We start from the raw sequence: 114,120 nt of genomic DNA, 5'->3' as shown, positions 1-114,120 counted from the left end.
GACACCCCCGCCGACGGTCACCGCCGTCGGCCGGTCACCCTCGGCCTACCGGAGGTACGGCGATGAACCAGACCATCACGCTGAGCTGGACAGCTGTCTGCACCCTCGACCGCCTCGAACCGGACCGGGGGGTCGCCGCCCTGGTCGACGGCACACAGATCGCACTGTTCCGGACCGCGGACGGGCTGTTCGCGATCGACAACCGCGATCCGGTCTCCGGGGCGTACGTGCTGTCCCGGGGCATCGTCGGCAGCCGCGGCGGAGTGCCGACGGTCGCCTCGCCGCTGCACAAGCAGGTGTACGACCTGCGCAGCGGGCACTGCCTCGACCTGCCCGGGGTGGCCGTGGCCCGGCACGACGCACGGTGCCGCGACGGTCTGGTCGAGGTACGGCTGCGACAGGAGGGTTGATGCGGGAGGAACTGGCGGGCTTCACCATCGGGGTGACCGCCGACCGGCGGCGCGACGAGTTGGCCGCGTTGCTCGAACGGCGGGGCGCGCGGGTGGTGCTCGCCCCGGCGCTGCGGATCGTGCCGCTCTCCGACGACACCGAGCTGCGCGAGGCGACCCGTGCCTGCCTCGACCAACCGCCGGACATCCTGATGGCCAACACGGGCATCGGCATGCGGGGGTGGCTGGAGGCGGCCGAGGGCTGGGGGTTGGGCGAGCCACTGCGCTCGGTGCTGGCCAGCTCGTACGTGGTCGCCCGCGGCCCGAAGGCGCGCGGCGCGATCCGTGCGGCCGGGCTGCACGACCAGTGGTCGCCGGCCTCCGAGAGCTGCGACGAGGTGGTGGACCACCTGCGTCGGCGGGGCGTGGCCGGGCAGGTGATCGCCATGCAGTTGCACGGTGAGCGGCAACCCGACTGCACGATGGCACTGGAGGCGGCCGGCGCGACGGTGATCGAGGTGCCGGTCTACCGCTGGGCTCCGCCGACCGATCCGGCACCGCTGCACCGGTTGATCGACCTGATCGCCGGCCGGCTGGTGGACGCTGTCACCTTCACCTCGGCACCGGCGGCCGAGGCGCTGCTGCGCGCAGCCGGGGACCGTACCGACGCGCTGCTCTCCGCGTTCCGCAGTGACGTGCTCGCCAGCTGTGTCGGCGCCGTGACCGCCGAGCCGCTGCTCCGACGTGGGGTGCCGGTGAGCGCGCCGGGTCGGGCCCGGCTGGGGGCCCTGGTGCGGACCATCGTCGACGAGCTGCCCCGCCGGACCGTGACGTTCAAGGCGGGCGGGCACCTGTTGACGCTGCGCGGGCACGCCGCCGTGATCGACGGCGAACTGCGGCCGCTCGCCCCCGCGCCGATGGCGGTGCTACGGGCCCTGGCCCAGTCCCCCGGCCGGGTGCTGTCCCGCACGGCGTTGCTGCGCACGCTGCCCCGAGGGGCGGACGAGCACGCGGTGGAGATGGCTGTCGCCCGCCTGCGGGCCGGCCTGCACGCGCCCCGGGTGGTGCAGACCGTCGTGAAGCGCGGCTACCGCCTCCGGGTGGACTGACGCGTCACGGCCAGCCGGTGAAGACCGGCCGGCCGGGACACGACAGGTCAGCCGACCGGCGCGGCGAAGCCCCGCCCGTGCTCCGCCTCGAGGCGGAGCATGGCGTGCTCGACCACCGTCACCAGCACCTGCTTGACCGACTCCCGGTGCCGGGCGTCCGTCATCACCAGCGGCACCTGCGGCGAGATGGCCAGCGCCTCGCGGACCTCCTCCAGCTCGTACTGGGGGGCGCCATCGAACCGGTTCAGAGCCACCACGTACGGCAGGTTGCGGTTCTCGAAGTAGTCCAGCGGGGCGAACGCGTCGGTGATCCGGCGGGTGTCCACCAGCACGGCGGCACCCACCGCGCCTCGGATGATCTCGTCCCACATGAACCAGAAGCGGGTCTGACCGGGTGTACCGAAGAGGTACAGGATCAGGTCCTGGGCCATGGTGATACGGCCGAAGTCCATGGCGACCGTGGTGGTCTCCTTGCCCGGCACCTTGGACGGGTCGTCGATACCGACGCCCGCCGCGGTCATCAACGCCTCGGTGGTCAGCGGTGTGATCTCGGAGATCGCCCCGACCAGTGTCGTCTTACCGACGCCGAAGCCGCCCGCGACGACGATCTTCGCGGAGACGATTCCCCGGCCCGGCCGCCCCCCAGCGGGGTCATAGCCTGCGAAGTCCACTTAGCACCCTTCCAAGCAGTTCCATCCGCTCCTCGAACCCCTCGGCGGGAGCAGCAGTGTGTAACGTCAGCAGGCTCTCGGCCACCATGTCGGCGACCAACACCCGGGCGACGCCCAGCGGCATCCGGGTGTACGCGGCGATCTCCGCCAGCGACTGTGCTCGGCCCTCACAGACCGTGGCGATGCGGTGCTTGTCGTGCCCTGCGAAGCGGGACTCGGCGACCTGGGTGAGAGACGCGGTGAGGACGGCCTCGAGGGCGATGTCCTGCCGGGGCTCGGTACGACCGCGGGTGACCGCGTACGGGCGCACCAGCGCACCCCGCGGGTCAACGCGCCGTTGGTCCATCCCCGATCACCTCCTCGTCCCCCGTGGAGTCGGCGGATGCCGGCTCCGGTCTCTGGCTCGGCGCACCGATCGCGCGCCGACTGCCGCTGCTAGGAACGCACCGCGTCCCGCGGCAGCGGCACCAGCGCGGCGCCCACCCGCTCGACCAGCAGCGCCATCTCGTAGCCCACCTGGCCCACGTCGCAGCTCCGCGCGGCCAGGACGGCCATCGACGAGCCGTCGCTGATCGACATCAGGAAGAGGTACCCGCTGTCCATCTCGATGACTGTCTGCAACACCCCGCCCGCGCTGAACATCCGGGCCGCGCCCTCGGTCAGGCTCACCACGCCAGAGGTGATCGCGGCGAGCTGGTCGGCCCGGTCCCCCGGAAGATCCCGGGAGGACGCGAGCAGCAGCCCGTCGGCGGACACCGCCACCACGTGGGCGATACCCGCCACGCTGTCGGCGAAGTTGGTGAGCAGCCAACCCATGTCCTGCATGGCAGCTGGCCTGTTCATCGGCTCTCCTTGGTCGAGGTGCTGTTCAGGTCCGTTCCGGCCGTCCGACCGCGCTGTACGCCGCGGTGGTAGGCCGACAGCAGACCACGTACTTCATCCGGGGTCCGCCGGCTGCGGTCCCGGCCGCTCTTCGGTTCGATGCCGCCCGGCACGAGCTGTGCCTGTGGCACCCGCTTGGGCAACCCGGACCGGGTGGTCCCGGCCGGGGCCGGCTCGGCGGCCCGACTGGCCCGCGACCAGCCCTCGTCCGCAGCCGTCCGCCAGGCTTGCGGGTCCGCAGACGGCGCGCTGGGCGCTGCGGCCGGCTGGGCGGCCGGAGGCGGAGCGTACGACGGAGGTGCCGAGGGGGGCGTGCCATGCCCGCCCGTGCTCGCGCCGCCGAGACCCCCGCCGCCCGAGGCGGCGGCACCGTCGGTGTTGGACGTGCCCGGGGTACGGGTCGGCAGTTTCGGCCGGGCCGGCGCGGCGGCCGGCACGGGAGCGGCAGTCGGCCGGGCGTCGCCGCGCGTACGCGGGCCGGCGTCGGCCGAAGCCGCCGTGGTCGCCGGCGGCTCGTCGAAGTTCGGCCGGGTGAAGATCGCGGTGGCGTCGTCGCCGTGCGACCGGAACCAGACCGCCTCCATCTCCCGGAAGATCGGCGCTTCGGCGGGGAAGTCCGGACGGGTGCTGACCGGTGCGGCGGGCACCGACGGGGCGGCGGGCGGTGCCACCGCGCCGAGTCCGGCGACCGGCCCGACCGGCAGGCCCGGGTTGACGGCGCGCCCGTCCTCGGCGTCCGAGGTCGAGCCGCGCCGGGGCAACGGGTCGATCGTCGGGTAGGCCACCGTGGGACTGCCCGTCGAGGCGCCCAGCCCGTTGCCGTACGAGGGCCGTGCCGGCGGGAGCGGCGCCACGGGCGCCGGGGCTGCGGGTGCCGGCGGCACCGTCGAGCGCGTGCCGGCGTACCCACCGGCCTGCACCGCCGGAGTGGTGTCCCGCGAGTCCAGTGGGGACTGCCACTGCGGGGTTGCCGGCGTGCTCGTCCGCCACTGGTCCGGCAGCGTCGCCGCCGAGGTCGCGGCACCGGCGAACTGCTCGGCGTGACCGGCCGGCGTGAGCGGTGCCTGCTCAACGGCCATCGGCTGACGCGGGCGGGTGAGCGCCTGGTCGCGGCCCCGGCTGCTGGGCAGTACGACAGTGGCAGCGGGCAACGTCACCTGGGCGACGGTGCCGCCTTCCACGTTGCGACGCAGCTCCACCCGGATGCCGTAGCGGGAGGCGAGCCGGCTGACCACGGCCAGACCCATCAGCCGGAACGCGGCGACGTCGACGCTCGGCGGGGCGGCCAGCCGGCGGTTGAGCGAGTCGAGTTGCTCGTCGGTGAGGCCGAGCCCGCGGTCCTCGATCTGGATGAGGACGTAGTCGCGGATCCGGCGACCGTCGGCGACCACTGTGGTGTTCGGCGGCGAGAACCGGGTGGCGTTGTCGAGAAGCTCGGCGACGAGGCGTACCACGTCGTTGACCGCGTGCGCGGCCACCGAGATGTCGGTGTCCACAGTTCCGAACTCGATGCGGTTGTACAGCTCCACCTCGGACTGGGCGGCCCGCAGGACGTCGACCACCAGGGCGTCGTCGCGACGCGGTACGGCGGAGTCGGCACCGGCCAGAACCAGCAGGTTCTCGTCGTTGCGGCGCATTCGAGTGGCCAGGTGGTCCAGCTCGAAGAGCTGCGCGAGCCGCTTCGGGTCCTCCTCGCCACGCTCGATCGCGTCCAGCTCACCGATCATCCGGTCGACCAGGGTCTGACTACGGCGGGCCAGGTTGAGGAACATCGCCGAGACGCTGGTACGCAGCGCGGCCTGCTCGGCCGCGACCCGTACCGCCTCGCGGTGGACGACGTTGAAGGCCACCGCCACCTGACCGACCTCGTCGCGGCTGTTGAGCTGGATGGGGTCCCGGACCTGGCGGACGATCTCGTCCACCCCGCCGTCGCCCACGCTGCCCATGGTCTGCAACCGCTGCACGGCGTCCGGCAGGTCGTGGTTCGCCACCGAGAGGGCGCCCTCTCGCAGCCGGCGCAGCGAGTGGTTGAGCGAGCGGGCCAGCACCACGGCCAGCGTCACGGCGATGATCAGCGTCAGCAGCACCAGGACCGACTCGACGATGGCCTGCCGGATGACGTCCGAGCGCGCCTCGTCGGCCTGCTGGAGCAGTCGGTCCTGAAGTTGGATCTCGGCCCAGCGCATCAGGTCGTTCACGGCGCCGATGGCGGCGGTGGCGTCCTGCGCGCTGACCAGCGGGCGCTGCCCGACCGAGCGGGTGATGTCGGTGGCCACCCGGTCGGCCAGACCGACCGCGTCACCCGAGACGGTGCTGTCGACGAGTGCCCGCTGCACCGGGTCGGCGGCCAGGGAGAAGGCGACCAGGGACTCCTGCTGACTGGTCAGCGTCGCCACGAACGAGGAGAACTGCTCCGAGTCGAGCTGACCGGCCGTCAGCGCGGTGAAGGCGACCGCCTGCTCCTCGGCCACGGAAGCCTTGGCGCGGGCGAAGGCGGCGACCGCGCGGCGGCTGTCCGCCAGGCTTTCGGAGCCGGGCAACTGGGCCAGGCCGTCGCCGTACGCGACCAGGTCGGTGAGGATGACGCCGTAGCGGAGCACCGCCTCGGCGACCGCCATCTGCCGGCGGTCCAGGACCTCCTGGCGGGTGCCGTCCAGAGTGGCCAGGTGCTCGTCGATGACGGCGAGTCGCTCGCGCAGGGCCGCCGGCACCTCGCCGACCCGGCCCCGCTCGGCGCGGTACTCGTCCACCTGCTGCTGCGTCTGACGGACCCGCAGGTTGTACGCGTCCGCCGGCTGCTGCGGCGTGGCCAGGTAGGCCGCCGCGGCCATCCGCTCGCTCTGAAGATCCTGCGTGAGGGCGCTGACGTCGACGGCGAGGGCCGTCAACGAACGGGCTCGGGTGGCGTCGAGGGCACCCTCGCCGACGGTGATCAACCGGACCGTGGCCAGCGCGATCACCGCCGCCACCGGGACGACCAGGATCAGCGCCAGCTTGGACCGGATTCGTGCGTCCCGCAGTCTGGGCAACCGTCGGCTCGGACGCCGAGTGTTGTCGCCGAGTGTGGGCAGGGCCGTCGGTCCGGTGCTCACGACATCGCCTCCGTCGTTTCTTCCCCGCCTGACCCGCCGAGCCATGCCGTAAGCGGAGGGGACCACGCGCGGCACGGCCGCGATTTCATCAGAAGAGATCGGATTTGGGAAGCCGCAGTGAGGTAGGAAACGGTCGGACGGAGCGCATCCCGTGTTCCGGGCAACTGATACCTTCATTTCCGCAAGCCCCTGAACAGGGCATGTGACTCCAGAGTGGTCACGCGTGTGTGCAAAGTGAGCTTTTGCAAACATTGCGTTACCCCAGCATGTGGGATGACCGTCCCGAAAGCGATGCCGGGGTCCGCGCTTGACCACAGCGCCGGCCATTGGCAAGGTTTTGCAGGCTTCGCGCACACCGTACGGCAGAGAAGATCCCGCCCTCCACTGAGGACGGTTTAGCGGCGGTGACCGGGCAGCGCCCGCGCCCGCACCTGGAGGACTGAGTTGAGCCCCATCCGCTCCGCGACCATCGCGGCGCTCGCATCGGCCGTAGTGGCCACCACGCTCACCGGCTGCCAGTTCGGTGAAGCGGACACGGACACGAGTCCGATCGTGATCGCCGTCGACCTCGAACTGTCCGGCGCCGCGGCCCCCGTCGGCCGGACATACCAGCGAGCCCTCGAACTCAAGCGCGATCAGTTGAACTCCTCCGGAGCACTCAACGGCCGGAAGATTGAACTCAAGTTCAAGGACAACCGTTCCGACGCCGCCGAGTCGCTTCGCAACATCGCGGACTTCAGCAGCGATTCTCAGGTCAGCGCCATCATCATGGGCGGCTGCAACGAATGCGCGCTCGGTGCCGTGGGGACCATCAACGAGAAGCGGATTCCCACCATTGCGCTCGCCGCTTCCGGCGCGGTCGCCAGCCCGGTCGCCGAACGGCGCTACGTGTTCAAGCTGGGCCCCAACGCCGCCGACAGTGCCGCCGCACTCACCACCGAACTGCGACGTAACAACGTCCGCAAGGTGGGGGCGCTCGTCAGCGACGACGACTACGGCCGGGAGGGCATGGCCGCGCTCAAGAGCGAGTTGCAGAAGGCCAACATCGCGCTCCGCGAGCAGAAGGCCAAGATCACCGACACCGACGTGAACCAGCAGGTCCGGCTGCTCGCGTCGAACAAGCCGGACGCGCTCGTCTTCTGGACCCCGCCGGAGCAGGCGATGCTGGCCGCGACCAGCGCCCAGCAGACCACCTTCCGTGGGTCGCTGTTCTTGGACGCCGGGGCGGCCGGCGACCTCTTCCTCGGCGGCGCGGCCAAGGCCACCGAGCGTGCGACGCTGATCTTCACCCAGACGATGGCGATCGACGACGTGATCGCGACCACGCCGGCCAAGGCCGCGCGGCGGCAGTGGTTCCAGGACTACACGGCACGCTTCGGCGGCTACAACGGGGCGTCGTCCTTCGCCGCGGACGCCGTCCAGCTCATCGCCGACGCGGAACTGCGGGCCGGTGGTGAGATCGGCAAGGTGGACCGCGACGGCCTCCGGGACGTGCTCGAAACGTCGCAGATGGATGGCCTGTCCGGGCCGATCCGGATGACGCCCGACAACCACAGCGGCCTGATGCCGCAGGCACTCACCACTCTGGTCGCCCGCAACGGCCGCTGGCGGTTGGCGGGGTAACGCTCTCGGGCCTCTCGTGGCTGTCTGGTTCGTCGTACGCCAGGCCGGGGGTGTGGCCGACCGTCCCCGGCTCCGGGCGGTCAGGCTTGATCCCTCCGCCGGGTACGGTCGGCCACACCTGACTCGCCTGCGGCTTTGACGAAAGGGCCGGCCTCCCAGTGGGGGGCCGGCCCTTCGCGTTTCTTTGGGTTGATCTTGAGTTGGTCTCGGTCCGCGTCACGGTGCCGGTATTTGATCTCGCTCTTTGGTGTCAGCGGCTGCTGGTGGTTTCGCGGACCCAGGGCAGGGCCATCCGCTCGGTCAGCAGGAGCGCCGAGTAGAGCAGGATGCTCACCAGCGCCACCAGCATGATCGCCGCCCACGCGGTGGCGGTGTCGCCGACGCCGGCGTACTGCGTGATGACGAAGCCGAGGCCACTCTCGCCGGCCTGGAACTCACCGATCACGGCGCCGATCGCGGCCAACGGCATGGCCACCTTGAGCCCGACGAAGATCTGCGGCAGCGCGGCCGGGAAACGCACCTTGCGGAACGCCTGCCACCGGGACGCGTTCCAGGACCGCACCAGCTCGGCTAGGTCGGCCGGCGTGGTGGTCAGGCCGGTGGCGGTCGAGAGCACGATCGGGAAGAAGCAGAGCAGGAACACCATGGTGAGGATCGGCGTCTGACCCCAGCCGAACGCCACCACCAGCAGCGGGCCCAGCGTGATCTTCGGCACCGCGTTCACCGCGACCAGGAGCGGGGTGAACATCCGCTCGACAGTGCGGGAGCTGGCCAGGGAGAGTCCGAGCAGGACACCGGCGGCGACCGAGAGGGCGAACCCGTACAGGATCTCCAGCATCGTGTCCCAGGTGTGCTCCAGCATCTGGGCGGGCTTGTCGACGAACGCGGTGAGCACGTCGCCGGGCGGCGGCAGCGCCGCGGGGTGGATCAGCTCCAGCCGGGCGGTCAGCCACCACACCGCCAGAGCAATCAGGAGGCCGACCGCGGGCAGCGCCGCCCCGGCTCCGGCCCGGAGACCGGCACCTCGACCCGCACGCCCCGACTCGGGGCCGGCACCCGGGGTCGGGGTCGCCGCCACCGCCGGGTCCGCTGACCGGACGTCGGTCATCTTGTCCTCCTCGAAATCTCACGGCCCCGGTGGGGCCGACGAGCGACGGGGGTACGCCCCACCGGGATCGGCGGAACGTACCCCCTGGTGACGACCGGACGATCAGGCCTTCGGCGCGAGGCTGAAGTCGATGATCTGCTCGGGGGTGATGTTCTGCTTCAGCGCGCCCGCGCCCTGCAGGATGGCGATGCTCTTGGCCACCCGACCGCTGTCCAGGGTGCCGATCGCGGTGCCGGTGTTGCCGGAACGGACGTACGCGGCCATCAGCTCGAGCTCGGCGGCGGCGGCGACCGGGTTGGTGGCGTCGATGTTCTTCTTCAGGATGTCGCCGGCCTCCTTGGAGTTCGCCAGGCTGTACTCCAGGCCCTTGAGCAGCGCCGCGGTGAACCGCTTCACCATCTCGGGCTTCTCCTTGGCGATCTTCGAGGAGGTGATCAGCACGTTGCCGTAGAGGTCCTGCATCACGTTGCTGTACGGCAGCATGACGGCCTTCTTCTTGGCGACCGCCTCGATGGTCGGCTGGCCGACGACGAACTGGCCGATGCCGTCCACCGAGCCGGAGCCCAGCATGCCGATCAGGCCCTGCGCCTCACCGTTGACCCAGGTCACCTTGTTGACGTCCACACCGGCGAGCCGGGCGTACGTCGGGAACAGGTTGCGGACCACGGAACCGGGGGTGTCGGCGAGCTTCTTGCCCTCCAGGTCCTTCGGGGAGGCGATGTTCTTGCCCTCGACCGAGGCGATGCCGGCCATGGTGCGCTGCTGGATCGCGGCCACCACGGTGAAGTCCTTCGCCTGGCCGTTGCCGACCTGCAGCAGACTGCCGGTGAGGTCGACCGGGCCGAAGTCGGCCTGGCCACCCACGATGGTCTGGATCACGCCGCCGGTGCCCTGACCGGGCTTGATCTCGACGTCGAAGCCGGCCTCCTTGAAGAAGCCCTTCTCCTTCGCCACCCAGGCGTAGGAGTCACGGCCGAAGTTGCCGAAGGAGGTGAGGTAGGTCACCTTCTCCAGGCTCTTGCTGTCGCCACCCTTGGCGTCGTCGGCCGAGTCCGACCCGCTGCTGCAGGCGGAGACAAAGGCGAGGGCGGTGGCCAGCGCGGCCGTAGCGACCGTACGGGTCAGCCTTCTCATCAAAGCACCATGTCCTTTCCGACCGGGCCTGACAGGCACCGGAGGGGTTGTCATGACGGGCCGGCATGAGGGGCGGAAGCCGGCGCCGCCGTCGTGGGGGGACTCTTCGCGGGCACAGCGTACGAGAAACCCACACTTGCGACGCCAGGTGCATCGGGTTGCGGAACGGAAACAACCTGACGACCACCCCGGACGGTGCGATACACGAACCGGCGGGCTAGCCTTTGTCGGATTCCTGACCGTCCACTCAGCGGAGGCCGCCGGAGATGATCCGACTGTCCGGAGTGTCCCGTACCTTCGAAGGCCGGTCCGGCCGAGTGGAGGCGCTGCGCGGCATCGACCTCGACGTCGCCGAGGGTGAGTTCGTCGCGGTCGTCGGCCGCTCCGGCTGCGGAAAGTCCACGCTGCTGCGGCTGATCGCCGGGCTGCTCCCGCTGACCGCCGGCGAGATCACCGTTGCCGGTACGCCGATCGCCCGCCCGCGCCAGGACATCGCCATGCTGTTCCAGAAGCCGGCGCTGCTGCCCTGGCGCACGGTGCTGGACAACGTGCTGCTGCCGGTGGAGATCTTCGGCTGGAGCCGCGCCAAGCACCGCGAGCGGGCCCGGCAACTGCTCGACGTGGCCGGTCTCGCCGGGTTCGAGAAGCGCCTGCCGCACGAACTCTCCGGCGGCATGCAGCAGCGGGTGTCGCTGTGCCGGTCGTTGATCGGCGAACCCCGGGTGATGTTGATGGACGAGCCGTTCTCCGCGCTCGACGCGCTCACCCGCGAGGAACTCTCCGGCGAACTCCAGCGGGTGCACATGGAGAACAAGCCGACCATCGTCTTCGTCACCCACTCGATCGACGAGGCGGTGCTGCTCGCCGACCGGGTGGTCGTGCTGAGCCCTCGCCCCGGCCGGATCCGCAAGGTGCTCGACGTCGACATCCCCCGGCCCCGCACCCTGGGCCGCAACGCCCATCTGGCCGACGTCGCGCGCGTCAGCGCCGACCTCCACGAACTGCTGATGGAACGCGACGAGCCGGCCGCGGCCGGCGCGGAAGGACGATGAACATGCGGGTGTCGGTCTTCACCGAACCCCACCGGGGCGCCACCTACGACACCCAACTCCGGTTCGCCCGGCTGGTCGAGGCCTGCGGCTACGAGGGTTTCCTCCGCGCCGACCACTACCAGGCAATGGGCACCGACCCGGGCCTGCCCGGCCCGACGGACGCCTGGCTGACCCTCGCAGCGCTGGCCCGGGAGACCGAACGGATCCGGCTCGGCACCCTGGTGACGTCTGCCACCTTCCGGCTGCCCGGCCCGCTCGCGGTGATGGTCGCGCAGGTCGACCAGATGAGCGGCGGTCGCGTCGAGCTGGGCATCGGCGCCGGCTGGTACGAGCGCGAACACACGTCGTACGGCATTCCGTTCCCGGCGGTCGGCGAACGCTTCGACCGGCTGGCCGAGCAGCTTGAGGTGATCACCGGGCTGTGGGGAACCCCGTCCGGCGAGACCTACAGCTTCACCGGCGACCACTACCGGTTGGTGGACGCGCCCGCCCTGCCCAAGCCGGTGCAGGTGCCTGGGCCGCCGATCATCGTCGGCGGTCGCGGCCCCAAACGCACCCCGGAGCTGGCCGCCCGGTACGCCGACGAGTTCAACATGCCGTTCAAGTCCGTCGCGGAGACCGCCGAGGCCTACGACCGGGTACGGGAGGCGTGCGAGCGCACCGGGCGGACGGAGTCCGGGCGGGCACCGCTGGTGCTTTCCGCCGGGATCGTCGTGGCCGTCGGCCGGACCGACGAGGAGGCCCGCCGGCGGGCCGCACCCCTGCACGAGAAGAGCGCGCTGCCCCCGGAGGACCCGGTGGTCGGCTCACCCGCGCAGCTCGCACAGCGGATCGGCGAGTTCGCCGCGATCGGCGCCACCCGCGTACACCTCCGCCTGATCGACTTCGACGACCTCGACCACCTCGAACTGATCGCCGCCGAGGTGCTTCCCCAACTGGACGGAGAACGATGACCGACGTGATCGACGGGACCGAACTCGGCCCGGTGGGCCAGGAGATCGTGTTCGAGAACGACCGGGTCCGGGTCTGGCACATCCGCCTCGAACCCGGCGAGCGGCAGCCGCTGCACCGGCATGACCACCCTTACCTGGTGGTGGCGATCGAGGGCGCGAAGAACGTCGTACAGACCATCGACGGCACCCGGATCGACGCCGACGAGCCCACCGGCGGCGTGGTCTACCGCGACCCGGGCGCAGTACATATGCTCACCAATGTCGGAGACACGACTTACCTGGCCCGGCTGGTCGAACTCAAGTAGACCCGCCGAGCGCGAGCCGGCGCGCCGCGCGGCGCGCCGGTGGCGGTCGGGTGTACCAGGTGCGTAACGTGCCCGACATGGCCTTTCGGACCTGGGGCAGACTGCTGCTCACGGCGCTCGGCGTGAGCGTGCTGGCCGGGGCCGGCCAGCTCGGCGTCGCGTACGGTTTCGGCATCGTCCGGCTGACCGGCGCCTTCACCGGTACGACCGTCAACCAGTGGCCGACCCAGCTCGTCTGGGTCGGCTGGTTCGCTGCGAACGCCGCCGTCGTCGGCGCCGTCCTGACCGGACGCCTCGCTCGCCGCGACTCGCCGCCGCCCGGCACGGGCCGCCAGTTGGCGATCGGCGGTGCTGCGGCGCTCGGTGCCACAGTCATCGCTCCGCTCTGCATGCAGCCCGCCCGCGCCGCCGAGTTGATCTCGGTGGATCCGGTGTGGGCGGTGGGCATCTGTGCCGTCCTCGGCGCGGTGATCGGAGCGGGCGCGGCGATCGCTGTCCTGCTCCGGCCCGAGCTGGGCTGGAACATGGTGGCCGTCGCCGGCGCGGTCTGGCTGCTCGCACTGATCTCGGTGCTGCCGTCGCTCGGCACGACCGGCCCACTTCCGACGGTCCGGCTCGGCGTCCTCGAACCGAGCTGGCTGGACGACGCCGCCGCGCAACGGCTGGCGCTGCTCCTGCTGCCCATCGTGGCGCTGCTGGCCGGCGGGGCGACCGCCGGGCTGGCCCGTTGGCGCGGCCAGGCGCCACTGGTCAGCGGAGCCACCGGAGTCGCCGGGCCGGTGCTGGTGGCATTCGCGTACCTGACCGCAGGCCCGGGTGACGCGGTGGACCGCTATCAGGCCACCCCCTACTACGCCTCCTTGATCGCGATCCTCGCCGGCGCGCTCGGCGCGGCGGCGGCCGCGCTGCTGCGGTGGCCAGCCGGCGCTCGTACCACGGGCCCGGAGGCGATCGAGCCCTCCGACATCCTGCGACCGCTGCCCCCGGGCCCGGAGCTACCGGGCGCGGCATCGACGGATGCGCCGAACGAGCCGGCCGCCGCCGAGCGCACCGCCGTGGAGCCGCCCACCGACACGAAGCCGGCCACCGTCGTCCCAGGTCCGTGGGCCGCCGAAGGCTCCGATGGTGTACGCACCGTCCCGGCCCACTGGGACTGGCCGACGACCACCGCGAGCGGCCAACACGGTCCGGCCCCCGCCACTGCGGCAACCCCTGACGCGTTGACCAAGCCGGCATCCTGGCTGACCGATCCGACCGGCGAGTTCACCGCCGACACGCGGACCCGCGGGCCGATCCCGGAGGGGGTCACCTCCTCGGCCGACACCGAGCGTCCGACCACCACCGAGGCAAGCAGCCCGACCGACGCCGCCGCCGGTGCCGCAGCGACCAGCACCGCCTCAACCAGCACCGCCCCGACCGGCGCAGCAGCGACCGGTGCAGCAGCGACCAGCGCAGCGACGACCGGCGCAACGGCAACCAGCGCCAAGGGCGGGCTCCCGGGTGCCGCTGCTCCGGCGGCCGGCCCTGCCGACAGCGAGCCGAGCGACAGCTCGACACCACGCACGGAAGGCCGCCCGACCGACGACCGGGGCGTCGGCACGACCAGCGTCGGTACGGCCAGCGCAGGCACAACCGGCGGGGCCGGCGCGGTCGACAAGGGCACGACCGGCGGGGCCGGCGCGGTCGACAAGGGCACGACCGGTGCGGCCGGCGCAGTCGACAAGGGCACGACCGGCGCGCTGAGCACAGGCATGGCCAGCACGGGCGCAGCCAGCACGGGCGCCGGTGATGCGGCGGCACCGCTCAAGCCGCGCCGGACGCGTAAGCCGAAGGTCAGTCCGGAGGCCACACCTGACTCTCCTGGCGCCCTGTCGCGAACCGAGTCGAGGGACACCGACGAGACGACCACCGGGCACACCAGGAAGGTCACCCGGCCGGGCAAGTCCGCCGACCGCACCGGTTCCGGCACCCCGGCCGACACTCCGGTGCGCAGCGACGCGAGCGGAGGCACAGCTTCCGACCCGGAGGCCAAGGCCTCCCCGACCCGCGCGACGGCAGCGAACCCGACCGTCGCACCCGGCATCACCGAGGCACCGGCCGCACCTGGCGCGGAGGCCGAGACGGCCAACCCGCCGCGCACCACGGCCGCCAGCACGAAGGGCGCGGCCGACATCAGGACGGCAGCAGCCGACCGGAAGGCAGCAACAACGAAGCCCCAACCCGCCGCCAGCCCGACGTCGAAGGTGGCCGACCCGAAGGCGGGCCCGTCGCGTACCCCGGTCGGCGCAACCACGGACCCCACCGCGCCGCCGCCCGCCGCAACCACCGCCACACCGGCCACCGCAGCCGCCAGTTCCTCGGCGTCACCGGCGGACCCGGCCAGTGCGTCCGCTGCCGAACTGACCGGCGACGCCGCCGACGCGCGGATGGCCACCGAGGACCGTTCCACCGCTGGGCTGTTCGGGATCCCCGCCGCCGGTAACTCGGACACCGACCGGTGGACGCCCGCGCGATCGCCCTGGCCGGTCACCTCGGCCTGGACGGTGCCGCCGCAGGCGCCCGGGCAGGAGTCGACGGCTTCGGACGCGCCGACCGGTCCGGAGGCGGCGACCGATCAGATGCCGAGACCTCGACACCGGGCGCCGCTGCCGGACCTGAGCCGGGCCAGCACCTGGAACGCCTTCGACACGACCCGGCGTACCAGATCGGCCGAGTCGCCGGACCGTTCGAGCCCGGCCGACAGCAGCGGACCGTCGTCGCCGTCCGAGAACCCGCGCGCCGTGGAGTTCCCGGTCGCGCCGGCCAGGGCCGGTTCCGCCGCCGACACCGACGACCCGGCCGGCGGCGATGCCACGCCGACGACCGGCAAGGTGGCGGAACAACCTTCCCGGCGGGGACGGCTCGGTGGCCTCTTCCGCCGCAACCGGTCCCGGAGCGAGGAGCACCAGGATCCGGAAGGCGCGACGGAGCCGCTGCCGGCTCAGGACGAGGAGTTCGTCGACTGGGTCGCCGGCCTGAGCAAGCCGGTGTCGGACAACGAGCCGGAGCAGGGGAACGCCCGCCGTTCGCTGCGCTCCACCGGCCGGCACCACCGCGAGTGAGACCTGCGTGATCCACTCGGGTTCACTGAAGTCGGGCCATCCCGAGCGGCTGGACACCGCGACACCAGTGAACCCGAGTCGATCACCGGCCCGACCCGGCCGCGCCCGGTCGGCCGGGCCGGGCGGAACCGGGCCGGGCCGGCTGTCGCTCGGTCAGGCCAGCGGGAGGTAGACCCGGCCACCGCCGGAGACGAACTCCTCCGACTTGTCCTTCATGCCGCGTGCCGCGTACTCCTTGAGCTCCTGGGTGATCTTCATGGAGCAGAATTTCGGGCCGCACATCGAGCAGAAGTGTGCCGTCTTCGCCGGTTCGGCGGGCAGCGTCGCATCGTGGTACGACCGTGCGGTCTCCGGGTCCAGTGAGAGGTTGAACTGGTCCTCCCAGCGGAACTCGAACCGCGCCTTGGACAGCGCGTCGTCCCACGCCTGCGCCCCCGGGTGCCCCTTGGCCAGGTCCGCGGCGTGCGCGGCGATCTTGTACGCGATCACACCCGCCTTCACGTCGTCGCGGTCCGGCAGGCCGAGGTGCTCCTTCGGGGTGACGTAGCAGAGCATCGCGGTGCCGAACATGCCGATCATCGCGGCGCCGATCGCCGACGTGATGTGGTCGTACGCCGGCGCGATGTCGGTGGTCAGCGGCCCCAGCGTGTAGAACGGTGCCTCGTGGCACCACTCCTGCTGGAGGTCCACGTTCTCCTTGATCTTGTGCATCGGCACGTGACCCGGGCCCTCGATCATCACCTGGACGTCGTACTCCCAGGCGACCTTCGTGAGCTCGCCGAGGGTACGCAGCTCGGCGAACTGCGCCTCGTCGTTGGCGTCCGCGATCGAACCGGGGCGCAACCCGTCACCGAGGGAGAACGTCACGTCGTACTTCGCGAGGATCGCGCACAGCTCCGCGAAGTTGGTGTAGAGGAAGTTCTCCTCGTGGTGCGCCAGGCACCAGGCCGCCATGATCGAGCCGCCACGCGACACGATCCCGGTGACCCGGTCCACTGCCAGCGGGACGTACGGCAGCAGCACCCCGGCGTGCACAGTCATGTAGTCCACGCCCTGCTCGGCCTGCTCGATCACGGTGTCCCGGAACACCTCCCAGCTCAGCTTCACCGGGTCGCCGCCGACCTTTTCCAGGGCCTGGTAGATCGGCACGGTCCCGATCGGCACCGGCGAGTTCCGCACGATCGCCTCCCGGGTCTCGTGGATCCGCTTACCGGTGGACAGGTCCATCACCGTGTCCGCGCCCCACCGGGTGGCCCAGGTGAGCTTCTCCACCTCCTCGGCCACCGACGAGCTGACCGCCGAGGTACCGATGTTGGCGTTCACCTTGACCAGGAACGCCTTACCGATGATCGCCGGTTCACACTCCGGATGGTTGACGTTGAGGGGCAGCACCGCCCGGCCGGCGGCGATCTCGGCGCGCACGAGTTCCGGGTCGACGTTCTCCCGGATCGCCACGAACTCCATCTCCGGCGTCACCACACCGGCCCGCGCGTACGCGAGCTGGGTGGGTCGTCGACCGTCCACACCGGCGAGTGGAGTGCCCGCACCCCGTACCGGTGCCACGTCACCCCGCTCGGCGATCCACGGGCCTCGCAACGCGGGCAACCCCACCGACGGGTCCGACCCCGGACCGGACGTGTCGTAGAGCCGCACCGGCGGATGGTCCCCGGTCAGCTCCACCTCCGCGAACGGCACCCGCACGTCCGGCCGGGACCCCTCGACGTACACCTTGCCTCGTGCCTGCATGACAGCCTCCCTGGTGATCAAGCGGACCAGCCGAAGTGGTTCAGCGGTCCGCGCCCCGCGCCCAGCTCCCAACTCCGCGCGCCATCCAGCGCGCGGAGCACGTACTCCTTGGCGGCCCCCACCGCCGCCGGCACCGGATCGCCCAGCGCGAGCCGCACCGCGATCGCCGCCGAGAACGAACACCCGGTGCCGTGGGTGTGCCGCGTGTCCACCCGTGGGGCGCGCAGCAGAGTGGTGACGCCGTCGCCGTGCAGCACGTCGACCGCCTCGCCGCCGTCCAGGTCGCCGCCGGTGACCACCACGTAGTCAGGTCCGCCGGCCGCGAGCGCCTCGGCGGCGACGACCATCCCGGCCACGTCGTCGACCGGGCGTCCGGTGATGGCCGCGGCCTCCGCGCAGTTCGGCGTCGCCACGGTGGCGTACGGCAGCAGCCGTTCCACCGCGCCCACCACGCCGAGCCGGTGACCACTGGTGGCGACCAGCACCGGGTCGACGACGAGGTGGGGCAGCCGGCCGGCCCGTGCCGCCTCGGCTACCGCGTCGGCGACGGCGGGGGTGCCGAGCATTCCCGTCTTCACGGCGGCGACGGTGAAGTCGGCGAGCACGCTGTCCAACTGCTCGGTGACAGTGCGCGGAGGCATCGGCAGGACGGCGTCGACACCCCGGGTGTTCTGCGCGGTGACCGCCGTGAGGACGCTGGTGCCGTACGCGCCCAGCGCCGCGAAGACCTTGAGGTCGGCCTGGATTCCCGCGCCGCCGCCGGAGTCGGAGCCGGCTATGGTCAGCAGTGTTCGTGGGGTCATTTGCCCTCATTGGTTGCGGTTTGGGGCTGCGGCCGACCGTGCCCACTCCGGGCGGTCAGGCTTGATCCCTGCGTGGGCACGGTCGGCCGCAGCCCTGACTCGGAGACCTGGGTGACCCCGCGCCGGGTTTGGGTCAGCACAGGGGTGACCGCCTCTGCGTAAGCGCTGGTCAGGGTGGCGGCTGTTTCGGCGGGGTTTTTGGCTCGCATGAGTGCGCCCAGGACGGCTACGCCTGCTGCTCCTGCCTGGACGCAGGCGGTTACCTGGTCTGGGGTTTCCACTCCGCCGAGGGCTAGCAGGGGCACCGGGCTGACCTCGACCAGCTTTCGCAGGCCGTCGGGGCCCAGGGGTGGGCCGTAGCCCGGTTTCGTCTTCGTGAGGTGGACCGGGGAGACCGTGGCGTAGTGCTCGGTGGTCAGGCGGTCCAGCTCGGCCCGGTTGTGGCAGGAGCGGCCGACCACCGTGTGGGTCGGTGGTGGGTACGGACCGGCGGCCGGCAGGTGGACAGCGTCGCCTCCGAGCGGGTCGGGGCCGGCCACGACGAGGGTCCCGCCGACGTCGGCGAGGATCGCGCGTAGGTCGGCGGCCAGGGCGGCACGTTCGGCGCGGGGCAGGTCCTTCTCCCGCAGCACCACCCAGCGCACTCCCCCGGCGACGGCTCCCGCCACGACCCGGTCGAGCCGGTCGCGCGCAATGAGCCGGTCGGTCAACACGACGACACCGTCGGGCCCGGTCACAGGTCGGGTCTTCCCTCGTCGGGCGTGGAGGCGAGCGCGTGGAAACGTCGGGCGATCCGGCCGGCCCCGGCGGCCAGGTGTCCCGCCTCGACCGCGTACCGCATCGCGGTCGCCATCGCCACCGGGTCGGCGGCCCGGGTGACAGCGCTGGCCAGCAGCACCCCGTCGCAGCCCAACTCCATGGCCAGGGCGGCGTCGGAGGCGGTGCCGATGCCCGCGTCGAGGATCACCGGCACGTCCACGCCCTGCCGGATGAGCCGGATGTGGTGCGGGTTGCCGATGCCGAGCCCCGAGCCGATCGGTGAGCCGGCCGGCATCACGGCCGCACAGCCAACGTCGGCGAGGCGGCGGGCCAGCACCGGGTCGTCACTGGTGTACGGCAGCACTGTGAAACCGTCGGCGACCAACTCCTCGGCGGCGCGGAGCAGCTCCACCCCGTCGGGCAGCAGCGTCCGCTCGTCGCCGATCACCTCCAGTTTGACCCAGTCGGTGTCGAACGCGTCCCGGGCCAGCCGGGCCACCTTCACCGCCTCGGTCGCTGTGTGGCAGCCGGCGGTGTTCGGCAACAGTCGTACCCCGCACCGGTCCAGCAGGTCCAACAGCCCGCCGGTGGAGCCGGGCGCGGTGCCCACCCGACGCAACGCCAGCGTGACCAGCTCGGTGCCGGACGCCCGGATCGCCTGCTCCAGGACGTGCAGGTTCGCGGCGCCGCCGGTGCCGAGGATCAGCCGCGAGGTGAACGTCTCCCCGCCCAGTTCGAACGACATGCCGCTCACCCGCCCTGCGCCGCGGTGAGCACCTCGACCCGGTCGCCGTCGCGCAGCGCCGTGGCCGGCCAACCCGCGCGGGGTACGACCTCCCCGTTGACGGCGACCGCCACCCCACGCTGTTCGGGCACGATGTCGCGCACCAGGTCGGCCACCGACGTGCCGCTGGGCACGTTGCGTCCGGCCCCGTTCACCGTCAACTCCATTGGTCCCCCTCCGTGGTGCGATCAGGGCTGCCGCCGGGCGTCAGGCCGAGAAACCGGTCGGCCCGGAACGGCGCGAGCAGCGGGTCGGATACGCCGCCGAGCACCAGGTCCGCGATCAGGTCGGCGGTGATCGGGGCGAGCACGATGCCGTGCCGGTGATGCCCGGTGGCGGCCAGGACGTCCGGCCGGCCGGGCAGCGGCCCGAGGATCGGCGCGTTGTCCGGCGTACCCGGGCGCAGCCCGGCAACCGTCTCGACCAGGTCGTACTCGGCCAGTTCCGGCAGCAGGTCGACTCCGGCACGGAGCAGTCGCTGCACAGCGCCGGCGGTGACTGTGGTGTCCGACCTTTCCTCGACTGTCGCGCCGAGCACGACCTCACCGTCGACACGCGGGACCAGGTAGACGGGTTCGCCGTCGGCGTACCCCCGGATGACGTGCCGGAAGCCCGGCGCGACGCCGTCGGGCGCGCGGAGGCGGAGGATCTGGCCCTTGACGGGCCGCACCGGCAGACCGGTGAGTGCCGCGGCCCCGCAGCCGGCGGCGACCACCGTCACCCGAGCGTCCACGTCGGACAACTGCCGAACCGGTTGCGGCACCAGCGCCGCGCCGGCCTGCTGCGCCGCCGCGCGCAGCGCCGGCACCAGCAGCCGTGGGTCCACCTGGTGGTCGGTGGGCGCGAGCGCGCCGCCGCGCACCCTCGGGGCGAGCGCCGGCTCGCGGTCGCGCAGCTCAGTGGGGCGCAGCGGGGTCACCGGAAGACCCAACCCCTGTTGGTACGCCCACAGCCGGCGCGCCTCGGCCAGGTCGTCGCCGGTCAGGCCGACCATCAGGGTGCCCTCGGTCCGGTAGCCGATGTCGACGCCGGTCACCTCGGTCACCTCGGCGGCGAACCTCGGCCAGCGCTCGGCGGACGCCAACAGCAGGTCGGTCAACTGCCGTTCACCGAAGTACGCCTCGGCGACCGGGGAGAGCATGCCGGCGGCCACCGCCGAGGCACCCGAACCGGGCGCCGGATCGTGTACGACCACCCGCAGCCCTCGGGCGGCGCACCGCCAGGCGATGGACAGCCCGATCGGTCCCGCCCCCACCACCGCCACATCCGGCCGGACCCGGTCGCGCGACGGCGGTGACGGGAACCGGCCGGTCAGCACGTCAGCGCCTCGATCAGCTGGGCCGTCGCCCGCGCGGGATCGGCGGCGGCGGAGAGGGCGCCGACGACCGCCACCCCGTACGCGCCGGCTGCCCGCAGCGCCGGCACCCGCGCGGCGGTCACTCCGCCGATCGCGATGACCGGCACGTCGACGGCGTCGACGACGGCGCGTACCCCGGTGGGCCCGATGGGATCGGGTAGGCCGGACTTGGTGCTGGTGGTGTGGCACGGCCCGACGCCCAGGTAGCTGGCTCCGGCCGCGACCGCCTCGGTGGCCGTGCCCGGCGCGCGGGCGGTGGCGCCGAGCACTCCGGCGGGGCCGAGCACCCGGCGGGCGGCGGCGACCGGCAGGTCGTCGGCACCGACGTGTCCGCCGGCGGCACCGACCGCGAGCGCCACGTGCAACCGGTCGTTGACCAGGCAGGTCGCCTCGTACGGATCGCAGAGCGCCAGCACCCGCCGGGCCAGGTCGTACGCCTCGCGGTCGGTGGCGGAATCCTCGACCCGGACCTGCACCACCAGGTCGGCACGGGCGGCCGTGAGGGCGGCCCGGACCACTGTGAGCGGGTCACGCCCGGGTCGGGTGTCGGTGATCAGATGCAGTCGCCCCAGGGACGGCACGGCAACACTCCTCCCTGCGCCGGCATTACCCGGATCAGGTTCGACGGTCGGGGGCTGTCAGCCCCCCTCTCAGCCCGGTACACCGGGCTCCCGTGGGTTACTTGCGTGTCACCGTACGACAGTTCCGCCGGTCTGCCAAGGCGGGTTCGGTGGCGTCCGGGCCGGCCGCGACGAGCAAGATCGATGGGGCACTTCATACGGTCCTGTTCGGAATGTCGCCCGCCGTTGCAGAACCGTTACCCGTCTGCATCTTGCCCGACATCGAGCCAGCCGAATTAATTTGTTCAGCGATTCGACAAAATGTCGGTGGGGGCACCCTGGCACGGCGTCACCACCGGCTCCATGAGGGAGGGCGTTCGGCGAGCCGACTCCCGCGAGCTCTGTCACTACGACACAGGAGGCGGCGTGTCCCGTTCTCGTCGTGCCCGCGTACCCATCACCGCAACCCTGATCTCCCTGGCCATGGCCTCGACCACCCTGTTCGGCACGCCTGCCCAGGCAGCCGCCCAGGTCCCCCCACGGGAGGCGCCAGCCGCCGCCCCGGTCAGCCAGGTGGTGCCCAAGGCACCAAAGGCAGCGGCCGATCCCTTCTCCGTCCTGATCTTCTCCAAGACCGCCGGCTTCCGGCACGACTCCATCCCCACCGGCATCGCCGCCATCCAGCAACTCGGCGCCGCCAACGGATTCACCGTGGACAACTCCGAGGACGGCGCCGCATTCAACGACGCCAACCTGGCGAAGTACAAGGCGGTGATCTGGCTCTCCACCACCGGTGACGTGCTCAACGCCGAGCAGCAGGCGGCGTTCGAGCGCTACGTGAAGGCCGGCGGCGGCTACGTCGGCATCCACGCCGCATCGGACACCGAGTACAGCTGGGCCTGGTACGGCGACCTGGTCGGCGCGTACTTCGCCAACCACCCGCAGAACCAGACGGCCACGGTCAAGGTGGAGGATCACGCCCACCCGTCCACGGCCGGTCTGCCGGACCGCTGGTCCCGGTTCGACGAGTGGTACAACTACCAGTCCAACCCCCGGCCGGACGTCCACGTGCTGGCCAGCCTGGACGAGAAGAGCTACACCCCCGGCGCCGGCGCGATGGGTGCGGACCACCCGGTCGCCTGGTGTCAGGACTACGACGGTGGCCGGTCCTGGTACACGGGCCTGGGGCACACCCGGGAGTCGTACGCCGAGCCCCAGTTCCTCTCCCACCTGCTCGGTGGCATCCGGACCGCGGCCGGCGTCGAGAACGCCGACTGCGGCGCCTCGAAGACCTCCAACTTCGAGAAGGTCACGCTGGACAGCAACACCAGCAACCCGATGGAGCTGGACATCGCCCCCGACGGGCGGGTCTTCTACATCGAGCGCGACGGTCGCGTGCAGATCGTGAAGCCGGACACCGGCAACACGGTCACCGCCGTCGACCTGGACGTCTTCACCGGCAACGAGGACGGCCTGATCGGCATCCGGCTCGACCCGGACTTCGCCACCAACAACTGGGTGTACCTCTACTACGCCCCGAACGACGGGGTCACCCGCAACCTGTTGTCCCGCTTCACGGTCACCGGCGACACCATCAGCCTGGCCAGTGAGAAGCAGGTGCTACGGGTCGACACCCAGCGCAACACCTGCTGCCACGCCGGCGGCAGCATGACCTTCGACAGCGACGGCAACCTGTACCTGGCCACCGGTGACAACACCAACCCGTTCGAGTCGAACTCGTACACGCCGATCGACGAGCGGGCGGGCCGCCAGGACTACGACGCGCAGCGCACCTCCGCCAACACCAACGACCTGCGCGGCAAGGTGATCCGGATCCACCCGGAGGACGACGGGACGTACACGGTCCCGTCGGGCAACCTCTTCCCGGCCGGCACCGAGAAGACCCGTCCCGAGATCTACGCGATGGGCTTCCGCAACCCGTTCCGGATCGGCACCGACCCGAAGACCAACACGCTGTACGTCGGCGACTACGGGCCGGACGCCAACTCGGACAACCCGAACCGGGGCCCCCGCGGTCTGGTCGAGTGGAACATCGTCACCCCGGGCAACTACGGCTGGCCGTACTGCACGGGCACGAACGAGGCTTACAACGACTACACGTTCCCGTCCGGTCCGAGCGGCCCGAAGTTCGACTGCGCCGCACCGGTCAACAACTCGCCCAACAACACCGGCCTGACCAACCTCCCGCCGGTCGTCCCCGCGACCGTCGACTACGGGTACGCCGGTGACGCGCGCTACCCGGAGATCGGCGGCGGTGGCGCCCCGATGGGTGGCCCGGTCTACCGCTACGACGCCGACCTCAACTCCAACCGGAAGTGGCCGGCGTACTACGACGGTAAGGCTCTGCTCGGCGAGTGGAACCAGAACAAGATGTACACGATGCAGGTGACCGCCGACGGCAAGTCGCTTGTGGACATCAACCAGCTGCTCACCGGCATGAGCATGATCCGGCCGATGGACTTCGAGTTCGGTCCGGACGGCGCGCTGTACCTGATCGAGTGGGGCAGCGGCTTCGGCGGCAACAACGACAACTCCGGCGTCTACCGGATCGACTACACCGCCGGTGACCGTGCCCCGATCGCGGCGGCGTCCGCCAACCCGACCTCGGGTCCGGCGCCGTTGACCGTGACGTTCTCCAGCGCCGGCTCCCGGGACCCGGACGGTGGGGCGCTCACCTACGCCTGGACGTTCGGCGACGGGCAGACCTCGACCGAGGCCAACCCGACGCACACCTACGCCACGGCGGGCAACTACACCGCCCAGCTCACCGTCACCAACCCCAAGGGTCGGACCGCGGTGGCCAACGTACCGGTGACCGTGGGCAACACCGCTCCGACGGTCTCCATCGAGTTCCCACCGGACGGCGGCTTCTTCAACTGGGGCGACCAGGTCCGCTACTCGATCAAGGTGACCGACCCCGAGGACGGGGAGATCGACTGCGACAAGGTCGGGCTCCAGGTGCTGCTCGGTCACGACGAGCACGCCCACCCGTTGGAGCAGCACACCGGCTGCACCGGCACCGTCCAGACGTCGCTCGCCTCCGGGCACGGCGCCGAGGCGAACGTCTTCGCGGTCTTCGAGGCCACCTACACCGACGAGGGTGGTGCCGGCGGGTCCGGTGCCCTGACCGGCCGGCAGATCGAGGTCCTGCAGCCGAAGCAGAAGCAGGCCGAGTACTTCACCGCCACCGGGCGCGCTCCGGTGAGCACCGGCGGCGGCGACGCCGGCGTGCAGCGGGAAGCCGCCACCGACACCGCCGGCGGCGGGCAGAGCATCGCGTTCATCGAGGACGGTGACTGGTGGTCGGTCGCCCCGGCGAACCTGACCAACATCACCGAGATCCGGTTCCGGGCCGCCTCGGCCGCCGCAGGTGGTCGCATCGAGGTCCGGGCGGGCGCTGTCGACGGACCGGTGGTCGCCACGGCCACCGTGCCGGCGACCGGCGGGTGGCAGACGTACACGGACGTGAGCGCGCCGGTCACCGGTGCCGCGAGCGGCTCGCTGTACTTCCTGGCCCGTGACCCGAACGGCGGCTCCGGTTCGCTGTTCAACGTCAACTGGATGGACTTCGTCGGTCGCGGTGTCACCGAGAACGCGCCGCCGGTGGTCAGTGCCACGGCCACCCCGGCCACCGGCACCGCACCGGTCACCGTCGCGTTCGACGGCACGGCCACCGACGCCGAGGGCGACGCCCCGTTGACGTACGCCTGGGACTTCGGTGACGGGGGCACGGCGACCACTGTGGACGCCAGCCACACGTACACCACCCCGGGCACCTTCACGGCCACCCTCACGGTGACCGACAGCAAGGGCGCCAAGGCGTACGCCACGGTGCCGGTGCGGGTGGACGCTCCGGACACGTCCTGCTTCGGGGCGCGTTCGGACGACTTCAACGGCAACAGCCTCGACAAGGAGCGCTGGACCAGCGTCATCCGGGAGAACCAGCTCTACTCGCTCAGCGGCGGCGCGCTCCTGCTGCCCACCGGCGTTGGTGACCTCTACGGCGCTCGCAACGACGCCACCAACCTGGTGCTCCAGCCGGCGCCGACCGGCGCCTGGGAGATGACCACCAAGGTCACCCTCCCGGTGACGGCCAACTACCAGCAGGCAGGTCTGCTGGTGTACGGCGACGACGACAACTACGCCAAGCTGGACCTGCTGTACAACGGCAGCCGGTCGGTGGAGTTCATTCGGGAGGCCGCCGCCACGCCGCGCAACGAGGCTGCCGACAGGATCGCCGCTCCGGCGGGTGACACCGTGTACCTGCGGGTCACCAGCGACGGGACGAACCTGACCGCGGCCGTCTCGGCCGACGGGCAGACCTTCACCCCGGTCGGCCGTTCGGCCGCGCTCGCCGGCATCACCAACCCGCGCATCGGGGTCTTCGCCCTCAACGGCGGCACCGAGGCACCGGTCGTCAACGCGGCCTTCGATTCGTTCCAGGTCACGCCGGACGCCCCGGCCGGCCCGGTCGACCCGTCGGACGAGTTCAACGGTGACACGCTGGACAAGTGCCGGTGGGACGCGATCCTTCGGGAGGACCCGACCGGTTACCGGGTCACCGGTGGCGCGCTGCGCATCGACGTGCCTAACGGTGACATCTACGGCACCGACAACACCGGGCCGAAGAACTTCATCCTCCAGACCGCGCCGTCGGGCGACTGGACCCTGGAGACGAAGGTCGACGGCAGTCTGCTGAACGAGCAGTACCAGCAGGCCGGTCTGCTCGTGCAGGCCGACGACGACAACTACCTGAAGTTCGACTTCATCGCGGACAACCAGGCCGGCTCGGCGGTGACGCGGCGGATCGAGTTCCGCAGCGAGATCGCCGGGGCGGTCCAGAACCCGCAGCCGGAGGTGACCAGCCTGACCAGTGCCGTGTGGCACCTCCGGTTGGCCCGCACCGGTGACACGTTCACCGCGTCGTACTCGGCCGACGGGACGACCTGGACCGCGTTGGAGGCGCTGACCAACACCGCTGTGGGTGCCACCCCGAAGGTCGGGTTGTTCACCCTCGGCGCCAACCAGACGGCCTCGAAGACCGCCGCGTTCGACTACTTCCGGTTGAGCACGAAGGTGGCCGACGAGACCGCGCCGGTGACCACGGCGTCGGTGTCCGGCACCCCGACCGAGGGGTGGTACACCGGGCCGGTGACGGTGACCCTCACCGCCGCCGACGAGGCCGGCGGTAGCGGGCTCGCCAGCACCGAGTACCAGCTGGACGGGGCCACCACCTGGACGGCGTACACCGCCCCGGTGGAGGTCACCGGTGACGGCGAGCACGAGCTGCGGTTCCGCTCGACCGACAAGGCCGGCAACGTGGAGGCGACCAAGACCGTCTCGGCCAAGATCGACGCCACTGCGCCGGTGACCACAGCGACGTTCGCTCCGGCGAACGACGCCGGCTGGCACAACGGCACGATCCCGGTCGTGCTGGCCTCCACCGACGCCGGTTCCGGTGTCAAGACGGTGGAGTGGTCGCTCGACGGTGGCGCGTGGACGCCGTACACGACGCCGGTCGAGGTGACCGGCGACGGGCAGCACGAGCTGCTGTACCGCTCGACCGACAAGGCGGGCAACGTCGAGACGCTCAAGTCGGCGATCTTGAAGATCGACGGCACCAAGCCGACGTTGCTGGTCTCCGGTATCGCCGACGGCCAGCTCTACGGTGACAGCCAGGACGTCCGGGTGTCCTGGCAGGCTGTCGACCCGACCTCGGGCATCGCGACAGTGGTCGGCAAGCTGGACGGCGAGGCGTACGCCAGCGGCACCCTGCAGGCCATGTACGAGCTGTCGCTCGGCCTGCACGAGCTGACCGTGACCGCGACCGACAAGGCGGGCAACGAGACCACCTCGACGGTCCGGTTCTTCGTCACCACCTCGTTCCGGGACATGCAGGGTCTGCTGGACCGGTTCAAGGCGACGGGTCGACTCTCGGCCAAGGCGCACAAGCAGCTGACCAACAAGCTCGACGCCGTCCGCAAGTCCGAGGCGGCCGGCGACGACAAGGCGGCGGTGCGGCAGCTGACCGCGTTCCGGACGCTCGCCTCCGACACCGCCCTGGTGGGCGAGGCGGAGGTCCGGGATGTCCTGATCCGGGACGCCGATGCCATGATCGTCCGGCTCGGCGGTGCGGCCAGTAAGGCCGGTGTCAAGGCGAACGACGGCGAATCGGTCAAGGGCACCGGACGGCTCGGTGGCGATGCCACCCGGCTCGCGCCCGGTCGCCAGCTCTGATCCGACGAGGCCCCTCTCCGACGCTCCGGCGTCGGGGAGGGGCCTCCCTCATCCGTAGTGAGGAGATGTCCGTGACGGGTATCCGCAAGGTGTTGGCCGCCGTGTTCGTCGGACTGGCTCTGACAGTGTTCGCCGCTGCCCCGGCGGCGGCTCAGGCCGCCCGGGCGGCGCAGGCCGACAAGCTCAAGCTCGTCGTGGCCGGCGACGGCGCCGAGGGGGTCACCATCCAGGCCACCTACCCCGACGGGCGTCGGCTGGACCAGGTGGTGCGACTGGTCCTCACGGCCACCGGCCCGGACGGGCAGAAGGTCGGGCCGGTGCAGTTGGAGCCGCAGCCCGAGGGGCAGGGCTTCTACAGCAGCGGCAAGGTGCTCACCGCCGGCACGTGGAAGGTGACCGTCAACTCCCCCGCCCCCCTGTCCGGCAAGGCCACCGCAACGGTGCAGGCCCGCGCCGCGCAGACTCCGCCCGCGCCCGAGCCGGTCGCGGTGAACAAGCCGGCGGAGGGCGAGGGCGGTGCGGGCTGGTGGCCGTTCGCGGCAGCCGGCCTGGTCCTCGTCGCCCTGGCGATGGTGGTGGCCATGCTGTTCGGCCGCCGCCGCACCACTACCTGACCCATCGGCAGTAGACGACAGGGCCGGGCCGCGACAGCGGCCCGGCCCTGTGTCGTCTCGGCTTCCCTGAAGCCGGGGTGTCCCGGGTAACAGGTCACCCCGGCTTCAAGGAACGCGAGTGGATCAAGCGCGGGCACGCGCGCCCCGGCCCCTTCTGGTGTACGGCTCAGAGAATGGCGCGCAGCGCGGCCAGGTCCTCGTCGCTGGGCTCCCAGGTGCCGGCGGCGGCGTTGGCGAGGACCTGCTCCGGCGTGGTGGCACCGGCGATCACCGAGGTCACCGCCGGCTGGGCGGCCAGCCCACCGATCGCCACCTGGAGCATGCTCAGACCCCGCTCGGCGGCGTACGCCTCGATCGCCTCGATGGTGTCCCAGTCGGCTGCGGCGAGCCGCTCCGCGTACCGGCCGCCGCCGGAGAGCCGGCTCCCGGCCGGGGGCTGCTCACTGCGCTTGTACTTGCCGGTGAGCAGACCGTTGGCGAGCGGGAAGAACGGCAGCATGCCGAGACCGAACCGCTCACACGCCGGGATCACCTCGGCCTCCACGGACCGCTCCACCAGGCTGTAGTGGTTCTGCGCGCTGATGAAGCGGGCCCGGCCGTTGGACGAGGCGACCCAGTCGGCGTCGGCGATCTGCCACCCGGCGAAGTTGGAGTTGCCCAGGTACCGCACCTTGCCGTCGCGCACCAGGTCGTCCAGGGCCGCGAGGGTCTCGTCGATCGGGGTGCCCGGGTCGGGCTCGTGCATCTGGTACAGGTCGATGTGGTCGGTGCCGAGCCGGCGCAGTGACGCCTCCACCGCCCGGGCGATGTAGCGGCGTGCGCCACGGGCACCGAAGTCCGGCCCGTTGAGGCCGTTCATGTCCATGCCGAACTTGGTGGCCACCACCACGTCGTCCCGGCGGCCCTTGAGCGCCTGCCCGAGCAACTCCTCGGAGCCGCCCTGCGGTTCACCGTAGATGTCGGCGGTGTCGAACAGGTTGATCCCGGCGTCCAGGGCCGCGTCCACCACCGCACGGGTGCCGTCGAGGTCCAGCTTGCGGCCGAAGTTGTTGCAGCCGATGCCGACCACGGAAACCACGAGCCCGGAGTCGCCCAGTCGGCGATAGGTCATCTCAGTCACGAGATCCACCCTATGCCGGCCGGACGCGCCCCACAGCGCCGGCGGCTCAACCGAGCGGCCCTCAGTGACCAGCTCACGGGCAGCACCGACGGTGGCGGGGCCATGGCCGAGGGCCCGCCTGTCCAGGGGCCGCCGAGCGATCAACGCCCAGCGGCCCTGGACACAGAGATCAGCAGGAACGGCTGTTGTAGGTGGCCCAGTAGGGGCCGCCGCCCTGCGGTGGGTAGAACCTGAAGTTCCCGTCGGGCGACCGCTGGAGGACGAACTGGTGCGCGCTGTACGGGCTCCGGGATCCCCTCGCCCCGTGGTATACCACGTAGCGCCACCCGTTCTGGTCGTCGTCCTGCACGAGCTTGTCTCCGGCCTTCGTCCAGCTGTTGCGGCCAGCTGAGCCGTCCGCGCCGAGGCTCTTGTCGCGCTGGAAGTTCCTCGTCGCGGCATCGGTCTGGTCGCCGAAGACGCCATCGATCCCGGACGAGGGCAGGTAGCCATTTGCCCAGAGGATGGTCTGCCACAGGCAGGTGACGTTCGAGCTGCGGTGCGTGCTGACGTTGACGACGCCCTCGTCATCGAAGTCGTCGGATACCCCGCCGGTGCCGTGGACGTAAGCCCGGCCGGTGTAGGAGCCGCTGGCCGCGGCCGGCGTGACGACTGCGACGTTGATGCCGATGGCCAGTGCCGCGCCGACTGCGGGCACCGCAGCCTTACGGAGTACGCGGCGAACGGAGTGGAACGAAGACATGCATCTCCTTGCCTGGGTGGTGTCTACTTCGGATGGGCGATAGGACGGTTGAAAGGTAAAGTGGGGCCGGCACATTCGCCGCACAACTGGCGTACAGGTCACCCGCCCGCCCCGTCATCCCGGGTGCGGCGCGCCTCCGGATTGCAACGTCCACCTGTGAGGTGCCTGGTTGCGTTTCGACATCCTTGGTCCGTTCCGGGTGTACCGCGATGGCCGGCCGGTTCCGCTGGGCTCGGTGAAACAGCGTCTCCTGTTGGCCACGCTGTTGCTGCGCCCGAACGAGGTCGTCGGTGTCAACGAGTTGACCTCGATGCTGTGGGGCGACGACGAGCCGGCGTCGGCCGCTTCGAACCTGCGCACCTACGTGCGCGGGCTGCGGCAGTCGCTGGGCGACGGGGCGTCCTGGGACGGGATAACCGCTGTGGCGGGCGGATACGTGCTCCGGGTTGGCCCCGACGAACGGGACCTGGACCTCTTCGACGCCGCGGCCGCTCGGGGGCGCGACGCTCTCGTCACCTCCGCTGCGGAGCGGGCCGAGGCCGAACTCTCCGCCGCGCTGGGTCTGTGGCGCGGGGCACCGCTGTCGGACCTGCCCCTGCCTTCGATGTTCGCCCGGCGGGTGGCGCAGTTCGAGGAGCGTCGGCTGCTCGTCGAGGAGGACTACGCCGACGCCCTGCTGGCGCTCGATGCACCGGCCGACGTGGTGCGCCGACTGCGGGCCCTGCTCGACCTGCACCCGCTGCGGCAGCGGGCCTGGGGCCAGCTGATGGTGGGCCTGTACCGCATCGGAGACGTGGCCGGCGCCCTGGACGCCTTCCGGCAGGCTCGGCAGGCGCTGGCGGAGGAGACCGGCCTCGATCCCGCACCGGAACTCGTCAAGGTGTACGACGACATCCTGCATCACCGACCGGAACTGGCAGCGCAACCGCCATCGGGATCGAACGGGCCGGCGCCGGTGCCGCACATCCTGCGCCCCGAGCAGTTGCCGCGAGCGGTACCGGAGTTCGTCGGTCGCAGCGCCGAGCTGGCCGACCTCGACGCGCTACTGGACGGCGGTGCACAGGGGTCGAGCGCCGTGGTCATCTCCGCGGTGTCTGGCATGGCCGGCGTTGGCAAGACCGCCCTGGCGCTGCACTGGGCGCACCGGGTCGCCGACCGCTTCCCCGACGGCCAGCTCTACGTCAACCTCCGGGGTTACGACGAGGCCGGGGTGGTGTCCCCGCTCGACGCCCTGTCCGAGTTCCTCGAAGCGCTCGGCGTGCCCCACGCCCGGATACCCGCCGGCATGGAGGCCCGGACTGGCCTCTACCGCAGCCTGCTGGCCTCCCGCCGGATGCTCGTGGTGCTCGACAACGCCCGCGACTCCGCCCAGGTTCGCGCCCTGTTGCCCGGTTCCGGCGGCTGCATGGTCGTGGTCACCAGCCGTGACCGGCTCGGTGGTCTGATCGCCGCCGAGTGCGCGGTGCCGTTGACACTGGGCGTGCTCACGGCGGAGGAGTCGACGAGTTTGCTCGCCGGCCGGCTCGGGGCCGGCCGCCTTTCCTCCGAGCCGGCCGCGGTCGCCGACATCGTCGAGGCCGCCGGCCGGCTTCCGCTGGCGCTGGCGATAGTGGCGGCACGCGTCGCCACCCATCCCACGTTCCCACTCGGCGCCATCGCCGCCGAGTTGCACTCCACCGAGGCACGGCTCGACGTGTTGGCCGACGGCGACGTGCGGCGCGTCTTCTCCTGGTCGTACCTGGCCCTGGGGCAGGAAGCGGCCCGATTGTTCACTCTGCTGGGGCTGCATCCGGGTCCGGACCTGACCGCCGCCGCAGCCGCGGCACTCGCGGGCATGCCCACCGCAGCCGTCACGCCGCGACTGCGGGAGTTGACCCGGCTCAATCTGCTGGCCGAGCACACGCCTGGCCGCTACGCCTTCCACGATCTTCTCCGCGCCTACGCGGCCGAGCTCGCCGAGTCGTCGGAGCGCGCCGACGAACGGGCCGCCGCCCGCCAGCGCCTGTACGACCACTACCTGCACTCCGCCTATCCGGCCGCGCTACTGCTCCAGCCGCAGTGGCCGCCGATCGAGCCGGTGCCGCCGCTGCCCGTACCCGCCAGGCAGTCGGTGACCGATCACGGCGGCGCGCTCGCCTGGTTCACGGCGGAGCACCGGGTGCTGATTCGGGTGGTTCGGCAGGCCGCCGAGAACGGATTCGAAGCGTACGCCTGGCAGGTCGCCTGGGCATTGAACACCTTCGTTGCACCGCGTGGCCTGTGGCAGGACCAGCTCGACATCCAACGGGTCGCGCTGGCCGCCGCGGAGAAGATCGACGACCTCGCCGGTCAGGCTGCCGCCAACCGGCTGCTCTCCCGTGCACTGACCCGACTCGGCGACCGCGACGCCGCCGAGCACCGGCTGAAGCGCGCGCTCGAGCTGCACGAACGCCTCGGCGATCCGACTGGTCAGGCGCAGACGCTGCACAATTACTGTGAACTCTGCTATCTGGACGGCCGTTTCGACGAGGCCCTCGCACACGGTCGCGAGGCGCTACGGCTCTACCGGCTGGCCGGCAACCGCTCGGGTGAAGCTCGGACACTCAACGCGATCGGTTGGCTGCTGGCCACCACCGGCGACTACGCCCAGGCCATCGAGAGCTGCACCGAAGCACTCCACCAGCAACGACAGAGCGACGACCGCAACGGCCAGGCCGCGACGCTCGACAGCCTTGGCTTCGCCTACGACCATCTCGGCGAACGCGACCGCGCGGCCGACTGCTACGAGCAGGCGATCCAACTTTTTCGCGACTCCGCCGACCGCTACCACGAGGCAGAGACCCTCATCCGACTCGGGGACACCAGGGAAGGGATGGGCGACCTGACCGCTGCCGCCTTCGCCTGGCGTCAGGCCGTGCGGATCTACGAGGACGTGGGCGACCCCGCCGCCGCGCAGGCCCGCCGCCGCCTCGAACGCCTGGTTCCGTCCTAGTCGGTGTCAGAGCCTGAGTCGCCCGGCGGCGGGAATCAGCCGACGTCCCAGACCGGTTCCGGAGTCTCCACCACCTCGTTGTCGCCCCGGAACAGCACGAACCGGTCGAAGGAGCGGGTGAACCAGCGGTCGTGGGTCACCGCGATCACCGTCCCCTCGAAGGCGTTCAGGCCCGCTTCGAGGGCTTCCGCACTGGCCAGGTCGAGGTTGTCGGTGGGTTCGTCGAGCAGCAGCAGGGTCGCCCCGGACAGCTCCAGCAGCAGCACCAGGAAACGGGCCTGCTGCCCGCCGGAGAGCGTCCCGAAGCGCTGGTCGCCCTGCGCGGCCAACTCGTACCGACTCAGCACCCCCATCGCGGCGTGCCGGTCCATCCCGGTGCGATGCTCGTCTCCCCGCCAGAGGATCTCGACAAGGGTCTTCGACATCAGCTCCGGGCGGTCGTGGGTCTGCGAGAAGTGCCCGGGTCGGACCCGGGCACCGAGCCGGGCCACACCGTCGTGCGCCACCGGGGCCAGCGCTCCCGCGCCGTCGACCGGCCCGTTCGCCGGGTCGGGGTCGGTGCCACCCCGGGCCAGCAACCGCAGGAAGTGCGACTTGCCGCTGCCGTTGGCACCGAGCACGGCCACCCGGTCGCCGTACCAGATCTCCAGGTCGAAGGGGAACGTCAGGCCGTCGAGCTCGAGCTGCTCGCAGACGACAGCACGTTTGCCGGTCCGCCCACCGGACAGCCGCATCCGGATGTCCTGGTCCTTCGGGGGTACGGGCGGCGGCCCGGCCTCCTCGAACTTGCGCAACCGGGTCTGCGCGGCCTGGTAGCGCGAGGCCAACCCGTCGTTGTACGCGGCCTTCTGCTTGTACATCAGCATCAGCTCGCGCAGCTTCTGGTGCTCCTCGTCCCAGCGCCGCCGCAGCTCGTCGAGGCGGGCGTGCCGGGCGACGCGGGCGTCGTGCCAGCTGGCGAAGCCGCCCGGGTGCACCCATGCGCTGCCACCCTCGACGGCGACCACCCGGTCGGCGCTCTGGGCCAGCAGCTCACGGTCGTGCGAGACGTAGAGCACCGACTTTGTCGACTCGCGCAGTCGTGCCTCCAGCCAACGCTTGCCGGGCACGTCGAGGAAGTTGTCCGGCTCGTCGAGGAGCAGCACCTCGTCCGGGCCGCGCAGCAGCAATTCCAGGGCGAAGCGCTTCTGCTGACCACCGGACAGGGTGCGCACCGGCCGGTCCCGGACCGCGTCCCACTGTTGGCCCAGCACGATTGTCGCGACGGTGTCGAAGAGCACCTCGGCGTCGTACCCGCCGGCCTCACCCCAGGCGCCGAGCGCGTCCGCGTACGCCAACTGGGCCTTGCTCGCGGCGTTGCTGAACTTGCCGCGGGCCTCGGCGGCCCGCATGGCGGTCTCGGTCTCGCCCAGCCGGCGGCCGGCGTCGCGCAGTGCGGGCGGGGCCAGTGACAACGCCAGGTCGGCGAGCGTCGACTCGTCGCCGATCATGCCGATGAACTGACGCATCACGCCCAGCCCACCGGCGCGTGCGACGACGCCGGTACGCACCGGCAGGTCACCGGCGACCATCCTCAGCAGCGTCGTCTTCCCCGCGCCGTTCGGCCCGACGAGGGCGATCTTGGTGCCCTCCCCGACCCGGAACGACACGTCGGCGAAGAGTTCCCGACCGTCCGGCAGAATGTGCCCGACTCCTGCCACGTCCACGTATCCCACGCGGGGATCCTGCCCCAGTGAGGGCCGGAGGGGACATCCAATTACCGGGTGACTCGTAGCACCCGGAAGCCTTTCTGGCTGGCGTGCCGCTCCACCTGCCAGTTCTGCTCGGTGAGCCAGCGTTGCAACGAGTCACCGCCGAGGTGCCGGGCGACGACCAGCCAGCCGACGCCGTCCGGTGCGAGCCGCGGCAGCCACCGCAGCAGCAGCTCGTGCAGCCCGTCCTTTCCGATGCGGATGGGAGGGTTGGACCAGATCGCGGCGAACTGGATGTCCGCCGGCACGTCGTCCGGCGCGCTGACCCGGACCCGGTCACCGGCGCCGATGCGGACGGCGTTGGCGGCGGTGAGTTCGCGGGCGCGGGCGTTGACGTCGACCGCCCAGACGGTGCTGGTCGGCGCGAAGTCGGCCAGCACACAGCTGATCGGTCCGAATCCGCAACCCAGGTCGAGCAGGTCACCGCTGGTGTCGGCGGCGGGCAGCTCGGCCTTGCGCAGGAGCACCGCGGTGCCCGGGTCGAGCCGGGTGGCGGAGAAGACCCCCCCGGCGGAGACGAGCCGGTAGTCGCGGTCGGCGACGGAGAACTCGACCTCGCGCGCCGGGGCGTCGCTGGCGGGCTGAGCAGTGAAGTAGTGGTCGCCGGTCACGCCGGCAATTCTCGCACCGGCCCGGGCGGGCCATGAGGCGGCCTGCGCGCACATTTCTCTAAAATTATCCCCAAAAGGGACAATCACTCTTACTCTGGGCCACATGGTGTATCGGTACGAGTCCGATGAGGACGCATTCGAGGAGTACCCGGAGCCCGGGTCCGATCTGTCGGTGCTCGGCGCCGGTCCGCCCCCACCGGCCGGGCCCTCTCCGTCACGCTTCCCCACGCCGTCGCTGCCTCGGCCGAACCAGCTCTCGCTGCCGTCGTCCCCGCAGCGGTCGACCTCACTGCCGTCGTCCTCGCTGCCGGCATCCCCGCAGCTGCCGTCCTCACTGCCGTCGTCGCCACCGCCGCCGGCTCGTGCCGAGATCCCGCCCGCCGAGCCCCGGGGCCAGGTCTACACCTCGGCGACACCGATGGCGCCCCAGGCCCGCCGCGGCGGCGGTCGACTGTGGCAGGTCCTGATCGGCGGGGCAGCCGTCCTCGTACTCCTCGCCCTCTGCGGCCTGGGTGCCGCCGCGCTGCTCAGCGAACGCGAACCGCAACCGCAGTCCACCCCGACGCTCCAACCGAACGCCGCACCGCCGTCCGCTCCGGCGGAGCGGCTGACCCTGGACTCCCGGGACACCGACCAGGCCCCGCTCACCGCCAAGGAACTCTTCCCCGGCAAGGAGTTGAAGCTCGGCGACGGCCAGTCGAACTACCAGGTCGTCAAGACCCAGTCCAGTGGCAGTTGCGCCGTCGCCGCCACCGGTGAGGTCGCCGACCTGCTGGTCCGACTCGGCTGCAACCAGGTCGTCCGGGCGACCCTGCGCACTCCCGACGGCAACCACATCGTCACCGCCGGCCTGTTCAACCTCACCGACAAGGTCAGCGCCGAACGAGCCCGGGACCGAGTTCGACAGCTGCTCGACGAGCGGCAGGGACGGTTCCGCGGCCTCACCGGCACCGAAAGCGACGGCACCGGCGTGCTAACCAGCGCCCCGGCACGGGTCGGCTGGCAGGTACGCGGGCACTACCTGGCGTACGCCCTGGTGGTCCGCGAGGACGGTACGGCGATCAAGGCGGGTGACGCCAAGGTCGGCGAGATCCTGTTCGACATGATCGAGCTGCACCTCAGCCGTGGCGTGCTGCAACAACGCGCCGACGGTGGCAGCGCCGCACAGCCGACGGCAGCGCCGACCGAGAACGGCGGCACCCAGGGCGGCAGCGGGGACGACGACCTGCCAGGCGACTGACCCGTGGGTCAGCCCTCGACGGGGACCCGCAGCCGGCGGGTGAGGTCGGCGCGGCGGGCGTAGTCCGCCGGATCGGCCGGGTAGCCGACCGCGACCAGCGTCAACCCGCGCGCCGGTGCCACTGTCACCTCACTGGAGCGAGCCTGCTGGGTGAGGAGGCTGCCCGGCCACTCGACCGGGCGACGGCCGTCGCCCGCCACCAGCATCGCCCCCACGAGGCTGCGCACCATCGCCTGGCAGAACGCGTCGGCCTGCACGGTGGCGACCAGGATGCCGTCCGGGTCACGCCGCCAGTCCAGCCGGGTGACCTCGCGCAGTGTGGTCGCGTTCTCCTTGCGCCGGCAGTATGCGGCGAAGTCGTGCTCCCCGACCAGGCCGCCGGCAGCAGCGTTCAGCGCGGCCAGGTCCAGCGGCTTCGGCCAGGCCAACACCTCGTGCCGGCGCAGCGGCTCCGCGCCGAAGGGCGCGTCGGTGACCCGGTACTCGTAGCGCCGGAAGGTCGCCGAGAACCGGGCGTCGAAGTCGGCCGGCACCTCGGTCATCGCGCGTACCCGCACGTCGGTGGGGAGCAGCCGGGCCAGGCGTCGCAGCAGCCGCCCCTCGTGCTCCCGCCACACGTCCGCGGGTAGGTCCAGGTGACACACCTGCCCGGTGGCGTGCACCCCGGCGTCGGTCCGCCCGGCCACCGTCAGGCCGGTGGCAGTGCCGGCGCCGAGGACCAGGTCCAGGGTCTCGACAAGCACGCCCGCGACGGTGCGCCGGGTCGGCTGGGCCGCCCACCCGGAGAAGTCAGTGCCGTCGTACGAGACGTCCAGCCGCAACCGGATCAGCTCGTCCACCTCGTACCTCCTGTAACGGATCGGGCCCGACACCCCGATGGGGTGCCGGGCCCGACAATGCCCTTGATCAGGCCTTGTTCTCGGTGGCCTCGTCGCTGTCCTCGCGGGCGGCGTCGGTGTCACCGGACGCCGACACCGGCGCCTCGGAGTCCTGGTCGGTCTCGGCCGACTTCGGGGCCTCCTCGGCCGGGGCGAGCGCCTCGACCTTGTCCTGCTGCGCGGCCTTGCGGGCGGCGGTCTTCTTGTTCGCCTTCGGCTCGGCGACCTGAAGCTCCTCCACCAGCTCGATGATCGCCATCGGAGCGGCGTCGCCCTTGCGCGGACCGGTCTTCACGATCCGGGTGTAACCGCCGGGGCGGTTGGCGTACCGGGGCGCGATCTGGTCGAACAGGGCGTAGACCACGTCCTTGTCCTTGACGACACCCAGCACCCGCCGACGCGAGGCGAGGTCACCGCGCTTGGCCTTGGTGATGAGCTGCTCGGCCAGCGGACGCAGCCGCCGAGCCTTCGTCTCGGTGGTCTGGATCTTGCCGTGCTGGAACAGCGCAGTGGCCAGGTTGGCCAGCATCAGCCGCTCGTGCGAGGGGCTGCCGCCGAGGCGGGGGCCCTTGGTGGGCGTGGGCATTTTTGGTGCTCCTCAGTTGTGGCGGCAGCGCGGACTAGAGCTGCTCGGTCTCGCGGTAGTCGTCGGTGTCGTAGTCGGCCTCGCCGAAGGTGTCCACGACGTGCGCCGGGTCGAAGTTCGGAGCCGAATCCTTCAGCCCGAGACCCATCCCGGCGAGCTTCATCTTGACCTCGTCGATCGACTTCTGACCGAAGTTGCGAATGTCGAGGAGGTCGGCCTCGGTACGCCCGATGAGCTCACCAACGGAGTTGATGCCCTCGCGCTTGAGGCAGTTGTAGGAGCGGACGGTGAGGTCCAGCTCCTCGATCGGCAGAGCGAGGTCCGCCGCCAGCTGGGCGTCCTGCGGGGACGGCCCGATGTCGATGCCCTCGGCGGTCTCGTCCAGCTCCCGGGCCAGCCCGAAGAGCTCCACCAGCGTCGAACCGGCGGAGGCCAGCGCGGTACGCGGGCCCATCGACGGCTTGGTCTCGACGTCGATGATCAGCCGGTCGAAGTCGGTGCGCTGCTCCACACGGGTCGCCTCGACGCGGTAGGTCACCTTCAGCACCGGCGAGTAGATCGAGTCGACCGGGATCCGGCCGATCTCCGCACCGGACTGCTTGTTCTGCGCGGCCGTCACGTAACCCCGGCCCCGCTCGACGGTCAGCTCCATGTCGAGCCGGCCCTTGCCGTTGAGGGTGGCGAGCTTGAGATCCGGGTTGTGCACCGAGACGCCGGCCGGGGGCTGGATGTCGCCCGCCGTCACGTCGCCCGGGCCCTGCTTGCGCAGGTACATGCTGACCGGCTCGTCGTGCTCGGAGCTGACGCACAGCTCCTTGATGTTCATGACGAGCTCGACCACGTCCTCCTTGACACCGGGGATCGTGGTGAACTCGTGCAGCACGCCGTCGATCTTGATCGAGGTGACGGCCGCGCCCGGGATCGACGACAGCAACGTACGCCGCAGCGAGTTACCCAGGGTGTAGCCGAAGCCCGGCTCCAGCGGCTCGATGGCGAACCGCGACCGCGTCTCGTTGATCGACTCCTCGGACAGGGAGGGTCGCTGGCTGATGAGCATCTTTTCTCTTCTCTTCCGGGACGCCCGCTATTTGACGTCCACGACACAAACTGTTCCGGTGGCCCGCCCAAGCGGGCGGGCCACCGCAACGAGCCCGACTACTTGGAGTAGAGCTCGACGATCAACTGCTCCTGGACCTGCGTGTCGATGACCTGCCGGGCCGGGAGGGAGTGCACGAGCACCTTCATCTGGCTCGGGATGGCCTCAAGCCACGCCGGGACCGTCTTCGAGCCGGCCTGGGCCTGCGCGACGACGAACGGAGTGAGCTCCTTGCTCTTGCCCCGAACCTCGATGATGTCGTGCTCCTTGACGCGGTACGACGGGATGTCGACCTTCTTGCCGTTCACCGTGAAGTGACCGTGCTTGACCAGCTGGCGGGCCATGTCCCGCGAGTGGGCGTAGCCGGCCCGGTAAACGACGTTGTCCAGCCGCGACTCGAGGATCTGCAGGAGGACCTCACCGGTCTTCGCCTGCTTGCCGACGGCTTCCTCGTAGTAACCACGGAACTGCTTCTCCAGCACGCCGTAGACGCGGCGGGCCTTCTGCTTCTCGCGGAGCTGGAGCAGGTACTCCGTCTCCTTGGTGCGGCCGCGGCCGTGCTGCCCGGGCGGGAACGGCCGGGACTCGAACGGGCACTTCGGGCCATCGCACTTGCTGCCCTTGAGGAACAGCTTCATCTTCTCCCGCCGGCAACGGCGGCAGTCAGCACCGGTGTAACGAGCCATCTCTCTCTACCTCTCAGACCCGGCGACGCTTCGGCGGACGGCATCCGTTGTGCGGCTGCGGGGTGACGTCGGAGATCTGCCCGACCTCGAGGCCCACGGCCTGCAGCGAACGGATGGCGGTCTCCCGGCCGGAGCCGGGGCCCTTGACGAACACGTCGACCTTGCGCATGCCGTGCTCCATGGCGCGACGCGCGGCAGCCTCGGCGGCAAGCTGCGCGGCGAACGGAGTCGACTTGCGGGAGCCCTTGAAGCCGACCTGGCCGGCGGAGGCCCAGGAGATGACCGCACCGGTCGGGTCCGTGATGGACACGATGGTGTTGTTGAACGTGCTCTTGATGTGCGCCTGCCCGTGGGCGACGTTCTTGCGTTCCTTGCGCCGGACCTTCTTGACAGCGGCTCCGGCACGAGCCTTCGGTGGCATAAGTCTTCTGCGCTCCTAGTTGACTTCCGATACAGGTTGCGGCCTGGCCGTGCTCGGCGGACCTAGACCCGTATTCCGGTCTACGTCTTACTTCTTGCCGGGCTTCTTCTTGCCGGCCACGGTCCGCTTCGGGCCCTTGCGGGTCCGGGCGTTGGTCTTGGTCCGCTGGCCACGCACGGGCAAGCCCCGGCGGTGCCGGATGCCGGCGTAGCAGCCGATCTCAACCTTGCGGCGGATGTCAGCGGCGACCTCGCGGCGCAGGTCGCCTTCAACCTTGTAGTTGCCCTCGATGTGGTCGCGGAGCTGCACGAGCTCCTCGTCCGTGAGGTCCCGAGCGCGCTTGTCCGGCGAGATACCGGTGGCAGCGAGCGTCTCCAGGGCGCGGGTGCGACCGACCCCGAAGATGTAGGTGAGCGCGATCTCCAACCGCTTTTCGCGGGGGAGATCCACGCCGACTAGACGTGCCATGTGCGGGCGTACTCCTCGTTATGTGTGGCGGAGGTGTGGACCCGTCCCACCCCGCTACCGGCCGTCCCGTCTTTCCGACGCCATAAGCGCCGGCGACCGGGATCGGTCGCTGCCCAAGCGGGCCCCGGCCTCCGACCGGGGGTCAGCCACCAAGGAGTACGACTCGCGTACCGCTCGCGGCTGGGACGAGCATGTGTGATGTGTGGGCTTACTCAGCCCTGGCGCTGCTTGTGGCGCGGGTCACTGCAGATGACCATGACCCGGCCGTGCCGGCGGATAACCCGGCACTTCTGGCAGATCCTCTTGACGCTCGGCTTGACCTTCACGGTTGCCTTACTTCCCATCTGGCCCGGGGACGCGCGATGCGCGACGCCGGACGTCGAAGACGGACACGGGACTTCCCGGCCGTCGTCAGGACTACTTGTAGCGGTAGACGATGCGCCCGCGGGTCAGGTCGTACGGCGAGAGTTCGACGACGACCCGGTCTTCCGGAAGGATGCGGATGTAGTGCTGCCGCATCTTCCCGCTGATGTGAGCCAACACCTTGTGGCCGTTCGCGAGCTCCACCCGGAACATGGCGTTCGGCAGGGGCTCGATGACCCGACCCTCGATCTCAATGGCTCCGTCTTTTTTCGGCATGTCCTCCGCTGTCCTGACGTCGATTGCTCCGGGCGGCCCACAACGCCTTACACGGAAATCTGATCTTGACCAGAAGACCGCGCCAGCCGCGGCTCCAGCTCCCACCGAAGCGCAGGGTGGGCATGCCGGAGTGGACGCTGTGCGCCGATCTGAAAGTGTACGCCCGCCTGCAGTCGCCCGCCAAACCGGCCACCCATCGCGCCGCGCCGCCTCCAGTCGATCATGACCTCACCGACCAGCGCGTCGTGAACGACACCACTGACGGGCCCGAGGCGCGGGGCGTGAGGCCGGGGCCGGCCCGTTGATCGACTCGCGTTCACGGAGCCCGCGGTGACGAACCGCCGTCGACGGCCCGATTTCCCGGAACCCGAGTTGATCAAGGAATCCACCACCGCCCGCCGACGGTGCAGTGACGTCGAAGTGGCGTCGCGGTCAGGCCCGTGCGGTGGGATCGTCCGGCTCGTCCGACTCGGCGGCGCGCAGTTCGCGCCGCCGCTCCCGCTTGTCCCGTTTACGCTGCCGACGGCGTTCCCGCTCGACGGCCTGGCGCTGAGGCTCTCCCCCGGTCAGCCCGGTGACCGTGCGGACCAGCAGCACCGCACCCCACGGCCCGGCCACCCACACCGGCCAGAAATAGAGCAGGTCCCGGCTGAGTAGCGAGGTCACCGCCCAGATCGTCACCACGATGGCGATCACGTTCAGGTACGGCATCCACACCTCGGCCAGCCAGCGGGCGTTCACACCGCGGGTCACGACTGGGCCGGGCCCGCCATCCGGCGCACCGACCGCCGGAGCGGCGTCCACTGCCGGTGCCAGGCCGGACCGCTGCGCGGGCGTCACCGGCGGCAGATCGGTGAGCAGCATCTCAAGATCAGCGTATGTGCGCGCCGCGTACGCCCGCTGCAACCGCTCGTCGTACTCGTGCAGGTCCAACCGGCCCTCGTTGAGGGCGACCCGCAACCGTTCGGCCACTGCTTCCCGGTCCGCGTCCGCCGCTCGCATCCCGTCGCGCCCGTCCATGCCGGCAAGCATGCCACCGCCCCGCCAGTCCGGCCCGCCCACGTTCCGGCCCGCCCACGTCCCGGCCCGCCCACGTCCCGGCCCGCCCACGTCCCGGCCCGCCCACGTTCCGGCCCGCCCACGTTCCGGCCCGCCCACGTCGCGGACCCGTCCCCGCCCCGCGCGCCCATGATCCACTCCAGATCGCCGACCTGGGGGTGTCCCACCGACCTGATACCGCCACCTCGGCGATACGGAGTCGATCATCAGGGTGCGGCGGCGTCGGGGGTGGGCTGGCCGGTCACAACACGGTCCGGGCGGCCGATTGGTGACGTGGCCCACCGGTCACGTGACCCACCGGTCAGGCGGGGACTGACCGGCCAGGGGCGCCCTACCGGGGTCTACCGGTCAGGAGGTCGTGGAGGCGGCGGGCTGGCGGGCGGTGACCAGGTCACCCAGTCGTGCCCGGCCCCCGTCGAACGCGGTCAGCACCCACACCCCGTCCGGCAGCAGAGCCATCGAGTGCTCGACGTGCGCCGCGACCGAGCCGTCCCGGGTGACCACCGTCCACCCGTCGGACAACTCGACGGTACGCGGGGACGCCATCGTGATCATCGGCTCGATCGCCAACGCCATGCCGGCGACCAGGCGTGGACCCTTGCCCGGGCGGCCGTGGTTGAGCACGTGCGGATCCTGATGCATCTCCGTACCGATGCCGTGCCCGCCGTAGCCGTCGACGATGCCGTACCGGCCGCCCTTGCGGACGGCGGTCTCCACCGCGTGCGAGATGTCCGTGAGCCGGCCCCTGCCGCTCGCCGCGCCACGGGCCGCGGCGGCGATACCGGCCCACATGGCGTCCTCGGCGACCTCGGCCATCTTCAACAGCGCGGGGTCGACGTCGCCGACCCCGACGGTGATGGCGGAGTCGCCGTGCCACCCGTCCAGCACCGCGCCGCAGTCGATGGAGATGAGGTCTCCCTCGGAGAGCACCTGCTTCGGCGAGGGGATGGCGTGCACGATCTGCTCGTTGACGGAGGAGCAGATCGACGCCGGGAAGCCGTGGTAGCCCTTGAACGACGGAACGCCACCCGCCTCGCGGATGGTCGACTCGGCGATGGCGTCCAGATCGGCGGTGCTCACGCCGGGGGCGACAGCCTCCCGCATCCGGCGAAGCGCCTCGGCCACCACCAACCCGGCGGCCCGCATCTTCTCGATCTGGTCAGGGGTCTTCAGCTGGATGTCCAGCTGGGGACGACGCATGGAGCGATTACCTTTCGTTGCCGAACAGCGGGGCACGTCTCGCGTACCCCGCTGTTCGCACTCTATCCGCCGTGAGCCGGCCGGACCTCAGCCGCCGTAGGACCGCAGGGCGTCGATGGCCCGGGTGGTGACGTCCTCCACCGGGCCGGTGGCGTCGATCCCGACCAGCTTGCCCTGGGCGCCGTAGTAGTCGACCAGGGGCGCGGTCTTCTCGCTGTATTCCCGGAGCCGGGTCGCGATCGTCTCCGGCTTGTCGTCGTCGCGCTGGAACAGCTCGGCGCCGCACCGGTCACAGATGCCCGGCCGGGTGGTGGCGTCGAACTCGACGTGCCAGATCTTGCCGCAGCCCCGGCAGGTACGCCGGCCGGACAGCCGCCGGATCACCTCGTCGTCGTCGACCACCAACTCCAGGACCAGATCGAGCGCCGTTCCCAGGTCGGCGAGGAGCTTGTCCAGAGCGGCAGCCTGCGGAGTGGTCCGCGGGAAACCGTCGAGCAGGAACCCCTCGCTGGCGTCGGGCTCGGCCAGCCGGTCCCGGACCATGTTGATGGTGACCTCGTCCGGAACCAGCTCGCCCGCGTCCATGTACCGCTTCGCCTCGACACCGAGCGGAGTGCCCTGGGTGACGTTCGACCGGAAGATGTCCCCGGTCGAGATCTTCGGCACCGAGAGGTGTGCGGCGATGAACTCGGCCTGAGTGCCCTTGCCCGCCCCAGGCGGGCCAACCAGAACGAGTCTCATCTACCGCAGGAACCCTTCGTAGTTCCGCTGCATGAGTTGGCTCTCGATCTGCTTCACGGTCTCCAGACCGACGCCGACCATGATGAGCACAGCGGTGCCGCCGAACGGGAAGTTCTGGTACTGCTGGTTGTCCAGCCAGATGAAGAAGAAGTTCGGCAGGATCGAGATGACGCCCAGGTAGAGCGCGCCCGGCAGGGTGATCCGGCTGAGGATGAAGTCCAGGTAGTCGGCCGTCGGCTTGCCCGGGCGGATACCCGGCACGAACCCGCCGTACTTCTTCATGTTGTCAGCGACCTCGGTCGGGTTGAACGTGATCGAGACGTAGAAGTACGTGAAGAAGATGATCAGCAGGAAGTAGACCGCGATGTAGATCGGGCTGCTCGGGTTGACCAGGTTGTTCTGGATCCACGCCTGGGTCTTGCCCGGGTCGTTCTGGTCGAAGAACTGTAGGGCCAGCTGCGGCAGGTAGAGCAGCGACGAGCCGAAGATGACCGGGATGACACCCGCCTGGTTGACCTTCAGCGGGATGTAGGTCGAGGTGCCGCCGTACATCCGCCGGCCGATCATCCGCTTGGCGTACTGCACCGGGATCCGGCGCTGCGCCTGCTCGATGAAGGTGACCGCGGTGATGACCACCAGGACCAGCGCGATGACCAGGGCGAACATGTCCCAGCCCTTGCTGGTCTTGATCTGCCAGCCCTCGCTGGGCAGCCGGGCCGCGATCGAGGTGAAGATCAGGACGGACATGCCGTTGCCGACGCCGCGGTCGGTGATCAGCTCACCGAGCCACATGACCATGCCCGTACCGGCGGTCATCGTCATCACCAGGATGGCCAGGGTCAGCCAGTCCGGGATGCCGGTGCCGGTGGGGATGATCGGGAACTGGTCGCAGCGGTTCTGGAACAGCTGGCCCGAGCGGGCCAGGGCCACGAACGCCGAGGCCTGCAGCACACCGAGACCGAGGGTCAGGTAGCGGGTGTACTGGGTGATCTTCGCCTGGCCGGCCTGGCCCTCCTTGCGGAGCTGCTCCAGCCGCGGGATCACGACGGTCAGCAGCTGCAGGATGATCGACGCGGTGATGTAGGGCATGATGCCCAGCGCGAAGACCGAGAGCTGCAGCAGCGCTCCGCCGGAGAAGAGGTTGAGAAGGTTCACCACCCCGGTGGTGTCACCCTGGATGGTGTCGAGGCACTTCTGCACGTTGCCGTACGAGACGCCTGGGCTGGGGAGCGTCGCACCCAGCCGGTAGACCGCGATGATGCCTACTGTGAACAGCAGCTTCTTGCGCAGGTCAGGCGTACGGAACGCACTGAGAAAGGCGGACAGCAACTTCTTCCTCCTGCGCGAGGCGGGCCGCCGGTGATCCCTGGCGGGTCGGGGTGGATCACGGGCGAGTGCCCGCAATCCATGACTGGGATGGGACTCTAACAGCCCTATCCCGCTACGGGCAGATGCGCCCGACTACATAAATCGATTCCGATGTTACCGGGTGCTAGGACCCCAGGCAGACCCATGGCGCCCGCCAGTTGCTCACACAACCGGACGGACGCCATGGGTCTTACGCCTTACAGCTCGGTGACGGAGCCACCGGCGGCAGCGATCTTCTCCTTGGCCGACGCACTGAACGCGTGCGCGGACACCTGGAGCGCCACACCGCCGAGGTCCCCGGTGCCGAGGACCTTGACCGGGTGACCCTTGCGGACCGCGCCGGCCTCGACCAGCTCCAGCGGACCGACCTGGCCACCGTTCGGGAACAGCTCAGCGAGTCGGTCCAGGTTGACCACCTGGAAGACCACCTTGAACTTGTTCTTGAAGCCCTTCATCTTCGGCAGACGCATGTGGATGGGCATCTGCCCACCCTCGAACGCCGCCGAGATGTTCTTGCGGGCCTTGGAACCCTTGGTACCGCGACCGGCGGTCTTGCCCTTGGAACCCTCACCGCGACCCACACGGGTCTTCGCGGTCTTGGAACCGGGCGCCGGACGCAGGTGATGCACCTTGATCGTCATTACTCGACCTCCTCGACCTTCACGAGGTGGTTGACCGTGAAGATCATGCCGCGGATCTCGGGCCGGTCCTCCTTGACCACCACGTCGTTGATCCGCTTGAGACCGAGCGAACGCAGCGAGTCACGCTGGTTCTGCTTGGTCCCGATACCGGACCGGAGCTGGGTGACCTTCAGGCGTGCCATCAGGACGCCACCCCCGCCCGCGACGCCAGCATGGCGGCCGGCGCGACGTCCTCCACCGGCAGACCACGACGCGCCGCGACCTGCTCGGGGGACTCAAGCCCCTTCAGGGCCGCCACGGTGGCGTGCACGATGTTGATCGGGTTCGACGAGCCGAGGCTCTTGGAGAGCACGTCGTGGATACCGGCGCACTCCAGCACGGCACGCACCGGACCGCCGGCGATGACACCCGTACCGGCCGAGGCCGGCTTGAGCAGCACCACACCAGCGGCGTCCTCACCCGTCACCGGGTGCGGGATCGACTGGCCGATACGCGGAACCTTGAAGAAGTGCTTCTTGGCCTCCTCGACGCCCTTGGCGATGGCCGCGGGCACCTCCTTGGCCTTTCCGTAGCCCACGCCGACCGTGCCGTCGCCGTCGCCCACGATCACCAGGGCGGTGAAGCTGAAGCGACGACCACCCTTCACGACCTTGGCGACGCGGTTGATCGCGACGACCCGCTCAAGGTGCGGGGTCTTCTCGACGGGCGCGTTTCCGCGGCCGCCCTCACGGCGGTTGTCGCGGCGACCACCCTCGTTGCCACCGGACCCGCCGCCACGGCGCTGTTGACCTGGCATCAGCAGCCTTCCTTATCTCTCGTGACGGGGTTGTTAGAACTCGAGCCCGGCTTCGCGGGCAGCGTCGGCAAGCGCGGCGACACGCCCCGCGTACCGGTTGCCACCGCGGTCGAAGACGACCTTGGAGACGCCAGCGGCCTTGGCCCGCTCGGCGAGCAGAGCGCCCACCTTGCCGGCGAGGGCGCTCTTGTCGCCCTCCGCACCGCGCAGCGAGGCGTCCAGGGTCGACGCCGACGCCAGGGTGTGACCCTTGGAGTCGTCGACGACCTGGGCGACCATGTGCCGCAGCGAACGGGTGACGACCAGGCGGGGACGCTCGGCCGTACCGGTGACGTTCTTGCGGACGCGGAAGTGTCGACGCGCACGCCCGACGGCGCGCTTGGCGGCGACACCGCGGCGGCGCTTGAGCAGCGTGGCGCTCACTTCTTACCTGCCTTTCCGGCCTTGCGGCGGATGACCTCGCCCTGGTACTTCACGCCCTTGCCCTTGTAGGGCTCCGGCGGGCGGATCTTCCGGATGTTGGCGGCGACCTCACCGACCTGCTGCTTGTCGATGCCAGCAACGTGGAACAGGGTCGGCCGCTCCACCGTGAAGGTGATGCCCGCCGGGGCGGCGACGACCACCGGGTGCGAGAACCCGAGCGCGAACTCGAGGTCCGAACCCTTGGCGGTGACCCGGTAACCGGTGCCGGCGATCTCCAGGCTCTTGCGGTAGCCCTCGGTGACCCCGACGATCATGTTGGCAACCAGCGTACGGCTCAGGCCGTGGAGTTCCTTGGCCTTGCGCTCGTCGTTCGGCCGGTTGACGCTCAGCTGCCCATCCTCGGCCCGCTCGATCGTGATCGGCTCGGCGAGGGTGTGCTCAAGCTGGCCCTTGGGCCCCTTGACCTTGACGGTCTGCCCGTCGATCGTGATGTCGACGCCGGTCGGTACCGGGATCGACTTACGTCCAATTCGCGACATTTCTACCTGTCTCCCGTTACCAGACGAAGGCGAGGACTTCCCCGCCAACACTCCGCTTGCGGGCCTGCCGGTCGGTCAGCAGCCCCTGGGACGTCGAAATGATCGCCACGCCCAGCCCACCGAGCACCCGCGGGAGCCCGTCCGACTTGGCGTACACCCGGAGACCGGGCTTGGACACGCGCTTGATGCCGGCCAGGCTCCGCTCGCGGTTCTGGCCGTACTTCAGCTCGACGACCAGTCGCTTGCCGACGGCGCCCTCCTCGGGCTCCTCGACCGACCAGGTGGCGATGTAACCCTCGGCCTTCAGGACCTCGGCGATGTTCGCCTTGATCTTGGAGTAGGGCATCTTCACCTGATCGTGGTACGCCTGGTTGGCGTTACGCAGACGCGTGAGCATGTCTGCGATCGGGTCGGTCATCGTCATGGATTTCGTCAGCCTTTCTCGCCGGGGTTCCCGGGGCATCAGCCCCGGGCCTACGGCGAAGAGCAATACCTAATCGGTGCAGGAGTTCCCGACCGACGGCCGGGACGCGGTCGCCCTTACCAGGAAGCCTTGGACACGCCCGGCAGCTCACCGCGGTGAGCCATCTCCCGGATGCAGACCCGGCAGAGCCCGAACTTGCGGTAGACCGCCTTCGGACGCCCGCACCGCTGGCAGCGGGTGTACGCGCGAACCGAGAACTTCGGCTTCGCGGCCGCCTTGATGATCAGCGCCTTCTTGGCCATCTCAGTTCTCCTTGAACGGGAAGCCCAGGAGCTTGAGCAGCGCCCGGCCCTCGTCGTCGGTCGTGGCGGTCGTGACCACCGTGATGTCCATGCCCCGCTGGCGATCGATCTTGTCCTGATCGATCTCGTGGAACACCGACTGCTCGGTCAGACCGAACGTGTAGTTGCCGTGCCCGTCCAGCTTGCGCCCGTCCAGACCGCGGAAGTCGCGGATACGCGGCAGCGCGATGGAGAGCAGCCGGTCCAGGAACTCCCACATCCGGTCACCGCGAAGGGTGACCTTCGCGCCGATCGGCATGCCCTCACGCAGCTTGAACTGCGCGATGGACTTGGTCGCCCGCCGCACCTGCGGCTTCTGGCCGGTGATCGTGGCGAGGTCACGGACCGCGCCGTCGATCAGCTTGGCGTCGCGAGCAGCCTCGCCGACACCCATGTTGACGACGATCTTGACCAGCCGCGGCACCTGCATGGGGTTGCCGTAGCTGTGCTGCTGGCGCAGCTGGGCCACGATCTCGTTGCGGTACCGCTCCTTGAGGCGCGGCATGGTCTTTTCGGTAGCCGTGGTCATCACAGGTCCTTACCGGTGCTACGCGCGATGCGGACCTTCTGGCCGTTGTCGTCGATCCGGTAACCGACGCGGGTCGGCTTGCCGTCGGAGTCCAGGACCTGCACGTTCGAGACGTGGATCGGGGCCTCCTGGGTGACGATGCCGCCGGTCTTGGCGCCACGCTGGGTGGTGCTGATGCGGGTGTGCTTCTTGACCCGGTTCACGCCCTCGACCAGGACCTTGTCCTGCCGCGGGTAGGCCGCGATGACCTTGCCCTTGGCACCCTTGTCCTTGCCGGCGATGACGACGACCGTGTCGCCCTTCTTGACCTTCACGGTCACAACACCTCCGGCGCGAGGGAAATAATCTTCATGAACCGCTTGTCCCGCAGCTCCCGGCCCACCGGGCCGAAGATGCGGGTACCACGCGGGTCCCCGCCGTCCTTGATGATGACGGCGGCGTTCTCGTCGAAGCGGATGTACGAGCCGTCCGGCCGCCGCTTCTCCTTGGCCGTGCGAACGACGACAGCCTTGACGACGTCGCCCTTCTTCACACCGGCACCCGGGATGGCGTCCTTGACCGTGGCCACGATGACGTCGCCGATGCTCGCGTAGCGCCGACCCGAGCCACCGAGAACCCGGATGCACAGGATCTCCCGAGCACCCGTGTTGTCGGCGACGCGCAGTCGCGACTCCTGCTGAATCACGTCTATCTCCTATGTCTGCCGGTTCTCCGGCCGCCGTGGCGGCCGGAGCCTGGCGGAACCTACGCCCGACGCAACGCCGGGCGAGCTCGAGCCTTCGCTACTTGGCCTTTTCCAGGATCTCCACGATCCGCCAACGCTTGGTGGCGCTCAGCGGCCGGGTCTCCATGATGAGAACCCGGTCACCGGTGCCAGCGGCGTTCTGCTCGTCGTGCACCTTCAGCTTGCTCGTACGGCGCATGATCTTGCCGTACAGCGCGTGCCGAACCCGGTCCTCGACCTCGACCACGACGGTCTTGTCCATCTTGTCGCTGACCACCAGGCCCTCACGGACCTTGCGGCGGGACCGCGCGGTGGCGGTGGCGGTGTCTTCGGTCATGATGCAGTCACCTCAGTCGGCGCGGCCGAGAGCCCCAGCTCGCGCTCGCGCATGATCGTGTAGATCCGGGCGATCTCCCGACGGATGACCTGCAACCGCCGGTTGTTGTCCAGCTGCCCGGTTGCGGCCTGCACGCGGAGGTTGAACAGCTCCGCCTTGGCCTCCCGCAGCTTCGTGACCAGCTCCTCCTCGGAGAGCTCACGCAGCTCGGTCGCCTTAACGCCCGCTGCCATCAGGATTCACCCACTTCGCGCGTAACAATGCGGCACTTCATCGGGAGCTTGTGGATCGCGCGACGCATGGCCTCTCGCGCGGTCTGCTCGTTGGGGAAGGACATCTCGAAGAGAACCCGCCCCGGCTTGACGTTGGCGACCCACCACTCGGGCGAACCCTTACCGGAACCCATCCGGGTCTCGGCAGGCTTCTTGGTGAGGGCCTGGTCCGGGAAGATCGTGATCCAGACCTTGCCACCACGCTTGATGTGGCGAGTCATCGCGATACGTGCCGACTCGATCTGCCGGTTCGTCACGTACGCCGGCTCGAGAGCCTGGATCCCGAACTCGCCGAACACCACCCGGTTACCACCCTTGGACGCGCCACTGCGGTCCGGGTGGTGCGGCTTGCGGAAGCCCTTCGGGGGCTTGCGCGGCATCAGCATCTGTCAGCCCTCCTGCTGCGTTTCTGCCGGAGCAGCCGCGGCGGCGACAGCGGAGCTGTCGACCGGCTCGCCACTCGGCGTCTCGGCCTGCTGCGCGATGGTGGTCGCAGCAGCCCGGCCGGCCTCGGTGCCACCAGCCGTGGTGCCGGACGAACCCGACCGGCCACGGCGCGGACGCTCGGGACGGTCGCCGCGCTCACCACGACGCGGGCGGGACGGACCGGCCTCGGCCGGAGCCTCCCGGCCCGGAACGGCGTCGCCCTTGTAGATCCAGACCTTCACACCGATCCGACCGAACGTGGTACGGGCCTCGAAGAAGCCGTACTCGATGTTGGCCCGCAGCGTGTGCAGCGGAACCCGGCCCTCACGGTAGAACTCGGTCCGGCTCATCTCGGCGCCGCCGAGGCGACCCGAGACCTGAACCCGAATGCCCTTGCAGACCGGGTTCTTCATCGCCGACTGCATGGCCTTGCGCATCGCCCGACGGAAGCTGACCCGGCTGGACAGCTGCTCGGCCACGCCCTGCGCGACCAGCTGAGCGTCCGACTCGGGGTTCTTCACCTCGATGATGTTCAGCTGAACCTGCTTGCCGGTGAGCTTCTCCAGCTCGCCGCGGATCCGGTCGGCCTCCGCACCCTTACGGCCGATGACGATGCCCGGCCGGGCGGTGTGGATGTCGACCCGAACCCGGTCGCGGGTGCGCTCGATGTCGACCTTGGAGATCCCGGCACGCTCGAGGCCCTTGGACATCATGCGGCGGATCTTGACATCCTCGCCGATGTAGTCCTTGTAGAGCTTGTCCGCGAACCAGCGGGACTTCCAGTCGGTCGAGATGCCGAGCCGGAACCCAGTGGGGTGAACCTTCTGACCCATTACTCGGCGTCCTCCGTCTTGCTCTGCGCTTCGGCCGGTGCGGCCTCCGTGGCCGGGGCGGCCTTCTTGGCCGCGGCCTTCCTCGGCGTTGCCGGCGCGACCGCTTCGACCGCCACGGTGATGTGGCACGTGCGCTTGCGGATGCGGTAGGCCCGACCCTGGGCCCGCGGCTGGAACCGCTTCATCGTCGGACCCTCGTCCACGAAGGCCTCGCTGACGAGCAGCGCGTCGGGGTCCAGCCGCTCGTTGTTCTCCGCGTTGGCGATCGCGCTAGCGAGCACCTTGTAAACCTGCTCGCTCGCAGCCTGCGGCGCGAACTGCAGCACCGTGAGCGCCTCCTTCGCGGGCAGGCCGCGGACGAGGTTGACCACCCGGCGCGCCTTCATCGGCGAGATGCGCACGTGCCGCGCAACCGCCCGCGCGCCCGGAAGCACCGGAGCGTCGCCCTTTCCTGGCATCGCTGTAACCCCTTGTTCCCTCTATCCGTATGCCTGGCGGCGTCAGCGCCGACGGCTCTTCCGGTCGTCCTTCTCGTGACCCTTGAACGTGCGGGTCAGCGCGAACTCGCCGAGCTTGTGCCCGACCATCGCCTCGGTCACGAACACCGGGACGTGCTTGCGTCCGTCGTGCACGGCGATCGTGTGCCCCAGCATCTCGGGGATGATCGTCGAGCGCCGCGACCAGGTCTTGATCACGTTCTTGGAGCCCTTGTCGTTCTGGACTTCCACCTTCTTGAGCAGGTGGTCGTCGACGAACGGGCCCTTCTTCAGGCTGCGAGGCATGTCTTATCTCCCTCAGCCGCGCTTACGCGTGGCGTAGCGACGGCGGACGATCAGCCGGTCACTCGGCTGGCCCTTACGGCGGGTGCGGCCCTCGGGCTTACCCTGCGGGTTGACCGGGTGGCGACCACCGGAGGTCTTACCCTCACCACCACCGTGCGGGTGGTCGACCGGGTTCATGGCGACACCACGGACGGTCGGGCGCTTGCCCTTCCACCGCATACGGCCGGCCTTGCCCCAGTTGATGTTCGACTGATCGGCGTTGCCGATCTCGCCGACGCTGGCGCGGCAGCGCACGTCCACACGCCGGATCTCGCCGGACGGCATACGCAGGGTCGCGTACGCGCCCTCACGGCCGAGCAACTGGATGCCGACGCCGGCGGAACGGGCCAGCTTGGCACCGCCACCCGGGCGCAGCTCCACGTTGTGGATCGTGGTACCGACCGGGATGTTGCGCAGCGGCAGGTTGTTGCCGGGCTTGATGTCGGCGCCCGGACCGGACTCGACGCGGTCGCCCTGCTTCATGTCCTTCGGCGCGATGATGTACCGCTTCTCGCCGTCGGCGTAGTGCAGCAGCGCGATGCGCGCCGTGCGGTTCGGGTCGTACTCGATGTGAGCGACCTTCGCCGGCACGCCGTCCTTGTCGACCCGCTTGAAGTCGATCAGACGGTACTGGCGCTTGTGACCGCCGCCGTGGTGCCGCGTGGTGATCCGGCCGTGGGCGTTACGCCCGCCCTTCTTCGGCAGCGGAGCCAGCAGCGACTTCTCCGGCGTGGACCGGGTGATCTCGGCGAAGTCAGCGACACTCGAGCCACGTCGGCCCGGCGTCGTCGGCTTGTACTTACGGATAGCCATTGTCTACACCCCTCAGCTGACCGGGCCGCCGAAGGCCTCGATGCGGTCACCGTCAGCCAGCTTCACGATCGCCCGCTTGGTCGCCTTGCGCTGACCGAAGCCGGTCTTGGTGCGCTTGCGCTTACCCTGGCGGTTGAGCGTGTTGACCGTCAGGACGCGGACGTTGAAGATCTGCTGGATAGCGATCTTGATCTCGGTCTTGTTCGCGTCCGGGTGCACCAGGAAGGTGTACCAGTTCCGGTTCAGCTCGCTGTAGCTCTTCTCCGAGACGACCGGCGCCACGATGATGTCGCGCGGGTCGGCGATCGTGCTCACTTGCCACCCTCCTCGGTGGTCTCGGCGGGCACGCCCAGGAACTCGTCCAGGGCGTCCTTGGTGAAGACCACGTCGTCGGCCACGAGCACGTCGTACGTGTTCAGCTGGCCGGACTCGATCAGGTGCACGCGCGGCTCGTTGCGCAGCGACACCCAGTTCAGCTCGTCGGTGCTGCTCAGCACGACCAGGACCCGACGGGCCTCGGTGAGCTTCGCCAGCGTGGCCAGGGCCGCCTTGGTCGACGGCTTCTCGCCCGAGACGAACGCCTCGACGACGTGCACCTGCCCGGCGCGGGCCCGGTCGGAGAGGGCACCCCGCAGAGCGGCGGCCTTCATCTTCTTCGGGGTCCGCTGGCTGTAGTCACGCGGCACGGGACCGTGCACGACGCCACCGCCGGCGAACTGCGGCGCGCGGATCGAGCCCTGGCGGGCGCGACCGGTGCCCTTCTGCTTGTACGGCTTCTTGCCGCCACCGGCGACCTCGCCGCGGGTCTTGGCCTTGTGCGTGCCCTGTCGGGCCGCCGCGAGCTGGGCCACCACGACCTGGTGCATCAGCGCGACGTTGGCCTGCACGTCGAAGATGTCCGCCGGCAGCTCGACCGAGCTGCTGGTGGTGCCTTCGACGGTGCGCACGTCAACGGTGGTCACTTGGCCGCACCGCCCTTCTTCACCTTGCTCTTCGCCGCGGTACGGACCAGAACGAGCGCGCCCTTCGGACCGGGGATGGCACCCCGGACGAGCAGCAGGTTGTTCTCGGTGTCGACCGCCTGGACGGTGAGGTTCTGCACGGTGTACCGCACGCCACCCATCCGGCCGGCCATCCGGGTGCCCTTGAAGACACGACCCGGAGTGGCGCACGCGCCGATGGAGCCGGGCGAGCGGTGCTTGCGCTCGACACCGTGACCGGCGCCCAGACCGTGGAAGCCGTGCCGCTTCATCGGGCCGGCGTAGCCCTTGCCCTTGGTCTTGCCGGTGACGTCGATGGTGACGCCGGCGGGGAACTCCTCGACAGTGACTTCCTGCCCGAGCGAGTATTCCCCGGCGTCCGTGGTGCGCAGCTCGACGATGTGCCGGCGCGGCGCCACGTCCGCCTTGGCGTAGTGCCCGCTGATCGGCTTCTTGACCTTGCGCGGGTCGATGGTGCCGTAGGCCAGCTGGACCGCGGAGTAACCGTCCTTCTCGGCGCTACGAACCTGGCTGATGACGCACGGGCCGGCCTCGACCACGGTCACGGGAACAACGCGGTTGTTGTCCCAGACCTGGGTCATGCCGAGCTTGGCGCCCAGGATCCCCTTGACTTGCCTGTCCATTTGTCCGGTCCCTACAGCTTGATCTCGATGTCGACGCCAGCCGGCAGGTCGAGGCGCATGAGCGAGTCGACCGTCTTCGGGGTCGGGTCGATGATGTCGATCAGCCGCTTGTGCGTGCGCATCTCGAAGTGCTCGCGCGAGTCCTTGTACTTGTGCGGCGAGCGGATAACGCAGAAACGGTTGATCTCCGTGGGCAGCGGCACCGGGCCCGCGACCTGCGCCCCGGTGCGCGTCACCGTCTCGACGATCTTCCGAGCCGAGGAGTCGACGACCTCGTGGTCATAGGCCTTGAGCCGGATGCGGATCTTCTGTCCCGCCATGGTGGCTTCTGTTCCTTCTCTCGATGCCGCTGTGTTGCGGGCGCCTGTACCGGCTGGTACAGGCCCACTTCGCCGACCCCCGCGGTCGGGCGTGTCGCGCCCTCGGGCCGAGCTCCGCCCCAGAGTTCCGGAGTGGTGCTGACCGCGCGGTGGGTCAAGGCGCCGATCGCATTACCGCGACCTGAACGCCGTGCGAGGGTGGTTGGCGACTGGGCCGCCAACCACCCCACGCTCGACTGACTCGCCACCCGGAGGTTCAGCGAAAGCCGAACACAGGCGACGAACTGTCGTTACGCAACCTGACTAGTATGCCGCACGACCGGCGGCGGGTCTAATCGGGGTTACCTAGTTCACTTGACGATCTTGGTGACGAACCCGGCGCCGACGGTGCGGCCACCCTCGCGGATCGCGAACTTGAGGTTCTCCTCCATGGCGATGGGCTGGATCAGCTTCACCGACATGGTGGTGTTGTCACCCGGCATGACCATCTCGGTGCCCTCGGGGAGGGTGACGACACCGGTGACGTCCGTGGTCCGGAAGTAGAACTGCGGACGGTAGTTCTGGAAGAACGGGGTGTGGCGGCCGCCCTCCTCCTTGGAGAGGATGTAGACCGTCGCCTCGAACTCCGTGTGCGGGGTGGTGGTGCCCGGCTTCACGACGACCATGCCGCGCTCGACGTCCTCGCGCTTGGTACCACGCAGCAGCAGGCCGACGTTCTCACCTGCGCGGGCGTCGTCCAGGGTCTTCCGGAACATCTCGATCGCGGTGACCTTGGTCTTGAAGCCCTTCTCGCGGATGCCGACAACCTCGACGTCCTCGTTCGGGAGCAGCACGCCGCGCTCGACACGACCGGTGACGACGGTGCCACGACCGGTGATCGTGAACACGTCCTCGACGGGCATGAGGAACGGCTTCTCGGTCTCGCGCTCCGGCTGCGGGATCGCGGTGTCGACCGCGCTCATCAGCTCGAGGAGCTTCGCGGTCCAGACCGGGTCACCCTCGAGGGCCTTCAGCGCGGAGACCTGGACGACCGGCAGGTCGTCACCCGGGTACTCCTGCGAGGAGAGCAGCTCGCGGACCTCGAGCTCGACGAGCTCCAGGAGCTCCTCGTCGTCGACCATGTCGCTCTTGTTGAGCGCCACGACGATGTACGGCACACCCACCTGACGGGCAAGCAGCACGTGCTCGCGGGTCTGCGGCATCGGGCCGTCGGTCGCCGCGACCACCAGGATCGCGCCGTCCATCTGCGCGGCACCGGTGATCATGTTCTTGATGTAGTCCGCGTGACCGGGGCAGTCGACGTGCGCGTAGTGCCGCGCCTCGGTCTGGTACTCGACGTGCGCGATCGAGATCGTGATGCCGCGGGCCTTCTCCTCCGGCGCCTTGTCGATCTCGTCGAACGGCGTGTAGGGGTTCAGGTCCGGGTACTGGTCGTGCAGGACCTTGGTGATGGCCGCCGTCAGCGTCGTCTTACCGTGGTCGATGTGACCAATGGTGCCGATGTTGACGTGCGGCTTAGTCCGCTCGAACTTAGCCTTCGCCACTGGTGTCCTCCTGTGGACTTCTTGGTTCGTACGCCCGGCGCGCCGGTCGGCGCTTAGGACTCTGTCGACAGCCTTTCCGGCCAGACGGCCGGAGAGCCTTTGTGGGTTCTGCGGCGATGAAGCCTACAGGCCCGGTCTCACGCGATCCGATCGTGGTGGCCGCGGGCGGGTGAAACCTCCCGCGACCAACCACGAATCACCTGCTCGGGGCGTTACTCGCCCGTTGCCTTGGCGATGATCTCCTTCGCGACGCTCTGCGGAACCTCGGCGTAGGAGTCGAACTGCATGCTGTAGCTAGCCCGGCCCTGGGTCTTCGACCGCAGGTCGCCGACGTAGCCGAACATCTCCGACAACGGCACCAGAGCCCGGACGATGCGGGCGCCGCTGCGCTCCTCCATCGCCTGGATGATGCCGCGGCGGGAGTTGAGGTCACCGATGACGTCACCCATGTTCTCCTCAGGAGTGGTGACTTCAACGGCCATCATCGGCTCGAGCAGTGCGGGATCGGCCTTGCGGGCCGCGTCCTTCATCACCATCGAGCCGGCGATCTTGAATGCCATTTCCGACGAGTCGACCTCGTGGTACTGGCCGTCCAGCAGCGTCAGCTTCACACCGACCAGCGGGAAGCCCGCCAGGATGCCGTACTGCATGGCGTCCTGGGCACCGGCGTCCACCGAGGGGATGAACTCCCGGGGGATGCGGCCGCCGCTGACGGCGTTGGCGAACTCGTAGGTCGGCGAGTCGTTGTCCAGCGGCAGCGGCTCGACGCTCACGATGACGCGGGCGTACTGGCCGGAACCACCGGTCTGCTTCTTGTGCGTGTACTCGACCTTCTCCACCTTGCGGCGGATGGTCTCGCGGTACGCCACCTGCGGCTTGCCGACGTTGGCCTCGACGTTGAACTCGCGGCGCATCCGGTCGACCAGGATGTCCAGGTGCAGCTCACCCATGCCGGAGATGACCGTCTGACCGGTCTCCTCGTCCAGCTGGACGCGGAAGGTCGGGTCCTCCTCGGCCAGGCGCTGGATCGCGGTGCCCAGCTTCTCCTGGTCGGACTTGGTCTTCGGCTCGATCGCCACCGAGATGACCGGCTCCGGGAAGGTCATCGACTCCAGGATCACCGGGTTCGCCGGGTCGGAGAGCGTGTCGCCGGTGGTGGTCTGCTTGAGACCCTGCACGGCGATGATGTCACCGGCCTGCGCCGACGGACGCTCTTCCCGCTTGTTGGCGTGCATCTGGTAGATCTTGCCGATCCGCTCCTTGCGGTCCTTGGTGGAGTTGACCACCTGCGAACCGGAATCGAGCGTGCCGGAGTAGACCCGCACGTAGGTGAGCTTGCCGAGGTGCTTGTCCGTCTGGATCTTGAAGGCCAGACCGGAGAACGGCTCCGAGTTCGACGGCTTCCGCAGCAGCGGGGTCTCACCGTCGGTGGCCGTACCCTCGATCGCGGGGACGTCCAGCGGCGACGGCAGGAAGTCGACGACGGCGTCGAGCATGGGCTGGACGCCCTTGTTCTTGAACGCCGAGCCGCACAGCACCGGGTTGGCCTTGCCGGCGATGGTGGCACGCCGGATGGCGGCCTTGATCTCCTCGACGGAGACCTCGTCGCCCTCCAGGTACTTCTCCATCACCGCGTCGTCGACGTCGGCGAGGGTCTCCATCAGCTTCTCGCGCCACTCGGCTGCGGAGTCGGCCAGCTCGGCCGGGATCTCCTCGACCGCGTAGTCCTCACCCTTCTGGGTCTCCCCGCGCCAGGTGAGGGCGCGCATGCCGATCAGGTCGACGACACCGATGTGGTCGCCCTCGAGCCCGATCGGGATCTGGAGCACCAGCGGGGTGGCGTTCAGCCGGTCGACCATCATCTGCACGCAGCGGAAGAAGTCGGCACCGGTCCGGTCGAGCTTGTTGACGAAGCACATACGCGGGACGTTGTACTTGTCGGCCTGCCGCCAGACGTTCTCCGTCTGCGGCTCCACGCCGGCGACACCGTCGTAGACCGCGACCGCACCATCCAGGACCCGCAGCGACCGCTCGACCTCAACCGTGAAGTCGACGTGGCCGGGCGTGTCGATGATCTGGATCGTGTGGCCCTTCCACTCACACTTGGTAGCAGCGGAGGTGATGGTGATACCACGCTCCTGCTCCTGCTCCATCCAGTCCATGACGGCAGCGCCCTCGTGGACTTCACCGATCTTGTACGTGATACCGGTGTAGAACAGGATTCGCTCGGTGGTCGTGGTCTTACCGGCATCGATGTGCGCCATGATGCCGATGTTGCGTACGTTGGCGAGCGCGTCTGCGGCGGCCACTTCAATCCCTACTTATCGTCGTCTCGACACAACTGGTGGCGGTTCCGGCGCCCGAGGGGGCGCCGGAACCAGGGTGTTACCAGCGGTAGTGCGCGAAGGCCTTGTTCGACTCGGCCATCTTGTGCGTGTCCTCGCGCCGCTTGACGGCGGCACCGAGGCCGTTGCTCGCGTCCAACAGCTCGTTCATCAGCCGCTCGACCATGGTCTTCTCGCGCCGGGCGCGGGAGTAGGTGACCAGCCAGCGCAGGCCCAGGGTGGTCGCCCGGGTCGGGCGGACCTCGACCGGAACCTGGTAGGTGGCGCCACCGACACGACGGCTGCGCACCTCGAGGGTCGGCTTGACGTTGTCCATCGCCCGCTTCAGGGTGACGACCGGGTCGGTGCCGGACTTCTCGCGGCAGCCCTCGAGGGCCGCGTACACGATGGACTCGGCGAGCTGACGCTTGCCGCGGAGCAGGATCTTGTTCACCAGCTGGGTGACCAGCGGCGAGTTGTACACCGGGTCAGCGACCAGTGGCCGCCGCGGAGCGGGTCCCTTACGCGGCATGTCAGCTCTTCTCCTTCTTCGCGCCGTAACGGCTGCGCGCCTGCTTGCGGTTGCGGACACCCTGGGTGTCCAGCGAGCCGCGAACGATCTTGTAACGCACGCCGGGGAGGTCCTTCACCCGGCCACCGCGGACGAGCACGATCGAGTGCTCCTGCAGGTTGTGACCGACGCCCGGGATGTAGGCGGTCACCTCGATCTGGCTGCTGAGCTTCACGCGAGCGACCTTGCGCAGCGCCGAGTTCGGCTTCTTCGGGGTGGTGGTGTACACGCGGGTGCACACGCCGCGCCGCTGAGGAGAACCCTTCAGCGCCGGGGTCTTGGTCTTGGTCGTCTTCGCCTGGCGGCCCTTTCGGACCAGCTGCTGGATCGTGGGCACCGGGTTTCTCCGCTCCCTTCGGCCGCATCCGCGGCCGCGCCGTCTGCTCGTTAGCCGGTCTGATGACCGGCTCTCCTACATTCCGACCAGGGTCGCCTTGCGGAGACCCCGGCACCCGCGGTCGGGCGTGTCGCCCTCGTCACGGCTCCGTTGCGACGCTTTCGCGTGCGAACCGGAGTTTGTCACCGGTACGCGGGTTGCCCCGCCCCGGATCCCTGGCTTGTCGTGCCGCCGTCCGGACTCCGGAAACAGCGCACGCACGAGTTGCCCGGGCAGGCCCGGGCACAAGGGGAAAGAGTACCTACCACAACCGCCCAGGTCAAAACGGAATGGCCCGGCGACTGTCTCACATCCGCCGGCCGGATCTCGTCCTGCCCCGTCGCCCGCGATGGGCACCTACGAGCACAAGTGTACCGGCTTCCCCGCAGGACCACCCGTCGGCCCCGGGCCGGCACCGGAATGCACCACTGATGCGAGGACGGCACCGAAACGGACGGGAGCGACCTCAGGCCAGAGCGAGGAGCAACGCCAGGCCCAGGCCCAGCAGGCTGAGCACCGCTCCCGCCACACCGCAGCTGATCCCGGCCACCGCCAGACCACGGCCGGTGAAGCGGACGGCCGGAGGCGCTACCGGCCGGCGGATCTGCCGCTGACCGAGCAGCCCGATGACCACGGCTGCCACACCCGTCAGCACCCCGAGCACCGCGAACGCCCCGGAGGCCCAGGCCCCACCCTCGTCCACGAACGTCACCCCGAAGCAGATGACCAGCAGCGAGACCACTGCCGACGCGATTCCGGCCACCAGCGCCCCGATGGCCAGCCCGGATGTGACCGGCGCCACGTCCAGGTGCACGACACCGAACGGCGTACCCGGAACCGTCTCGACCCGCTTCGGCGGTCGGCGCTGGTCGTCGGTCGGAGGCGGCGGAGACCCGGCCACGCCGCCCCATCCGGGTGCGTGACCCGGCGGCGGCGGACCCCACCCGTGGGGCACGACGGGCGCAGACGACGGCGGACCCCACCCTTGCGGCACACCAGGCCCAGACGACGGCGGACCCCACCCCTGCGGCACACCAGGCCTAGACGACGGCGGACCCCACCCGTGGGGTGCGTGGGTCGGCGCACCGGAGACCGGGTACGGCTGGTGAAAGCCGGTCGGCGCGGTCGGGCCCCAGCCGGGGTGCGGCGCACCCCAACCCGGCGCGGAGACCGGGGGGTGCGGTGGGCCGCTCGGACCCGGTCGCTCCCAGCCACTCTGCGGGGCCGAGGCCGGCGCGGACGAAGCGGGCGCGACCGAAGCGGGCGCGACCGAAGCGGGCGCGGGCGGCGTCGGTGCAGGAAGGGTCGGCTCGGGCGACGCCGGCTCGGGCGACGCCGGTGCAGGAGGGGTCGGCTCGGGCGGGGTCTGCGCGTCCGGAGGACCGGCCGGTTCGTCCGCAGGGGGCCGCGCCGGTTCCGTCACGAGGTCCTCCTGTCGAAAGGGCACCACCGCCGCACGGTGGACACCGGCCAGGCTACCGCCGAGGGCACCGTCGCCGGGGCGCGGCCACCGGCGAGCTCAGTCCATGTTCGTCGGGTAGTCGTGGCCGAACGGCGCACCGGCCAACCGGACCACACCGATCACGACCGCGATCACCACGGTGGCCGCGACCAGGACCAGGCCCGTCCAGGCCATCCGCTCCCCCCGGCGCAGCCAGGCGCCGCCGGTCAGGAAACCCCCCGAGGTGTACGCCTCACGGCGCGCCTGCCGCGCCAGTTGCAGCGCGACCGTCGCCGGCACCACCCCGCCGATGAAGAGCCCGGTCAGCATGCCGAGCAGTCCCAGTGCGAAGACCGCCCGTGCCTTCGTGGCACGGGCCGGATCCGGGTCCAGCGGGTGACGCGGGTCCTGCTGCGCGACGGGCACCTGCCCGGGTGCGGTCGTCATCCCCCCATCATGCCCAACTCGCAGCCGGGGTGGGTGGGTCCGGACGCGACGAGGCCCCCGGCGGACGCCGGGGGCCTCGTCGTGTGACTGGTGCTTAGCGGTACGACCCGAAGTCGAAGTCGTCCAGCGGAACAGCCTGCCCGCCGGCCGGCCCGAACCCGTAGTCGGTCTCCGGGTACCCGGTCATCGAGTAGACCTTGGCCTTGGCCTCCTCGGTCGGCTCCACCCGGACGTTGCGGTACTTGCTGATGCCAGTACCGGCCGGGATGAGCTTTCCGATGATCACGTTCTCCTTGAGGCCGACCAGCGAGTCGCTGCGCGAGTTGATCGCAGCGTCGGTCAGCACCCGGGTGGTCTCCTGGAAGGAGGCCGCCGAGAGCCAGGAGTCGGTGGCCAGCGAGGCCTTGGTGATACCCATCAGCACCGGACGACCGGCGGCGGGCTCGCCGCCCTCCGAGACGAGTCGGCGGTTCTCCGACTCGAACAGCGCACGGTCGACCAGCACACCCGGCAGGAACTCGGTCGAGCCGGAGTCGATGACCGTCACCCGCTTGAGCATCTGGCGGATGATGATCTCGATGTGCTTGTCGTGGATGAGCACACCCTGCGAGCGGTAGACCTCCTGGACCTCACTGGTCAGGTGGACCTGGACCGCCCGCGGACCCATGATCCGCAGAAGCTCGTGCGGGTCGATGGTGCCCTCGGTCAGCTTCTCGCCGACCGCGACGTGACCGCCGTCGTGGGTCCGGAGCTTGACCCGCTTCGAGATCTTGTCGTAGACGATCTCGTCGCTGCCGTCGTCCGGCACCACGATGATCTTGCGCGAGCGCTCGCCGTCCTCGATCCGGATCCGGCCGGGGGTGTCGGCGATGGGCGCCTTACCCTTCGGGACCCGAGCCTCGAAGATTTCCTGAACACGCGGCAGACCCTGGGTGATGTCCTCACCCGCGACACCACCGGTGTGGAAGGTACGCATCGTCAGCTGCGTACCAGGCTCACCGATGGACTGGGCGGCGATGATGCCGACCGCCTCGCCGATGTCGACCGACTTACCGGTCGGCAGCGACCGGCCGTAGCAGGCCGCGCAGACACCCAGCTTCGACTCACAGGTGAGCACGCTGCGGACCCGGACCGTCTCCACGCCGGCGGCGACGATCTTGTCGACGCCGATGGAGTTGATGTCCTGGCCACGCTCGGCCACCACGGTCCCGTCCGGGCCCTTGATGTCGTCGGCCAGCGTCCGGGCGTGCACGCTGGTCTCGGCGTGGGTGTGGACGACGAGCTTGCCGTCCAGCCGCTCGCCGATCTGCATCGGGATCGCCCGGTCGGTGCCGCAGTCCTCTTCGCGGATGATGACGTCCTGCGAGACGTCCACCAGACGACGGGTCAGGTAACCCGAGTCGGCGGTCCGCAGCGCGGTGTCGGCGAGACCCTTACGGGCACCGTGGGTGGAGATGAAGTACTCCAGCACGGACAGACCCTCCCGGTAGCTGGCCTTGATCGGCCGCGGGATGATCTCGCCCTTCGGGTTGGCCACCAGACCACGGATCGCCGCGATCTGCCGGAGCTGGAGCAGGTTACCGCGAGCACCCGAGTTGATCATCTTCCACAGTGGGTTCTCCTGCGGCAGCGCGGTGTCCATCTCCTTGGCGACCTCGTTGGTCGCCTTGGTCCAGATCTCGATGAGTTCGCCGCGACGCTCCTCGGCGGTCATCAGACCACGCTGGTACTGCTTGTCGATCCGGTCGGCTTCCTTCTCGTACCGCGCCAGGATCTCCGCCTTGCGCGGCGGAGCGATGACGTCCTCCATGCCGATCGTCACGCCGGACCAGGTGGCCCAGTGGAAACCGGCCTCCTTGAGCCCGTCCAGGGTGGCGGCCAGGGCCACCTTGGGGAAGCGCTCGGCGAGGTCGTTGACGATCGCGGAGAGCTGACCCTTGCGGATCTCGTAGTTCACGAAGCGGTAGCCCTGCGGCAGCGTCTCGTTGAACAGCACCCGACCCAGGGTCGTCTCGATGGTCAGCGGGTCACCCTCGACCCAGCCCTCCGGGGCGGTCCACGCCTCGGCGCCGGCGCCGTTGTCGACACCGATCACGCCACGCAGGCGGATCCGCACCGGCGCCTGCAGGTGCAGCTCACTGTTGTCGAAGGCCATCCGCGCCTCGGCGTCCGAGCTGAACGCCCGGCCCTCGCCCTTCTCACCGGCGGTGAGGTGGGTGAGGTGGTACAGACCGATGACCATGTCCTGGGTGGGCATGGTGACCGGCTTACCGTCGGCCGGCTTGAGGATGTTGTTCGACGACAGCATCAGGATCCGCGCCTCGGCCTGAGCCTCGGCGGACAGCGGCACGTGCACCGCCATCTGGTCACCGTCGAAGTCGGCGTTGAACGCGGTGCAGACCAGCGGGTGGATCTGGATCGCCTTGCCCTCGACCAGCTGCGGCTCGAACGCCTGGATGCCCAGACGGTGCAGGGTCGGTGCACGGTTGAGCAGCACCGGGTGCTCGCCGATGACCTCTTCCAGCACGTCCCACACGACCGGGCGCTGACGCTCGACCATCCGCTTGGCGGACTTGATGTTCTGTGCGTGGTTGAGGTCGACCAGCCGCTTCATCACGAACGGCTTGAACAGCTCCAGCGCCATCTGCTTGGGCAGACCGCACTGGTGCAGCTTGAGCTTCGGGCCGACCACGATGACCGAACGGCCGGAGTAGTCGACGCGCTTGCCCAGCAGGTTCTGGCGGAACCGGCCCTGCTTGCCCTTGAGCATGTCGGACAGCGACTTGAGCGGGCGGTTACCCGGGCCGGTGACCGGCCGGCCACGACGGCCGTTGTCGAACAGCGCGTCGACGGCCTCCTGGAGCATCCGCTTCTCGTTGTTGACGATGATCTCGGGAGCACCGAGGTCGATCAGCCGCTTGAGGCGGTTGTTCCGGTTGATCACGCGGCGGTACAGGTCGTTGAGGTCCGAGGTCGCGAAGCGGCCACCGTCGAGCTGCACCATCGGGCGCAGGTCCGGCGGGATGACCGGGACGCAGTCCAGCACCATGCCGAGCGGCGAGTTGCGGGTGTTCAGGAACGCCGCGACGACCTTGAGCCGCTTGAGCGCCCGGATCTTCCGCTGGCCCTTGCCGGACCGGATGGTCTCCCGCAGGCTCTCGGCCTCGGCGTCGAGGTCCATGTTCTGGACCAGCGCCTTGATCGCCTCGGCGCCCATGGAACCGGTGAAGTACTCACCGAACCGGTCGCGCAGCTCGCGGTAGAGCAGCTCGTCGGTGACCAGCTGCTTCGGCTCCAGCTTGCGGAAGGTGTCCAGCACCTCGTCCAGGCGGTCGATCTCGCGCTGGGCCCGGTCGCGGATCTGGCGCATCTCGCGCTCTCCGCCCTCCTTGACCTTGCGCCGGACGTCCGCCTTGGCACCCTCGGCCTCCAGCTCGGCCAGGTCGGCCTCGAGCTTGGCGGCCCGCTTCTCGATCTCCGAGTCGCGGCTGTTCTCGGACTGCCGCTTCTCGGCCAGGATCTCGTTCTCGATCGTCGAGAGGTCACGGTGACGCGACTCCGCGTCCACGCTCGTCACGACGTACGAGGCGAAGTAGATGATCTTCTCGAGGTCCTTGGGGGCGAGGTCCAGCAGGTAGCCCAGCCGGCTCGGAACGCCCTTGAAGTACCAGATGTGGGTCACCGGAGCGGCGAGCTCGATGTGCCCCATCCGCTCACGGCGGACCTTGGAGCGAGTCACCTCGACGCCGCAGCGCTCACAGATGATGCCCTTGAACCGGACCCGCTTGTACTTACCGCAGTAGCACTCCCAGTCCCGCTGCGGACCGAAGATCTTCTCGCAGAAGAGCCCGTCCTTTTCCGGCTTCAGGGTGCGGTAGTTGATCGTCTCAGGCTTCTTGACCTCGCCGTGCGACCACTGACGGATGTCGTCGGCGGTGGCGAGACCAATGCGCAGCTCGTCGAAGAAGTTGACGTCGAGCACTATGTCCCCTATGTCGTCGTCTGTACTGCTAATTCTCGGGTGGGGTCGGGGGCCGGCGAACCGGCCCCCGACCGCTCACCTCAGACCTCTTCGACCGAGCTCGGCTCGCGCCGGGACAGGTCGATGCCCAGCTCCTCAGCGGCCCGGAACACCTCGTCGTCGGTCTCGCGCATTTCCAGGGCCACACCGTCGCTGGACAGCACCTCAACGTTGAGGCACAGCGACTGCAGCTCCTTGAGTAGCACCTTGAACGACTCCGGGATGCCCGGCTCCGGGATGTTCTCGCCCTTGACGATGGCCTCGTAGACCTTCACCCGGCCGAGCACGTCGTCGGACTTGATCGTGAGCAGCTCCTGCAGGGCGTAGGCAGCGCCGTACGCCTGCATCGCCCAGCACTCCATCTCACCGAAACGCTGACCACCGAACTGCGCCTTACCACCCAGCGGCTGCTGCGTGATCATCGAGTACGGGCCGGTCGACCGAGCGTGGATCTTGTCGTCGACCAGGTGGTTGAGCTTCAGGATGTAGACGTAGCCGACAGCGATCGGGTCCGGCAGAGGCTCGCCGGAACGACCGTCGAAGAGCTGCGCCTTGCCGGTACGACCGATCAGCTGCTTGCCGTCCCGGTTGGGCAGGGTCGACTCGAGCAGACCGGAGATCTCCTCCTCGCGGGCACCGTCGAAGACCGGGGTCGCCACGTTCGTGTCGCCCTCGGACTCGTGCGCGTCGATCGAGCGGAGCTGGCGCTTCCACTCGGCGTCGTCGCCCTCGACCTTCCAACCGGTCTTGGCGACCCAACCGAGGTGGGTCTCCAGCACCTGACCGATGTTCATCCGGCTCGGCACACCGAGCGGGTTGAGCACGATGTCGACCGGGGTGCCGTCCTCCAGGAACGGCATGTCCTCGACCGGCAGGATCTTCGAGATGACGCCCTTGTTGCCGTGCCGGCCGGCGAGCTTGTCGCCGTCCTGGATCTTGCGCTTCTGGGCGACGTAGACCCGGACCAGCTCGTTGACACCCGGCGGCAACTCGTCGCCGTCCTCGCGGGAGAACGTGCGCACGCCGATGACCGTGCCGGTCTCGCCGTGCGGCACCTTCAGCGAGGTGTCCCGAACCTCACGCGCCTTCTCACCGAAGATCGCGCGGAGCAGGCGCTCCTCCGGGGTCAGCTCGGTCTCACCCTTGGGCGTGACCTTGCCGACCAGGATGTCACCGGGGACGACCTCGGCGCCGATCCGGATGATGCCGCGCTCGTCGAGGTCAGCGAGCATTTCCTCGCTGACGTTCGGGATGTCGCGGGTGATCTCCTCCGGGCCGAGCTTGGTGTCCCGAGCGTCGACCTCGTGCTCCTCGATGTGGATCGAGGTGAGCACGTCCTGCTGCACGAGGCGCTGCGACAGGATGATCGCGTCCTCGTAGTTGTGGCCCTCCCAGCACATGAACGCCACCAGCAGGTTGCGTCCGAGCGCCATCTCGCCCTCGTCGGTGCACGGGCCGTCGGCGATGACCTGACCGGCCTCGACGCGGTCGCCCTCGAAGACGACCGGCTTCTGGTTGACGCAGGAGCCGGCGTTGGAGCGGCGGAACTTGTGCAGCAGGTACGTCCGGCGGTGGCCGTCATCCTGGTGGATGGTGACGTAGTCGGCGCAGAGGTCCTCGATCACACCACCGACCTCGGCGACCACCACGTCGCCGGCGTCGACCGCCGCGCGGTATTCCATGCCCGTACCCACGAGCGGCGCCTCGGCCTTGACCAGCGGCACCGCCTGGCGCTGCATGTTCGCGCCCATCAGTGCCCGGTTGGCGTCGTCGTGCTCGAGGAACGGGATCATGGCGGTCGCGACCGAGGTCATCTGCCGGGGCGAGACGTCCATGTAGTCGACGGCACCAGGGACGACGTCCTCGGTCTCGCCGCCCTTACGACGGCAGAGCACCCGGTCCTCGGCGAACGTGCCGTCAGCCTTCAGGCGCGCGTTGGCCTGGGCCTTGACGAACCGGTCCTCCTCGTCCGCGGTCAGGTAGTCGATCTGGTCGGTGACCCGACCCTCGACGACCTTCCGGTACGGCGTCTCGATGAAGCCGAACGGGTTGACCCGGGCGAAGGTGGACAGCGCGCCGATCAGGCCGATGTTCGGGCCTTCCGGCGTCTCGATCGGGCACATCCGGCCGTAGTGGGACGGGTGCACGTCGCGGACCTCGAAGCCGGCCCGCTCCCGGGACAGACCACCCGGGCCGAGCGCGCTCAGCCGACGCCGGTGGGTCAGGCCCGCCAGCGGGTTGGTCTGGTCCATGAACTGGGACAGCTGCGACGTACCGAAGAACTCCTTGATCGCCGCCACCACCGGGCGGATGTTGATCAGGGTCTGCGGCGTGATCGCCTCGACGTCCTGCGTGGTCATCCGCTCGCGGACGACCCGCTCCATGCGGGACAGGCCGACCCGAACCTGGTTCTGGATCAGCTCACCCACGGTGCGCAGGCGACGGTTGCCGAAGTGGTCGATGTCGTCGGCCTCGTAGCCCTCCTCACCGGCGTGCAGCCGGCAGAGGTATTCCACGGTGGCGACGATGTCGTCCTCGGTCAGCGTGCCAGTGGTGATCGGCACGTCGACTTCGAGCTTCTTGTTGAACTTGTAGCGCCCGACCTTGGCGACGTCGTACCTCTTCGGGTTGAAGAAGAGGTTGTCGAGCAGGGTCTGGGCGTTCTCGCGCGTCGGCGGCTCGCCAGGGCGCAGCTTGCGGTAGATGTCGAGCAGCGCCTCGTCGGCGCCGGCGATGTGGTCCTTCTCGAGCGTGGTCATCATCAGCTCGGACCAGCCGAACTTCTCACGAATGCGCTCGGCCGACCATCCGATGGCCTTGAGCAGGACCGTGACGGCCTGCCGACGCTTACGGTCGATGCGTACGCCGACCGTGTCGCGCTTGTCGATGTCGAACTCCAGCCAGGCACCCCGACTCGGGATGACCTTGACGCTGGAGAGGTCGCGGTCGGAGGTCTTGTCCGGCTGCTTGTCGAAGTACACGCCCGGAGACCGGACGAGCTGGCTGACCACGACGCGCTCGGTGCCGTTGATGACGAAGGTGCCCTTGGGCGTCATCATCGGGAAGTCACCCATGAACACCGTCTGGCTCTTGATCTCGCCAGTGGTGTTGTTGGTGAACTCCGCGGTCACGAAGAGCGGAGCGCAGTAGGTCAGGTCCTTCTCCTTGCACTCCTCGATCGAGGCCTTGACCTCGTCGAAGCGCGGCGCCGAGAAGGAGAGTGACATGGTGCCGGAGAAGTCCTCAATGGGACTGATCTCTTCAAGGATCTCCGCGAGACCCGAGCGTGCGTGCGGGTCGTCCGCCGACCGGCCCTGCCAAGCCTCGTTGCCGACGAGCCAGTCGAAGGACTCGTTCTGAATGGCAAGGAGGTTGGGGACCTCGAGGTGTTCGGTGATCCTGCCGAATGAAACTCGGCGGGGAGCGAATGCGCTCGACGTACGACTGGTCTTCGCAGGGCGGGAAGCTGCCAAGATGCGTCCTTCCGAGGACCGGTGCTGCAGAACGGCTGGTACGCGTGCACTCCAATGACCCCACCAGAATTATCCGTAAACGGACATTTCCGAGCAGGGGTCAAGTCGGAAGGCAGCGCAAACTAGCAGTGTAGCCGAGAGGCTAACCGCTGTCCAGCCCACCCCGCAGGTCGTTTGCGGAACGCGCCTCGGCCCCCGTCAACCGGGTCTGCCGGGCCGCTCAGAACGCAACTCCCCACTGGGCCGCACGGGTGACCGCGACCGATGGTGCCGTCGCTGTCATACCCACATCGTGGCCGTCGCAAGCGCGGTGTCTTGCTGGTGTCAGCGTGCCTGGCAGGCCGGTGCCGCGTCAAGGGCCGGTATCCGGGTCGCTACTTCTTTCCTCCTGGCGGGCGACCCGCTCCGCCCGTCGGGATCCCGGAGGCCGGCCGTCGGAGCCCAGCTCAGGGCCGGTCCGCGCCGGATCCACCAACACGGCGGGCGGCGATCCGTGTCGGATCACCGCCCGCCGTGACGCGATTCGTGTCCCGGCTCACGAGCCGGGTACGCGCAGGTGGAGCTCAGGTCACTTGAGGGTGACCTTGGCGCCCTCACCCTCGAGCTTGGCCTTCGCCTTCTCGGCGGTCTCCTTGTTGACCTTCTCCAGGATGGCCTTCGGCGCGGACTCGACCGCGTCCTTGGCCTCCTTGAGGCCCAGGCCGGTCAGCTCACGCACGACCTTGATGACCTGGATCTTCTTGCCACCGTCGGCGTCGAGGATGACGTCGAACTCGTCCTTCTCCTCCTCGGCCGGGGCAGCAGCGCCACCGGCGGCACCGCCGGCCGCGGCAACCGCGACCGGAGCGGCAGCGGTGACCTCGAAGGTGGTCTCGAACTGCTTCACGAACTCAGAGAGCTCGATCAGCGTCATCTCCTTGAACGCGTCGAGCAGCTCGTCGGTGCTGAGCTTCGCCATGTCTGGCGTCCTTTCCTAATGCTGAATAAGTAAGAACTGGTGCGCCGTGGGGGCCGTCAGGCCGCCTCGGCGCCCTCCTTCTCGCGCTTGTCCTGCAGGGCAGCCGCCAGACGGGCGGTCTTCGACAGCGGGGCCTGGAACAGGGCCGCGGCCTTGCTCAGGTTGCCCTTCATCGCGCCGGCCAGCTTGGCCAGCAGCACCTCGCGGGACTCCAGGTCGGCGAGCTTCGTGACCTCGGCCGCGGAAATGGCCTTGCCCTCGAAGACACCGCCCTTGATGACGAGCTTCGGGTTGGCCTTCGCGAAGTCGCGAAGACCCTTCGCCGCCTCGACGACGTCGCCCGAAACGAAAGTCAGCGCGGTAGGACCGGTGAACAGCTCGTCGAGGCCGGTGATGCCCGCGTCCGTCGCAGCACGCTTCGCCAGCGTGTTCTTCGCGACCATGTAGCTGGTCTCGGCGCCGAGCGAGCGCCGAAGCTGGGTGAGCTGGGAAACCGTCAGACCGCGGTACTCGGTCAGCACGGTGGCGCCCGAGCTGCGGAAGCTCTCGGTCAGCTCAGCGACGGCCGTGGCCTTGTCGGCACGAATCGGCTTGTCCGCCATGTCCCTCCTCTCTCGTTACTCGAGGCTGGTCCCGTCACGGCCGAAGCCGAAACGGGAGCGGAGGCGACGCGACAACGAAAAAGCCCCGGCGCAGGGCGCACGGGGCGAGGGCCGGCGGATCGTCACGGTCGGCGGACCATGCTCACTGCCGAGTTACGCTTGCCGCCCTGCGCGGGTCGCCCGGTGTCGCGGGACCTTCGACCGTGCCGAAGCACGGTGACCAGCGGTCTCTGGGTGGTTCGACATCCATGAGAACACGGATGACGTTTGAAGACTACGCGCCCAGGTCACCAGCACCAAATCGCGCCGGGTGAGCCACGTCACCCATACCGACGCGGGTCAGCCCTGGGCCCGCCGCCGCCACAGATAGCCGCCGACGACTGCGGCGCTCCAGGCCAACGCCCACATGGTCAACCCCAGCAGGCTGAGCGCCGCGGCGTCGCCACCGGTGGCCCGGGCGGCGGCCATGATCGGCGGTGCCAGCCAGGGAGCCACCGAGCCGCTCAGGCCGAGCACCACCGCGCCGACACCGCCGAGGGCCAGGACCGCGACGCCGTACCCGGCCCCGCCCACCGACGCCCGACTGGCCAGAGCACCGAGGGCAACCGCAGCGGGTACGGCCACCAGGTGCGCCCACAGCCCCAGCGCGAGCCCGACCGGGATCGACCGGTCCCCCGGCTCGACCGGGCCGGAGACCCCACCGACCAACCACGGGAACAGCAGCCCGACGCCCACCGTCACCAGCGCTGCCACGCTGGCCGCGAGGAGACCCGCCGACCGCTCGCGGGCCACCCCGACCGCCACCTGCGCCAGCCGCCGCTGCACGTCCGGCTCCACGTCCAGGAGGATCTTGGTCTGCCAGGCGATGACGGGGAAGAGGACCACGGCCGAGACTCCGTACGCCTCCGCCGGCTGGGCACGACCGCCGCCGTAGAGGAGGCCGAGCGTGACGAGGCCGGCCAGCAGCGGCGCGATCGCGCGGCCGGTTCGTAGGAACCCCGCCAGCCGCATCCGGATCAGGGCGTTCACCGGGCCTCCCCCACTGCCGGCCCGACCGCCGCGTCGGTGGCGTCCGGTTGCTCCGCTGTCGACTCCCCGACCACCTGCGACGGCAGCTCGGCGGGTCGGGCGGCGCCGGCCTCCGGAAGCGGCTCGGCCTGTCGCGCCGGTGGCGCGGCGATGGGGGCGTCGACGCGTACCCGCAGAATGTGATGCCCCTCGGCGCGCAACCGGGCGACGGTGCCGGCGGCCCGCGCGGCCGGCACCGCGACCTCGACCACCGCGAGCGTCTCGTCCGCCGCGGACGTCTCCTCGGTCAGCGAACCGTCGGCCACCAGCCAGCGGCGCGCGGCCGGCAACCGGACCGTCTCGCCCCGGTGGTCACTGACCAGAACGGACCCCTCGGCGGCGAGCACCTCGTCGATCAGCTCGGGCACCAGCTCGCGGGTGGCGGCGTCCAGCCCCTCCCACGGCTCGTCGAGCACCAGCAGGCCGGGAGGGCACAGCATCGCCTGGGCCAGGCCCACCTTCTGCGCGGTGCCCTTCGACAGCTCCGGCAGACGGACCGTGCGGAAGGCGGACAGCCCGAGCCGGTCGACCCAGGACGCCACCGCCTCGTCGGCCGCCGCCCGGCCCAACCCGGCCACCCGGGCCATCCCGGTCAGGTAGCGGGCCACTGTGAACGGCTGGTCGGCCGGAAAACGCTCCGGCACCCAGCCCACCCGGGCGGGTCGGTCGGTGACCCGGCCGCGGCCCGGTCGGAGCACCCCGGCCGCCAACTGGAGCAGCGTGGACTTGCCCACCCCGTTGCGGCCCAGCACGACCGCCACCTCGCCCGGACCGATCCGCACGTCGACGCCCCGCAGCACCCACGGCCCCCGCCGGTGGTACCGCAACCAGACGTTCTCCAGTCGCATGGCGTCGAGCCTGCCACACCATGAACGCGCCGGGGCGCCGCCACAGTCGTGGCGGCGCCCCGGCGGAGCGAACTGTCGGCTCAGGCCTCGGCCGAGTCCTCACGGAGGTTCTTCACCAGGTTCGGGTCGACCGGGACACCCGGGCCCATCGTGGTGGTGAGGATGACCTTGCGGAGGTACTTGCCCTTGGCCGCGGACGGCTTGGCACGCAGCACCTCGTCGAGCACCGCGGCGTAGTTGTCCACCAGCTGGTTCTCCGTGAAGGAGGCCTTGCCGATGATCAGGTGCAGGTTGGAGTGCTTGTCCACCCGGAAGGTGATCTTGCCGCCCTTGATGTCCTGCACCGCCTTGGTGACGTCCATGGTCACCGTGCCGGTCTTCGGGTTCGGCATGAGACCGCGCGGGCCCAGGATCCGCGCGATCCGGCCGATCTTGGCCATCTGGTCCGGCGTGGCGATCGCCGCGTCGAAGTCGAGCCAACCGCCCTGGATCCGGGCGACCAGCTCGTCGGTGCCCACCTCGTCGGCACCCGCCGCGGCGGCCTCTTCGGCCTTCGCGCCGCTGGCGAACACGATCACGCGGGCGGTCTTACCGGTGCCGTGCGGCAGGTTGACCGTGCCGCGGACCATCTGGTCCGCCTTGCGGGGGTCGACGCCGAGGCGCATGGCGACCTCGACCGTGGCGTCGAACTTGACGTTGGTGGTCTCCTTGGCCAGCTTCACGGCCTCAGAGGGGGTGTAGAGCTTCGACCGGTCGATGACGTCGGCGGCCTTGCGGTAGCTCTTGCTGCGCTGCATTGCTGATTACTCCTGTGGTCTCTGGCGGGCCGCTCGGCGCGGGCCCTCCCACGGTCGGGTCGACGGCCTGGGCCGACGTCAGTCGTTGACGGTGATGCCCATCGACCGGGCGGTGCCGGCGATGATCTTCTCGGCCTGCTCGATGTCGTTGGCGTTGAGGTCGGCCATCTTCTTCTCGGCGATCTCACGCAGCTGGGCGCGGCTGACCGAGCCGACCTTCTCGGACTGCGGAACACCCGAGCCCTTCTGCACACCGGCGGCCTTGATCAGCAGTCGGGCGGCGGGCGGGGTCTTCAGCACGAACGTGAAGGACCGGTCCTCGTAGACGCTGATCTCGGCGGGGACGATGTCGCCCCGCTGGGACTCGGTCTGCGAGTTGTAGGACTTGCAGAACTCCATGATGTTCACGCCGTGCTGGCCGAGCGCGGGGCCGACCGGCGGGGCCGGCGTGGCCTGGCCCGCCGGCAGCTGAAGCGTGAACGTCTTGACGAGCTTCTTCTTCGGAGGCATGTCACTTCCTGGGGCTTGGAGCTGGGAAAATGCGGCTGTCGCCGCCCTCGGAGCGCGCACGGTCAGCGCGGTGCGACAGCGGCGACATTCAAGAGTAGCGCAGGCCGCAGCCCACTCGTCCGCCGAGGTCGAGCGGGAAGGCTACGCCGACGTCGGCGGCGGGCCGGGCCCGCCGCCGACGACCAGTCAGATCTTGGCGACCTGGTTGAAGTTGAGCTCCACCGGGGTCTCGCGACCGAAGATCGAAACCAGCACCTTGAGCTTCTGCTGGTCGGCGTTGATCTCGCTGATCGTGGCCGGCAGCGACGCGAAGGCACCGTCGGTGACGGTGACGGAGTCGCCCACCTCGAAGTCGAGGACCTTGATCTCCGGCTTCGCCTTCTTCTGCTCGGTCTCGACGGCCGGTGCCAGCCACTTCAGCACCTCGTCGAGGGAGAGCGGGGCGGGCCGGTCGGCCCGGTCGGTCGCGCCGACGAAGCCGGTAACACCCGGGGTGTTCCGGACACACGAGTAGGACTCGGCGGTCAGCTCCATCCGGACCAGGATGTAGCCCGGGAAGACCTTGGCCTGGATCTGGGAACGCTTACCGTTCTTGACCTCGACCTCTTCCCGGGTCGGCACCTCGACCTGGTAGATGAAGTCCTCCATGTCGAGGCTCGTGATCCGGGTCTCGAGGTTGGTCTTCACCTTGTTCTCGTAGCCGGCGTACGAATGCACCACGTACCAGTCACCAGGCGCGTAACGCAGCTTCTGCCTCAGCTCGGCGACCGCGTCGTAATCCTCGTCCGGTGCGGGCTCGGTCGTTGGGAACTCCGGCTCGCTGGCGGCCTCAACCGACTCGTCACCAGCCGCCGTCGCGACCGTGGACTGCTCGTCCACCGGTCCGGCGGTCTCGTCGTACTCAGGCACGCTCGCTCACTTCCGTCACTATCGGCTGGAGGCAGCCGGTCAGTCCGAGTTGCCGAAGACAAACAGCACGACCTTGGCGAAGCCGTAGTCCAGCACGCCGACGATCGTCAGCATCACCGCGACGAACGTCACCACCACGGCGGTGTAGGTCAGCAACTCCTTGCGGGTCGGCCAGATGACCTTACGCAGTTCGGCTACGACCTCGCGGAAGAACCGGGCGATGCGGCCGAACACGCCCACCCGACCCGTTTCCGACCGAGTGGTCGGCCGGCTGTCCGCCGACTCCGCCCGCGCACGCGACCGCGTGGCGGTGCCGCCCCGGGAAACCGGCTCGTCCGCGCCGGTGGCGTCGTCGTCGGCCACGTCGTCGACGATCTCGTCATCCAGACGATCGTCGCCGGCGTCCTCGCCGTGCCGCTTGTTGTCGGCCACTTCGCCCTCCGTCGCGGAATCTCGGGTCGCACGCCGAGCGGCGTACGCGGCGCTGGTCACGCCGGCCGGGCCCAACCGTCCCGCGACGGGCCGCGGCCGGTGGATCATCCGGAGGGCCCCGATTGCCTCGGAACCACCCCGCCGATGCCACCACCACGGGCCGGACGCCGCCATGGTGGCGGCGCGACCCACGGGAACGGTCAGGCCTGAGGCGCAGGGGTGACAGGACTTGAACCTGCAGCCTGCGGTTTTGGAGACCGCTGCTCTGCCAATTGAGCTACACCCCTATGTGGCAACACTCGCCCCACGCGGCCACAGACGACCGAGCAGGGGTCACTTGCCCCACGGCGGACCAGTGTACGGGTAGGCCCCCGACTTTCCCAACCGGTCTCCTCGCCACGCGTGGCGAGGAGGGCTCAGCGTGCCGTACGGATGGTTGCCCGGGCCTGTGAGAGCACCTTCTCGCCTAGGCAGGTCGCTGTCACGTCGAGGCGGGTCAGGCCGTCCTCGGTGACCTCACGGACCCGCGCGGTCACCTCGATCTCGGTGCCCTGGTCGTCGTCGGGCACCACCACCGGTCGGGTGAACCGAACGCCGTACTCGACCACCGCGTCCGGCGCCCCGGCCCACTCGGTGACCGCCCGGCCGACCAACGCCATGGTGAACATGCCATGAGCGATCACCCCGGGCAGACCAACAGTGGTGGCGACCCGGTCACTCCAGTGGATCGGGTTGAAGTCACCCGAGGCGCCGGCGTACTGCACCAGGTCGGCGCGGGTCACCCGGAACGTCTTGGCTGGAAAATCCATCTCAGGCCTCCCCGCGAATGACGTACCTGGCCCAGACGGCGACCACCGGTTCCCCGCCGACGGTGCTCACGTCGGTGCGCGTGGTCAGAAAGCCGTGCCCGCCCCGGGTGCTGACGTCCTCGATCGTGTTGGTGCAGACCAGCTCGTCACCAGCGACCACCGGCCGGGTGTACGCGAACCGCTGGTCGCCGTGCACCAGGCGGCTGTAGTCGACGCCCAGCTCCGGGTCCTCGATGATCTGACGGCTCGCGGCCATCGTGACGATCACCGGAAAGGTCGGCGGGGCCACCACGTCGCCGTGCCCCAGCGCCCGCGCGGCCTCCGGGTCGTGATGAGCCGGGTCCGTGGCACCGATGGCGCTGGCGAACTCACGGATCTTTTCTCGGCCCACCTGGTAGGGGGCGGTCGGCGGATAGGTCCGGCCGACGAAGGAAGGGTCCAGAGGCATGCCGCGAACCTACACGGAAAGCACAATCGCCGATCTGACCGGCAGGCGGCAGCGGAGCCGCGCCATACCGGTCAGATCGGCGATGGGAAAACTGCGACAGTGGCCGGCGCGAAGCCGGCAGCGATCAGCGGGTCTCGCGGTGGACCGTGTGCCGACCGTCACGCGGGCAGAACTTCTTCAGCTCGATGCGGTCGGGGTCGTTGCGCCGGTTCTTGCGCGTGATGTAGTTGCGCTCCTTGCACTCCACACACGCCAAAGTGATCTTCGGCCGGACATCGGTAGCCTTCGCCACGGCGGAGTGCCTTCCTCGCTAACGGAAACAACTACGACGCGCCAGCCTAGACGCTGACAGCGCGGACATGCAAAGTGGGCGCCAGAAGCGCCCATTCTTACGACCACCGGCAACGAGCCCGGAAGACGAGAGTAGCGGTGGCCGGACTTGAACCGGCGACACAGCGATTATGAGCCGCTTGCTCTACCATCTGAGCTACACCGCTGCGATGGGTCCAGCTGAACCCTCGAGCCCCCTTACGGAATCGAACCGTAGACCTTCTCCTTACCATGGAGACGCTCTGCCGACTGAGCTAAGGGGGCCTGCGCGATCTCCCCGTGGGGCGCGCAGGAGTAAGAGTACACGGCCCGGCTCGACAGGTGAAATCGGATCCCCGGTGATCGTCCGAGCCCTGGTCAGGGCACCACTCGGAGGCGCGGAAGCTCCCCTTCGGCGGTCGTCTCCGGCTCGACCTGAGCACCGAACCAGGCGGCCAACCGCTCGTACGGCAGGGGCCTGCTGAACAGGAAGCCCTGCCCGATCTCACAGCCGATGTCCTGGAGAAGCTCCAGCGTCAGCTCACTCTCCACACCCTCGGCGACCACGGCCAGGCCGAACTGCTGGGAGAGGGTCACCACGGCGTTGACGATGGCCAGGTCCCCCGGGTCGGTGGCCATGCCCTGCACGAAGGAGCGGTCCACCTTCACCTCGTGCACCGGCAGCCGGCGCAGGTGCGCCAGGGACGAGTCGCCCGTGCCGAAGTCGTCCACCGACAACCGGACGCCAAGGTCGCGCAGCCGTTGCAGGGTCGGGATGGGCCGGTCCGTGCCGTCCAGCACCCCCGACTCGGTGATCTCCAGGGTCAGACGCTGCGCCGGCACCCGATATTCGCTCAGCAGCTCCTGCACCCGGTCCGGGAAGTGCTGGTCGGTGAGCGTCCGGGCCGCGAGGTTGACCGCGATCGGCAACGGCTGGTCGGCCAGCGCCCAGTCCCGGCTGCGGCGCAGCCCCTCGCGGAGAACCACCTCCGTGAGCCTGCTCAACTGGCCGGTGTGCTCGGCCACCGCCACGAAGTCCTCGGGAGCCACGGTGCCGTGCGTCGGATGCTCCCAGCGGGCCAGGCACTCGACACCCACGAGGCGCCGGTCCCGAAGGGTCACCTTCGGCTGGAAGTAGACCTCCAGCTCGTTGTCGTCCAGTGCCCGGCGCAGATCGCCGGCCAGACCCAGCCGGCGCAGCGACCGGGACTCCAGCGCGGGGTTGAAGAGCTGCACGCTGCCCGGCACCGACTTGGCGGCAGTGGCCGCCAGGTCGACCCGCAGCAGCAGGGTCGCGGCGTCGCTGCCGTGATCCGGGTGTACGGCCACCCCGACGGCGGTGTTCACGTCCAGGGTGAGCGCGTCGAAGACCATCTCGTCGCGGATCTGGTCACGTAGTTGGGCGGCCAACTCGAGCGCGGCATCGGCGCTCTCCAGCCGTAGCGTCACCAGGAACTCGTCCCCGCCCGCCCGGCCGACCAGAGCCGACGACGGCGCGCTGGCCCGCAACCGGCTGGCCACCTCGGCGAGGACCTTGTCTCCGGCCGCGTGACCGAGGGACTCGTTGACCTGACGCAATCCGTCGACGTCGAAGAGCAGCAGCGCCACCACCTCGCCCGGGGCAGCGATCTTGAAGGACTCCTCGAGCGCGCCGATGATCCGCCGCCGGTTGGGCAGCCTGGTCAGCGCGTCGTGGTATGCGTCGTGCCGAAGCCTGTCGACCAGCCGCGAATTCTCCAGCGCCACCGCGGCGTGGGCGGCCACGGTCTCGAAGACCGGGATGTCCGCCGCCGTGAAGTGACCCACGTCGCTGAGCCGGTTGACCACTTCGAGGGTGCCGATGACCGCCTGACCAGACCGAAGTGGAACGACGATGACGTCTTTCACCTGGTCCTTGCTGAGCGCCCTACGGATCTCCTCGTCCTCCTCGAAGGCCCGACCGGCGGCCAATGTCCGGCCGGACTGCCGGGCACGTTCGCGAACGATGGAGGGAGTGAGCGCGACATCGAGCAGGCCACGGTCGTCGAGCCGGGCGCTCAACAGGACCTCGGGGTGGCGACCCTGGGCCGGCAGCCAGAGCGTGGCGTACTCGGCCTGCATCAGCGCGCGGACCCGGTCCAGAAGCGCGTCCACCAGGCCGCCCTCCTGGCCGCTCTCGCTGATGGCCCGCGTCAGCTCGTACATGCTGCCGAGCGTCCGGTGCTGGCGGAGGAACTGGGCGTAGGACCGGTAGACCAGGACGACCGCGATCGCCAACACGGCAATCAGGAGCACGGACCACAGGTTGGACTCGATCGCCATCAGGATCACCAACCCGACGACGCTGTTGATCGCACAGATCATCTGTGGAGCAGTGCCGTTACGGATCAGCTCCCACCCCGCCTGCCACCCGTGCAGCAAAGTGATTACCGCACTGATGGCTGCCAACGAGACCAGGCTGTTGACACTCACCACCGCGAAGAGGACAGCCCACGTCTTGGGGCCGACCTCGTCACCGATCGGAGGTAGCGCCAGTAGGACGACTCCCGCCAGAGAGGCGGCAACGGCCGCCCTGGCGAGGTTGAACCAGACCTTGGGGGCGCTGAGGCGCCGACGAAGCTGACCGATCAGAGCGGCCAGGACGGCGATGAGCACGACCGTCAGAGGTGGTAGGTAGAAGAAGGCGAGGAGGAGCGGAATCTCGATGACGATGACTTCGAGCGCCTGGCGACGCACCACGATCTGAAGCACCTGCGTGCTGGCAGCCACCATGACAGCGAAGATGACCACCGCCGCGAGGATGTTGCCCGGAGGTGGGGGCCCTGCCAGCGCCAGGACGAGTGAGCAGACGATGGCCAGCACCGCCAGCGGACCCGTGATCAGCCAAGCCTGCTCGTTGGATCTACGGGTCGGGGGTGGGCCAGGCTTCATTCCGCTCCCTCGCTGGGTGGTGCGGAGCGGGACTATCGGGAGACAGCGACGCCCTCGTCAACGGCCGAAGCCCCCCACGAGAAGTCGAACTGCTGAAAGTCCGTCGTCGCGCCGAGGAAGGAACCCGCGAACGCGACCGCGGCCACGAACGCGAGGGCGGCGCGAAGGCGGCGAGGCGTCCGTCCATACATCAGCGTGCTCCTGTCGGGGGGTCAGAACAAGAATCAGTGCCCCTGATCGTGCCACAGTCGAAACCACCCGCAAAGCCCACGTACGGCCGATCGGCATGGCCGACCGGGCGAGCGGCGACGCCAGTTGACCGCCGCGTAATAACGTGCAGACAGAGCGTCTACGCAACGCGATCTTCAACTTCCCATCGGCACATAGTGCGGCTTCCAGCCAAGGTGGCGAATCGGAAGTTTGCCCTTGCTGGCCCAGAGGCGACAAATCGCTCGACCGCTAGCTCCTTAGGCCCAAGGAGAGCCCATCCGGGCCCTGCAGATGCGGAGCCTGCGGCCCGGCCTGCGTACGCCGCGAGCTTCGCAACCCCTGACCCCCTACGTACCCCCGATGGTGAGCGTAGCTGGTATCTCCCCGCCGGAGGAGCCCGCGACGCAGAGAATCTGTTCGATCCCCTGATTCGGAAGCTCGCCGACAGGGACGGGCCGCAAGGGGGACGACCAAGCCGCGATGAGCACCCCGCACGCGCCTCCGACCCGACGGCCTCTCCCCGCCGCCCGGTCCACCCTCGACAGCGCCGCCCCGATCGCGGTTGCGCCCTGACGTCGCGCCGTCGCCGCTGGTCGACATGGGCCTCGTCAGGGAAGAGTCCTCTCCGACCACCGGTCGGGTTGCTTCTGTTCCGGCGAACGGCCGGCATCCGGCGGAAAGTCGCCACGAAGGCCCGCGCCTGGCTCTCGGGTGGTGCGACGCTGAGTAAGAATGCCGCTGCTCAGGGGGACCTTCTTGCGATTGTGGTGGGCGTGCGGCCCCAATCGCCACGATTCGTAAGACGAATTCATCGAAATGCCTGACGCTTTTAAACGGCACCATCGAAGCCCCTCGGCAAGTGGGGCGAAGTCCGGGTTATCGCAGCGGCCGGAATGCCGCCCGCACCTCGGCGGAGAAGAGCTCCGGCTCCTCCCAGGCCGCAAAGTGACCGCCACTGGCGGCTGGGCCAACACGTGGCCACGATCCGGCGGCGAGAGCTCGCCTCCGGCCCGTCGAGCCGGAACGGACGGCTTGGTTGTCGTCGGACATCTTCGCCACCTACCGGTGGAGTCAGCCGGCGCGCCGAGCGCGGGCGGCGCTGGCACGCGGCCAGTTTCGCAGCGGACGACGACTGGGCGGAGCGTTCTCCGATCACCCACCCCACCGGAACAGGGCCGTCGGTCCGCCCCGTTTGGCCGACCGGATCGGGCTCACCGTGATGGAGTTCAGCGCCTCAACGATCGAGCGCCGGGTCTCGGCGGTCACGTCATTTCGGGGTACGGGCGGCTGGGTGCGTACCCCATGGTGGGTTTTTCGGAGCCGGGCTACCGGCCGCGGGCCAACCTGGTCAGCCGTGAATCCTTGCCGGCCTGCCTTCTGTAGAAGCAGGTCAAGAGCACCGCTGCGCGGCGCGGCGCGTTGGTGGCAGACCGCCCGATGGCTTCCGCCCGTGCGCTGAGTTGGGGGCAGTCGATCCGCCGGCTACGGGCGGGCGACTCCCTCGTCCTGACCCACCGCGAAGCAGGCGACGACGCGGGAGCCGTCAGGTGCGAGGAAGAGCTGATAGAACCAGACCGTTCCGACGCCGCCAACCTCACCGATCAGCAACTCTCCCCGATCATCGGCCAAGATCAGCCGGTCCAAGGCCTGGGCGAATCCGAGCGTCCGGTTGCCACGTGAACGTGTGTGACGCTCTCGGCGTCGGTAGGTGGTAACCAGGGCCCCGATAGGTACCGCCCCGGCCCGGCCTCGTGCGCGGCGGGATCAAGCCCCGAAGCGGACGAGCCCTTGACGTCGACCGACAGGAGCAAGATCGACCCGCCCGCCATCTGCCCACGACCCGTCGTCAACGGCTGGACTCCGCAGGACGAACGACGACGGCCCCCGATCAGCATTCCTGCTGGTCAGGGGCCGTGTCTGCACCTGGTGGCGGGTAGAGGATTCGAACCTCTGAAGCTTTCGCGACGGATTTACAGTCCGCTCCCATTGGCCGCTCGGGCAACCCGCCAGGGCACCCCACCGCGTCGTAACGCGGCGGCGGAAGCAAGGATAGCGGCTCCACCCGGCAGCCATGCAACCGGGTACGGTCAGGGGGTCGTGCCGCTGGTCGGCGGCCGACGGCAGGCCCAGACCGCCGGACAGCAGGAGCAGAAACATGGCAGCGAACCCGTCGTTCGACATCGTGAGCAAGGTTGACCGCCAGGAGGTCGACAACGCCCTTCGGCAGGCGGAGAAGGAGCTTGCGACGCGGTTCGACTTCCGTGGCACCGGCGCCGAGATCTCCTGGTCCGGCGAGGAGGCGATCGGTCTTCAGGCGGAGACCGAGGAGCGTGTCCGTGCCGCGTTGGACGTGTTCAAGGAAAAGTTGGTCAAGCGGAACATTTCGCTGAAGTCGCTGGACGCCGGCGAGCCGCGGCCGTCCGGCAAGATTTTCAAGATCGACTGCAAGGTCATCCAGGGCATCGAGACGGACAAGGCCAAGGCGATCAGCAAGAAGATCCGCGACGAGGGCCCCAAGGGTGTGCAGGCCCAGATCCAGGGCGACCAGCTGCGAGTCACCGGCAAGAAGCGGGACGACCTCCAGGCGGTCATCGCACTGCTCAAGGGCGAGGACTTCGGCGTCGCCCTCCAGTTCAACAACTACAGGTAGGGCGGGGACGACCAGCCCGGTAGGGCGCTGCCTGGGCACACCGTCGCTCCCGGTCGTCGCTGGTCGGCCGATCGACCTCCGACGGCCCGGCGCGGCCTCGGTGTGGGCTTCGGCCTGGCAACGTTGCCCGGATGACCGCCCAGACACACTGGCAGGCGTGGCATGAGCCCTATGCCGATGAAGCGTCCCCGCTGTCGCGTCGACTGCGCCTGGTGCAGCAGCACATCGTGTCGTGGCTTGAGCAGCGTTCCGACGAGCGGCTGACCGCGGTGAGTGTGTGCGCGGGGCAGGGCCGTGACCTCATCGGCGTCCTCGCCTCGAGGTTTGACGCTCAACGCGTGCACGCGACCCTTCTTGAGTACGACGCGGGCAATGTGGCTGCCGCTCAGGCCGCCGCCGCGCAGGCCGGCCTCTCCACCATCGCGATCAGGCAGGCAGACGCGGGCCGACTGTCGTCGTACGTGGGGGCGGCCCCGGCTGACCTGCTGCTCATGGTCGGGGTTTTCGGCAACATCTCGAACGCCGACGTAGAGCGAACCGTTGCCGCCCTACCCCAGGTCTGCGCCGAGGGCGCCACCGTGATCTGGACCAGGACGCGGCGCGACCCGGACCTGACCCCGGCGGTACGGGGGTGGTTTCGGAATGCCGGCTTCGTGGAGCAGGCTTTCCACGCTCCGGACGGTGTTCGATTCTCTGTCGGCGTTCACCGTTTCGACGGCGCTCCGCGACCGCTGGAACCTACGGGGACCCTCTTCACGTTCCTGCGTTGACGCCAGCAGGTTGCTGCCCGAGATCCGCCGACCGACTATGTGGCGGTTCGGGTGACCGACCGCCAAGCGTCGTAGGCCCAACCGAGGTCACCCGAGTGCGTGTCGGTGAAGACCGTCTCCAGGTACGTCTCATCGGTGAAGGTGTAGCCGTGAAGGGTGGAGCCGACATCGCCGCCGTGGTGGTAGACCCAGGCGGCACGATGACCGATTCCGCCTCGGCCCCCTCGCCCAGCTTGACCGTGGGGTCTGGCGGTAGCTGGGCATCGAGCGAGGCGATGATGTCGACAGCATCGGCACACCGCCACGGCGCGCCGGGCACGACCAGGATCGTGCGGCCGGGCGCACACCAGGTTGCGCCGCCGTCCTTTGCGTGCTCAGTCGTCCAGTCACCATAGAGATCGATCGACCAACCGTCACCCAGATCCCGCCGCACGCCCTAATACTGCACCGGCAGTGCGCGTGGGACGCCGATGCGGCCGCCCGCGCACATGCTCGTCGCCAAGATCCGCGCACCATCAGGGATGTTGGTGTCTCCCGCACGCCCGAGGCAGCAACCTCCGGGACGTTGCGCGGATCGTGGGCGCGGAACGCGGAACGCGGGGCACGAAGCGCGAGGCGCGAGGCACGGAGCGTGGGGCGTGGCGCACGGAGCGTGGGGCGTGGCGCACGGAGCGTGGGGCGTGGGGCGTGGGCCTAAGGCGAGCGGGGTCAGTAGGTGACGCGGTACCAGTGTTCGGTCTCGCCGGTTAGGCGCACTAACCGCACCTTGGTGCCGCCCGGGTGGTCGAACATGCGCACCCCGTCGCCGAGCAGCACCGGGGCGAAGAACATGAGGACCTCGTCGAGCAGCCCGGCTTCGATGCACTGCTTGGCCACGTTCGCGCCGAGGACGTTGACGTACTTGTCCCCGGCTGCCTCCTTGGCCTGGGCGACGGCGGTGTGCAGGTCACCGACGAACGTGACGTCCGCGGGTGGCTCGGCCGGGGGTCGGTGGGTGAGGACGAACACCGGCCCGTGGTACTGGCCGCCGAACGCCCCTTCGCTGTCGGTGCCGCGGTTCGGGTCGTCGCCGCCGAAGGTGCCGTTGCCGGCCAGGATCGCGCCGACACTGTGCAGGAGGCGTTCCGCCGTCGGGTTCGCGCCCCCGAGGTGGTCCGTCAGCCAGGACATGTCACCGCCCGGGCCGGCGATGTAGCCGTCGAGGGACGCGGTCGCCGAGTACAGAACCTTGGCCATCAACCCAGCGTACGGCGCACCGCACCGGTTCGTTGATGTCGGGCTATCCCGCCCTGGGACAGCCCGACATCGAGGAAGCCGAGTGGATCAAGCGGGCGGAAGCCCGGGCGGTCAGGCGGGGACGGGCTGTTCGGCGCGTACCGCTGTGGTTTCCGCACGGGCGATGGGCCCGGCGGGGAGCGCGGCGACCCCGGCCGCGACGGCGACCGCCGCTCCGGCGAACAGGAACGCCCAGCGGACGCCTCCGGCGTGGTCGACGATCAGGCCGGCGACCGAGCCGCCGGCCGCGCTCGCCGCGACCGCCACTGTGACAACCCAGGTGTACGCCTCGTTCAGCATGCCGGCGGGGGCGATCCGGCCGACCAGGGTGTTCTCCAGGGTCAGCGCGGGCGCGATGGTGGCTCCGCCGACGACCAGCGCGACACCCAGGGCCAGTGGGGTGGGCATCACCGAGAACACCGCGAAGGTGCCGGCGAGGGCGGCGAGGAGCAGGGCGAACTGGCGGGTCATGTTCGGTGCCGGCTTGCGGACGCCGAACCAGACGCCGCCGGCGGCGCTGCCGAGCCCCCAGACCGCGAGGAGAAGGCCGGCCAGGCTCTCCGGGTCGTCGGTGGTGTGGCCGCTCGCGTACGCCGGGACGATCACCCCGGCGGCGCCGAACGCGATGCCCAGCCCGGCCACGCAGACCAGCAGGGCCGGGAAGCCGGCGACCCGCAGCGGCCCGAGGCCCCGGGCGTGGTGTTCCTTGGGGTGCGGCTGCCAGCCGCGCATGACCTGGCCGAGGGCCACGGCGGTGGTGCCGGCCAGGGTGACCACTGCCGCGCCGATCAGGGCGGCTGCCGCGTCGGCGACGAGGACGAAGCCGGCGACGAGCAGCGGGCCGAGCACGAAGACGATCTCGAAGAGCGTGGTCTCGGCGGCCAGTGCGGTGTTGCGCAGGGCGTACCTGCCGGAGTTGGGGCCGGTCAGGTCGTTCCAGGCGCCTCGGATGGCGGCGGTGAGCGGCGGGTACGTGGCACCGGCGACGCCGCTGGCGAGGTAGATGACGGCCAGGGCGTCGTCGCCCGAGCGGCTGGCGAGCAGCAGCCCGGTGAGCGCCAGGGGGTGGGCCACGGCGGTGACCAGCAGGACGGGGCTGGGGCCGACCCGGTCGGCGATCCGCCCGGCCACCGGGCTGAGCGCGGCACCGGCCACGGCGTAGATCCCGCCGGCCACGGCGGCCAACGAGTATCGGCCGGTCACCTGCTCGACCACCAGGAGCAGCGCCAGCGGGGTCATGCCGATCCCGAGCCGCCCGATGATGCCGGTGATCAGCAGCATCGGCGCGCCGGGGATTCGCCAGACTCCCAGGTACTGACGCAGCGCGACCACGGTGGACCTCCGGGATGTAATGAGTGTGGGCCGTCTATGACCCTAACGCCGCCGCCCAGCCGGCAGAAACCGGATAAGCAGCACTCCGCCCGTACCCGGGCGGCCGGGTACGGGCGGATGCGTCGATCAGTGGGTCAGCGCTGGAACTGAACCGGCCCGGAGTTGCGGGCCATCTGCTCCAGCCGGGCGACCCGGTCCTCCATCTTCGGGTGCGTGGCGAACAGCGCCGCCACGCCACCGCCCCGGAACGGGTTGGCGATCATGAGGTGCGCGGTGCTGGTGAGCTGGCCCTCGGCCGGCAGCGGCCGACGCCGGGCCACCGCGTCGATCTTGCGGAGCGCGCTGGCCAGCGCCAGCGGGTCGCGGCTCAGCTCTGCGCCCGAGGCGTCCGCCTGGAACTCGCGGCTCCGGCTGATCGCCAACTGGATCACGGTCGCCGCGATCGGGCCCAGGATCAGGGTCAGCAGCAGGACGGCCGGGTTCGGCCGGTCCTCGTCGTCCCCACCGCCGATCGGGATGAAGAAGGCGAGGTTCGCCAGCAGGGTGATGATGCTGGCCAGACCCGCAGCCACGCTGGAGATCAGGATGTCCCGGTTGTAGACGTGGGACAGCTCGTGCCCGATCACACCGCGCAGCTCGCGGTAGTCGAGGATCTCGGTGATGCCCTGGGTCACGCAGACGGCCGCGTGCTGCGGGTTACGGCCCGTGGCGAACGCGTTGGGCTGTGCCGTGGGGCTCACGTAGAGCCGGGGCATCGGCTGCCGGGCGTCGGCCGCCAACTCACGCACCATCCGGTACAGCTCGGGGAACTGTGCCTCGGTGACCGGTTGCGCCCCCATCGAGCGCAGTGCGATCTTGTCGGAGTAGAAGTAGGAAACGCCGTTCATGACCAGCGACACGACGACAGCGATGACCAGGCCACCACTGCCACCGAACCAGTAGCCCACCGCCAGGATCAGGGCGCTGAGCAGGCCAAGCAGCGCTGCGGTCTTCAGACGGTTGTGGTGCACGATCTCTCCTTCGGTGCACGGATCGCCGGGATCCGCTGACCGGTGCAACAACCCGGTACCCGCCAACCATCCGTTACAACGCTGAGAGTTGACTGAGACTGCGCCGCAGGTCAGGTCGGGTCAGCGGCCGGCGAGGTCGAGCACCAACTGCGGGGCGACGCCGAGGACCACGGCGGCCACCGTCGCCACCGCCAGCACCACGGCCACCACACCCACCTGGGGTACGGCCGCAACGCCCCCACCACCCGAGGTGGCGGGAGACGTGGGCGCCCAGAGGGCGGCGGTCACCCGCAGGTAGTAGGCGAGCCCGATCACGGCGTTCAGGGCCACCACGAGCGCCAGCCAGGCCGCACCGCCGTCCAACAGCGCCCGGACCACAGTCACCTTCGCGAACAGGCCGGCGAGCCCCGGTGGCAGGCCGGCCAGGCCCACCAGTGCGAGACCGAGCGCCGCCGCCCGCCACGGGTGCCGGCGGGCCGCCCCGCGCAGATCGTCCAGCGTGCCGCCGTCGGCACCGGTCGGGCGCAGCGCGGTCACCCCGGCGAACGCGGCCAGCTCCAACACCACGAAGAAGACGGCGTACGCCACAGCGGCGGCGTACGCGGCGGACCGGGCGTCGTCGGTGCGGCCGGCGGCCAGCGCCAACGCCCCCAGCGGGGCGAGGATGTAGCCGGCCTGTGCGACGGACGACCACGCGAGCAGTCGGACGGTACGCCGCTGGCGCAGCGCGACCAGGTTGCCGACGGTCATCGTGAGCACCGCGAGGACGGCGAGCACCGGGCCGGTCTGGTCCGCCGGTAGGGCGCGCTGCACCACGGCGAGCAGGGCGACCAGGCCACCCAGTTTCGACGCGGTGGACAGGTACGCGGCCACCGGCAGCGGCGCGCCGTCGTAGGTGGCCGGCGCCCACGCGTGGAACGGCACCGCCGCCACCTTGAAGGCCAACCCGACGAGCAGTACCGCCACCGCGGCGGTGGTCAGTGGCAGGTCCCGAAGCTCCGGCCGCTCGGCGAGCAGCACGCCCAGCCGGTCCAGGTGCAGCCCACCGGTCACCGCGTACAGCAGGGCGGCGCCGAGCAGGGTCAGGGTGGTGGCGACCACGCTGACCACGAAGAACGTCACCGCCGCCTCGGCGCTGGCGAGACTGCCCCGACGCAGGCCCACCAGCACGTACAGCGGCAGGGTCAGCGTCTCCAGGGCGACGATCAGTGTGATCAGGTCGCCGGCCGCGCCGAGCACCACGCCGCCGGTCATCGAGCAGGCCAGCAGGAAGCAGTATTCCCCCACCGGTGACCGCCCGGCCCGTAGCGCGGGCACCGACAGCCCGAGCACCCCCACGGTGAGCAGCGCGACCACCACGCCGATCAGGGCGGCGCGACCGCCGAAGACCCAGGAGCAGTCGGCGCCGACACAGAAGGTCCGCCGCTCACCGCCGACGCCGACCACCGCCGAGCCGACGGCGGTGCCGAGCGCGCCCACCGCGGCCGCCACGATCGTGGCCCGTGGCCGGGCCAGGATCAGGTCGGTGAGGAGCACGAGCACGGCGGTGCCGGCGGCCAGGTAGGCCGGGAGCAGCGCGACGCTGTCCACGCTCTGCACACCAGTCATGGGAGGACCACCCCGATCAGGGCGTCGACGGGGGCCTCGGCGACGCCGAGGACCAGCGCCGGGGCCAGCCCGATGGCCAACGCGAGCAGCACCAGCGGAACCCAGGCGGTCAACTCCGCGCCGGCCAGGCCGGGACCGACCTGCCCGACGGCGGGGCTCGGACGGTGGTGGGTGACCTGACGCAGCAACCGCAGGAAGTACGCGGCGGTGAGCGCCCCGCCGACCGCCGCCAGCACCCCGAGGGTGGTCCAGAGCGGCCCGCCCACCTGCACGGCAGCGATCACCGCGAAGGCCTCGCCCCAGAAGCCGGCCAGCCCGGGCAGGCCGAGCGACGCGATGGCCGCGAACGCGAGCAGACCGGCCAACCGGGGCGCGGTCTCCCGCAGCCCGGACAACTCGGCGAGAGCACCAGTGCCGGTACGGTCCTTCACCGCACCGGCCAGGAAGAACAGCAGACCGGTGATCACGCCGTGTGCGACGTTGCCGATCAGCGCCGCCTGGATGCCGGTGGTGGTCAGCGTGGCGACCCCCAGCAGCACGAAGCCCATGTGCCCCACGCTGGAGTACGCGATCAACCGCTTCACGTCGACCTGGGCCAGGCAGACCAGCGAGCCGACCAGGATCGCGGCGACGGCCAGCACGCCGAGCACCGGCGCCGCCCAGCGGGCACCCTCCGGCGCCACCCCCACCGCCACCCGGATCAGACCGTACGTGCCCATCTTCAGCAGCACCCCGGCCAGCACGACACTGCCCACCGTGGGTGCCTGCGTGTGCGCGTCGGGCAGCCAGGAGTGCAACGGCCACAGCGGGCTCTTCACCGCGAACGCCACCGCGAGCAGCGTGAACGCGGCCAACTGGGTGCCCCGGGACATCCCCGCGCCACCCGTCAACGCCACCACGTCGGCGGTGCCGGCGGCGGCGACCACGACGTACACGCCGACCAGCAGCAGCACCGAGCCGAACAGCGTGTAGAGGGCGAACTTCCGGGCCGCCCGGCGGCGCTCCGCCCCACCCCAGCCGGCGATGATCGCGTACATCGGGAGGAGGACGACTTCGAAGAAGAGGAAGAACAGCACCAGGTCCAGGGCGAGGAACGTGCCCAGGATGCCCACCTCGACCACCAGCAGCAACGCGACCAGCGCCCGGCCGCTGCCGCCGTCGGGCACCCGCCACATCGTGTACGCGCAGCACAGCAACGTGAGCAGCGCGGTCAACACCACCAGCGGCCACGAGATGCCGTCGACGCCGAGATGGAAGCGCAACTCCAGACCCGGCACCCAGGACCGGTCCAGTTCGTGCCACGGGCGCACCGCCGGGGCGTCGGCCGACCAGATGTAACCGTCCGGACGGCCGAACACCAGCGGCACCGCGGCCAGCAGGGTCAACGCCGCAGCGACGGTGCCGACCAGCCGGGCCGCCCGATCCCGGGGCGTCGCCACCACCGCGACCGCGCCGAGCGCCGGCACCGCCAGGACAGCGACGAGCAACACCTGCCCGAGCGTCACCGGACCACCTCTGTTCGCGACTGCGGGGCTCGCAAACCCGGCTCACTCCTCGCGCTCACCGAACCACCTCTGTTCGCGACTGCGGGGCTCGCAAACCCGGCTCACTCCTCGCGCTCACCGAACCACCTCTGTTCGCGACTGCGGGGCTCGCAAAACCGGCTCACTCCTCGCGCTCACCGGACCACCCCGATCAGGGCCGCGGCCAGGCCGATCAGCAGCGCGCCGGCCAGGACGCCGGCGGCGGCCCGGGGCAGCGCCGCCCGGTGCAGCGCGGCCAGCCCCGCGCCCAGCGCGGACGCGGCCCGACCGCTGCCCTCGACAGCGCCGTCCACCACCACCTCGTCGGCCGTACGCGTGGCGCGGGCCAGCGCCCGGACGGGGCGTACGACAAGTGCGTGCTGGACGTCGTCGAGCCGGAACGCGCTGGCGAAGACCGGCCGCAGCGGACCCAGCGTGGTCGCCGGATCGGCGGTCGGATCCCGCCGCCAGCGCAACGTCACCAGCCCGGCGCCGACCAGCAGCAACACGAGCGGCAGCAACAGCCCTGGGCCGAGGTGGACCAGGCCGTCCTCGGAACCGGCCACCGGCACCGTGGGGAAGCGCAGGCGGTCGGCGAACGCACCGACGAAGCCGGCCAGACCGAGCAGAGCGGCGGGTACGGCCAGCAGCAGCACCGGCCAGCGCAGCACGGCCGGTGGGTCGTGCGGTTGGACCAGCGGCAGGCGGGGTGCGCCGAAGAAGGCGCGCAGCAGCAGGCGACCGGCGTACCAGGCGGTGATCGCCACGCCGAGCAACCCGGCCAGCCACACCAGCCAACCCACCCAGGACGGCGCCGGGCCGGTGCCCTCCAGGGCTGCCGACTCGGCCACCGTCAACACGCCGTCCTTGCTCCAGAAGCCGGCGAGCGGCGGCACCCCGGCCAGCGCACCCAGGCCCACCACCGTGCACCAGAACGTCACCGGCATGCTCCGGCGCAGCCCGCCCATCTCCGACATCAGTGTGGTGCCGACCGCGTGGATGACCGCGCCCGCGGCGAGGAACAACAGTGCCTTGAACGCGGCGTGGGTCAGCAGGTGGAACAGCGCCGCCGACGGGGAGCCGACGGCCAGCGCACCGGTCATGTAACCGAGCTGGGACACCGTCGACCAGGCCAGTACGCGTTTGATGTCGTCCTGCGCGGTCGCGGCGAGCGCGCCGAGCAGCACCGTGATCGCGCCGACCACCCCGAGCACCGTCAGCGTCACCGGAGCGGCGGTGAACAGCGGGTAGAGGCGGGCCACCGCGTACACCCCGGCGGCGACCATCGTCGCGGCGTGGATCAGCGCGGAGATCGGCGTCGGGCCGGCCATCGCGTCCGGCAGCCAGGTGTGCAGGGGGAACTGCGCGCTCTTACCGGCGACCCCGGCGAGCAGCAGCAGACCGGCCGCGGTCAACGTCGCGCCGGAGTGGTCGTGGGCGAGCACGTCGGCGATCCGGAAGCTGCCCGTCGACACGCCCAGCAACGCGATGCCGAGCAGGAACCCGACGTCACCGACCCGGGTCACCAGGAACGCCTTCATCGCGGCGGCGGGCGCGCCGGCCAGTCGGCGGTCATGGGCGATCAGCAGGTACGAGCAGAGGCCCATCACCTCCCAACCGACCAGCAGCATGATCAGGTCCCCGGCGACCACCACCAGCAGCATGGCGCCCGTGAAGAGGCTGATCTGGGCGGCGTACGGGGGATAGCGGTGGTCGACGTCGATGTCGTCGTGCGGACCACGCCGCAGGTACCCGATCGAGTAGACCTGCACGGCCAGGGCGACAGCCGTGACCGCCACCGCGACCAGCGCGGCGGCGCCGTCGAGCCGTACGCCGAGGGTCACCGTCAGCCCGCCGAGGTCGACCCAGGTGGTCGAGGTCTCCGTCGGCCCGTCGACGGTCAGCAGCAGCGCGACGGCCAACGCCAACGCGCCGGCCGCACCGGTCACGCCGAACGCGACGGCAGCCTGCCGGGCCCGGCCGCCGCCGGTCGTGTCGTCGCGACGCGGGGCCGCGGGCAGCAGCAGGCCGGCCAGGCCGGCGGTGAGCGGGACGGCGGGCAGCAACGCCCCGATCAGCCCGGTCACCGGCTCGCCTCCGTGTCCAGGACGGCCGTCTCGCGCCCGTCGGCGGTCCGCGCCGGCTCGGTCAGCGGCACGTCGTCGACAGCAACGGTCGCCCGCAGCCGGTAGAGCTGGAGGACGATCGCCAGCCCCACCCCGATCTCGGCGGCGGCGAGGACGATCACGAACAGCGCGAAGACCTGCCCCGAGTGCGGGAGCACGGCGCGGGCGGTGCTGTCCGCGGTGACCAGGATCAGGTTGACCGCGTTGAGCATCAACTCGACCGACATCAGCACCAGCACCGCGTTGCGTCGGCGAAGTACGCCGTAGACGCCCAGCCCGAACAGCAGCGCGGCGGTGACGTACGGGATGACCGGCCTCACCGGCGCCCCCCGGGCTCCGCGTCGGCCAGCTCGCTGGGTGCCGCCGTCGCGCGGCTGGGCGGACGGCCGATGTCCGGTCGGGACAGCACGATCGCGCCCACCAGGGCGGACAACAGCAGCACGGAGAGCACCTCGAACGGCAACACCCAGGACTGGAAGATCTGCTCCCCCAGCCGCTCGGCGGTGCCCGTGTCGGGCAACGCGACGGTGCTCCAGCGGTACGCGTCGACGAGCAGCGCCGTCAACCCCAGCCCCGCGCCGCCGCCGATCAGGGCGGCCGGCCAGCCCGGCCGGTCCAGGTCGTCGGAGGCACCGATCGGCGCCCGGGTCAGCATCACCGCGAACAACAGCAGGACCACCACCGCGCCCACGTAGATCAGCACCTGCACCCAGGCCACCAACTCGGCGCTGAGCACCAGGAAGTCACCGGCCAACGCGCCCAGGCACACCACCAGGTAGAGGCCGGCACGGACCAGGTGTTTCGTGGTCACCACCAGCACACCGGCACCGACCGCCACCGCGCCGAGGGCGAGCAGCAGCACATCCGCCCCGGTCACCGGAACACCTCCCCGGCTCGGGCGGTCACGACGCGGGGTCCTGGTCGGCTTCGGGGCGTACCGATGGAGAAGCCGGACGGGCGGCGGCGGCCTTGCGCGCGGCGGCCGTCTCCTCCTTGGCCGGCTCGCCGTTGGGGTCGTGCGCGGGCGGTGGCGGCACCGTGGCCATCCACTGACCGAGGTGGTCCTTGTCGTGCAGCAGGTCCTTGATGTCGTACTCGGCGTACTCGAACTCCGGCGACCAGTAGAGCGCGTCGAACGGGCAGACCTCGATGCAGATGCCGCAGTACATGCAGAGCGAGAAGTCGATGTCGAACTTGTCCAGCACGTTGCGCTGCCGGGGGCGGGCGGCGCCGGGCACCGCCACCTCCTCCTTGTGGGAGTCGATGTAGATGCACCAGTCCGGACACTCGCGCGCGCAGAGCATGCAGACCGTGCAGTTCTCCTCCGACAGCGCGATCACACCCCGCGAGCGGGGCGGCAGGTCGGGGGCGACGTCCGGGTACTGCTGGGTGGTCGACCGGCTGGTCATCGTCTTGAGGGTGACCGCCAACCCCTTCACCAGGCCCGCGCCGGGCAGGCCCCCGCGTTCGCTGGCGCCACCGTGCTCGCTGGGGTCGCTCATGTCGACCATCCTGCCCTGTGGCCCCGGCGCGCGCGACCACCACCCACAGGTCGACGGCCCTACGGTGGTCGTGGGGAGAACGACACGCCTGGAAGGACCTGCCATGACCGCCGCGCTGCAGAGCGACTACCCGCCCGCAGGCGGATGGACGACTGACGATCTGGAGGCGCTGCCCGAGGATGGCCGCCGCCGGGAACTGCTCGATGGGGTGCTGCTGATGTCCCCCTCTCCCACCCGTACCCACCAGAGCATCGCCGGCCGCCTGGGTGCCGCGCTCGACGAGGACTGCCCCGACGGCTACGACGTGACCCAGGCGGTCGAGGTACGGATCAACCGCACGCGCTCCTTCATCCCCGACGTGCTGATCACCACGGCCGCCGCGGCGGCTCGCGAACCGTCGAAGTACGAGCCGCACGAGGTCGTCGTGGCCATCGAGATCGTCTCGCCCAACACCCGCTCCATCGACCGGGTGTTGAAGCCCGCGCTGTACGCCCAGGCCGGCATCCCGTACTACTGGCGGATCGAGACCGAGGGTGGCGACCTGGAGGTCGTCACCTACCGGATCGACGCGGTGAACGAGGTCTACACCGAGACCGGGCGGTGGACGAAGTTCGTGGACACCGGTGAGCCGTTCCCGATCAACCTGCCGATCAGCCGGATCACGCCCCGGGCCCGCTGACGGCCGGTGGGAGCATCTCGACGCCGAGTTGTTGCAGCAACTGGAACAACTCGGTGCAGCTCCACACCTCGACGATCCGGCCGGCCCCGTCGAAGCGCAGGAACGTCGCACCGGAATAGCTGACCACCTGACCGGTCGGCGGCACCGGCCCGAACTGCCCGACGTGTGTGCCGGCCGCCCGCCAGTGCACCGCCACCCGCTCGCCGGCCGCCACCACGTCCACGATCTTGTAGCGCAGGTCGGGGAAGGCCGCCCGGCGCTCGCGGTGCCAGGCCAACGTCGCCTCCGGCCCGGTGCCGCCCAGCCCCGGGCATTCCTCGGCCACCAACTCGTACGCCGACTCCTCCCGACGCGCGTTCCACACGTCGGCGATGAACCGCCGGGCCGCCGCCTCCACATCCGTCATGCCGGCGAGGGTATCCGGGCTCACCGCGTCGATCGGTCGGAGATCGGCAAGGATGGGGTGCAGGGCAGCAACACGACCGGGAGGCTGACGTGGGCGAGGAAACAGGCGGCAAGTACGTCGAGCCGGGTGGCGAGTTCACCCGCGACCAGCGGTACATCGCCACCCGGATCACCAAGGACGGACGCGACGGGTACCCGGTGGAACCCGGCCGGTACCGGCTGGTGGTCAGTCGGGCCTGCCCGTGGGCCAACCGCCTGATCATCGTGCGACGGCTGCTCGGCCTGGAGGACGCCCTGTCGATGGGGGTGGCCGGCCCCACCCACGATGCGCGGAGTTGGACGTTCGACCTCGACCCGGACGGTCGGGACCCGGTGCTCGGCATCGAGCGCATCCAGGAGGCGTACTTCAAGCGCTTCCCCGGCTACGAGCGCGGCATCACCGTGCCGGCGATCGTGGACGTGCCGACCGGGCAGGTGGTGACCAACGACTACGCGCAGATGAGCCTCGACCTGTCGACGCAGTGGGTCGCGTACCACCGCGACGGCGCGCCCCAGCTCTACCCCGATCACCTCCGCGCCCAGATCGACGAGGTCAACGACGTCGTGTTCCGGGACGTCAACAACGGCGTCTACAGGTGTGGTTTCGCGGGCAGCCAGGAGGCGTACGACAAGGCGTACCACCGGCTCTTCGACCGGCTGGACTGGCTCACCGAGCGGTTGACCGACCAGCGTTACCTGGTCGGCGACACCATCACCGAGGCGGACGTGCGGCTGTTCACCACGCTGGTCCGCTTCGACCCGGTCTACCACGGTCACTTCAAGTGCAACCGGCAGAAGTTGAGTGAGATGCCGGTGCTGTGGGCGTACGCCCGGGACCTGTTCCAGACCCCCGGTTTCGGCGACACCATCGACTTCGACCACATCAAGCGGCACTACTACGAGGTGCACCGCGACATCAACCCGACCGGGATCGTGCCGCTCGGGCCCGGCCTGTCCAACTGGCTCACTCCGCACGGCCGGGACGCGCTGGGTGGCCGCCCCTTCGGCGACGGCACCCCGCCCCCGCCGCCGGTCGAGCCGGTCGACCCCGCGCACACCCCGCTGCGCTGAGCGATCCGACCCACCTCGAAACGCCACGCCGAGCCATCAGGCCCACCTCGATGCGCGATGATCGCGCTCGATCATTGATGTAGTGGCTGCCCGCGCCGACCGACGCCACTACAACCAGGATCGAGCGCGATCATCCCGGGGCGGGGTCACAGGGCGATGCGGACGGCGGCGGTGAGGACCAGTTGCCCGAGGGACGCGGGGACCAGCACCAGCCAGCAGAGCCGTTGCAGCTGGTCCTCGCGCAGCCGGGGGTAGGACACCCGGAGCCAGATGATCACGAATGACACGGCGAAGATCTTGAGTAGCGTCCAGAGCCAGCCGAGCTGGTCGTCGGCGAACGGGCCCTGCCAACCGCCGAGGAACAGCACGGTGGTCAGCGCGGCGATCACCACGATGCCGACGTACTCGGCGAGCAGGAAGAACGCGAAACGCAGCCCGGTGTACTCGGTCATGTAGCCGAAGACCAGCTCCGAGTCGGCCACCGGCATGTCGAACGGCGGGCGGCGGATCTCGGCCAGCCCGGCGACGAAAAAGATGATCATCGCGGGCGCCTGCCAGAGCAGCCACCACGGCTGCCACGCCTCGACGATGCCGGAGAGGCTGAGCGTGCCCGCGGCCATCGCCACCGACGCGGCGGCCAGCACCAACGGCAGCTCGTAACCGAGCAGCTGGGCGGCTCCGCGCAGGCCACCGAGCAGGCTGTACTTGTTCGCCGACGCCCACGCCGACATCAGCACCGCCACGACCCCGACGCCGACCACGGCCAGCACGAAGAACAGGCCGATGTCCAGAGGTTGCCCGACCAGGTCGTTCGGGCCGAGCGGAATGACCAGCAGCACCAGCAGGTAGGGCACCAGCGCCACCGCCGGGGCCAGCCGGAACACCGCGCGGTCCGCCTCGCGCGGGGTCACGTCCTCCTTCTGCACGAACTTGACCCCGTCCGCGACCAGCTGGGCCCAGCCGTGGAAGCCGCCCGCGTACATCGGGCCGAGACGCCCCTGCATGTGCGCCATCACCTTGTGCTCGGCCTGGCCCACCAGCAGCGGCAGGGTGAGGAACGCGACCACCACCCCGCCGATCCGGAGCACCAGCTCCACCCAGAGCGGCATCAGGTCGTACCCCCGTCGTGGTCGGGCCGGTCGTCGCCCGCCGCCTGCCCCGGCGCGGCCGGGTCGGTCGGCGCCGGGCCTCCGCCGGACGCGGGTCCGTCGGTCGAGGCAGGGCCTGCGCCGGGTGCGGGCCGGTCGGCCGGCGCAGGGCCGTCGTCACCGGCGGCAGGCCGGGGAGTACGCGCCGGACGGGCCCCCGGGGCGGGCCGCGCCGGACGCTCGCCGGCCGGCCTGGCCGGGGTGCCGCCGCGCGGGCCCTCCCCCACACCACCCGCGCCGGCCGGGGTGGGCGTGGTGCCCCACTCGCCCGGTGCGGGAACGCCCGGGGGGCGGATCGGTCGACGCCCGCCGCCGGCCTCCGACTCGCCCGGTTCCTTTGCGCCCGGCCAGGGCTTGGCCACCCGGGACGCGAGCACGAACTCCTTGCGCAGCGGGTGCCCCTCGAACTCCGGGGGCAGCAGCAGCGGCCGCAGCTCCCCGTGGCCGGCGAAGTCGATGCCGAACATCTCGTGGGTTTCCCGCTCGTGCCAGGCGGCACCGGGGTAGACGTCGACGACCGAGGCGACAGTGGCCGCGCCGCGCGGCAACCGGGTACGCAGCAGCACACCGTGGCGCAGCCGCGTCGACCAGAGGTGCGCCACCACGTCGAAGCCCTCCGCCAGCTCGTCCACGGCGGAGAGCCAGTCGAAGAAGTCGCAGGCCAGGTCGGTGTCGTCGCGGGCCGCGCGGACAGCGGCCAGCCAATTCGCCGGCGGCACGTCGACTGTGGCGCGCGCGAACCGTTGCCCGCCGGAGACCGACGGGGTCACCTCGACGGGCGCGAGCAGCGCGACCAGCCGAGCGCCGACCTCTTCGGGAGTCATGCCGCTGATCCTAGTGCCGCCCGCACCCGCACCTGGTCGCCGCCGATGCCCGGCGATCTGCCTGCTTTGGGCGCGGCGAAGCCCTCGGCGGGGAAGGATGAGGGAGTGCGCGCTGTGACTGTGAAGCCCGGGGTGGCCAACTCGCTCAGCCTCGTCGAGGACCATCCGGAGCCGGATGCCGAGGACGGCTCGGTCCTGGTCGAGGCGCTGGCGGTCGGCATCTGCGGCACGGACCACGAGATCATCGCCGGGGACTACGGCGAGGCGCCGCCGGGCGCGGACCGCCTGATCATCGGGCACGAGTCGCTGGGCCGGGTGATCGAGGATTCGAGCGGCACCCTGCAACCCGGCGACCTGGTGGCCGGGATCGTCCGGCACCCCGACCCGGTCCCCTGCCCGAACTGCGCGGTCGGCGAGTGGGACATGTGCCGCAACGGTCAGTACACCGAGCACGGCATCAAGGCGCTACCCGGGTTCGCCCGTGACCGCTGGCGGATCGAGCACCCGTACGCGGTCAAGCTCGATCCGGCGCTGGCCCAGGTCGGCGTGCTGTTGGAGCCGACCAGCGTGGTGGCGAAGGCCTGGGACCACATCGAGCGGATCGGGCACCGGGCCGAGTGGCAGCCGCAGACCGTCCTGGTGACCGGGGCCGGCCCGATCGGGCTGCTGGCCGCGTTGCTCGGCACCCAGCGTGGGCTCACCGTGCACGTGCTGGACCGCAACACCGAGGGGCCGAAGCCGGAGCTGGTAGCCGGGCTCGGCGCCACCTACCACACGGTGCCGGTCAACGAGCTGCCGTTCGAACCGGACGTGGTGATCGAGTGCACCGGTGCACCCACCGTCGTCCTCGACGTGATGTGCAAGGCGGCGCCGAACGGGATCGTCTGCCTCGCCGGGGTGTCCAGCGGGGGCCGGACCATCGACTTCGACGCCGGGGCGCTCAACCGGGCGCTGGTGCTGGAGAACAACGTGGTGTTCGGCTCGGTGAACGCCAACCGGCGGCACTGGAGCATGGCCGCGCAGGCGCTCGCCCGCGCCGACCAGGTCTGGCTCGAATCACTCGTCACCCGTCGGGTGCCCGTGAACCGGTACGCCGACGCGTACACCCCCGGGCCGGACGACATCAAGGTGGTGCTGGAGTTCGCGTCCTGAGCGACGACCCGCCGGCTCAGATACCCGGCAGCCGGCCGTTGCGGAACAGGTCGACGAAGAGCTGGTGGTCCTGTCGGGCGCGCACCCCGTACGCGTGCGCGAAGTCCACCAGGTGGGCGACGAAGCCCCGCTCGTCGGTGTCCACCGCCGCGACGATCGCCTCCTCGGTGGAGTAGTCCACCAGGTCGTGACTGGACTCGTCGTCGGCGACCGAGTGCATCCGGGCCACCGCCCGACCGAGGTCGATGAGCACCCCGGTCAGCTCCTCCGGCTCGTTCACGTCGGACCAGTCCAGGTCGGCGGCGTACGGGGACACCTCGGCGACGAGCTGACCGGCGCCGTGCAGCTCGGTGAAGCCCAACCACGGGTCGGCGTGCGCCTGCAACGCCCGCTGCGACTCGGCGGTCCGGTGCCCCTGGTGCTGGAAGTAGCCCCGGACCGTCTCGTCGGTGACGTACCGCGCCACGGCCGGCACCTGCGCCTGCTTCATGTAGATGACGACGTCGTTCTCCAAGGCCTGGGTGTGCCCCTCCAGCAGCAGGTTGTACGACGGCAGTCCGGCCGAGCCGATGCCCACGCCCTTGCGCAGCACGACGTCCTTGATCCGCGCCGCCACCGGCCGTAGCTGCGTCGAGCCGGTCGGCAGGGTGCCCAGGTAGTCCTCGAAGGCGGCGCTCACCAGATCCCGGGTGGCGTCGTCGATCTCGAAAACACCGTCACCGAGGGAGAAGCGCCGCTCGTAGTTGTCGATGGTGGTCTGCGCGGCGAGCAGGTCGACGCGGGTGTTGAGCCGCGCCTGCTGGAGCACCCGGCGCAGCACCCCGTCGGCGTTGTCCAGGGTGATCGAGCCGATCGCGTCGTCACCGCCGGCGGCGATCGCCCGCAGCTCGGTCAGGTACGACCGCGCGAATCCGGCCACCAGGTCCCCGATCGCCGTGTCGGAGAGCGCCTTGCCGTAGCCGAGCAGTGCCACGCTGGCCGCGAGCCGCCGCAGGTCCCAGGTGAACGGGCCGACGTACGCCTCGTCGAAGTCGTTGACGTTGAACACCAGTTGCCCGGACGCGTTCATGTAGGTGCCGAAGTTCTCCGCGTGCAGGTCACCGTGGATCCACACCCGGCTGGTCCGCTCGTCGGAGAACCGGTCGTCGGCGAAGTCGCCGCGCTGGTCGGCGTAGAACAGCGCGGCGCTGCCCCGGTAGAAGGCGAACGGCGACGCCGCCATCTTGCGGAACTTGCGGCGGAAGGCGGCCGGGTCGATCGCCATCGACGCACCGAACTCCTCGGTGAGCACGTCGACGATGTGGGTGGAGCGCCGATCCTCTGGACTGCTCATGAACCGCAGGCTAGCCCGGCTCGGCCACCCCGGACGTCGGACAACCGACTTGCCCCGTTCATCCTGTCCGGGCGGCTCGGCCGCCGTCAGTCGGTGGTGGGCGGGCGTACCGGTGGCGCGGTGAGGGAGTCGACGGAACGCGGGGCAGCGGCTTCGCGGGGCGGCGCGTCCAACGGCGCGGCCAACACGTCGCGCTGCGGCACGCCACCGATGCCGGACTGCTCGGCGGCGATCTTCTCCTGGAGGCGCAGGATGCCGTGCAGCAGCGCCTCCGGCCGGGGCGGGCAGCCAGGCACGTAGACGTCGACGGGGATGAGCTGGTCCACGCCCTTGGTCACCGAGTACGAGTCCCAGTAGGGGCCACCGCAGTTGGAGCAGGCACCGAACGAGATGACGTACTTCGGCTCGGGCATCTGGTCGTAGAGCCGCTTGATCGCCGGAGCCATCTTGTCGGTCACCGTGCCGGAGACCACCATCAGGTCTGCCTGCCGGGGGCCGTGGGCGAACGGGATCACGCCGAGGCGGATGAAGTCGTGGCGACCCATGCTGGTGGCGATGAACTCGATCGCACAGCAGGCCAGGCCGAAGTTGAACACCCAGAGCGAGTAGCGACGCCCCCAGTTCAACACGAACCGGATCGGCTCACCGAGCACTGCCGGTAGCTGCACGACCGCCCCCTTCTGTCCCCCACCGGACAGTCAACCACAGCGACTCCGAGCCTCGTTCCTGGCTTCGCGCCCGGTACGGCGCGCCACGCCCAGCCGCCGACGACGAGAGGCGCAGGTCTGTCCCCCAGACGACAGGAACGCCTACCGGTTCTCCCGCAACCTGCCGGCGTGCCCGAGTGTGTGACCGGTGCTGGCGAACACGCCGCCCGCGGCCACCACGGGGAGGACGAGTGCTTGTGACGAGAGAAGTACAGGTGGGCGGACGACCGCCGGACCCGCTGGGCAACTCCACCTCGGCCGCCGCCGAACTGGTCTTCGACGACTTTTACCACGCCCACTTCCGTTCCCTGGTCGTGCAGCTCACCGCGTACACGGGTGACCGTGGACAGGCGCAGGACCTGGTCCAGGAGGCGTTCTGCCGGGCGTACGCCCGCTGGGACCGGCTCGCCCGTTACGAGGACCCGTTGGCCTGGGTACGCAAGGTTGCCTGGAACCTCGGACACAACCGCTGGCGGCGGTTGCGGACCGCCCAGTCGTGGCTGGTGCGGCAACGGGAGACCCACGTCGCCGGGCCGAGCCCCGACCGGGTCGCTCTCGACGTCGCGCTGGCGAAGTTGCCGCCGAAGCAGCGACGGGCCGTCGTTCTGCACTACCTCGCCGACCTGTCGGTCGCCGAGATCGCCGCGCAGGAGCGGGTCGCCGAGGGCACCGTCAAATCGTGGCTGCACCGGGGCCGCACGGCCCTCGCGACCCATCTGCGGGACACCAACGAGGAGGTGCGGGATGTCTGAGCAGGAGACCCTCGGCCTCGCCGAGGAATTTGCCCACTACCGCCGTACCGTGCTGGACAAGGTCGAGGTGCCCGGTCCCGCCGCCGTCCGCCGGACGGTGCGAGGTCGCAACCGGCGCCGGTGGGGGGCCAGCGCCACGACGTTGCTCGCGCTTTTCGGCGGGTCCGCCATCGGGTACGCGGCGATGAGCGGCCCGGACCACCAGCCGGGTCCGGTCGACCCGACGCCGAGCATCTCGGTGTCGCCCACCCCGGAGGACTCGACGAGCCCGTCCCCCGGTCCCTCGGTGACCACCGGCGGCCCCGCCTCCGCCGCGCCCGACGGCCGGATCAGTCGGGCGCAGTTGCTCGACGCGTCGGTGACCCTGCCGGCGTGGCGGGCCGGGCGCGGCTGCCCGACGTCGGCGGTACGGCTCAGCGGTGACAACCGTGAGGGGGTCAACTGGCTCATCGCTGTCGACCACGGTGACGTCGACGGGGACGGGGCGGTGGAGACGGTGGCACTGGTGCAGTGCGCGCTCGGCACCGGCGGCCCGATGCAGGTGGTCGCCTTCGACCGGGACGAGACGGGGAAGGTGGTCACGCTCGGCCGCGTGGTGGCGACCACCATCGACAAGCCCCAGTGGTTGTTCGCCCTCGACGTGGTGGCCGACGGGACGGTCCGCGTGCAGGTCGGTGACATCGCCCCCGGGGGTGGCTGGGCCGCGAAGTGGTCACAACGGCAGTGGCGGGGCTACCGCTGGAAGGGCGACGCGTTCACCCAGGTCTCCGGGCCGACGAGCTTCGGTCCGAACCCGAATCTGGCGGACGTCTCGGTCACCACCGGCGACCTCGTACTGAGAGTTGCGGACGACGGTTCCCGGACGGGTACGGCCACGGTGCGGATCCGCAACCGGGGCACGGCGCCGGTCGCCCACGTGGTGCTGCGGTTGGGCGTACCCGCGGTGGTGCGCGCGGACGTCGACGGGTGGGAAACGTGCTCGGGCGTCCCAGAGAGCATTGACCCGATCGTCTGCCGTCTGGGTCAGCTCGCCGCCGGGGCGGAGATGCGACTGGACCTGGACTTCCATGTGTTCGAAGGGGACAAGCTGAGCACTGACAGGGCGGACGTGGAGGTCCAGCCGATGGACGGCGAACGTGATGTCCTGCCGGACGTCAACAGCGGCGACAACCTGGTTCAGATGAAGATGATCTACGGCTGACGATCGCCGGCCGCGCCGTACGCCACGGGGGCGTACGGCGCGGCCGGACTCCGGTCACCAGGCGGGACGTTGCAGCAGGCCGACGAACTCGACCAGCAGGCGTTCGCGCAACGCCGGCGGGGCGGCGTCGAGCAGGGTGTTCACCACCGCCAGGCGCTCCGGCGTCGACGCTCCCCCGCCACCGAGTCCGAGCCCGGCGGCCAGCCCGGCGACGAGTTCGGGTGTGAGGGCGTCCGGGGTCAGCGACGTCGCCAGCGCGACCAGCTCGGGCGGGAGGGCGACCGGACCGGCCGCCCGGGCGGCGGCCACCGCCTCGACCAGGTCCGGCCCGAACTCGGCGACCCGGGGCGCGACCGAGGCGGTCACGGTGAGGTGCACACTCGCCGGCAGCCCCGCGTACGACAGTTGGGGCTGGGTGTGCCAACCACGCGCGGTCAGCTCGTCGACCAGGACGAACAGGTCCGGGCCGCCCTCGGTGGCGGTGAAGCACACCACCGTCGACTCCGGCTCGGCCATCAGCCGCAACCCGTCGATGGCGCGAACCGCTTCGGCCAGGCCGGCGACCGCGTTCCGGGTGACGGTGGCGAGCCGCAGGTAACCGTCGTCGCCGAGGTGCCGCACCGTGGCGTACGCGGCGGCGATCGGCCCGCCCGAGCGGGTGGACGCGATCACCGGGTTGATCATCGTGTAGCCGGGCCAGTCGGCGTACGCGAAGTACTGCGGTGCGCGCAGCGCGGCGTCGCGGTGCAGCAGCACCGACACCCCCTTCGGCGCGTACGCGTACTTGTGCAGGTCCACCGAGATGGACGTGACTCCGGGTACCGCGAAGTCGAACGGTGGCACCGGCTCACCGAGGCGACGCAGGTACGGCAGGGTCCAGCCACCGAAGCAGGCGTCCACGTGGCAGCGCACCCCGGCGGCGGCGGCCACCGCTGCGATCTCCTCGACCGGGTCCACCACCCCGTGCGCGTACGACGGCGCGGAGCAGGCGACCAGCACCGTCTCCGGACGGATCGCGGCGGCCATCTCGGCCGGGTCGGGACGCAGGGTGTCCGGGGAGACCGGCACGACGTCCATCGCCACCCGCAGATAGTGCGCCGCCTTGGCGAACGCGGCGTGGGCGCTCGACGGCACCACGATCCGGGGTTCGGCGATCTCCGGATGCGCGTCCCGGGCCGTCTTGACCGCGAGGATCAGCGACTCGGTGCCGCCGCTGGTGACACTGCCGACGACGTCCGGGGCGGTCGTGCCCGGGCCGGCGCCGAGCACCCGGCCGGCAGCGCCCACCAGGGCGTTCTCCATCGCCAGCAGGGACGGGAACGCGGTCGGGTCCAGCCCGTTGACATGCGCGCTCTCCCGGTGCGCGGCGGCGGTCAGCTCGTCCAGGCCCGGGACCGCGGGGTCGTAGACGTACGCGAACAGCTGCCCGCCGTGGGTCGGCCGGTCACCGGCGCGCAACTGCCGTACCTCGGCCAACGCGACATCCGCCGGCACCCCGAGAGGCAACGCAGCCCGGTCCTCGACCCTGCTCTCGTCGATCATGGAGTTGTGGTGCCCTTCTCGTGACGGTCAATGGCTTTCGTCGCCACCACAACTCCATGATCGACGCGGTCGGCACGGATCGGGTCAGCCAGGGCGGCGGGGGTGAGGGTGTACTGGCGGAGCAGGAGGATCGGCGGGGCGATCAACAGGGCCGGGATCAGCGTGAAGCCGAGCAGGACGCCCAGGCGGGCACCGTCGGACTGCGCGGCGGCTGTTCCGGTGTCGGAGGAGACGTAGCCGGAGACCTGGAGCACCAGGCCGTAGATGCCCGGACCCAGCGCCAGCCCGAGGGTCTCCCCCGCCGTCCACAGGCCCGTGAACACACCCGCCTGTCGCCGACCGGTGCGCCTGGTGTCGTACGCGATGCAGTCCGGCAGCATCGACAGCGCGAACACCTGCTGCCCGGCGTACCCGACGCCGAGCACCGCGACCACCAGGTAGACGGCGACCGCCGGTAGCACCGACGCCGCGACCAAAGTGAGCGCCCCGACGGCGAGGATCAGCGAGGCGGCGACCAACGCGGTCCGCTTGCCCAGCCGGGCACCGACCCGGGACCAGATCGGCATCACCAGCAGCGCCGGCCCGACGAAGCAGACGAAGAGCAGGGTCGGCCCGCTCTCGTCGTCGCGCAGGATCTGCCCGGCGAAGTAGTTGACCCCGGCCAGGATCGTCGCCACCCCGGCGGACTGCACGACGAAACAGATCAGCAGCGCCCGGAACGGGCGGTTGGCGGCGGCGACGGCGAGTTGGGCGCGCAGGCTCGGCTCGCTCCCGCTCACCGTGCCGGTCGGCGCGGACCGGGTACCGAGGAACGCCCCGACGGCGCCGAGGGCGATCAGCGCCGCCACGAACAGCCCCATCCACCGGTGCCCGGCAACACCGTCGCCGCCGGCGCTGACCACCAGCGGGGCGACCGCGCCGGAGACCAGGATGGCCAGTGCCAGCACCGCGATCCGCCAGGTCATCAGCCGGGTGCGCTCGGTGGAGTCGTCGGTCAGCTCCGCCGGCATCGCCACGTACGGCACCTGGAAGAAGGCGAACGCGGTGGCGGTGGCGAGGAAGGCGAACGCCACGTACGCGGCGGCGGCCGGGCCGTTGCCGAACGGCGCGGCGAAGATCGACGCGAAGAGGACGGCGAGCGCGAGGCCGGCGACGAGCAGGTACGGGCGGCGAGCGCCCCAGCGTGACCGGGTGCGGTCGGAGACCCGCCCGGCGACCGGGTTGACCAGCACGTCCCAGGCCTTGGGCAGCAGCACCAGCAGGGCGGCGAGTCCGGCGGCCACGCCCAGCGTGTCGGTCAGGTACGGCAGCAGCAGCAGACCAGGCACGGTGCCGAACGCGCCGGTCGCCAGCGAGCCGAGCGCGTAGCCGGCGTGCACCGGGCGAGGCAGCGAGCCGGCGGCTGACGAGCCGGTGCCCAGCGGCGTTTTCATGGGCCCGAATGTTACTCACGTTATGCCGGAGGTCACATCCCCTCATCCGCCCGCCCGATGCGGACATCCGAACAGTCAGGTAGCCGGCAGCCAGGCACGCAACCGCCTCCGCGACCTCGGAGTGTTACCAGCGCCGACGGCACACCAGCCCGGCGGTGACGGGTGAAGGCTGGTCACCGATCCTCGTCCGGCGACCAACCGGCCGCCGCCATGTCGACCCCGGTCGGGCGGAGCGGCACCCCCTCGGCACGCAGGCGGGCCCGCGCCTCCCGCTCGTGGCCCGGTGGCAGCCGGCCCGCCGCCGTCACCACCCGGTGCCAGGGCACCGAGCCGCCATGGCGGGCCATGATGCTGCCCACCAGTCGCGCCGAGGTGCGACCCGATCGCTCGGCGAGCGCGTCGGCGACCCCGCCGTACGACATGACCCGACCCTCCGGGATCCGCTCGACCAGGTCGAGCACCGCCTCGACATACTCGTCAGGTGTCACAATCCGCCACCATATGGGAACGCCGCCGGGCGGTGCGGCCGTGACCACGCAGAATGGGCGGGTGCGCGACGCAGTCACGGCGGCCCGGCGGGTCGTCGTCAAGATCGGATCCTCCTCGTTGACCACCGCCAGCGGCGGTCTGGCCGAGAAGCGCGTCGACGCGCTCGTCGACATCCTCGGTCGGCTCGCCGCCGAGGGGCGCGAGGTGGTCCTGGTGTCCTCCGGCGCGATCGCCGCCGGCCTCGCCCCACTCGGGCTCCCCCGACGCCCGCGCGACCTGGCCACCCAGCAGGCCGCCGCCAGCGTCGGGCAGGGCCTCCTGATCGGCCGGTACGCGGCCAGCTTCGCTCGGCACGGCCGCACCGTGGGGCAGGTGCTGCTCACCGTCGACGACGTGACCCGGCGGGCGCACTACCGCAACGCGTACCGCACGCTGCGCAAACTGCTCGACCTGCGGGCGGTGCCGATCGTCAACGAGAACGACACGGTGGCCACCCAGGAGATCCGGTTCGGCGACAACGACCGGCTGGCGGCGCTGGTGGCCGCGCTGGTGCACGCCGACCTCCTGGTCCTCCTCTCCGACGTGGACGCCCTCTGGACCGGCGACCCCACCAAGCCGCAGTCGACGCGGATCTCCGAGGTTCACGGCGACGCGGACCTCGCCGGGATCACCATCGGCGGGGCCGGCCGGTCCGGCGTCGGCACCGGCGGCATGGTGACCAAGGTCGAGGCCGCCCGGATCGCCACCGGCTTCGGCATCCCGGTGGTGCTCACCGCCGCCGACCTGGCCGGTCCGGCGTTGGCCGGCGAACCCGTCGGCACCCTCTTCCACCCGCAGCGGCAACGCCCGACGGCCCGGCTGTTCTGGCTGGCCCACGCCACCTCACCCCGAGGGCGACTGCACCTCGACCCGGGCGCGGTGGCCGCCGTCGTCGGGCGTCGCAAGTCGCTGCTACCGGCCGGCATCACCGCCGTCGACGGCACGTTCACCGCGGGCGACCCGGTGGACCTGGTGGACACCGCCGGCGCGTCGGTCGCCCGAGGTCTGGTCAACTACGACGCGGTGGAGCTGCCCGGGCTGCTCGGCCGCTCCACGTCCGAACTCGCCGCGGCGCTCGGCCCGGCGTACGAACGAGAGGTCGTCCACCGCGACGACCTCGTGCTGCTGTAAGCCAACCGCCCAGCTGAGGAGCAAGCGATGAGCGTCGTCGAGCAGGCGAAGCGGGCGCGGGACGCCGCCGCTGACCTGGCCACTGCCACCCGTACGGTCAAGGACGCCGCGCTGGTGGCGATGGCCGACGCGCTGGTGGCGCGTACCCCGGAGATCCTGACCGCGAACGAGACGGACCTGGCGGCCGGGCGCGAGGCCGGGTTGAGCGCGGCCGTGCTGGACCGGCTCGCCCTCGACGCGGGCCGGGTGGCCGGCATCGCCGACGCGCTGCGCCAGATGGCCGCGCTGCCCGACCCGGTCGGCGAGGTGGTCCGAGGTTCGACCTTGCCCAACGGGCTGGAGCTGCGGCAGATCCGGGTGCCGTTCGGGGTGGTCGGCATCATCTACGAGGCACGGCCGAACGTGACTGTGGACGCCGCCGGGATCTGCCTCAAATCCGGCAACGCGGCGCTGCTGCGCGGTTCGTCGTCGGCCGCGCACTCCAACGCCGCGCTGGTCGCGGTGCTGCGCGACGCGGTGGCCGGGGCCGGGCTGCCGGCCGACGCGGTGCAGCTGCTCGACGCCAGCTCCCGCGACTCGGTCAAGGAGCTGATGCGCGCCCGAGGGCTCGTCGACGTGCTGATCCCCCGCGGCGGCGCGTCGCTGATCCGCACCGTGGTCGAGGAGTCGACGGTTCCGGTGATCGAGACCGGGGTGGGCAACTGCCACGTCTACGTCGACGCCGCCGCAGACGTGGCGAAGGCCGTCGCGGTGACGCTGAACGCCAAGACGCAGCGCCTCTCCACCTGCAACACCGCCGAGTCGCTGCTGGTACACGCGGGTGTCGCCGACGCGTTCCTGCCGCCGATGCTGGCCGCGTTCGCCGAGGCGGGGGTGACGGTGCACGGCTCCCCTGCGGTGGCCGCGTACTCCGCAGCCGTCGTCCCGGCCACCGAGGAGGACTTCGCCACCGAGTACCTGTCCGCCGACATCTCGGTCGCGGTGGTCGACTCACTGGACGCGGCGGTCGCGCACATCCGCCGTTTCGGCACCGGACACACCGAGGCGATCCTCACCGACTCGGCGAGCGCGGCCCGCGAGTTCGTCGCGCGGGTGGACGCGGCGGCGGTGATGGTCAACGCGTCGACGCGGTTCACCGACGGCGGCGAGTTCGGGTTCGGCGCGGAGATCGGCATCTCCACCCAGAAACTGCACGCCCGCGGCCCGATGGGCCTGCCCGAGCTGACCAGCACCAAGTACGTGGTCACCGGCGACGGGCACCTGCGCTAGGCGTTCAGCCGCAGGGCGGCCTCAGGCAGGCGGCGCGGGACGGGCGGCGCGGATCGCGGCCAGCGTCGTGTGCACGTCGAACTGATGGCCGTCGTCACTCTCCCAACCGCCGTCGGTGCGTTGGGTCTCGGTCAGCCGGTGCAGCGCCCGCGCCATGATCCAGTCTTGCGGGTCGACGCCGGCCCGGCGCAGCGTGGCCGCCAACCACGCCACGTCGCCGGGGGACATCTTCGGCATCCGCTCGACGAGCACCACCTGGATGCGTGCCGACTCCTGGAACATCTGCTGCCGGTGCAGTACGGCCGCGCTCAGCCAACCCGCGGCGAGGAACGACGGCCAGCTGCCGTCCGGGCGCAGCCGCGCGGCGAGCGAGTGGGCCGCCGCCTGCACCACACCGGCGTACGCCCCACCGACCCGGTGGTCGAGCGGACCCGAGGCTCGGGCATCCAGGCCGGCGACGGTGAGCCAGAAGCCGGCGTTGGCGGACACGAGGAACCCGGCTTCCGGGTCGCCGGGCCGGGCCCACTCGGGCGCCGAGTCAGCCAACGACGCGTCCTCTTCCCAACCGCCGTCGGCCTGCTGCCGGGAGGCCAGCCAGTCCAGTGCGCGCCGGGCTGCGGGACGGCCGAGCGCGCCCAGGTCGTCCAGTTCGGCGAGCCGGAAACAGGTGGCGTCGATCGAGGCGATCGGGCCGCCCCAGGTGGCCGGCCAACCGCCGTCCGGTGACTGGCCGACCTCGGCAGTCTCCAACAACTCGGCGGGCACGGGGGTGCCGTTGCGGAGCCAGGAGAGGCGGGCACGTTCCACCGCATCCCCATGCGCCACGACGAACCCGATCGCGGCTTCCAAGTCGACCACGGCGGAGACGCTACCTGCGCGGAAGCGATGCCGCCTCGGAGAATCGGCCAGCCCGAACTGGCTGCGTCGCTCCGTCCGTCGGGCTGCTCGCTGTTATCTGCGTCGATTTGCAGGGGCGTCGACGTGGCCCGGGGCGGACGGCGCGGCGCCGGCCGGCAGCGCGCGCAGCACAGCGTGGGCCGGGCCGGCGCGACATGGCCGGCGCAGGGCGGGCGAGCGGCGGGCGACGCGGGTGTGGGCCGGGGCGGCCCGAGGTGCGGCGCCCCGGCCCGGTCGATCAGTACGCCGGCAGCGACGGATCGATCTGCTTGATCCAGGAGAGCACGCCGCCCTGCACGTGTACGGCGTCGCGGAAACCGGCCGCCTTGAGCGCCGCGAGCGCCTCCGCCGAGCGGACGCCGGACTTGCAGTGCAGCACGATCTGCCGGTCCTGCGGCAGCTTCGCGAGGGCTTCGCCGGAGATGATGTCGCCCTTGGGGATCAGGGTGGCGCCGGGGATCCGGACGATCTCGTACTCGGCCGGCTCCCGCACGTCGACCAGGAAGATGTCCTTGCCGGCGTCCTGCCACTCCTTGAGTTCCAGGGCCGTGATGGTCGAGTCGAGCGTCGCCTCCTGGGCCTCCTCGGAGACCGCGCCGCAGAAGTCCTCGTAGTCTTCCAACAGGTCGGTGACCGTCGGGTTCTCGCCGCAGAGCGCGCAGTTCGGGTCCTTGCGAACCTTGATCTTGCGGTATTCCATCTCCAGGGCGTCGTAGACCATCAGACGGCCGACCAGGGGCTCACCGATGCCGGTGAGCAGCTTGATCGCCTCGTTCACCTGGATCGAGCCGATCGACGCGCAGAGCACACCCAGCACGCCGCCCTCGGCGCAGGAGGGGACCATGCCGGGCGGCGGCGGCTCCGGGTAGAGGCAGCGGTAGCAGGGGCCGTGCTCGGCCCAGAACACCGACGCCTGGCCGTCGAAGCGGTAGATCGAGCCCCACACGTACGGCTTGCCGAGCAGCACCGCCGCGTCGTTGACCATGTAGCGGGTGGCGAAGTTGTCGGTCCCGTCGACGATCAGGTCGTACTGGGCGAAGATCTCGCGGACGTTGTCCCGGTCCAGAGCGGTGTTGTGGATCTCCACCTTGACCAGCGGGTTGATCTCGCGGATCGACGCCGCGGCGGACTCGGCCTTGGATCGGCCGACGTCGGACACACCGTGGATGACCTGGCGCTGGAGGTTCGACTCGTCGACGGTGTCGAAGTCGATGATGCCGAGCGTGCCGACCCCGGCCGCGGCGAGGTACAGCAGGGCGGGCGAGCCGAGGCCACCCGCGCCGACACAGAGCACCCGGGCGTTCTTGAGCCGCTTCTGCCCGGCCACCCCGACATCCGGGATGATCAGGTGGCGTGAGTAACGGCGGATCTCGTCAACGGTCAGCTCGGCGGCGGGCTCGACGAGCGGGGGCAACGACACGGTGGACTCCCCGGGATCGGCGGTGTGAACCGCGCCATTGTTGCTCGCGGGGGCCCTGCTCGGCCATGAGGGAGGACACGTGGTCCGCGATGCGGGAGCGGGAATAACCGACGATGCCGTCGATCAGGGGACGATGTCACCCGCGTAGCGACGGCCGTCGAGGTAGGGCCAGGCGTTGGCGACGCAGCCGTCCAGGCCGTACGTCTGTTGTTGCATCACCGGGGCGGGCTCACCCGGCTCGGGGCAGGCCTCGTGCTGTTCGCCGAACTCGTGGCCGACCTCGTGGTTGATCACGTAGGTGCGGTAGGTGTCCAGCGAGGCGCCGTAGTCGGGGACCGCCTCCATCCAGCGGGCCAGGTTGATGATGACCTGGCCGGGCAGGCGGCAGGAGGTGTAGCGCTCGGTGGTGAGCCCACCCTCGGCGCACATCCGCTCGGACGTGACAGGGGTGGCCAGGTAGATGGTGAAGTCGGCGGCACCGGCGTCGGCCACCCGCTGCACCCGCAGCTCGCCGGAGGCGATCCAGCTCCGTGGGTCGGCCAGCACCTCGTCCACTCGGGTGGCGAAGGCCTCGGCGTCCTGGCCGGTGCCCCGTTCGACGACGACCCGGTACCGGCGCAGCGGGCCGTCCGCGCCGTGCACTGATGTCTCACCGTCGGCCGCGGTGAACCGTCCGGCGCCGACCGACGGGTAGCTGGTGGGCACCGGATGCGCGGCACCACCGCCGCGCCCCGTGCCGGCCTCGGTGGTGACGGCGGGAGAGACGGCCGCCGGCTCTCGGTCGCTCCTGGCCAGCGGCACGCCGATGGCCGCGGTCAGCACGAGCAGGCCGAACAGCAGGGTGCGGCGACGCCGCCGGTGCATCCGGGCCAGCGTGGGCCGCACGTACGCCGACGAGCCCGACGAGTCGGGCGGCTGGGGCGGGCCGTATCGGGACGACGGCGTCATGACGACGAGCCTGCCAGATTATTCGGGCATTTCTCCATTTTTGGAGCTATTGCCGCAAGACGCCTGATGGAGGGGTACGAGGTCGGCGTGTCGACCCGTCACTCAGAGGGCGGGGCCGCTGTAGCGACGCCCATCGAGGTACGGCCACGGGTTGACCCGGCACCCGTTCCAGAAGAGCGTCTGCTGCATCATCACCGGCGCCGGCCGGCCCGCGCCCGGGCAGCGCTCGTGCCGGTGCCCGAGCTGGTGACCCACCTCGTGGTTGACCACGTACGTCCGGTAGACCGACAACGGCACCTTGGCCGAGACGAAGTGCGGCACCGACAGCCGCCACCGATCCAGGTTGATGATCACCTGGCCGGGCGCGCGGCAGGACGTGTACGGCCGACCCCCGACCCGGATGTCCACTCCCCCGTCGGCACACATGCGACCCGCCGTCCGGGCCGTCGCCAGGTAGACGGTGAAATCCCGAGGCGCACCCCCCGGCACCTGTTGCAGCCGCAGCCTGCCGCTGTCCACCCAACTGCCCGGACCGGCGAGCGCCGTGTGCACCGCCTGCGCGAACTCCGCCGCATCCTCGTTGCTGCCCGACTCCACAGCCACCCGGAAACGACGCAGCTCACCCGCTCGCCCCAGCACCGGACCGGAGCGGGCGTCGTACCCGAAATCGCCGGTGCCGGCGCTCGGGACGGCACCGGGCAGCCGCAGCACCGGAGGCGGACTGGACGACACCGTCGCGGAGGGCGACGGGCTGACCGACGGCGGCAGTGGCGCGGCCACCAGTGGCGGCACCGTGGAGATCTCGTCGGCCGCCAACCGTTCGGCGCCCGGGTGCCCACCCGGCCCCTCCGCGATCACGGTCACCGCCGCGCCCACCGCCAGCACCACCGCCACCAGTTGGGCGAACAGGGCGAAGCGTCGCTGACGACGGGCCGGGAGACGGGCTGAGCTGGGCATCGGGCTCAGCCTGCCAGATCGGACCGCCCAACGGAGTCCCCCGTTTCGGCGAGCAGCCCGACCACCGCTCGGGCCACCAGCCGGGGCACCTCCAACTGCGCCACATGACCGACACCGTCGAGCATCATCAACCGGCTGTCG

At 70.3% G+C, this 114,120-nt stretch carries 112 protein-coding genes, 4 tRNA genes, 1 pseudogene and 1 riboswitch (2 of these 118 cut by a window edge); of the genes and pseudogenes, 21 read left to right on the top strand and 96 right to left on the bottom strand.

What is annotated here, in order from left to right; translation table 11 throughout:
- The 3 genes in view from nirB to O3438_RS26185 are tightly spaced (each overlapping or abutting the next) and all read left to right on the top strand, a layout consistent with a single transcriptional unit that may run on beyond the window.
- Positions 1–66, top strand: the final stretch of a protein-coding gene (gene nirB, locus O3438_RS26195) for a nitrite reductase large subunit NirB (protein ID WP_269682328.1). Its footprint begins 2,457 nt before the window's first position; 66 of the gene's 2,523 nt are visible here — the last part of the coding sequence; the start codon falls outside the window, past its left edge; it ends in the stop codon at positions 64–66.
- A complete protein-coding gene (gene nirD / locus O3438_RS26190; protein ID WP_269682327.1) occupies positions 63–410 on the top strand; it encodes a nitrite reductase small subunit NirD in 348 nt (115 codons plus the stop codon). Before nirB ends, nirD begins: the two co-directional genes overlap by 4 nt.
- Positions 410–1,498, top strand: coding sequence for a uroporphyrinogen-III synthase (locus O3438_RS26185; RefSeq protein ID WP_269682326.1), 1,089 nt, complete (start codon positions 410–412; stop codon positions 1,496–1,498). Before nirD ends, O3438_RS26185 begins: the two co-directional genes overlap by 1 nt.
- Before the next feature lie 47 nt (positions 1,499–1,545).
- Here O3438_RS26185 and O3438_RS26180 read toward each other — a convergent pair whose 3' ends face one another.
- From O3438_RS26180 to O3438_RS26165, 4 genes are all read right to left on the bottom strand, one after another.
- On the bottom strand, positions 1,546–2,169 hold the full coding sequence (locus O3438_RS26180; RefSeq protein WP_145778925.1) for a GTP-binding protein: 624 nt from the start codon (positions 2,167–2,169) through the stop codon (positions 1,546–1,548).
- The gene (locus tag O3438_RS26175; protein ID WP_088950207.1) at positions 2,150–2,515 is read right to left on the bottom strand and encodes a DUF742 domain-containing protein; all 366 of its coding nucleotides are present in this window, start codon (positions 2,513–2,515) and stop codon (positions 2,150–2,152) included. The genes O3438_RS26180 and O3438_RS26175 overlap by 20 nt, the downstream gene beginning before the upstream one ends.
- An 89-nt stretch (positions 2,516–2,604) precedes the next feature.
- Positions 2,605–3,012, bottom strand: a complete 408-nt coding sequence (locus O3438_RS26170) for a roadblock/LC7 domain-containing protein (protein ID WP_007465177.1) — start codon at positions 3,010–3,012, stop codon at positions 2,605–2,607.
- Complete coding sequence (locus O3438_RS26165; RefSeq protein ID WP_269682325.1) at positions 3,009–6,143, bottom strand: sensor histidine kinase; 3,135 nt, start codon at positions 6,141–6,143, stop codon at positions 3,009–3,011. The genes O3438_RS26170 and O3438_RS26165 overlap by 4 nt, the downstream gene beginning before the upstream one ends.
- A gap of 468 nt (positions 6,144–6,611) precedes the next feature.
- Here O3438_RS26165 and O3438_RS26160 point away from each other — a divergent pair, with 468 nt between their 5' ends.
- Entirely contained in the window at positions 6,612–7,766 is a 1,155-nt protein-coding gene (locus O3438_RS26160) for an ABC transporter substrate-binding protein (protein WP_269683756.1), read from the top strand.
- 250 nt (positions 7,767–8,016) lie between these two features.
- On the opposite strand, the gene O3438_RS26155 is transcribed toward O3438_RS26160, so the two are convergent.
- Both O3438_RS26155 and O3438_RS26150 read right to left on the bottom strand, forming a co-directional pair.
- Positions 8,017–8,844, bottom strand: a complete 828-nt coding sequence (locus O3438_RS26155) for an ABC transporter permease (RefSeq protein ID WP_442929741.1) — start codon at positions 8,842–8,844, stop codon at positions 8,017–8,019.
- Positions 8,845–8,976: 132 nt separating this feature from the next.
- Complete coding sequence (locus O3438_RS26150) at positions 8,977–10,008, bottom strand: ABC transporter substrate-binding protein (protein WP_269682323.1); 1,032 nt, start codon at positions 10,006–10,008, stop codon at positions 8,977–8,979.
- 266 nt (positions 10,009–10,274) lie between these two features.
- Between O3438_RS26150 and O3438_RS26145 the strand changes: the two genes are divergently transcribed.
- The 4 genes from O3438_RS26145 (at position 10,275) to O3438_RS26130 (ending at position 15,419) form a co-directional block, all read left to right on the top strand.
- Positions 10,275–11,060, top strand: coding sequence for an ABC transporter ATP-binding protein (locus tag O3438_RS26145; RefSeq protein WP_145778920.1), 786 nt, complete (start codon positions 10,275–10,277; stop codon positions 11,058–11,060).
- A gap of 2 nt (positions 11,061–11,062) precedes the next feature.
- Positions 11,063–12,013, top strand: a complete 951-nt coding sequence (locus O3438_RS26140; RefSeq protein ID WP_269682322.1) for an LLM class F420-dependent oxidoreductase — start codon at positions 11,063–11,065, stop codon at positions 12,011–12,013.
- Positions 12,010–12,318, top strand: coding sequence for a cupin (locus O3438_RS26135; protein WP_088987605.1), 309 nt, complete (start codon positions 12,010–12,012; stop codon positions 12,316–12,318). Before O3438_RS26140 ends, O3438_RS26135 begins: the two co-directional genes overlap by 4 nt.
- 77 nt (positions 12,319–12,395) lie before the next feature.
- Positions 12,396–15,419 (top strand): hypothetical protein, encoded by a 3,024-nt coding sequence (locus tag O3438_RS26130; RefSeq protein ID WP_269682321.1) that lies wholly within the window; start codon positions 12,396–12,398, stop codon positions 15,417–15,419.
- A gap of 153 nt (positions 15,420–15,572) precedes the next feature.
- Here O3438_RS26130 and thiC read toward each other — a convergent pair whose 3' ends face one another.
- From thiC to thiE, 7 genes are all read right to left on the bottom strand, one after another.
- Positions 15,573–17,165 (bottom strand): phosphomethylpyrimidine synthase ThiC, encoded by a 1,593-nt coding sequence (thiC, locus tag O3438_RS26125; protein WP_269682320.1) that lies wholly within the window; start codon positions 17,163–17,165, stop codon positions 15,573–15,575.
- A 17-nt stretch (positions 17,166–17,182) separates the two neighbouring features.
- Positions 17,183–17,968 (bottom strand): bifunctional hydroxymethylpyrimidine kinase/phosphomethylpyrimidine kinase, encoded by a 786-nt coding sequence (gene thiD, locus O3438_RS26120; RefSeq protein WP_269682319.1) that lies wholly within the window; start codon positions 17,966–17,968, stop codon positions 17,183–17,185.
- Positions 17,965–18,705 carry a thiamine phosphate synthase gene (locus tag O3438_RS26115; protein ID WP_269682318.1) on the bottom strand — a complete coding sequence of 247 codons (741 nt, stop codon included), beginning with the start codon at positions 18,703–18,705 and terminating at the stop codon, positions 17,965–17,967. Before O3438_RS26115 ends, thiD begins: the two co-directional genes overlap by 4 nt.
- Positions 18,702–19,481 carry a thiazole synthase gene (locus O3438_RS26110; RefSeq protein WP_269682317.1) on the bottom strand — a complete coding sequence of 260 codons (780 nt, stop codon included), beginning with the start codon at positions 19,479–19,481 and terminating at the stop codon, positions 18,702–18,704. The genes O3438_RS26115 and O3438_RS26110 overlap by 4 nt, the downstream gene beginning before the upstream one ends.
- Positions 19,478–19,678: a sulfur carrier protein ThiS gene (thiS, locus tag O3438_RS26105; RefSeq protein WP_269682316.1), complete on the bottom strand. Its 201-nt coding sequence runs from the start codon at positions 19,676–19,678 to the stop codon at positions 19,478–19,480. The genes O3438_RS26110 and thiS overlap by 4 nt, the downstream gene beginning before the upstream one ends.
- Positions 19,669–20,826 carry a glycine oxidase ThiO gene (gene thiO / locus O3438_RS26100; RefSeq protein WP_269683755.1) on the bottom strand — a complete coding sequence of 386 codons (1,158 nt, stop codon included), beginning with the start codon at positions 20,824–20,826 and terminating at the stop codon, positions 19,669–19,671. The genes thiS and thiO overlap by 10 nt, the downstream gene beginning before the upstream one ends.
- The gene (thiE, locus tag O3438_RS26095) at positions 20,823–21,449 is read right to left on the bottom strand and encodes a thiamine phosphate synthase (protein WP_269682315.1); all 627 of its coding nucleotides are present in this window, start codon (positions 21,447–21,449) and stop codon (positions 20,823–20,825) included. The genes thiO and thiE overlap by 4 nt, the downstream gene beginning before the upstream one ends.
- Positions 21,444–21,553, bottom strand: a riboswitch (TPP riboswitch). Its footprint overlaps the gene before it by 6 nt.
- Before the next feature lie 301 nt (positions 21,554–21,854).
- Between thiE and O3438_RS26090 the strand changes: the two genes are divergently transcribed.
- Positions 21,855–27,686: a ThuA domain-containing protein gene (locus tag O3438_RS26090; protein WP_269682314.1), complete on the top strand. Its 5,832-nt coding sequence runs from the start codon at positions 21,855–21,857 to the stop codon at positions 27,684–27,686.
- Positions 27,687–27,751: 65 nt separating this feature from the next.
- The gene (locus O3438_RS26085) at positions 27,752–28,300 is read left to right on the top strand and encodes a hypothetical protein (RefSeq protein ID WP_269682313.1); all 549 of its coding nucleotides are present in this window, start codon (positions 27,752–27,754) and stop codon (positions 28,298–28,300) included.
- A gap of 166 nt (positions 28,301–28,466) precedes the next feature.
- Here the strand turns inward: O3438_RS26085 and O3438_RS26080 are convergent, their stop codons facing one another.
- Complete coding sequence (locus O3438_RS26080; protein WP_269682312.1) at positions 28,467–29,429, bottom strand: aldo/keto reductase; 963 nt, start codon at positions 29,427–29,429, stop codon at positions 28,467–28,469.
- 160 nt (positions 29,430–29,589) lie between these two features.
- Complete coding sequence (locus tag O3438_RS26075; protein ID WP_269682311.1) at positions 29,590–30,162, bottom strand: peptidoglycan-binding domain-containing protein; 573 nt, start codon at positions 30,160–30,162, stop codon at positions 29,590–29,592.
- Between the two features lie 235 nt (positions 30,163–30,397).
- Here O3438_RS26075 and O3438_RS26070 point away from each other — a divergent pair, with 235 nt between their 5' ends.
- On the top strand, positions 30,398–33,133 hold the full coding sequence (locus O3438_RS26070; protein WP_269682310.1) for an AfsR/SARP family transcriptional regulator: 2,736 nt from the start codon (positions 30,398–30,400) through the stop codon (positions 33,131–33,133).
- A gap of 35 nt (positions 33,134–33,168) precedes the next feature.
- Here O3438_RS26070 and O3438_RS26065 read toward each other — a convergent pair whose 3' ends face one another.
- Complete coding sequence (locus tag O3438_RS26065) at positions 33,169–34,848, bottom strand: ABC-F family ATP-binding cassette domain-containing protein (RefSeq protein ID WP_269682309.1); 1,680 nt, start codon at positions 34,846–34,848, stop codon at positions 33,169–33,171.
- A 41-nt stretch (positions 34,849–34,889) separates the two neighbouring features.
- The gene (locus O3438_RS26060) at positions 34,890–35,495 is read right to left on the bottom strand and encodes a class I SAM-dependent methyltransferase (protein WP_269682308.1); all 606 of its coding nucleotides are present in this window, start codon (positions 35,493–35,495) and stop codon (positions 34,890–34,892) included.
- A 103-nt stretch (positions 35,496–35,598) separates the two neighbouring features.
- Between O3438_RS26060 and O3438_RS26055 the strand changes: the two genes are divergently transcribed.
- Positions 35,599–36,735, top strand: a complete 1,137-nt coding sequence (locus tag O3438_RS26055) for a hypothetical protein (protein ID WP_269682307.1) — start codon at positions 35,599–35,601, stop codon at positions 36,733–36,735.
- An 8-nt stretch (positions 36,736–36,743) separates the two neighbouring features.
- On the opposite strand, the gene truA is transcribed toward O3438_RS26055, so the two are convergent.
- The 57 genes from truA to O3438_RS25770 form a co-directional block, all read right to left on the bottom strand.
- On the bottom strand, positions 36,744–37,574 hold the full coding sequence (gene truA, locus O3438_RS26050; protein ID WP_269682306.1) for a tRNA pseudouridine(38-40) synthase TruA: 831 nt from the start codon (positions 37,572–37,574) through the stop codon (positions 36,744–36,746).
- 67 nt (positions 37,575–37,641) lie between these two features.
- Positions 37,642–38,199 (bottom strand): 50S ribosomal protein L17, encoded by a 558-nt coding sequence (gene rplQ, locus O3438_RS26045; protein WP_088987590.1) that lies wholly within the window; start codon positions 38,197–38,199, stop codon positions 37,642–37,644.
- 34 nt (positions 38,200–38,233) lie between these two features.
- Complete coding sequence (locus tag O3438_RS26040) at positions 38,234–39,256, bottom strand: DNA-directed RNA polymerase subunit alpha (RefSeq protein WP_007465227.1); 1,023 nt, start codon at positions 39,254–39,256, stop codon at positions 38,234–38,236.
- 98 nt (positions 39,257–39,354) lie between these two features.
- The gene (gene rpsD / locus O3438_RS26035) at positions 39,355–39,981 is read right to left on the bottom strand and encodes a 30S ribosomal protein S4 (RefSeq protein ID WP_007465229.1); all 627 of its coding nucleotides are present in this window, start codon (positions 39,979–39,981) and stop codon (positions 39,355–39,357) included.
- A gap of 13 nt (positions 39,982–39,994) precedes the next feature.
- Positions 39,995–40,402 carry a 30S ribosomal protein S11 gene (gene rpsK, locus O3438_RS26030; protein ID WP_007073011.1) on the bottom strand — a complete coding sequence of 136 codons (408 nt, stop codon included), beginning with the start codon at positions 40,400–40,402 and terminating at the stop codon, positions 39,995–39,997.
- Positions 40,403–40,489: 87 nt separating this feature from the next.
- Positions 40,490–40,870, bottom strand: a complete 381-nt coding sequence (gene rpsM / locus O3438_RS26025) for a 30S ribosomal protein S13 (protein WP_030329917.1) — start codon at positions 40,868–40,870, stop codon at positions 40,490–40,492.
- 212 nt (positions 40,871–41,082) lie between these two features.
- Positions 41,083–41,196 carry a 50S ribosomal protein L36 gene (gene rpmJ, locus O3438_RS26020; protein ID WP_088952025.1) on the bottom strand — a complete coding sequence of 38 codons (114 nt, stop codon included), beginning with the start codon at positions 41,194–41,196 and terminating at the stop codon, positions 41,083–41,085.
- Positions 41,197–41,287: 91 nt separating this feature from the next.
- Positions 41,288–41,509 carry a translation initiation factor IF-1 gene (infA, locus tag O3438_RS26015; protein ID WP_007073013.1) on the bottom strand — a complete coding sequence of 74 codons (222 nt, stop codon included), beginning with the start codon at positions 41,507–41,509 and terminating at the stop codon, positions 41,288–41,290.
- Positions 41,510–41,941: 432 nt separating this feature from the next.
- A complete protein-coding gene (locus O3438_RS26010; RefSeq protein ID WP_269682305.1) occupies positions 41,942–42,529 on the bottom strand; it encodes a DUF1707 SHOCT-like domain-containing protein in 588 nt (195 codons plus the stop codon).
- A 387-nt stretch (positions 42,530–42,916) separates the two neighbouring features.
- Positions 42,917–43,768, bottom strand: coding sequence for a type I methionyl aminopeptidase (map, locus tag O3438_RS26005; RefSeq protein WP_269682304.1), 852 nt, complete (start codon positions 43,766–43,768; stop codon positions 42,917–42,919).
- 87 nt (positions 43,769–43,855) lie between these two features.
- Positions 43,856–44,509 (bottom strand): adenylate kinase, encoded by a 654-nt coding sequence (locus O3438_RS26000; protein WP_088950228.1) that lies wholly within the window; start codon positions 44,507–44,509, stop codon positions 43,856–43,858.
- Positions 44,510–45,838, bottom strand: coding sequence for a preprotein translocase subunit SecY (gene secY, locus O3438_RS25995; RefSeq protein ID WP_269682303.1), 1,329 nt, complete (start codon positions 45,836–45,838; stop codon positions 44,510–44,512).
- 236 nt (positions 45,839–46,074) lie between these two features.
- Positions 46,075–46,518 (bottom strand): 50S ribosomal protein L15, encoded by a 444-nt coding sequence (gene rplO, locus O3438_RS25990; RefSeq protein ID WP_088987584.1) that lies wholly within the window; start codon positions 46,516–46,518, stop codon positions 46,075–46,077.
- Positions 46,518–46,700 carry a 50S ribosomal protein L30 gene (rpmD, locus tag O3438_RS25985; RefSeq protein WP_030329904.1) on the bottom strand — a complete coding sequence of 61 codons (183 nt, stop codon included), beginning with the start codon at positions 46,698–46,700 and terminating at the stop codon, positions 46,518–46,520. The genes rplO and rpmD overlap by 1 nt, the downstream gene beginning before the upstream one ends.
- Positions 46,700–47,314 carry a 30S ribosomal protein S5 gene (gene rpsE, locus O3438_RS25980; protein ID WP_013288621.1) on the bottom strand — a complete coding sequence of 205 codons (615 nt, stop codon included), beginning with the start codon at positions 47,312–47,314 and terminating at the stop codon, positions 46,700–46,702. Before rpsE ends, rpmD begins: the two co-directional genes overlap by 1 nt.
- 33 nt (positions 47,315–47,347) lie before the next feature.
- Entirely contained in the window at positions 47,348–47,737 is a 390-nt protein-coding gene (gene rplR, locus O3438_RS25975) for a 50S ribosomal protein L18 (protein WP_145778900.1), read from the bottom strand.
- Positions 47,734–48,276: a 50S ribosomal protein L6 gene (gene rplF / locus O3438_RS25970; protein WP_145778899.1), complete on the bottom strand. Its 543-nt coding sequence runs from the start codon at positions 48,274–48,276 to the stop codon at positions 47,734–47,736. The genes rplR and rplF overlap by 4 nt, the downstream gene beginning before the upstream one ends.
- A gap of 16 nt (positions 48,277–48,292) precedes the next feature.
- Positions 48,293–48,700 (bottom strand): 30S ribosomal protein S8, encoded by a 408-nt coding sequence (rpsH, locus tag O3438_RS25965; protein WP_007465270.1) that lies wholly within the window; start codon positions 48,698–48,700, stop codon positions 48,293–48,295.
- Positions 48,701–48,816: 116 nt separating this feature from the next.
- Positions 48,817–49,002, bottom strand: coding sequence for a type Z 30S ribosomal protein S14 (locus O3438_RS25960; protein WP_007465272.1), 186 nt, complete (start codon positions 49,000–49,002; stop codon positions 48,817–48,819).
- 1 nt (position 49,003) lies between these two features.
- The gene (gene rplE / locus O3438_RS25955; RefSeq protein ID WP_332367469.1) at positions 49,004–49,570 is read right to left on the bottom strand and encodes a 50S ribosomal protein L5; all 567 of its coding nucleotides are present in this window, start codon (positions 49,568–49,570) and stop codon (positions 49,004–49,006) included.
- Entirely contained in the window at positions 49,570–49,890 is a 321-nt protein-coding gene (rplX, locus tag O3438_RS25950) for a 50S ribosomal protein L24 (RefSeq protein WP_007465276.1), read from the bottom strand. The genes rplE and rplX overlap by 1 nt, the downstream gene beginning before the upstream one ends.
- A complete protein-coding gene (rplN, locus tag O3438_RS25945; RefSeq protein ID WP_007073026.1) occupies positions 49,887–50,255 on the bottom strand; it encodes a 50S ribosomal protein L14 in 369 nt (122 codons plus the stop codon). The genes rplX and rplN overlap by 4 nt, the downstream gene beginning before the upstream one ends.
- A gap of 97 nt (positions 50,256–50,352) precedes the next feature.
- A complete protein-coding gene (gene rpsQ, locus O3438_RS25940; protein ID WP_112584814.1) occupies positions 50,353–50,631 on the bottom strand; it encodes a 30S ribosomal protein S17 in 279 nt (92 codons plus the stop codon).
- A complete protein-coding gene (gene rpmC / locus O3438_RS25935; protein ID WP_007465283.1) occupies positions 50,628–50,864 on the bottom strand; it encodes a 50S ribosomal protein L29 in 237 nt (78 codons plus the stop codon). Before rpmC ends, rpsQ begins: the two co-directional genes overlap by 4 nt.
- Positions 50,864–51,289, bottom strand: coding sequence for a 50S ribosomal protein L16 (gene rplP, locus O3438_RS25930; RefSeq protein WP_053653940.1), 426 nt, complete (start codon positions 51,287–51,289; stop codon positions 50,864–50,866). The genes rpmC and rplP overlap by 1 nt, the downstream gene beginning before the upstream one ends.
- A gap of 3 nt (positions 51,290–51,292) precedes the next feature.
- Positions 51,293–52,162, bottom strand: a complete 870-nt coding sequence (rpsC, locus tag O3438_RS25925; protein WP_145778898.1) for a 30S ribosomal protein S3 — start codon at positions 52,160–52,162, stop codon at positions 51,293–51,295.
- Positions 52,162–52,620, bottom strand: coding sequence for a 50S ribosomal protein L22 (rplV, locus tag O3438_RS25920; protein WP_088987577.1), 459 nt, complete (start codon positions 52,618–52,620; stop codon positions 52,162–52,164). The genes rpsC and rplV overlap by 1 nt, the downstream gene beginning before the upstream one ends.
- A gap of 42 nt (positions 52,621–52,662) precedes the next feature.
- Positions 52,663–52,944, bottom strand: a complete 282-nt coding sequence (rpsS, locus tag O3438_RS25915) for a 30S ribosomal protein S19 (RefSeq protein WP_007465299.1) — start codon at positions 52,942–52,944, stop codon at positions 52,663–52,665.
- 12 nt (positions 52,945–52,956) lie between these two features.
- Positions 52,957–53,796, bottom strand: coding sequence for a 50S ribosomal protein L2 (gene rplB / locus O3438_RS25910; RefSeq protein ID WP_088950237.1), 840 nt, complete (start codon positions 53,794–53,796; stop codon positions 52,957–52,959).
- Between the two features lie 12 nt (positions 53,797–53,808).
- Positions 53,809–54,111 (bottom strand): 50S ribosomal protein L23, encoded by a 303-nt coding sequence (rplW, locus tag O3438_RS25905; RefSeq protein ID WP_007465304.1) that lies wholly within the window; start codon positions 54,109–54,111, stop codon positions 53,809–53,811.
- Positions 54,108–54,758 (bottom strand): 50S ribosomal protein L4, encoded by a 651-nt coding sequence (gene rplD, locus O3438_RS25900; protein WP_088987575.1) that lies wholly within the window; start codon positions 54,756–54,758, stop codon positions 54,108–54,110. The genes rplW and rplD overlap by 4 nt, the downstream gene beginning before the upstream one ends.
- Positions 54,755–55,420 carry a 50S ribosomal protein L3 gene (gene rplC, locus O3438_RS25895; RefSeq protein WP_088987574.1) on the bottom strand — a complete coding sequence of 222 codons (666 nt, stop codon included), beginning with the start codon at positions 55,418–55,420 and terminating at the stop codon, positions 54,755–54,757. Before rplC ends, rplD begins: the two co-directional genes overlap by 4 nt.
- A gap of 11 nt (positions 55,421–55,431) precedes the next feature.
- Positions 55,432–55,740 carry a 30S ribosomal protein S10 gene (gene rpsJ, locus O3438_RS25890; protein ID WP_007073037.1) on the bottom strand — a complete coding sequence of 103 codons (309 nt, stop codon included), beginning with the start codon at positions 55,738–55,740 and terminating at the stop codon, positions 55,432–55,434.
- Between the two features lie 350 nt (positions 55,741–56,090).
- Positions 56,091–57,284, bottom strand: a complete 1,194-nt coding sequence (gene tuf, locus O3438_RS25885; RefSeq protein WP_145778897.1) for an elongation factor Tu — start codon at positions 57,282–57,284, stop codon at positions 56,091–56,093.
- A gap of 212 nt (positions 57,285–57,496) precedes the next feature.
- Positions 57,497–59,593 carry an elongation factor G gene (gene fusA, locus O3438_RS25880; RefSeq protein ID WP_269682302.1) on the bottom strand — a complete coding sequence of 699 codons (2,097 nt, stop codon included), beginning with the start codon at positions 59,591–59,593 and terminating at the stop codon, positions 57,497–57,499.
- A gap of 76 nt (positions 59,594–59,669) precedes the next feature.
- Positions 59,670–60,140, bottom strand: coding sequence for a 30S ribosomal protein S7 (gene rpsG / locus O3438_RS25875; RefSeq protein ID WP_007465317.1), 471 nt, complete (start codon positions 60,138–60,140; stop codon positions 59,670–59,672).
- A 1-nt stretch (position 60,141) separates the two neighbouring features.
- The gene (gene rpsL / locus O3438_RS25870) at positions 60,142–60,516 is read right to left on the bottom strand and encodes a 30S ribosomal protein S12 (protein WP_007465318.1); all 375 of its coding nucleotides are present in this window, start codon (positions 60,514–60,516) and stop codon (positions 60,142–60,144) included.
- A 505-nt stretch (positions 60,517–61,021) separates the two neighbouring features.
- The gene (locus O3438_RS25865; RefSeq protein ID WP_269682301.1) at positions 61,022–61,456 is read right to left on the bottom strand and encodes a phage holin family protein; all 435 of its coding nucleotides are present in this window, start codon (positions 61,454–61,456) and stop codon (positions 61,022–61,024) included.
- A 618-nt stretch (positions 61,457–62,074) separates the two neighbouring features.
- Positions 62,075–62,443 (bottom strand): hypothetical protein, encoded by a 369-nt coding sequence (locus tag O3438_RS25860; RefSeq protein ID WP_269682300.1) that lies wholly within the window; start codon positions 62,441–62,443, stop codon positions 62,075–62,077.
- Between the two features lie 94 nt (positions 62,444–62,537).
- On the bottom strand, positions 62,538–66,425 hold the full coding sequence (locus O3438_RS25855; protein WP_088987569.1) for a DNA-directed RNA polymerase subunit beta': 3,888 nt from the start codon (positions 66,423–66,425) through the stop codon (positions 62,538–62,540).
- 80 nt (positions 66,426–66,505) lie between these two features.
- The gene (rpoB, locus tag O3438_RS25850) at positions 66,506–69,937 is read right to left on the bottom strand and encodes a DNA-directed RNA polymerase subunit beta (RefSeq protein ID WP_145778892.1); all 3,432 of its coding nucleotides are present in this window, start codon (positions 69,935–69,937) and stop codon (positions 66,506–66,508) included.
- Between the two features lie 568 nt (positions 69,938–70,505).
- Positions 70,506–70,895, bottom strand: a complete 390-nt coding sequence (gene rplL, locus O3438_RS25845) for a 50S ribosomal protein L7/L12 (protein WP_145778891.1) — start codon at positions 70,893–70,895, stop codon at positions 70,506–70,508.
- Positions 70,896–70,951: 56 nt separating this feature from the next.
- Positions 70,952–71,497, bottom strand: a complete 546-nt coding sequence (gene rplJ / locus O3438_RS25840; protein ID WP_145778890.1) for a 50S ribosomal protein L10 — start codon at positions 71,495–71,497, stop codon at positions 70,952–70,954.
- Positions 71,498–71,836: 339 nt separating this feature from the next.
- Positions 71,837–72,526 carry a hypothetical protein gene (locus O3438_RS25835; protein ID WP_269682299.1) on the bottom strand — a complete coding sequence of 230 codons (690 nt, stop codon included), beginning with the start codon at positions 72,524–72,526 and terminating at the stop codon, positions 71,837–71,839.
- The gene (locus tag O3438_RS25830) at positions 72,523–73,413 is read right to left on the bottom strand and encodes an ATP-binding cassette domain-containing protein (protein WP_269682298.1); all 891 of its coding nucleotides are present in this window, start codon (positions 73,411–73,413) and stop codon (positions 72,523–72,525) included. Before O3438_RS25830 ends, O3438_RS25835 begins: the two co-directional genes overlap by 4 nt.
- A gap of 80 nt (positions 73,414–73,493) precedes the next feature.
- Positions 73,494–74,210, bottom strand: coding sequence for a 50S ribosomal protein L1 (rplA, locus tag O3438_RS25825; RefSeq protein ID WP_145778887.1), 717 nt, complete (start codon positions 74,208–74,210; stop codon positions 73,494–73,496).
- 78 nt (positions 74,211–74,288) lie between these two features.
- On the bottom strand, positions 74,289–74,720 hold the full coding sequence (rplK, locus tag O3438_RS25820) for a 50S ribosomal protein L11 (RefSeq protein ID WP_145778886.1): 432 nt from the start codon (positions 74,718–74,720) through the stop codon (positions 74,289–74,291).
- Positions 74,721–74,906: 186 nt separating this feature from the next.
- A complete protein-coding gene (gene nusG / locus O3438_RS25815) occupies positions 74,907–75,629 on the bottom strand; it encodes a transcription termination/antitermination protein NusG (RefSeq protein WP_088987561.1) in 723 nt (240 codons plus the stop codon).
- A 39-nt stretch (positions 75,630–75,668) separates the two neighbouring features.
- Entirely contained in the window at positions 75,669–76,061 is a 393-nt protein-coding gene (gene secE / locus O3438_RS25810; protein WP_269682297.1) for a preprotein translocase subunit SecE, read from the bottom strand.
- Between the two features lie 214 nt (positions 76,062–76,275).
- Positions 76,276–76,348: transfer RNA gene (locus O3438_RS25805), tRNA-Trp, on the bottom strand.
- A gap of 129 nt (positions 76,349–76,477) precedes the next feature.
- Positions 76,478–76,870 carry a MaoC family dehydratase gene (locus O3438_RS25800; protein ID WP_269682296.1) on the bottom strand — a complete coding sequence of 131 codons (393 nt, stop codon included), beginning with the start codon at positions 76,868–76,870 and terminating at the stop codon, positions 76,478–76,480.
- 1 nt (position 76,871) lies between these two features.
- Entirely contained in the window at positions 76,872–77,318 is a 447-nt protein-coding gene (locus O3438_RS25795; protein WP_269682295.1) for a MaoC family dehydratase N-terminal domain-containing protein, read from the bottom strand.
- 124 nt (positions 77,319–77,442) lie between these two features.
- On the bottom strand, positions 77,443–77,610 hold the full coding sequence (rpmG, locus tag O3438_RS25790) for a 50S ribosomal protein L33 (RefSeq protein ID WP_007073056.1): 168 nt from the start codon (positions 77,608–77,610) through the stop codon (positions 77,443–77,445).
- A 132-nt stretch (positions 77,611–77,742) separates the two neighbouring features.
- A tRNA-Met gene (locus O3438_RS25785) sits at positions 77,743–77,815 on the bottom strand.
- A gap of 24 nt (positions 77,816–77,839) precedes the next feature.
- Positions 77,840–77,912, bottom strand: a tRNA-Thr gene (locus tag O3438_RS25780).
- Positions 77,913–78,005: 93 nt separating this feature from the next.
- Positions 78,006–80,537, bottom strand: coding sequence for a putative bifunctional diguanylate cyclase/phosphodiesterase (locus O3438_RS25775; protein ID WP_269682294.1), 2,532 nt, complete (start codon positions 80,535–80,537; stop codon positions 78,006–78,008).
- 2,134 nt (positions 80,538–82,671) lie between these two features.
- Positions 82,672–82,755 (bottom strand) — tRNA-Tyr (locus O3438_RS25770).
- 147 nt (positions 82,756–82,902) lie between these two features.
- On the opposite strand from O3438_RS25770, the gene O3438_RS25765 reads away from it, so the two are divergent.
- Positions 82,903–83,397: a YajQ family cyclic di-GMP-binding protein gene (locus O3438_RS25765; RefSeq protein ID WP_088987555.1), complete on the top strand. Its 495-nt coding sequence runs from the start codon at positions 82,903–82,905 to the stop codon at positions 83,395–83,397.
- A gap of 131 nt (positions 83,398–83,528) precedes the next feature.
- A complete protein-coding gene (locus O3438_RS25760) occupies positions 83,529–84,167 on the top strand; it encodes a class I SAM-dependent methyltransferase family protein (RefSeq protein WP_269682293.1) in 639 nt (212 codons plus the stop codon).
- A gap of 708 nt (positions 84,168–84,875) precedes the next feature.
- Here O3438_RS25760 and O3438_RS25755 read toward each other — a convergent pair.
- The 9 genes from O3438_RS25755 to O3438_RS25715 all read right to left on the bottom strand — a co-directional run bounded on the left by O3438_RS25755 (position 84,876) and on the right by O3438_RS25715 (position 94,552).
- Complete coding sequence (locus O3438_RS25755) at positions 84,876–85,403, bottom strand: dihydrofolate reductase family protein (RefSeq protein WP_269682292.1); 528 nt, start codon at positions 85,401–85,403, stop codon at positions 84,876–84,878.
- A 111-nt stretch (positions 85,404–85,514) separates the two neighbouring features.
- Positions 85,515–86,774: an MFS transporter gene (locus O3438_RS25750; protein WP_269682291.1), complete on the bottom strand. Its 1,260-nt coding sequence runs from the start codon at positions 86,772–86,774 to the stop codon at positions 85,515–85,517.
- 134 nt (positions 86,775–86,908) lie between these two features.
- Positions 86,909–87,784, bottom strand: a complete 876-nt coding sequence (gene htpX / locus O3438_RS25745) for a zinc metalloprotease HtpX (protein WP_269682290.1) — start codon at positions 87,782–87,784, stop codon at positions 86,909–86,911.
- A 120-nt stretch (positions 87,785–87,904) separates the two neighbouring features.
- Positions 87,905–89,392: an NADH-quinone oxidoreductase subunit N gene (locus tag O3438_RS25740; RefSeq protein ID WP_269682289.1), complete on the bottom strand. Its 1,488-nt coding sequence runs from the start codon at positions 89,390–89,392 to the stop codon at positions 87,905–87,907.
- The gene (locus tag O3438_RS25735) at positions 89,389–90,897 is read right to left on the bottom strand and encodes a complex I subunit 4 family protein (protein ID WP_269682288.1); all 1,509 of its coding nucleotides are present in this window, start codon (positions 90,895–90,897) and stop codon (positions 89,389–89,391) included. The genes O3438_RS25740 and O3438_RS25735 overlap by 4 nt, the downstream gene beginning before the upstream one ends.
- Positions 90,898–91,070: 173 nt before the next feature.
- The gene (locus O3438_RS25730) at positions 91,071–93,002 is read right to left on the bottom strand and encodes an NADH-quinone oxidoreductase subunit 5 family protein (protein ID WP_269682287.1); all 1,932 of its coding nucleotides are present in this window, start codon (positions 93,000–93,002) and stop codon (positions 91,071–91,073) included.
- On the bottom strand, positions 92,999–93,361 hold the full coding sequence (gene nuoK / locus O3438_RS25725; RefSeq protein ID WP_269682286.1) for an NADH-quinone oxidoreductase subunit NuoK: 363 nt from the start codon (positions 93,359–93,361) through the stop codon (positions 92,999–93,001). The genes O3438_RS25730 and nuoK overlap by 4 nt, the downstream gene beginning before the upstream one ends.
- Complete coding sequence (locus tag O3438_RS25720) at positions 93,358–93,918, bottom strand: NADH-quinone oxidoreductase subunit J family protein (protein ID WP_269682285.1); 561 nt, start codon at positions 93,916–93,918, stop codon at positions 93,358–93,360. The genes nuoK and O3438_RS25720 overlap by 4 nt, the downstream gene beginning before the upstream one ends.
- Before the next feature lie 25 nt (positions 93,919–93,943).
- The gene (locus O3438_RS25715; protein ID WP_145778859.1) at positions 93,944–94,552 is read right to left on the bottom strand and encodes a NuoI/complex I 23 kDa subunit family protein; all 609 of its coding nucleotides are present in this window, start codon (positions 94,550–94,552) and stop codon (positions 93,944–93,946) included.
- A gap of 94 nt (positions 94,553–94,646) precedes the next feature.
- Between O3438_RS25715 and O3438_RS25710 the strand changes: the two genes are divergently transcribed.
- Positions 94,647–95,222 (top strand): Uma2 family endonuclease, encoded by a 576-nt coding sequence (locus O3438_RS25710; RefSeq protein WP_269682284.1) that lies wholly within the window; start codon positions 94,647–94,649, stop codon positions 95,220–95,222.
- Here O3438_RS25710 and O3438_RS25705 read toward each other — a convergent pair.
- Positions 95,203–95,628 carry an ester cyclase gene (locus O3438_RS25705; protein WP_269682283.1) on the bottom strand — a complete coding sequence of 142 codons (426 nt, stop codon included), beginning with the start codon at positions 95,626–95,628 and terminating at the stop codon, positions 95,203–95,205. The genes O3438_RS25710 and O3438_RS25705 overlap by 20 nt on opposite strands.
- Before the next feature lie 89 nt (positions 95,629–95,717).
- Between O3438_RS25705 and O3438_RS25700 the strand changes: the two genes are divergently transcribed.
- Entirely contained in the window at positions 95,718–96,737 is a 1,020-nt protein-coding gene (locus O3438_RS25700) for a glutathione S-transferase family protein (protein ID WP_269682282.1), read from the top strand.
- A gap of 146 nt (positions 96,738–96,883) precedes the next feature.
- On the opposite strand, the gene O3438_RS25695 is transcribed toward O3438_RS25700, so the two are convergent.
- Positions 96,884–97,846: a complex I subunit 1/NuoH family protein gene (locus O3438_RS25695; RefSeq protein ID WP_145778856.1), complete on the bottom strand. Its 963-nt coding sequence runs from the start codon at positions 97,844–97,846 to the stop codon at positions 96,884–96,886.
- 266 nt (positions 97,847–98,112) lie between these two features.
- Positions 98,113–98,709, bottom strand: a pseudogene (locus O3438_RS25690) (NADH-quinone oxidoreductase subunit C); the annotation flags it as partial.
- A 105-nt stretch (positions 98,710–98,814) separates the two neighbouring features.
- Between O3438_RS25690 and O3438_RS25685 the strand changes: the two are divergent.
- Positions 98,815–99,861, top strand: coding sequence for a glucose 1-dehydrogenase (locus tag O3438_RS25685; RefSeq protein ID WP_269682281.1), 1,047 nt, complete (start codon positions 98,815–98,817; stop codon positions 99,859–99,861).
- A 16-nt stretch (positions 99,862–99,877) separates the two neighbouring features.
- Here O3438_RS25685 and O3438_RS25680 read toward each other — a convergent pair whose 3' ends face one another.
- Both O3438_RS25680 and O3438_RS25675 read right to left on the bottom strand, forming a co-directional pair.
- Complete coding sequence (locus tag O3438_RS25680; protein ID WP_269682280.1) at positions 99,878–101,194, bottom strand: DUF2252 domain-containing protein; 1,317 nt, start codon at positions 101,192–101,194, stop codon at positions 99,878–99,880.
- Positions 101,195–101,280: 86 nt separating this feature from the next.
- A complete protein-coding gene (locus tag O3438_RS25675) occupies positions 101,281–101,862 on the bottom strand; it encodes an NADH-quinone oxidoreductase subunit B (protein ID WP_269682279.1) in 582 nt (193 codons plus the stop codon).
- A 254-nt stretch (positions 101,863–102,116) separates the two neighbouring features.
- On the opposite strand from O3438_RS25675, the gene O3438_RS25670 reads away from it, so the two are divergent.
- Together O3438_RS25670 and O3438_RS25665 are read left to right on the top strand one after the other, a co-directional pair.
- Positions 102,117–102,653 (top strand): SigE family RNA polymerase sigma factor, encoded by a 537-nt coding sequence (locus tag O3438_RS25670; RefSeq protein WP_269682278.1) that lies wholly within the window; start codon positions 102,117–102,119, stop codon positions 102,651–102,653.
- A complete protein-coding gene (locus O3438_RS25665) occupies positions 102,646–103,854 on the top strand; it encodes a hypothetical protein (protein ID WP_269682277.1) in 1,209 nt (402 codons plus the stop codon). Before O3438_RS25670 ends, O3438_RS25665 begins: the two co-directional genes overlap by 8 nt.
- 54 nt (positions 103,855–103,908) lie before the next feature.
- Here the strand turns inward: O3438_RS25665 and O3438_RS25660 are convergent, their stop codons facing one another.
- The 3 genes from O3438_RS25660 to O3438_RS25650 form a co-directional block, all read right to left on the bottom strand.
- Positions 103,909–105,396 carry a pyridoxal phosphate-dependent decarboxylase family protein gene (locus O3438_RS25660; RefSeq protein WP_269682276.1) on the bottom strand — a complete coding sequence of 496 codons (1,488 nt, stop codon included), beginning with the start codon at positions 105,394–105,396 and terminating at the stop codon, positions 103,909–103,911.
- On the bottom strand, positions 105,393–106,829 hold the full coding sequence (locus tag O3438_RS25655) for an MFS transporter (protein ID WP_269682275.1): 1,437 nt from the start codon (positions 106,827–106,829) through the stop codon (positions 105,393–105,395). The genes O3438_RS25660 and O3438_RS25655 overlap by 4 nt, the downstream gene beginning before the upstream one ends.
- A gap of 173 nt (positions 106,830–107,002) precedes the next feature.
- Positions 107,003–107,317 (bottom strand): MGMT family protein, encoded by a 315-nt coding sequence (locus O3438_RS25650; RefSeq protein WP_269682274.1) that lies wholly within the window; start codon positions 107,315–107,317, stop codon positions 107,003–107,005.
- Positions 107,318–107,330: 13 nt separating this feature from the next.
- Between O3438_RS25650 and proB the strand changes: the two genes are divergently transcribed.
- Together proB and O3438_RS25640 are read left to right on the top strand one after the other, a co-directional pair.
- Positions 107,331–108,488: a glutamate 5-kinase gene (gene proB, locus O3438_RS25645; RefSeq protein WP_269682273.1), complete on the top strand. Its 1,158-nt coding sequence runs from the start codon at positions 107,331–107,333 to the stop codon at positions 108,486–108,488.
- A 27-nt stretch (positions 108,489–108,515) separates the two neighbouring features.
- Positions 108,516–109,757 (top strand): glutamate-5-semialdehyde dehydrogenase, encoded by a 1,242-nt coding sequence (locus O3438_RS25640; RefSeq protein WP_269682272.1) that lies wholly within the window; start codon positions 108,516–108,518, stop codon positions 109,755–109,757.
- 21 nt (positions 109,758–109,778) lie between these two features.
- On the opposite strand, the gene O3438_RS25635 is transcribed toward O3438_RS25640, so the two are convergent.
- The 5 genes from O3438_RS25635 to O3438_RS25615 form a co-directional block, all read right to left on the bottom strand.
- Complete coding sequence (locus O3438_RS25635) at positions 109,779–110,615, bottom strand: prenyltransferase/squalene oxidase repeat-containing protein (protein ID WP_269682271.1); 837 nt, start codon at positions 110,613–110,615, stop codon at positions 109,779–109,781.
- 277 nt (positions 110,616–110,892) lie between these two features.
- Positions 110,893–112,074, bottom strand: coding sequence for an adenylyltransferase/sulfurtransferase MoeZ (gene moeZ / locus O3438_RS25630; RefSeq protein WP_269682270.1), 1,182 nt, complete (start codon positions 112,072–112,074; stop codon positions 110,893–110,895).
- 123 nt (positions 112,075–112,197) lie between these two features.
- Positions 112,198–113,022, bottom strand: coding sequence for a DUF3152 domain-containing protein (locus O3438_RS25625; RefSeq protein ID WP_269682269.1), 825 nt, complete (start codon positions 113,020–113,022; stop codon positions 112,198–112,200).
- Between the two features lie 102 nt (positions 113,023–113,124).
- Complete coding sequence (locus tag O3438_RS25620; RefSeq protein ID WP_269682268.1) at positions 113,125–113,979, bottom strand: DUF3152 domain-containing protein; 855 nt, start codon at positions 113,977–113,979, stop codon at positions 113,125–113,127.
- Positions 113,980–113,984: 5 nt separating this feature from the next.
- Positions 113,985–114,120, bottom strand: the end of a protein-coding gene (locus O3438_RS25615) for an alpha/beta fold hydrolase (protein WP_269682267.1). It continues 839 nt past the right edge of the window; only the last 136 of its 975 coding nucleotides appear in the window; the start codon falls outside the window, past its right edge — the gene reads right to left on this strand; the stop codon is at positions 113,985–113,987.

This window comes from Micromonospora sp. WMMC250, assembly GCF_027460215.1.
Taxonomy (GTDB): Bacteria; Actinomycetota; Actinomycetes; order Mycobacteriales; family Micromonosporaceae; genus Micromonospora; species Micromonospora taraxaci.
Note: the sequence above shows the minus strand (reverse complement) of the source record. Positions and strands in the feature narration are given on the sequence as shown.

What these genes read in the sequence shown, in the direction of transcription:
- nirD (WP_269682327.1), top strand. Translation starts at nt 63, where the DNA reads ATGAACCAGACCATCACGCTGAGCTGGACAGCTGTCTGCACCCTCGAC.
- O3438_RS26185 (WP_269682326.1), top strand. Translation starts at nt 410, where the DNA reads ATGCGGGAGGAACTGGCGGGCTTCACCATCGGGGTGACCGCCGACCGG.
- O3438_RS26175 (WP_088950207.1), bottom strand. Translation starts at nt 2,515, where the DNA reads ATGGACCAACGGCGCGTTGACCCGCGGGGTGCGCTGGTGCGCCCGTAC.
- O3438_RS26170 (WP_007465177.1), bottom strand. Translation starts at nt 3,012, where the DNA reads ATGAACAGGCCAGCTGCCATGCAGGACATGGGTTGGCTGCTCACCAAC.
- O3438_RS26150 (WP_269682323.1), bottom strand. Translation starts at nt 10,008, where the DNA reads ATGAGAAGGCTGACCCGTACGGTCGCTACGGCCGCGCTGGCCACCGCC.
- O3438_RS26145 (WP_145778920.1), top strand. Translation starts at nt 10,275, where the DNA reads ATGATCCGACTGTCCGGAGTGTCCCGTACCTTCGAAGGCCGGTCCGGC.
- O3438_RS26140 (WP_269682322.1), top strand. Translation starts at nt 11,063, where the DNA reads ATGCGGGTGTCGGTCTTCACCGAACCCCACCGGGGCGCCACCTACGAC.
- O3438_RS26135 (WP_088987605.1), top strand. Translation starts at nt 12,010, where the DNA reads ATGACCGACGTGATCGACGGGACCGAACTCGGCCCGGTGGGCCAGGAG.
- O3438_RS26130 (WP_269682321.1), top strand. Translation starts at nt 12,396, where the DNA reads ATGGCCTTTCGGACCTGGGGCAGACTGCTGCTCACGGCGCTCGGCGTG.
- thiC (WP_269682320.1), bottom strand. Translation starts at nt 17,165, where the DNA reads ATGCAGGCACGAGGCAAGGTGTACGTCGAGGGGTCCCGGCCGGACGTG.
- thiD (WP_269682319.1), bottom strand. Translation starts at nt 17,968, where the DNA reads ATGACCCCACGAACACTGCTGACCATAGCCGGCTCCGACTCCGGCGGC.
- thiS (WP_269682316.1), bottom strand. Translation starts at nt 19,678, where the DNA reads ATGGAGTTGACGGTGAACGGGGCCGGACGCAACGTGCCCAGCGGCACG.
- O3438_RS26085 (WP_269682313.1), top strand. Translation starts at nt 27,752, where the DNA reads ATGTCCGTGACGGGTATCCGCAAGGTGTTGGCCGCCGTGTTCGTCGGA.
- O3438_RS26075 (WP_269682311.1), bottom strand. Translation starts at nt 30,162, where the DNA reads ATGTCTTCGTTCCACTCCGTTCGCCGCGTACTCCGTAAGGCTGCGGTG.
- O3438_RS26055 (WP_269682307.1), top strand. Translation starts at nt 35,599, where the DNA reads ATGGTGTATCGGTACGAGTCCGATGAGGACGCATTCGAGGAGTACCCG.
- rplQ (WP_088987590.1), bottom strand. Translation starts at nt 38,199, where the DNA reads ATGCCCACGCCCACCAAGGGCCCCCGCCTCGGCGGCAGCCCCTCGCAC.
- O3438_RS26040 (WP_007465227.1), bottom strand. Translation starts at nt 39,256, where the DNA reads ATGCTCATCAGCCAGCGACCCTCCCTGTCCGAGGAGTCGATCAACGAG.
- rpsD (WP_007465229.1), bottom strand. Translation starts at nt 39,981, where the DNA reads ATGGCTCGTTACACCGGTGCTGACTGCCGCCGTTGCCGGCGGGAGAAG.
- rpsK (WP_007073011.1), bottom strand. Translation starts at nt 40,402, where the DNA reads ATGCCACCGAAGGCTCGTGCCGGAGCCGCTGTCAAGAAGGTCCGGCGC.
- rpsM (WP_030329917.1), bottom strand. Translation starts at nt 40,870, where the DNA reads ATGGCACGTCTAGTCGGCGTGGATCTCCCCCGCGAAAAGCGGTTGGAG.
- infA (WP_007073013.1), bottom strand. Translation starts at nt 41,509, where the DNA reads ATGCCGAAAAAAGACGGAGCCATTGAGATCGAGGGTCGGGTCATCGAG.
- O3438_RS26010 (WP_269682305.1), bottom strand. Translation starts at nt 42,529, where the DNA reads ATGGACGGGCGCGACGGGATGCGAGCGGCGGACGCGGACCGGGAAGCA.
- map (WP_269682304.1), bottom strand. Translation starts at nt 43,768, where the DNA reads ATGCGTCGTCCCCAGCTGGACATCCAGCTGAAGACCCCTGACCAGATC.
- O3438_RS26000 (WP_088950228.1), bottom strand. Translation starts at nt 44,509, where the DNA reads ATGAGACTCGTTCTGGTTGGCCCGCCTGGGGCGGGCAAGGGCACTCAG.
- rplO (WP_088987584.1), bottom strand. Translation starts at nt 46,518, where the DNA reads ATGACGATCAAGGTGCATCACCTGCGTCCGGCGCCCGGTTCCAAGACC.
- rpmD (WP_030329904.1), bottom strand. Translation starts at nt 46,700, where the DNA reads ATGGCACGCCTGAAGGTCACCCAGCTCCGGTCCGGTATCGGGACCAAG.
- rpsE (WP_013288621.1), bottom strand. Translation starts at nt 47,314, where the DNA reads ATGCCAGGTCAACAGCGCCGTGGCGGCGGGTCCGGTGGCAACGAGGGT.
- rplF (WP_145778899.1), bottom strand. Translation starts at nt 48,276, where the DNA reads ATGTCGCGAATTGGACGTAAGTCGATCCCGGTACCGACCGGCGTCGAC.
- rpsH (WP_007465270.1), bottom strand. Translation starts at nt 48,700, where the DNA reads ATGACGATGACCGACCCGATCGCAGACATGCTCACGCGTCTGCGTAAC.
- O3438_RS25960 (WP_007465272.1), bottom strand. Translation starts at nt 49,002, where the DNA reads ATGGCCAAGAAGGCGCTGATCATCAAGGCGGCCGCGAAGCCGAAGTTC.
- rplE (WP_332367469.1), bottom strand. Translation starts at nt 49,570, where the DNA reads ATGACCACGGCTACCGAAAAGACCATGCCGCGCCTCAAGGAGCGGTAC.
- rpsQ (WP_112584814.1), bottom strand. Translation starts at nt 50,631, where the DNA reads ATGACCGAAGACACCGCCACCGCCACCGCGCGGTCCCGCCGCAAGGTC.
- rpmC (WP_007465283.1), bottom strand. Translation starts at nt 50,864, where the DNA reads ATGGCAGCGGGCGTTAAGGCGACCGAGCTGCGTGAGCTCTCCGAGGAG.
- rplP (WP_053653940.1), bottom strand. Translation starts at nt 51,289, where the DNA reads ATGCTGATGCCGCGCAAGCCCCCGAAGGGCTTCCGCAAGCCGCACCAC.
- rpsC (WP_145778898.1), bottom strand. Translation starts at nt 52,162, where the DNA reads ATGGGTCAGAAGGTTCACCCCACTGGGTTCCGGCTCGGCATCTCGACC.
- rplV (WP_088987577.1), bottom strand. Translation starts at nt 52,620, where the DNA reads ATGCCAGGAAAGGGCGACGCTCCGGTGCTTCCGGGCGCGCGGGCGGTT.
- rpsS (WP_007465299.1), bottom strand. Translation starts at nt 52,944, where the DNA reads ATGCCTCGCAGCCTGAAGAAGGGCCCGTTCGTCGACGACCACCTGCTC.
- rplB (WP_088950237.1), bottom strand. Translation starts at nt 53,796, where the DNA reads ATGGCTATCCGTAAGTACAAGCCGACGACGCCGGGCCGACGTGGCTCG.
- rplC (WP_088987574.1), bottom strand. Translation starts at nt 55,420, where the DNA reads ATGGACAGGCAAGTCAAGGGGATCCTGGGCGCCAAGCTCGGCATGACC.
- rpsJ (WP_007073037.1), bottom strand. Translation starts at nt 55,740, where the DNA reads ATGGCGGGACAGAAGATCCGCATCCGGCTCAAGGCCTATGACCACGAG.
- rpsG (WP_007465317.1), bottom strand. Translation starts at nt 60,140, where the DNA reads ATGCCGCGTAAGGGACCCGCTCCGCGGCGGCCACTGGTCGCTGACCCG.
- O3438_RS25860 (WP_269682300.1), bottom strand. Translation starts at nt 62,443, where the DNA reads ATGACGACCGCACCCGGGCAGGTGCCCGTCGCGCAGCAGGACCCGCGT.
- rplL (WP_145778891.1), bottom strand. Translation starts at nt 70,895, where the DNA reads ATGGCGAAGCTCAGCACCGACGAGCTGCTCGACGCGTTCAAGGAGATG.
- rplJ (WP_145778890.1), bottom strand. Translation starts at nt 71,497, where the DNA reads ATGGCGGACAAGCCGATTCGTGCCGACAAGGCCACGGCCGTCGCTGAG.
- O3438_RS25830 (WP_269682298.1), bottom strand. Translation starts at nt 73,413, where the DNA reads ATGCGACTGGAGAACGTCTGGTTGCGGTACCACCGGCGGGGGCCGTGG.
- rplA (WP_145778887.1), bottom strand. Translation starts at nt 74,210, where the DNA reads ATGCAGCGCAGCAAGAGCTACCGCAAGGCCGCCGACGTCATCGACCGG.
- rplK (WP_145778886.1), bottom strand. Translation starts at nt 74,720, where the DNA reads ATGCCTCCGAAGAAGAAGCTCGTCAAGACGTTCACGCTTCAGCTGCCG.
- O3438_RS25800 (WP_269682296.1), bottom strand. Translation starts at nt 76,870, where the DNA reads ATGGATTTTCCAGCCAAGACGTTCCGGGTGACCCGCGCCGACCTGGTG.
- O3438_RS25795 (WP_269682295.1), bottom strand. Translation starts at nt 77,318, where the DNA reads ATGCCTCTGGACCCTTCCTTCGTCGGCCGGACCTATCCGCCGACCGCC.
- O3438_RS25775 (WP_269682294.1), bottom strand. Translation starts at nt 80,537, where the DNA reads ATGAAGCCTGGCCCACCCCCGACCCGTAGATCCAACGAGCAGGCTTGG.
- O3438_RS25765 (WP_088987555.1), top strand. Translation starts at nt 82,903, where the DNA reads ATGGCAGCGAACCCGTCGTTCGACATCGTGAGCAAGGTTGACCGCCAG.
- O3438_RS25760 (WP_269682293.1), top strand. Translation starts at nt 83,529, where the DNA reads ATGACCGCCCAGACACACTGGCAGGCGTGGCATGAGCCCTATGCCGAT.
- O3438_RS25755 (WP_269682292.1), bottom strand. Translation starts at nt 85,403, where the DNA reads ATGGCCAAGGTTCTGTACTCGGCGACCGCGTCCCTCGACGGCTACATC.
- O3438_RS25740 (WP_269682289.1), bottom strand. Translation starts at nt 89,392, where the DNA reads ATGACTGGTGTGCAGAGCGTGGACAGCGTCGCGCTGCTCCCGGCCTAC.
- O3438_RS25715 (WP_145778859.1), bottom strand. Translation starts at nt 94,552, where the DNA reads ATGGTCGACATGAGCGACCCCAGCGAGCACGGTGGCGCCAGCGAACGC.
- O3438_RS25710 (WP_269682284.1), top strand. Translation starts at nt 94,647, where the DNA reads ATGACCGCCGCGCTGCAGAGCGACTACCCGCCCGCAGGCGGATGGACG.
- O3438_RS25705 (WP_269682283.1), bottom strand. Translation starts at nt 95,628, where the DNA reads ATGACGGATGTGGAGGCGGCGGCCCGGCGGTTCATCGCCGACGTGTGG.
- O3438_RS25695 (WP_145778856.1), bottom strand. Translation starts at nt 97,846, where the DNA reads ATGCCGCTCTGGGTGGAGCTGGTGCTCCGGATCGGCGGGGTGGTGGTC.
- O3438_RS25680 (WP_269682280.1), bottom strand. Translation starts at nt 101,194, where the DNA reads ATGAGCAGTCCAGAGGATCGGCGCTCCACCCACATCGTCGACGTGCTC.
- O3438_RS25665 (WP_269682277.1), top strand. Translation starts at nt 102,646, where the DNA reads ATGTCTGAGCAGGAGACCCTCGGCCTCGCCGAGGAATTTGCCCACTAC.
- O3438_RS25660 (WP_269682276.1), bottom strand. Translation starts at nt 105,396, where the DNA reads ATGATCGACGAGAGCAGGGTCGAGGACCGGGCTGCGTTGCCTCTCGGG.
- O3438_RS25655 (WP_269682275.1), bottom strand. Translation starts at nt 106,829, where the DNA reads ATGAAAACGCCGCTGGGCACCGGCTCGTCAGCCGCCGGCTCGCTGCCT.
- proB (WP_269682273.1), top strand. Translation starts at nt 107,331, where the DNA reads ATGGGAACGCCGCCGGGCGGTGCGGCCGTGACCACGCAGAATGGGCGG.
- O3438_RS25640 (WP_269682272.1), top strand. Translation starts at nt 108,516, where the DNA reads ATGAGCGTCGTCGAGCAGGCGAAGCGGGCGCGGGACGCCGCCGCTGAC.
- O3438_RS25625 (WP_269682269.1), bottom strand. Translation starts at nt 113,022, where the DNA reads ATGACGCCGTCGTCCCGATACGGCCCGCCCCAGCCGCCCGACTCGTCG.
- O3438_RS25620 (WP_269682268.1), bottom strand. Translation starts at nt 113,979, where the DNA reads ATGCCCAGCTCAGCCCGTCTCCCGGCCCGTCGTCAGCGACGCTTCGCC.